This is a genomic window from Nocardia bovistercoris (genome assembly GCF_015674855.1).
GTDB classification, from domain to species: domain Bacteria; phylum Actinomycetota; class Actinomycetes; order Mycobacteriales; family Mycobacteriaceae; genus Nocardia; species Nocardia bovistercoris.
Map to the genome: position 1 here is coordinate 112,439 of NZ_JADMLG010000008.1, position 113,212 is coordinate 225,650.

111 protein-coding genes (2 of these 111 cut by a window edge) are annotated in these 113,212 nt (G+C 68.2%); 50 read left to right on the plus strand and 61 right to left on the minus strand.

The features are described 5' to 3' along the window. A protein-coding gene (locus tag IT779_RS20190; protein WP_196150926.1) for an AIM24 family protein crosses the window boundary here: on the minus strand, nucleotides 1–88 show its beginning. It extends 611 nt beyond the left edge of the window; only the first 88 of its 699 coding nucleotides appear in the window; the start codon lies at nucleotides 86–88; the stop codon falls past the left edge of the window. 10 nt (nucleotides 89–98) lie between these two features. Continuing rightward, complete coding sequence (locus IT779_RS20195; RefSeq protein ID WP_196150927.1) at nucleotides 99–722, minus strand: AIM24 family protein; 624 nt, start codon at nucleotides 720–722, stop codon at nucleotides 99–101. A gap of 274 nt (nucleotides 723–996) precedes the next feature. Between IT779_RS20195 and IT779_RS20200 the strand changes: the two genes are divergently transcribed. Both IT779_RS20200 and IT779_RS20205 read left to right on the plus strand, forming a co-directional pair. Next, on the plus strand, nucleotides 997–2,337 hold the full coding sequence (locus IT779_RS20200; protein ID WP_196150928.1) for a TerD family protein: 1,341 nt from the start codon (nucleotides 997–999) through the stop codon (nucleotides 2,335–2,337). A 26-nt stretch (nucleotides 2,338–2,363) separates the two neighbouring features. After that, nucleotides 2,364–3,905 (plus strand): TerD family protein, encoded by a 1,542-nt coding sequence (locus IT779_RS20205; protein WP_198428756.1) that lies wholly within the window; start codon nucleotides 2,364–2,366, stop codon nucleotides 3,903–3,905. On the opposite strand, the gene IT779_RS20210 is transcribed toward IT779_RS20205, so the two are convergent. The 5 genes from IT779_RS20210 to IT779_RS20230 form a co-directional block, all read right to left on the minus strand. Beyond that, nucleotides 3,894–4,322 (minus strand): hypothetical protein, encoded by a 429-nt coding sequence (locus IT779_RS20210; protein WP_196150930.1) that lies wholly within the window; start codon nucleotides 4,320–4,322, stop codon nucleotides 3,894–3,896. The two genes, IT779_RS20205 and IT779_RS20210, sit on opposite strands and share 12 nt — an antisense overlap. A gap of 147 nt (nucleotides 4,323–4,469) precedes the next feature. Next, on the minus strand, nucleotides 4,470–4,709 hold the full coding sequence (locus tag IT779_RS20215; RefSeq protein ID WP_332838884.1) for a cold-shock protein: 240 nt from the start codon (nucleotides 4,707–4,709) through the stop codon (nucleotides 4,470–4,472). 148 nt (nucleotides 4,710–4,857) lie between these two features. Next, nucleotides 4,858–6,576: a glycosyltransferase family 87 protein gene (locus tag IT779_RS20220; RefSeq protein WP_408637773.1), complete on the minus strand. Its 1,719-nt coding sequence runs from the start codon at nucleotides 6,574–6,576 to the stop codon at nucleotides 4,858–4,860. Between the two features lie 101 nt (nucleotides 6,577–6,677). Continuing rightward, a complete protein-coding gene (locus tag IT779_RS20225; protein WP_196151184.1) occupies nucleotides 6,678–8,897 on the minus strand; it encodes a transglycosylase domain-containing protein in 2,220 nt (739 codons plus the stop codon). A gap of 772 nt (nucleotides 8,898–9,669) precedes the next feature. After that, nucleotides 9,670–10,089: a DUF5318 domain-containing protein gene (locus IT779_RS20230; protein WP_196150932.1), complete on the minus strand. Its 420-nt coding sequence runs from the start codon at nucleotides 10,087–10,089 to the stop codon at nucleotides 9,670–9,672. 78 nt (nucleotides 10,090–10,167) lie between these two features. Between IT779_RS20230 and IT779_RS20235 the strand changes: the two genes are divergently transcribed. The 4 genes from IT779_RS20235 to IT779_RS20250 all read left to right on the plus strand — a co-directional run bounded on the left by IT779_RS20235 (nucleotide 10,168) and on the right by IT779_RS20250 (nucleotide 13,872). Further along, on the plus strand, nucleotides 10,168–11,256 hold the full coding sequence (locus IT779_RS20235) for a DUF1707 SHOCT-like domain-containing protein (protein ID WP_196150933.1): 1,089 nt from the start codon (nucleotides 10,168–10,170) through the stop codon (nucleotides 11,254–11,256). A 31-nt stretch (nucleotides 11,257–11,287) separates the two neighbouring features. Next, entirely contained in the window at nucleotides 11,288–12,076 is a 789-nt protein-coding gene (locus IT779_RS20240) for a DUF1707 SHOCT-like domain-containing protein (protein WP_196150934.1), read from the plus strand. Nucleotides 12,077–12,203: 127 nt separating this feature from the next. Continuing rightward, on the plus strand, nucleotides 12,204–12,764 hold the full coding sequence (locus tag IT779_RS20245; RefSeq protein WP_196150935.1) for a PadR family transcriptional regulator: 561 nt from the start codon (nucleotides 12,204–12,206) through the stop codon (nucleotides 12,762–12,764). After that, nucleotides 12,754–13,872, plus strand: coding sequence for an inositol-3-phosphate synthase (locus IT779_RS20250; RefSeq protein WP_196150936.1), 1,119 nt, complete (start codon nucleotides 12,754–12,756; stop codon nucleotides 13,870–13,872). The genes IT779_RS20245 and IT779_RS20250 overlap by 11 nt, the downstream gene beginning before the upstream one ends. A gap of 88 nt (nucleotides 13,873–13,960) precedes the next feature. Here the strand turns inward: IT779_RS20250 and IT779_RS20255 are convergent, their stop codons facing one another. The 6 genes from IT779_RS20255 to IT779_RS20280 all read right to left on the minus strand — a co-directional run bounded on the left by IT779_RS20255 (nucleotide 13,961) and on the right by IT779_RS20280 (nucleotide 20,967). After that, complete coding sequence (locus IT779_RS20255; protein ID WP_196150937.1) at nucleotides 13,961–14,386, minus strand: GyrI-like domain-containing protein; 426 nt, start codon at nucleotides 14,384–14,386, stop codon at nucleotides 13,961–13,963. 9 nt (nucleotides 14,387–14,395) lie between these two features. Continuing rightward, nucleotides 14,396–14,854 carry a GyrI-like domain-containing protein gene (locus IT779_RS20260; protein WP_196150938.1) on the minus strand — a complete coding sequence of 153 codons (459 nt, stop codon included), beginning with the start codon at nucleotides 14,852–14,854 and terminating at the stop codon, nucleotides 14,396–14,398. Nucleotides 14,855–15,223: 369 nt separating this feature from the next. Continuing rightward, nucleotides 15,224–17,560 (minus strand): transglycosylase domain-containing protein, encoded by a 2,337-nt coding sequence (locus IT779_RS20265; protein ID WP_408637774.1) that lies wholly within the window; start codon nucleotides 17,558–17,560, stop codon nucleotides 15,224–15,226. Nucleotides 17,561–17,713: 153 nt separating this feature from the next. Beyond that, the gene (locus IT779_RS20270) at nucleotides 17,714–18,496 is read right to left on the minus strand and encodes a carbohydrate ABC transporter permease (RefSeq protein WP_232541944.1); all 783 of its coding nucleotides are present in this window, start codon (nucleotides 18,494–18,496) and stop codon (nucleotides 17,714–17,716) included. A gap of 95 nt (nucleotides 18,497–18,591) precedes the next feature. Then, a complete protein-coding gene (locus IT779_RS20275) occupies nucleotides 18,592–19,524 on the minus strand; it encodes a carbohydrate ABC transporter permease (protein ID WP_196151185.1) in 933 nt (310 codons plus the stop codon). 141 nt (nucleotides 19,525–19,665) lie between these two features. Continuing rightward, complete coding sequence (locus tag IT779_RS20280; protein WP_196150941.1) at nucleotides 19,666–20,967, minus strand: ABC transporter substrate-binding protein; 1,302 nt, start codon at nucleotides 20,965–20,967, stop codon at nucleotides 19,666–19,668. Between the two features lie 171 nt (nucleotides 20,968–21,138). On the opposite strand from IT779_RS20280, the gene IT779_RS20285 reads away from it, so the two are divergent. Beyond that, on the plus strand, nucleotides 21,139–21,990 hold the full coding sequence (locus tag IT779_RS20285) for a DUF2786 domain-containing protein (protein ID WP_196150942.1): 852 nt from the start codon (nucleotides 21,139–21,141) through the stop codon (nucleotides 21,988–21,990). Nucleotides 21,991–22,096: 106 nt separating this feature from the next. Further along, complete coding sequence (locus tag IT779_RS20290) at nucleotides 22,097–22,603, plus strand: TIGR04338 family metallohydrolase (RefSeq protein WP_196150943.1); 507 nt, start codon at nucleotides 22,097–22,099, stop codon at nucleotides 22,601–22,603. Between the two features lie 206 nt (nucleotides 22,604–22,809). Here IT779_RS20290 and IT779_RS20295 read toward each other — a convergent pair whose 3' ends face one another. After that, entirely contained in the window at nucleotides 22,810–23,781 is a 972-nt protein-coding gene (locus IT779_RS20295; protein ID WP_196150944.1) for an o-succinylbenzoate synthase, read from the minus strand. A 52-nt stretch (nucleotides 23,782–23,833) separates the two neighbouring features. Here IT779_RS20295 and IT779_RS20300 point away from each other — a divergent pair, with 52 nt between their 5' ends. Then, the gene (locus tag IT779_RS20300; protein ID WP_196150945.1) at nucleotides 23,834–24,157 is read left to right on the plus strand and encodes a hypothetical protein; all 324 of its coding nucleotides are present in this window, start codon (nucleotides 23,834–23,836) and stop codon (nucleotides 24,155–24,157) included. A gap of 210 nt (nucleotides 24,158–24,367) precedes the next feature. Here the strand turns inward: IT779_RS20300 and IT779_RS20305 are convergent, their stop codons facing one another. After that, nucleotides 24,368–25,537, minus strand: a complete 1,170-nt coding sequence (locus IT779_RS20305) for an acetyl-CoA C-acyltransferase (protein ID WP_196150946.1) — start codon at nucleotides 25,535–25,537, stop codon at nucleotides 24,368–24,370. A gap of 99 nt (nucleotides 25,538–25,636) precedes the next feature. Between IT779_RS20305 and IT779_RS20310 the strand changes: the two genes are divergently transcribed. Then, on the plus strand, nucleotides 25,637–26,149 hold the full coding sequence (locus tag IT779_RS20310; protein ID WP_196151186.1) for a winged helix-turn-helix transcriptional regulator: 513 nt from the start codon (nucleotides 25,637–25,639) through the stop codon (nucleotides 26,147–26,149). A gap of 11 nt (nucleotides 26,150–26,160) precedes the next feature. On the opposite strand, the gene IT779_RS20315 is transcribed toward IT779_RS20310, so the two are convergent. From IT779_RS20315 to IT779_RS20325, 3 genes are all read right to left on the minus strand, one after another. Then, a complete protein-coding gene (locus tag IT779_RS20315) occupies nucleotides 26,161–27,243 on the minus strand; it encodes an ABC transporter ATP-binding protein (RefSeq protein WP_196150947.1) in 1,083 nt (360 codons plus the stop codon). Between the two features lie 100 nt (nucleotides 27,244–27,343). After that, a complete protein-coding gene (locus IT779_RS20320) occupies nucleotides 27,344–28,600 on the minus strand; it encodes a serine hydrolase domain-containing protein (RefSeq protein WP_332838885.1) in 1,257 nt (418 codons plus the stop codon). Between the two features lie 249 nt (nucleotides 28,601–28,849). After that, a complete protein-coding gene (locus tag IT779_RS20325) occupies nucleotides 28,850–29,746 on the minus strand; it encodes a universal stress protein (protein WP_196150949.1) in 897 nt (298 codons plus the stop codon). Nucleotides 29,747–29,973: 227 nt separating this feature from the next. Between IT779_RS20325 and IT779_RS20330 the strand changes: the two genes are divergently transcribed. The 7 genes from IT779_RS20330 (at nucleotide 29,974) to IT779_RS20360 (ending at nucleotide 35,564) form a co-directional block, all read left to right on the plus strand. Further along, nucleotides 29,974–30,768 carry an LLM class F420-dependent oxidoreductase gene (locus tag IT779_RS20330; protein ID WP_196150950.1) on the plus strand — a complete coding sequence of 265 codons (795 nt, stop codon included), beginning with the start codon at nucleotides 29,974–29,976 and terminating at the stop codon, nucleotides 30,766–30,768. Between the two features lie 136 nt (nucleotides 30,769–30,904). Beyond that, nucleotides 30,905–32,698, plus strand: coding sequence for an ABC transporter substrate-binding protein/permease (locus tag IT779_RS20335; protein ID WP_196150951.1), 1,794 nt, complete (start codon nucleotides 30,905–30,907; stop codon nucleotides 32,696–32,698). Between the two features lie 3 nt (nucleotides 32,699–32,701). Beyond that, entirely contained in the window at nucleotides 32,702–33,442 is a 741-nt protein-coding gene (locus IT779_RS20340) for an amino acid ABC transporter ATP-binding protein (RefSeq protein ID WP_196150952.1), read from the plus strand. A 95-nt stretch (nucleotides 33,443–33,537) separates the two neighbouring features. Continuing rightward, a complete protein-coding gene (locus IT779_RS20345; RefSeq protein WP_196150953.1) occupies nucleotides 33,538–33,834 on the plus strand; it encodes a hypothetical protein in 297 nt (98 codons plus the stop codon). Between the two features lie 282 nt (nucleotides 33,835–34,116). Beyond that, entirely contained in the window at nucleotides 34,117–34,956 is an 840-nt protein-coding gene (locus IT779_RS20350; protein WP_196150954.1) for an alpha/beta fold hydrolase, read from the plus strand. A 90-nt stretch (nucleotides 34,957–35,046) separates the two neighbouring features. Next, nucleotides 35,047–35,319 carry a type II toxin-antitoxin system Phd/YefM family antitoxin gene (locus IT779_RS20355; RefSeq protein WP_232541919.1) on the plus strand — a complete coding sequence of 91 codons (273 nt, stop codon included), beginning with the start codon at nucleotides 35,047–35,049 and terminating at the stop codon, nucleotides 35,317–35,319. Further along, a complete protein-coding gene (locus tag IT779_RS20360) occupies nucleotides 35,316–35,564 on the plus strand; it encodes a type II toxin-antitoxin system RelE family toxin (RefSeq protein ID WP_196150956.1) in 249 nt (82 codons plus the stop codon). The genes IT779_RS20355 and IT779_RS20360 overlap by 4 nt, the downstream gene beginning before the upstream one ends. Here the strand turns inward: IT779_RS20360 and IT779_RS20365 are convergent. From IT779_RS20365 to IT779_RS20380, 4 genes are all read right to left on the minus strand, one after another. Beyond that, nucleotides 35,555–36,871 (minus strand): CHAT domain-containing protein, encoded by a 1,317-nt coding sequence (locus tag IT779_RS20365; RefSeq protein WP_196150957.1) that lies wholly within the window; start codon nucleotides 36,869–36,871, stop codon nucleotides 35,555–35,557. The two genes, IT779_RS20360 and IT779_RS20365, sit on opposite strands and share 10 nt — an antisense overlap. After that, nucleotides 36,868–38,445, minus strand: a complete 1,578-nt coding sequence (locus IT779_RS20370) for a tetratricopeptide repeat protein (protein WP_196150958.1) — start codon at nucleotides 38,443–38,445, stop codon at nucleotides 36,868–36,870. The genes IT779_RS20365 and IT779_RS20370 overlap by 4 nt, the downstream gene beginning before the upstream one ends. After that, nucleotides 38,445–39,452, minus strand: a complete 1,008-nt coding sequence (locus IT779_RS20375; RefSeq protein ID WP_196150959.1) for a hypothetical protein — start codon at nucleotides 39,450–39,452, stop codon at nucleotides 38,445–38,447. The genes IT779_RS20370 and IT779_RS20375 overlap by 1 nt, the downstream gene beginning before the upstream one ends. Nucleotides 39,453–39,726: 274 nt before the next feature. Then, a complete protein-coding gene (locus IT779_RS20380) occupies nucleotides 39,727–41,154 on the minus strand; it encodes a hypothetical protein (protein ID WP_196151187.1) in 1,428 nt (475 codons plus the stop codon). 151 nt (nucleotides 41,155–41,305) lie between these two features. On the opposite strand from IT779_RS20380, the gene IT779_RS20385 reads away from it, so the two are divergent. From IT779_RS20385 to IT779_RS20395, 3 genes are all read left to right on the plus strand, one after another. Next, a complete protein-coding gene (locus IT779_RS20385; protein ID WP_196150960.1) occupies nucleotides 41,306–41,851 on the plus strand; it encodes a lipoprotein LpqH in 546 nt (181 codons plus the stop codon). Nucleotides 41,852–41,943: 92 nt separating this feature from the next. Then, on the plus strand, nucleotides 41,944–42,741 hold the full coding sequence (locus IT779_RS20390; protein WP_196150961.1) for a hypothetical protein: 798 nt from the start codon (nucleotides 41,944–41,946) through the stop codon (nucleotides 42,739–42,741). A gap of 206 nt (nucleotides 42,742–42,947) precedes the next feature. Next, nucleotides 42,948–45,020, plus strand: a complete 2,073-nt coding sequence (locus IT779_RS20395) for a PhoX family protein (RefSeq protein ID WP_196150962.1) — start codon at nucleotides 42,948–42,950, stop codon at nucleotides 45,018–45,020. 46 nt (nucleotides 45,021–45,066) lie between these two features. Here the strand turns inward: IT779_RS20395 and IT779_RS20400 are convergent, their stop codons facing one another. After that, the gene (locus IT779_RS20400) at nucleotides 45,067–45,813 is read right to left on the minus strand and encodes a glycoside hydrolase family 25 protein (protein ID WP_196150963.1); all 747 of its coding nucleotides are present in this window, start codon (nucleotides 45,811–45,813) and stop codon (nucleotides 45,067–45,069) included. 52 nt (nucleotides 45,814–45,865) lie between these two features. Then, on the minus strand, nucleotides 45,866–47,203 hold the full coding sequence (gene ggh / locus IT779_RS20405) for a glucosylglycerate hydrolase (protein WP_196150964.1): 1,338 nt from the start codon (nucleotides 47,201–47,203) through the stop codon (nucleotides 45,866–45,868). A 295-nt stretch (nucleotides 47,204–47,498) separates the two neighbouring features. Here ggh and IT779_RS20410 point away from each other — a divergent pair, with 295 nt between their 5' ends. The 3 genes from IT779_RS20410 (at nucleotide 47,499) to IT779_RS20420 (ending at nucleotide 49,594) form a co-directional block, all read left to right on the plus strand. Further along, nucleotides 47,499–48,194 (plus strand): SDR family oxidoreductase, encoded by a 696-nt coding sequence (locus IT779_RS20410; RefSeq protein ID WP_196150965.1) that lies wholly within the window; start codon nucleotides 47,499–47,501, stop codon nucleotides 48,192–48,194. A gap of 218 nt (nucleotides 48,195–48,412) precedes the next feature. Beyond that, entirely contained in the window at nucleotides 48,413–49,195 is a 783-nt protein-coding gene (locus IT779_RS20415) for a polysaccharide deacetylase family protein (protein WP_196151188.1), read from the plus strand. Between the two features lie 39 nt (nucleotides 49,196–49,234). Continuing rightward, the gene (locus IT779_RS20420) at nucleotides 49,235–49,594 is read left to right on the plus strand and encodes a hypothetical protein (RefSeq protein WP_196150966.1); all 360 of its coding nucleotides are present in this window, start codon (nucleotides 49,235–49,237) and stop codon (nucleotides 49,592–49,594) included. Between the two features lie 202 nt (nucleotides 49,595–49,796). Here the strand turns inward: IT779_RS20420 and leuS are convergent, their stop codons facing one another. Further along, entirely contained in the window at nucleotides 49,797–52,643 is a 2,847-nt protein-coding gene (leuS, locus tag IT779_RS20425; protein ID WP_196150967.1) for a leucine--tRNA ligase, read from the minus strand. A gap of 170 nt (nucleotides 52,644–52,813) precedes the next feature. Between leuS and IT779_RS20430 the strand changes: the two genes are divergently transcribed. Further along, on the plus strand, nucleotides 52,814–53,215 hold the full coding sequence (locus IT779_RS20430; RefSeq protein ID WP_196150968.1) for an SdpI family protein: 402 nt from the start codon (nucleotides 52,814–52,816) through the stop codon (nucleotides 53,213–53,215). A 642-nt stretch (nucleotides 53,216–53,857) separates the two neighbouring features. Here the strand turns inward: IT779_RS20430 and IT779_RS20435 are convergent. From IT779_RS20435 to IT779_RS20450, 4 genes are read right to left on the minus strand one after another with little or no spacing between them, the layout of a single operon-like run. Then, nucleotides 53,858–55,018 carry an RDD family protein gene (locus tag IT779_RS20435; RefSeq protein WP_196150969.1) on the minus strand — a complete coding sequence of 387 codons (1,161 nt, stop codon included), beginning with the start codon at nucleotides 55,016–55,018 and terminating at the stop codon, nucleotides 53,858–53,860. A 9-nt stretch (nucleotides 55,019–55,027) separates the two neighbouring features. Continuing rightward, on the minus strand, nucleotides 55,028–55,672 hold the full coding sequence (locus IT779_RS20440) for a hypothetical protein (RefSeq protein ID WP_196150970.1): 645 nt from the start codon (nucleotides 55,670–55,672) through the stop codon (nucleotides 55,028–55,030). A 17-nt stretch (nucleotides 55,673–55,689) separates the two neighbouring features. Beyond that, on the minus strand, nucleotides 55,690–57,003 hold the full coding sequence (locus tag IT779_RS20445; RefSeq protein WP_196150971.1) for a hypothetical protein: 1,314 nt from the start codon (nucleotides 57,001–57,003) through the stop codon (nucleotides 55,690–55,692). Then, nucleotides 57,000–57,335: a hypothetical protein gene (locus IT779_RS20450; RefSeq protein ID WP_196150972.1), complete on the minus strand. Its 336-nt coding sequence runs from the start codon at nucleotides 57,333–57,335 to the stop codon at nucleotides 57,000–57,002. Before IT779_RS20450 ends, IT779_RS20445 begins: the two co-directional genes overlap by 4 nt. A gap of 254 nt (nucleotides 57,336–57,589) precedes the next feature. Here IT779_RS20450 and IT779_RS20455 point away from each other — a divergent pair, with 254 nt between their 5' ends. Continuing rightward, nucleotides 57,590–57,919 carry a hypothetical protein gene (locus IT779_RS20455; RefSeq protein ID WP_196150973.1) on the plus strand — a complete coding sequence of 110 codons (330 nt, stop codon included), beginning with the start codon at nucleotides 57,590–57,592 and terminating at the stop codon, nucleotides 57,917–57,919. Between the two features lies 1 nt (nucleotide 57,920). Next, a complete protein-coding gene (locus IT779_RS20460; RefSeq protein WP_196150974.1) occupies nucleotides 57,921–58,181 on the plus strand; it encodes a hypothetical protein in 261 nt (86 codons plus the stop codon). A 1-nt stretch (nucleotide 58,182) separates the two neighbouring features. Here the strand turns inward: IT779_RS20460 and IT779_RS20465 are convergent, their stop codons facing one another. The 5 genes from IT779_RS20465 to IT779_RS20485 all read right to left on the minus strand — a co-directional run bounded on the left by IT779_RS20465 (nucleotide 58,183) and on the right by IT779_RS20485 (nucleotide 63,096). After that, complete coding sequence (locus tag IT779_RS20465) at nucleotides 58,183–58,563, minus strand: cupin domain-containing protein (protein ID WP_196150975.1); 381 nt, start codon at nucleotides 58,561–58,563, stop codon at nucleotides 58,183–58,185. Nucleotides 58,564–58,664: 101 nt separating this feature from the next. Beyond that, nucleotides 58,665–59,708 (minus strand): aminotransferase class I/II-fold pyridoxal phosphate-dependent enzyme, encoded by a 1,044-nt coding sequence (locus IT779_RS20470; protein ID WP_196150976.1) that lies wholly within the window; start codon nucleotides 59,706–59,708, stop codon nucleotides 58,665–58,667. A gap of 9 nt (nucleotides 59,709–59,717) precedes the next feature. Further along, entirely contained in the window at nucleotides 59,718–60,752 is a 1,035-nt protein-coding gene (locus tag IT779_RS20475) for a 3-oxoacyl-ACP synthase III family protein (RefSeq protein WP_196150977.1), read from the minus strand. A gap of 2 nt (nucleotides 60,753–60,754) precedes the next feature. Next, nucleotides 60,755–61,414, minus strand: coding sequence for an SRPBCC family protein (locus tag IT779_RS20480; protein ID WP_196150978.1), 660 nt, complete (start codon nucleotides 61,412–61,414; stop codon nucleotides 60,755–60,757). Continuing rightward, nucleotides 61,411–63,096, minus strand: a complete 1,686-nt coding sequence (locus tag IT779_RS20485; RefSeq protein WP_196150979.1) for a thiamine pyrophosphate-binding protein — start codon at nucleotides 63,094–63,096, stop codon at nucleotides 61,411–61,413. Before IT779_RS20485 ends, IT779_RS20480 begins: the two co-directional genes overlap by 4 nt. Nucleotides 63,097–63,255: 159 nt before the next feature. Here IT779_RS20485 and IT779_RS20490 point away from each other — a divergent pair, with 159 nt between their 5' ends. From IT779_RS20490 to IT779_RS20500, 3 genes are all read left to right on the plus strand, one after another. Beyond that, on the plus strand, nucleotides 63,256–63,774 hold the full coding sequence (locus tag IT779_RS20490; protein ID WP_196150980.1) for an EXLDI protein: 519 nt from the start codon (nucleotides 63,256–63,258) through the stop codon (nucleotides 63,772–63,774). Between the two features lie 106 nt (nucleotides 63,775–63,880). Continuing rightward, nucleotides 63,881–64,849 carry an ATP-binding cassette domain-containing protein gene (locus IT779_RS20495; protein ID WP_196150981.1) on the plus strand — a complete coding sequence of 323 codons (969 nt, stop codon included), beginning with the start codon at nucleotides 63,881–63,883 and terminating at the stop codon, nucleotides 64,847–64,849. After that, the gene (locus IT779_RS20500; protein WP_196150982.1) at nucleotides 64,846–65,619 is read left to right on the plus strand and encodes an ABC transporter permease; all 774 of its coding nucleotides are present in this window, start codon (nucleotides 64,846–64,848) and stop codon (nucleotides 65,617–65,619) included. The genes IT779_RS20495 and IT779_RS20500 overlap by 4 nt, the downstream gene beginning before the upstream one ends. 56 nt (nucleotides 65,620–65,675) lie before the next feature. Here IT779_RS20500 and IT779_RS20505 read toward each other — a convergent pair whose 3' ends face one another. From IT779_RS20505 to IT779_RS20515, 3 genes are all read right to left on the minus strand, one after another. Further along, nucleotides 65,676–66,419, minus strand: a complete 744-nt coding sequence (locus IT779_RS20505) for an anti-sigma factor family protein (protein WP_196150983.1) — start codon at nucleotides 66,417–66,419, stop codon at nucleotides 65,676–65,678. Next, nucleotides 66,416–67,027: a sigma-70 family RNA polymerase sigma factor gene (locus IT779_RS20510; protein ID WP_196150984.1), complete on the minus strand. Its 612-nt coding sequence runs from the start codon at nucleotides 67,025–67,027 to the stop codon at nucleotides 66,416–66,418. The genes IT779_RS20505 and IT779_RS20510 overlap by 4 nt, the downstream gene beginning before the upstream one ends. A 101-nt stretch (nucleotides 67,028–67,128) precedes the next feature. After that, nucleotides 67,129–67,773 carry a YqgE/AlgH family protein gene (locus tag IT779_RS20515; RefSeq protein ID WP_408637775.1) on the minus strand — a complete coding sequence of 215 codons (645 nt, stop codon included), beginning with the start codon at nucleotides 67,771–67,773 and terminating at the stop codon, nucleotides 67,129–67,131. A 98-nt stretch (nucleotides 67,774–67,871) separates the two neighbouring features. Here IT779_RS20515 and IT779_RS20520 point away from each other — a divergent pair, with 98 nt between their 5' ends. Then, nucleotides 67,872–68,633 carry a lysophospholipid acyltransferase family protein gene (locus IT779_RS20520; protein WP_196150986.1) on the plus strand — a complete coding sequence of 254 codons (762 nt, stop codon included), beginning with the start codon at nucleotides 67,872–67,874 and terminating at the stop codon, nucleotides 68,631–68,633. A 7-nt stretch (nucleotides 68,634–68,640) separates the two neighbouring features. Here IT779_RS20520 and IT779_RS20525 read toward each other — a convergent pair whose 3' ends face one another. Next, a complete protein-coding gene (locus IT779_RS20525; protein WP_196150987.1) occupies nucleotides 68,641–68,952 on the minus strand; it encodes a GNAT family N-acetyltransferase in 312 nt (103 codons plus the stop codon). A gap of 145 nt (nucleotides 68,953–69,097) precedes the next feature. Between IT779_RS20525 and IT779_RS20530 the strand changes: the two genes are divergently transcribed. Both IT779_RS20530 and IT779_RS20535 read left to right on the plus strand, forming a co-directional pair. Then, nucleotides 69,098–70,708, plus strand: coding sequence for an alpha/beta hydrolase (locus tag IT779_RS20530; RefSeq protein WP_196150988.1), 1,611 nt, complete (start codon nucleotides 69,098–69,100; stop codon nucleotides 70,706–70,708). 36 nt (nucleotides 70,709–70,744) lie between these two features. Next, on the plus strand, nucleotides 70,745–71,860 hold the full coding sequence (locus IT779_RS20535) for a glycerate kinase (protein ID WP_196150989.1): 1,116 nt from the start codon (nucleotides 70,745–70,747) through the stop codon (nucleotides 71,858–71,860). A 147-nt stretch (nucleotides 71,861–72,007) separates the two neighbouring features. Here IT779_RS20535 and IT779_RS20540 read toward each other — a convergent pair whose 3' ends face one another. Further along, entirely contained in the window at nucleotides 72,008–72,328 is a 321-nt protein-coding gene (locus IT779_RS20540) for a winged helix-turn-helix transcriptional regulator (RefSeq protein ID WP_196151189.1), read from the minus strand. A gap of 154 nt (nucleotides 72,329–72,482) precedes the next feature. On the opposite strand from IT779_RS20540, the gene IT779_RS20545 reads away from it, so the two are divergent. Beyond that, entirely contained in the window at nucleotides 72,483–73,382 is a 900-nt protein-coding gene (locus IT779_RS20545) for an NAD(P)-dependent oxidoreductase (protein WP_332838900.1), read from the plus strand. A 42-nt stretch (nucleotides 73,383–73,424) separates the two neighbouring features. On the opposite strand, the gene IT779_RS20550 is transcribed toward IT779_RS20545, so the two are convergent. The 3 genes from IT779_RS20550 to IT779_RS20560 are packed head-to-tail and all read right to left on the minus strand — an operon-like array spanning nucleotide 73,425 to nucleotide 75,458. Then, the gene (locus tag IT779_RS20550; protein WP_196150991.1) at nucleotides 73,425–73,667 is read right to left on the minus strand and encodes a helix-turn-helix transcriptional regulator; all 243 of its coding nucleotides are present in this window, start codon (nucleotides 73,665–73,667) and stop codon (nucleotides 73,425–73,427) included. After that, nucleotides 73,657–74,529 carry an ABC transporter permease gene (locus tag IT779_RS20555; protein ID WP_232541920.1) on the minus strand — a complete coding sequence of 291 codons (873 nt, stop codon included), beginning with the start codon at nucleotides 74,527–74,529 and terminating at the stop codon, nucleotides 73,657–73,659. Before IT779_RS20555 ends, IT779_RS20550 begins: the two co-directional genes overlap by 11 nt. After that, entirely contained in the window at nucleotides 74,526–75,458 is a 933-nt protein-coding gene (locus IT779_RS20560; protein ID WP_196150992.1) for an ABC transporter ATP-binding protein, read from the minus strand. The genes IT779_RS20555 and IT779_RS20560 overlap by 4 nt, the downstream gene beginning before the upstream one ends. Before the next feature lie 183 nt (nucleotides 75,459–75,641). Here IT779_RS20560 and IT779_RS20565 point away from each other — a divergent pair, with 183 nt between their 5' ends. Continuing rightward, entirely contained in the window at nucleotides 75,642–76,088 is a 447-nt protein-coding gene (locus IT779_RS20565) for a nitroreductase family deazaflavin-dependent oxidoreductase (RefSeq protein WP_196150993.1), read from the plus strand. A 146-nt stretch (nucleotides 76,089–76,234) separates the two neighbouring features. On the opposite strand, the gene aroQ is transcribed toward IT779_RS20565, so the two are convergent. After that, nucleotides 76,235–76,681 carry a type II 3-dehydroquinate dehydratase gene (gene aroQ, locus IT779_RS20570; protein WP_196150994.1) on the minus strand — a complete coding sequence of 149 codons (447 nt, stop codon included), beginning with the start codon at nucleotides 76,679–76,681 and terminating at the stop codon, nucleotides 76,235–76,237. Between the two features lie 31 nt (nucleotides 76,682–76,712). Then, complete coding sequence (locus IT779_RS20575; RefSeq protein WP_196150995.1) at nucleotides 76,713–77,306, minus strand: hypothetical protein; 594 nt, start codon at nucleotides 77,304–77,306, stop codon at nucleotides 76,713–76,715. 412 nt (nucleotides 77,307–77,718) lie between these two features. On the opposite strand from IT779_RS20575, the gene IT779_RS20580 reads away from it, so the two are divergent. After that, nucleotides 77,719–79,398, plus strand: a complete 1,680-nt coding sequence (locus IT779_RS20580; RefSeq protein WP_196150996.1) for an NTF2-like N-terminal transpeptidase domain-containing protein — start codon at nucleotides 77,719–77,721, stop codon at nucleotides 79,396–79,398. Nucleotides 79,399–79,408: 10 nt separating this feature from the next. Here IT779_RS20580 and IT779_RS20585 read toward each other — a convergent pair whose 3' ends face one another. The 7 genes from IT779_RS20585 to IT779_RS20615 all read right to left on the minus strand — a co-directional run bounded on the left by IT779_RS20585 (nucleotide 79,409) and on the right by IT779_RS20615 (nucleotide 84,455). Next, nucleotides 79,409–80,005 (minus strand): Uma2 family endonuclease, encoded by a 597-nt coding sequence (locus tag IT779_RS20585; protein WP_196150997.1) that lies wholly within the window; start codon nucleotides 80,003–80,005, stop codon nucleotides 79,409–79,411. 39 nt (nucleotides 80,006–80,044) lie between these two features. Then, nucleotides 80,045–80,737 (minus strand): DUF1707 SHOCT-like domain-containing protein, encoded by a 693-nt coding sequence (locus tag IT779_RS20590; RefSeq protein WP_196150998.1) that lies wholly within the window; start codon nucleotides 80,735–80,737, stop codon nucleotides 80,045–80,047. Between the two features lie 52 nt (nucleotides 80,738–80,789). Then, nucleotides 80,790–81,458 (minus strand): response regulator, encoded by a 669-nt coding sequence (locus tag IT779_RS20595; RefSeq protein ID WP_196150999.1) that lies wholly within the window; start codon nucleotides 81,456–81,458, stop codon nucleotides 80,790–80,792. Nucleotides 81,459–81,513: 55 nt separating this feature from the next. After that, on the minus strand, nucleotides 81,514–82,686 hold the full coding sequence (gene macS, locus IT779_RS20600) for a MacS family sensor histidine kinase (RefSeq protein ID WP_196151000.1): 1,173 nt from the start codon (nucleotides 82,684–82,686) through the stop codon (nucleotides 81,514–81,516). Continuing rightward, the gene (locus tag IT779_RS20605) at nucleotides 82,661–83,917 is read right to left on the minus strand and encodes an AI-2E family transporter (protein WP_332838886.1); all 1,257 of its coding nucleotides are present in this window, start codon (nucleotides 83,915–83,917) and stop codon (nucleotides 82,661–82,663) included. Before IT779_RS20605 ends, macS begins: the two co-directional genes overlap by 26 nt. Before the next feature lie 87 nt (nucleotides 83,918–84,004). Beyond that, entirely contained in the window at nucleotides 84,005–84,202 is a 198-nt protein-coding gene (locus IT779_RS20610) for a hypothetical protein (RefSeq protein ID WP_196151001.1), read from the minus strand. A 46-nt stretch (nucleotides 84,203–84,248) separates the two neighbouring features. Next, complete coding sequence (locus IT779_RS20615) at nucleotides 84,249–84,455, minus strand: Fic/DOC family N-terminal domain-containing protein (protein WP_232541921.1); 207 nt, start codon at nucleotides 84,453–84,455, stop codon at nucleotides 84,249–84,251. A gap of 221 nt (nucleotides 84,456–84,676) precedes the next feature. On the opposite strand from IT779_RS20615, the gene IT779_RS20620 reads away from it, so the two are divergent. The 5 genes from IT779_RS20620 to IT779_RS20640 all read left to right on the plus strand — a co-directional run bounded on the left by IT779_RS20620 (nucleotide 84,677) and on the right by IT779_RS20640 (nucleotide 88,663). Further along, nucleotides 84,677–84,916: a YlcI/YnfO family protein gene (locus IT779_RS20620; RefSeq protein ID WP_196151003.1), complete on the plus strand. Its 240-nt coding sequence runs from the start codon at nucleotides 84,677–84,679 to the stop codon at nucleotides 84,914–84,916. Beyond that, entirely contained in the window at nucleotides 84,913–85,215 is a 303-nt protein-coding gene (locus tag IT779_RS20625; RefSeq protein WP_196151004.1) for a type II toxin-antitoxin system PemK/MazF family toxin, read from the plus strand. The genes IT779_RS20620 and IT779_RS20625 overlap by 4 nt, the downstream gene beginning before the upstream one ends. A gap of 189 nt (nucleotides 85,216–85,404) precedes the next feature. Then, on the plus strand, nucleotides 85,405–86,964 hold the full coding sequence (locus IT779_RS20630; RefSeq protein ID WP_232541922.1) for an adenylate/guanylate cyclase domain-containing protein: 1,560 nt from the start codon (nucleotides 85,405–85,407) through the stop codon (nucleotides 86,962–86,964). Between the two features lie 4 nt (nucleotides 86,965–86,968). Beyond that, the gene (locus IT779_RS20635; RefSeq protein WP_196151005.1) at nucleotides 86,969–88,048 is read left to right on the plus strand and encodes a lysylphosphatidylglycerol synthase transmembrane domain-containing protein; all 1,080 of its coding nucleotides are present in this window, start codon (nucleotides 86,969–86,971) and stop codon (nucleotides 88,046–88,048) included. 228 nt (nucleotides 88,049–88,276) lie between these two features. Continuing rightward, nucleotides 88,277–88,663 carry a DUF3054 domain-containing protein gene (locus IT779_RS20640; RefSeq protein WP_196151006.1) on the plus strand — a complete coding sequence of 129 codons (387 nt, stop codon included), beginning with the start codon at nucleotides 88,277–88,279 and terminating at the stop codon, nucleotides 88,661–88,663. A gap of 234 nt (nucleotides 88,664–88,897) precedes the next feature. On the opposite strand, the gene IT779_RS20645 is transcribed toward IT779_RS20640, so the two are convergent. Next, entirely contained in the window at nucleotides 88,898–90,088 is a 1,191-nt protein-coding gene (locus IT779_RS20645) for a helix-turn-helix domain-containing protein (RefSeq protein ID WP_196151007.1), read from the minus strand. Between the two features lie 332 nt (nucleotides 90,089–90,420). Here IT779_RS20645 and IT779_RS20650 point away from each other — a divergent pair, with 332 nt between their 5' ends. Together IT779_RS20650 and IT779_RS20655 are read left to right on the plus strand one after the other, a co-directional pair. Beyond that, nucleotides 90,421–90,879, plus strand: a complete 459-nt coding sequence (locus IT779_RS20650) for a hypothetical protein (protein ID WP_196151008.1) — start codon at nucleotides 90,421–90,423, stop codon at nucleotides 90,877–90,879. A gap of 1,030 nt (nucleotides 90,880–91,909) precedes the next feature. Then, the gene (locus IT779_RS20655; protein WP_332838887.1) at nucleotides 91,910–93,616 is read left to right on the plus strand and encodes a DUF2339 domain-containing protein; all 1,707 of its coding nucleotides are present in this window, start codon (nucleotides 91,910–91,912) and stop codon (nucleotides 93,614–93,616) included. Here the strand turns inward: IT779_RS20655 and IT779_RS38830 are convergent. From IT779_RS38830 to IT779_RS20675, 4 genes are all read right to left on the minus strand, one after another. Further along, on the minus strand, nucleotides 93,582–97,505 hold the full coding sequence (locus IT779_RS38830; protein ID WP_332838888.1) for an MMPL family transporter: 3,924 nt from the start codon (nucleotides 97,503–97,505) through the stop codon (nucleotides 93,582–93,584). The genes IT779_RS20655 and IT779_RS38830 overlap by 35 nt on opposite strands. After that, the gene (locus IT779_RS20665; protein WP_232541950.1) at nucleotides 97,505–98,182 is read right to left on the minus strand and encodes an NYN domain-containing protein; all 678 of its coding nucleotides are present in this window, start codon (nucleotides 98,180–98,182) and stop codon (nucleotides 97,505–97,507) included. Before IT779_RS20665 ends, IT779_RS38830 begins: the two co-directional genes overlap by 1 nt. 55 nt (nucleotides 98,183–98,237) lie before the next feature. Beyond that, on the minus strand, nucleotides 98,238–99,047 hold the full coding sequence (gene trmB / locus IT779_RS20670) for a tRNA (guanosine(46)-N7)-methyltransferase TrmB (RefSeq protein ID WP_196151010.1): 810 nt from the start codon (nucleotides 99,045–99,047) through the stop codon (nucleotides 98,238–98,240). A 94-nt stretch (nucleotides 99,048–99,141) separates the two neighbouring features. Then, nucleotides 99,142–100,698: a lipase family protein gene (locus IT779_RS20675; protein WP_332838889.1), complete on the minus strand. Its 1,557-nt coding sequence runs from the start codon at nucleotides 100,696–100,698 to the stop codon at nucleotides 99,142–99,144. Between the two features lie 176 nt (nucleotides 100,699–100,874). Between IT779_RS20675 and IT779_RS20680 the strand changes: the two genes are divergently transcribed. The 4 genes from IT779_RS20680 (at nucleotide 100,875) to IT779_RS20695 (ending at nucleotide 106,620) form a co-directional block, all read left to right on the plus strand. Continuing rightward, nucleotides 100,875–101,672, plus strand: coding sequence for an SDR family oxidoreductase (locus IT779_RS20680; protein ID WP_196151011.1), 798 nt, complete (start codon nucleotides 100,875–100,877; stop codon nucleotides 101,670–101,672). Between the two features lie 131 nt (nucleotides 101,673–101,803). Next, a complete protein-coding gene (locus IT779_RS20685) occupies nucleotides 101,804–102,937 on the plus strand; it encodes a hypothetical protein (protein WP_196151012.1) in 1,134 nt (377 codons plus the stop codon). A 115-nt stretch (nucleotides 102,938–103,052) separates the two neighbouring features. Further along, nucleotides 103,053–104,537: a hypothetical protein gene (locus tag IT779_RS20690; RefSeq protein WP_332838890.1), complete on the plus strand. Its 1,485-nt coding sequence runs from the start codon at nucleotides 103,053–103,055 to the stop codon at nucleotides 104,535–104,537. 250 nt (nucleotides 104,538–104,787) lie between these two features. Beyond that, nucleotides 104,788–106,620: a phosphoenolpyruvate carboxykinase (GTP) gene (locus IT779_RS20695; RefSeq protein WP_196151013.1), complete on the plus strand. Its 1,833-nt coding sequence runs from the start codon at nucleotides 104,788–104,790 to the stop codon at nucleotides 106,618–106,620. Between the two features lie 125 nt (nucleotides 106,621–106,745). On the opposite strand, the gene IT779_RS20700 is transcribed toward IT779_RS20695, so the two are convergent. Then, nucleotides 106,746–107,270, minus strand: a complete 525-nt coding sequence (locus IT779_RS20700) for an SRPBCC family protein (protein WP_196151014.1) — start codon at nucleotides 107,268–107,270, stop codon at nucleotides 106,746–106,748. 340 nt (nucleotides 107,271–107,610) lie between these two features. Between IT779_RS20700 and IT779_RS20705 the strand changes: the two genes are divergently transcribed. Continuing rightward, entirely contained in the window at nucleotides 107,611–107,781 is a 171-nt protein-coding gene (locus IT779_RS20705; protein ID WP_196151015.1) for a hypothetical protein, read from the plus strand. A 33-nt stretch (nucleotides 107,782–107,814) separates the two neighbouring features. Here the strand turns inward: IT779_RS20705 and IT779_RS20710 are convergent, their stop codons facing one another. Further along, complete coding sequence (locus IT779_RS20710) at nucleotides 107,815–109,260, minus strand: aldehyde dehydrogenase (RefSeq protein WP_196151016.1); 1,446 nt, start codon at nucleotides 109,258–109,260, stop codon at nucleotides 107,815–107,817. Between the two features lie 222 nt (nucleotides 109,261–109,482). On the opposite strand from IT779_RS20710, the gene IT779_RS20715 reads away from it, so the two are divergent. Beyond that, a complete protein-coding gene (locus IT779_RS20715; RefSeq protein WP_196151017.1) occupies nucleotides 109,483–109,791 on the plus strand; it encodes a hypothetical protein in 309 nt (102 codons plus the stop codon). On the opposite strand, the gene IT779_RS20720 is transcribed toward IT779_RS20715, so the two are convergent. Then, nucleotides 109,792–110,559, minus strand: coding sequence for a class I SAM-dependent methyltransferase (locus tag IT779_RS20720; RefSeq protein WP_196151196.1), 768 nt, complete (start codon nucleotides 110,557–110,559; stop codon nucleotides 109,792–109,794). It abuts the gene before it with no gap. Between the two features lie 162 nt (nucleotides 110,560–110,721). After that, nucleotides 110,722–110,865, minus strand: coding sequence for a hypothetical protein (locus tag IT779_RS20725; protein WP_196151018.1), 144 nt, complete (start codon nucleotides 110,863–110,865; stop codon nucleotides 110,722–110,724). A gap of 186 nt (nucleotides 110,866–111,051) precedes the next feature. Here IT779_RS20725 and IT779_RS20730 point away from each other — a divergent pair, with 186 nt between their 5' ends. Continuing rightward, nucleotides 111,052–112,224 (plus strand): glycosyltransferase family 4 protein, encoded by a 1,173-nt coding sequence (locus tag IT779_RS20730; protein WP_196151019.1) that lies wholly within the window; start codon nucleotides 111,052–111,054, stop codon nucleotides 112,222–112,224. A 103-nt stretch (nucleotides 112,225–112,327) separates the two neighbouring features. Further along, nucleotides 112,328–112,528: a hypothetical protein gene (locus tag IT779_RS20735; RefSeq protein ID WP_196151217.1), complete on the plus strand. Its 201-nt coding sequence runs from the start codon at nucleotides 112,328–112,330 to the stop codon at nucleotides 112,526–112,528. Here IT779_RS20735 and IT779_RS20740 read toward each other — a convergent pair. Beyond that, a protein-coding gene (locus IT779_RS20740; protein WP_196151020.1) for a hypothetical protein crosses the window boundary here: on the minus strand, nucleotides 112,525–113,212 show its 3' end. It continues 1,415 nt past the right edge of the window; 688 of the gene's 2,103 nt are visible here — the last part of the coding sequence; its start codon lies off the right edge, out of view; it ends in the stop codon at nucleotides 112,525–112,527. The two genes, IT779_RS20735 and IT779_RS20740, sit on opposite strands and share 4 nt — an antisense overlap.

Sequence of the window (113,212 nt, forward strand, 5' to 3'; positions counted from 1 at the left end):
AGAAGAGCATGGCGCCGTTGCGCGCCACCACGCCGCCCGCCATCCCCACGTTGACCTTGACGACCTTGCCGTTGACTTTCTCGAACATCGACCTGCCCTTACCGTTCCGCCGGCTGGATCAACACGACGCCCTGCCCGTCCCAACGCAGCGAGAACGCCTCACCCGCGTCCTGGCCGACCATGGTGCGCCACGACACATCGGTGACGAAGGACTGCTGCAGATTGCCCTGCGCCGCCACGAACGCGTCGGGGTCGACCACCAGCGGATACTGCGGCGACACCTCGAGGTGGATGAGCGGTCCGCCCGCCGAGAGCAGCGCCACCTGGCCCTGCCCGGTGACCGTCGTGGTGAAAAGGCCCGCGCCCGTCGAGGCGCCGCGCAGACCGGCGAAACGCACGTCGGTGCGCAGATTGCCCGCGAACGCGAGCAACTGCTGCGACTCGACCTGCAGCGTCTCGCCGTTGAGGTTGACGACGGTGACGTTCTGGCCGTTCACCGCGAAGAAGACCCTGCCGTTGCCGCCGCACTCCATCAGCGACAACTTCTCGCCGGTGGCGCGGCGCTTCATACCGGCGAGGATGCCGTCGCCGCCGCCGAAACCGGCCGCCTTGAACTGGACATTGCCTTCGTAGGCGATCATCGAGCCGGAGATCGCGCGGACACTCGTTCCGGCGAGGTGCGCCTCGATCACCTTTTTCGACTGTTCGAACAGTTGCGCCATGGGGGAAGTCTGCCTGCTTGTCTTGTCCGGGAATGCGGCGGTCGACCCACCGATGTGGGCGGCGCCGCCACGTTCCAACCCTGTTCCGCGGGAATTCCCGCACCCCGTAGATCGCGCGGGGGCACGGTTGTGTGTCCCGATGATCTCTCGTGTGCGGTCACGATAACCGATCGATGGCCCGGAGTCGGTGTCGTGCGCGGCGATTACTCCGGTCGCGGGCAGTGCCTTTCTCGTAGAGTGGCAATCGAACGCACCGACAAGCGAAGGGTCGACCTTGTCCGCAACACTCGCCAAGGGCCAGAACGGTCCGTTGGCTTCCGACAACGTGGTGATCTCCGTCCAACTCGCGGCGCCCGCGGATCTGTCCGCACTGCTGGTGACCGAGCGGGGGAAGGTCAGATCAGACGCGGACTTCGTCTTCTTCAACCAGCCGAGCGGTCCCGGCGTGAACCTGCAACCGGTGCCGGGGCAGCCGGCGGCGCTCGCGGTCTCCCTCGGTCAGGTCCCGCCGGATATCGAGCAGATCAGGGCCGTCATCACCCTCGACGACCCGTCGACCAACTTCGGCCAGTCCGCGCCGCCCACCGCGGTGGTCTCGGACGCGGGCGGAAACCGGATGTACGAGTACGTGATCGACGGGCTGTCGAGCGAGTCGATCGTGATCGCGCTCGAGCTGTATCGCCGCCAGGGCACCTGGAAGGTGCGCGCGGTCGGGCAGGGGTACGCGGGCGGCTTCGCGGCGCTGGTCACCGATCACGGTGTGTCCGTCGACGACTCGCCCGCACCCGCGCAGCAGGCGCCGCCGCAGCAGGTCCAGCAGCCGATCGCCCCGCAGCCCGTGCCGCAGCCCGTGCCGCCGCCCCCGGTGCAGCAGGCTCCGCAGTACGCGGGTGGCGGCGGCTCCTACCCGCCGCCGCCGGGACCGGGATACCCGCAGCAGGGCGGCAACTATCCGCCGCCGCCCGGCAACTACCCGCCGCCGCAGCAGCCACCGCAGGCGCCGCAGCCGACCGGCGAGGTCAGCCTCAGCAAGGACCGGCCGGTCAGCCTGCAGAAAGGTCAGCGGGTCACCCTGCGCAAGGAGGGCGGCACCGCGCTCACCTTCGTCAAGATGGGGCTCGGCTGGGATCCGGTGCAGAGCCGAGGCATGTTCGGCAACCGCACCGTCGACATCGACCTCGACGCGTCGGTGATCCTGTTCGCCGACGCGAACCCCGCCGACTACGCCTACTACGGTCAGCTGTCCTCCAAGGACGGCTCGGTGCGGCATCAGGGCGACAACCTCACCGGCGAAGGCGACGGCGACGACGAGGTGATCCTGGTCGACCTCACCAGGATTCCGGCGCACATCACCTCGCTGATCTTCATCGTCACCTCCTACAAGGGGCACAAGTTCGACCAGGTGCAGAACGCGTTCTGCCGCCTCGTCGACGGCACGAACAACGCCGAACTCGCCCGCTACACCCTCGCGGGCGGTTCGCCGTTCACGGCCATGGCGATGGCGAAGGTCTTCCGCGTCGGCGCCGACTGGAAACTGCAGGCGATCGGAGAAGGTTTCGACGCCAAACATCCCGGTGAGGCCATTCCGCAGCTGGGTCGTTTCATCGGGAACTGAGGTCGCGGGGCATAGTTGACGACGTGATGCAGTTGAAGGCCGGTCAGAACACACCGCTGACCGGCGACGTCATCGGATTCAGCGCGCGGGCGGGCGTCGCGCTCGACGTGTCGGCGCTGGTGGTCGGCGAAAATCTGCGGGTCGGTGGGCCCGCGGATTTCGTCTTCCACAGCCGGCCCGCGACCGCCGGGGTCGCGCTGTCGGGTGGTCGGGTCGACATCACGTTGGCCGAGGTCAGGTCCGATGCGAAGGCCGTGCTGCTGGTCGTCAGCGCCGCCGAGACAGGCTCGGTACTCGGTGAGATCTCGGTCTCGCTGACCGAGAGCGGTTCGCCGACAGTCGAATTCGCGATCACACCGACCTCGGGGGAGACGGCGCTCATCTGCCTGGAGGTGTACCGGCGCGGCGCGGACTGGAAGGTGCGCGCCGTCGGGCAGGGGTACGCGGGCGGTCTCGCGGTGCTGCTTTCCGCGCACGGCGTCGAGGTGGACGGGCCCGCGCGGGCGCACGCGGCGCCCGATCACGGTCGCGAGACCATTGCGGGTCCGGCCCAGGCCACGCACACTCCAGCGCCGGTGGAGGTCGCGCACGGACTGGAACGGCTGTGGATGGTCTTCGAGGACGCGGCCCGCTCGGCGGCGGCCCTGATCTCCGCGCGCGACTACGCCGCCAACCGGCTCGACGCCGAATTGTCCGCCGCCGTAGCCGATCCCGCGACCCGCAACACTCCGGTCGCGGAGGCGGCGCGGCGGGAAGCGCAGCGGCGCAGCGACGAACTGATCGCCACCGCCGACGGCAACCACCGCCGCGACACCGACCAGCTCATGCGCGAACTCGCCGACGCGGACCGAAAGTTGCCCCCCGCGTTGGCATCCTGGAATTCCCCCGCGTGGGACGGCCCGCCCGCGCCCGCCGACGGCATCCGCCTCGGCGAGCTCTACGCCGCCGACCGAGGGCCGCTGCGCATCCCGTACTGCGTGCCGGTGCCGCTGACCAGGCCGCTGTGGATCGACACCGAGAACTCCGCGGCGGTGGTCCCGGTGGTCGGCGCACTGCTGGCCCGCCTCCTCGTCGCCGATCCGGTGCGCCGCACCCGCATGGACGTGATCGACCTGACCGGCGCGTTCACCACCCTGCTCGCCCCGCTCGACGCGATACTCGACGGCCCCGTCGTCACCGACCACGCCGACATCTCCCCGCGCCTGCAAGCCCTCGTCGACGCGGCCGAACTAGCCGAAATCGCCTACAGCAGCGGCAATTTCGTACCGCCTGACGTGCACCGGGTGCTGCTCGCCGCCGATTTCCCGCACGGCTACCAGGCCGCCGATGCCGTCCGCATCGGATCGCTGATCACCCGGGGCGACCTGATCGGCCTGTCCATGGTGATCGTCGGCAGCGACGAATCCGAATCCGCCGACAGCGCCGCCGCACTGCTCTCCCAAGCCTGCCGCCACCTGCCGACGGTCGAGGACACCCCGCTGTTCGACCCGTGGACCGCCAGCGCCTGGAACCTCGAACTGGACCTGCTGCCCCTCGACCCCGAACTCCGCGCCCGCCTACTGCGCTGACCTCGAATCCACCGGAAACGCGCGCTGTCCGGTCACCGACCAGACCGTGGTGAGCCTGCCCGCGACGGCCTCGAACATATCGATCCCGCTCACCCTCCGCCGGTCGGGTAGTTCGGCGTACCACCGGACCGCGAAGAGTCCGGCGCCGTCGACATCGAGTGCGCCCGCGGCCGGGCCGTCCACCCCGAACTCGATTCCGGGTTTGCTCGCCCGGAACCGCCGCACGAAGTCCACGAACACGGCCGGGCTGCCGACCGTGTCACCGGGGTGTGCGCCGTTCTCACCCGCCGCCCCCGCGAAGAGAACGCGGAACTCGTCGGCGCATATCCGGTGGGCGAGCTCGAAGGAACCGTTCCACAGTCGCGTCCACAGTTCGGCCAGGTCATCGGCGGTGTGGAGAGGGGAAGTGGTCGTCACGGCAGCTCCCTGAGGTCTCGGCGCCACCCGACTCGAGTGGCGGACGCCCCCAGGTTCCAGCGCGACCGCGACAACGTCATGTCGGTGTTCCGCACCGATTTTCGAACCACCGGGCGCGGGTGGAGGGCTCTACCGAGCCCCCGGCCCTCACCCCTCGTTGAGTAGTCGGATATCGAGAGCCTGAGTGCGGTCGACCGATCCGGGACCGATGCCGAATTCGACCCGTTCCCCCGGATACAGCACACGGAAGTCGCCGACCCGCCGGTTCGGCGGGATCGCGGAGTAGTGCACGAAGATGTCGGGACCGTCGTCGATGGTGATGAAACCGAAGCCGCGGGCAATATTGAACCACTTCACGATGCCACGGGCGGCCGGCTGACCGTTCACGAATTTCCTTTCCGGACAAGCAATCCTCGAATCATGCCACCCGGTCGGTCCCATTGGGAAACAGGGTTACTGCCCACCGGGCCGTCACGAGAACCGCCTGCTCGAACCGGATGAATCCCGGCCTGACCGGGTGGGATCGAACCGTCGATCAGGCGGTGGGAATGTGGGGCTTGTGGGGGCGCAGGAGTTCGGGGAGCCAGGGGTGGCGGGGGTCGGGGGTGCCGTTGAGGACACCGCCGATGGGGTCGTCGATACCGTCTCGGCGGACCAGATCCGCACGGGGGCGGTAGATCTGGCGGATGATCAGGGCGCAGAGGCCGAGGACGGCAAGGTCGCGGAGGATGACGGTGCCGGTGAACCACTGCTGGGGCAAGCCTTTTCGGTCGACGCCCAAGTAGTAGTACATGCGGGGGACCCAGACGAGGGCGTCGATCGTCATCCAGGCCAACAGGATTCGTCGGTGCGGGAGGGCGAGGACGGCCAGTGGGACCAGCCACAGGGAGTACTGCGGGCTCCACACCTTGTTGGTCAGCAGGAACGCGGCGATCAGCAGGAAGCAGAGGGCGGCGAGGCGGGGGCGGCGGGGGGCGGTGAGCGCGATGTAGGTGATGGCGAGGCAGGCCGCGACGAACAGCAGCAGCGACACCAGGTTGAGCACGGTGGGGGGTTCGCCGTGGGGCTGGTAGCCGTCGAAACCCTGCCAGCCGGTGAACGAGGTGATCACGTTGTAGATCGAGTCGGGATCGGCGTGGCGGGTGGTGTTGAGGCGGAAGAACTCTCGCCAACCGTCGAAGTAGAGCAGCATGATCGGCAGGTTCACCGCGCCCCACGTGCCGACGGCCGCCGCGAACGCCACACCGGCCGACAGCAGCGGTGATCTGGTGAGTTCGCGGACGGTGGCGGTGACCCGGTCGAAACCGAACTCGTAGCGGGCGGTTTCGCGCGCGCGGGCCAGCGCCGCCGTGACCCCGCGCAGCGAATCCGCGCGCAGGCACAGCACTATGATCGGGCCGAGCAACAGGAGCGGATACAGTTTCGCCGCGCCGCCAAGACCGAGCAGCACACCCGCGAGTACCGGGCGGCGGCGCGCCCAGGCGAGCAGACCGGTGGCGGCGAACGCGGTGGCGATGGCGTCGAAGTTGGTGAACGCGTGCACGATCACCAGCGGCGAGCACGCGAGCAGCGCGATGTCCCAGACCCGGCGACCGGCCAGCATCGCCGAGGCCCACACCGTAACCAGCCAGGCCAGCGCGAGACCGACGGCGATCACGTTGAAGTAGATGACGACCTGCAGCGCGCCGGGCAGCGGCAGATAATCCCAGGTTTTCGCGATCTGCATCCCGGCGTACTGGTAGAGCCCGGACAGCACCGGATACTCCATATACCTGGTCTCCACGCCGCCGCCGGGAGCTTTCTCGACCCAGGACTTCTTGTACGGGAACGCCCCCTCGTCGAGGCGTTCGGCCCCGTACAGCGGCACCGTGTCGGAGTAGCACATGGCGATGTACTGCCTGCCGTTGTGCCAGTCCAGGGTGGGTCTGCCGTCGGCGCCCGCGGTCTGCTGGATGCAGCCCGCCTTACCGGCCCATCCGAGGGCGAGGAAGATCAGCGCGAACATGAACAGCACGCGCAGCGGCGTCCAGAAACGGACGCGGCCGATGAGCGCGTGGTCACCGACCGGACCGCCGACGACCGTGCAGAGCTGCGAGGTCAGCGAATCGTTGCGGCTCGGTTTGTCGCGGTCGTCGGCGGAGCGCGAGTCGGGTGCGAGCGGTGCGGGTGAGATGTATCGCGGTCCGCCTGCGCGCCCCCCGCCCGCGTGCGGTGCGAGTGCTTCCGCCCGCTCGTCCAGTCGCTGATCGCTCACGATTCCCGAGGCTACCTTTTCCGCCGGTGCGGGCGCGGATCACGACCCCCGACGACGAACGACCCCGGCCCTGTACGGACCGGGGTCGTTTCGGCGAGCACTCAGCGGGTCGGCGTTCGCCCGCCGTTGGACTCGTTCTCGGAATTCCCGTTGCCGTTCCCGTTGCCGTTGCCGTTGCCGTTTCCGTTCGCGGAGTTCGGCCGCGTCGTCGGCTGCGCACCGGCGCTCGGCGCGACCGGCTGACCCGGCAGCGGCCCCGGATCGGCTTCCCGCTGCTGCGGTTGCGGCTGTTGCTGCGCCTGCGGGTTGGGTTGCACGCCGGGCATCGGGATGCGGAAGCCGGGGAACACCTCGACCTGGGTGGTGGTGACCACCACCGGCGGCACGAAGGTGGGCGCGGTGGTCTCCGGCGGCGTGTAGGGCGCGGTCCATTCGGGCACGCCCGACTGCCCCTTGATGGGAGCGGGCTTCGGGAAGGTCTCGTTCGGCGTGCCGGTGAGCGCGCCGTCCATGGTCGCCTTCCAGATGTCGGACGGCAGGCTGGAACCGTAGATCATCGAGCCGCCGTAGTTGCGCAGCGCGGTGTTGTCGACGCTGCCGACCCACACCGCCGTCGACAGCGACGGGGTGTAGCCGACCATCCACGCGTCCTTGTTCTCGCCGGTGTCGCCGAGCTGCGCGGTACCGGTCTTGGAGGCCGATTCCCGGCCGCCCGCGAGTCCGTGGTTGCGCGAATAGCCCGCGATGGGCTTCATGGCGGCGGTGGCGTTGTCGGCGACGGCCGCGGACACCCGCTGCTCACCGGGCACGTCGCCGCGGTCGAGCAGGACCTGGCCGTCGGCGGTCACCACCTTCTGCACGAAGTGCGGCGCGCGGTAGATGCCTGAGGCGGCGAGGGTGGCGTAGGCGGAGGCCATGTCCAGCGGGCGCGCCTGGTACTGGCCGAGCACGATGCCGTTGTTGGGCCCCGACCCGTCCGGTTCGGTGAGGGTGCGGCCGACGCCCGGAATCTCTTCGGGAATGCCGAGCTTGTGACCCATGTCCGCGATCTTCTGCGGCCCGTTGCCCATGTCGAGCTGCATCCGGTAGAAGCTGGTGTTCAGCGACCGCTTCAGCGCTTCGGCGATGGTGCAGGTGCCGCACTGTTCGCCTTCGACGTTGGTGATCTTGATGCCGTTCACCGTGACCGGCGAGCTGTCGTACATCTGCGACAGCGGGATGCCCTGCTCCAGATTGGCGGCCAGGCCGATCACCTTGAACGAGGAACCGGTCTGCAGGCCCGCGTTGGCGAAGTCGTAGCCCTGGCCGTCGTTGCCGCCGTAGTAGGCGCGCACCGCGCCGGTGCGCGGGTCGACCGAAACCACCGCCGTGCGCAACTGCTCCGGCTCGCCCTGCATCTTGGAGGTGGCCGCGTTGACCGCCGCGTCCTGCATCTTCGGGTCGATGGTGGTGGTGATCTGGAGTCCGGCGGTGTTGAGCTGCTGTTCGCTGATGCCCGCTGAGGACAGTTCCTTGAGCACCTGGGTCTTGATCAGGCCTTCCGGACCGGAGTCGAGTTCCTTGTCCTGGGTGGCGGCGGCGGGCTGCACGGCCGGGTACTGCATGCCCTGCCGGTCGGTGGACTTCAGGTTCCCGCCGTCGACCATGCCGTCGAGCACGTAGCCCCAGCGGGTCTTCGCGCCTTCCGGGTTCTTCTCCGGGTCGAGCAGCGATGGCAGCTGGATGGTGGCGGCGAGCACGGCGCCCTCGGCGACGCTCAGTTCGTGCACCGGTTTGCCGAAGTACGCCTTGGCGGCGGCGTCGATGCCGTAGGCGCCGCGGCCGAAGTAGATGGTGTTGAGGTAGGCGGCGAGGATCTCGTCCTTGCTCCACTGCCGCGCCATCTTCGCCGAGATGACCAGCTCGCGCATCTTGCGCGACATCGACCGCTCGTCGCCGACCAGGGCGTTCTTCACGTACTGCTGGGTGATGGTCGAGCCACCGCCCGCGCTTTCGCGGCCGAGCACGTTGTCGCGGGCCGCGCGCATGAAACCGGAGATCGAGAACCCGGGGTTGGTGTAGAAGTCGCGGTCCTCGGCGGCGATCACCGCGTTGCGCACGTGCGGCGGGATCTGCTCGATGGTGACGTCGGTGCGGTTGCCCTGCGGCGGAACCACCTTGCTGACGACGCTGGTGCCGTCGTTGGCGTAGATCACCGCGACCTGGTTGGTCTTGAGGTCGCCCGGCTGCGGCACCGAGACCGTGCTGTAGGCGATGAGGAAGATCGTGCTCGGCAGCACGATGGCGAGCGCGGTGAGCACGTACAGGGTGCGCCGGACGATCTTCCACGGGAATTTCTTCTTGCCGCGCCTGCCAGGCCCGTCGGTGCCGTCGCCGGAGGCCGACCCGCGACGCGGCGGCGGACCCGAGGGCGGACCGCCCGCGGTGGCCCGGCGTTCACCGGTCTGGGCGCCGCCGCGCCTCGCGCCGGGACGGGTGTCGCCCGCGGTCCGTGCTTCCGCGCCGGTGCGCGCGCCCGCGACGGGCCTCGCGCCGGTGACGGGACGCGATCCGGTGGTCGGCCGCTGCCCGGCGGGCCGGGGCCCGGTGGCGGGTCCGGTGCGGCGCTCGCGGTCGGCGACCGCTTCGCTCAGCGACCCGGAACGCCGCTCGGGCGGGCGGCCCGGCGGCGGGTTCTGCCCCGGGTGCGGGATGCGCTGGGTGGCCTGCGGGCCGGGCGCCTGCCTGTTCCCCTGTGGCGGCGGACCTTGCCGAGGGGGCGGCTGCGGTCCGCGCGGGGGTTGTCCGCCGCGCGGGGGCTGAGCGCCGCCGGGACCGCCGGGACGCTGCTGCGGCGGTCGCTGTCCGCCGGGCGGCGGGCGGTAACCGGGCGGCGGGGACTGCCGCTGGTCGGGATACGCGTTGGGACCCGGATGTGAACTCCGCGGAGCACGGCCACCGTGCGGTTCATCGCCGTAGGGGGTCTCGTAGGGCGAATTCACTGACAAGATCTCCATAACTCGTATCGGACTGCGTTTCGCGATGCGGCAGGGAACGCCGCCACGGACACGTGGCGGCTCCGCACGTCATCGGATCGGCCGATGACCAGGCACATCATTCTGCCGCTGTACGCCGGTTCGCCTTGGCTCCCGAGCGCCGCCGTGGCGGTACCGGGGCCGAGCCGAGCACATAGGACTGCACAAGGTGGTTCCAACTGCAGGTCCGGCATACCTCGACGACGTGGACCGAGAATTCCTCGCGGGTCTCGGCGAGGCGTGTCAATTCCTCGGGGGTGCGTGCCGACCCGGCCATCGCGCCGAGGCCGTCACCGTAGACCCAGGATACGAGAGTGAGCTGTTCTTTCCGGCAGATGGGGCACGTGACCTCACTGCCCCGCCCGTGGAATTTCGCCGCGCGCAGGAGGTAGGGATTGGCATCGCAGACCTCGGCGACATCTACTCGGCCGGCATAGACGTCAGCCAGCAGCGACCTGCGCCGGAGCGCGTAGTCGACGACCTGCCGCTGGATTCGCACGAGAACCAGAGTAGCGGTGCCCGATTGGGTGCGCTGCCGCGTGGCACGTTCACGACGTTTCCCGTCTAGGATTCCGCTGTGTCCACCACGGTTTCCGGGCGCATGCGAGCGCGTGATCTGGACCGCGCGAACGCGTCCAGTGTGCTGGATGCCGCCTACGCGGAGGGTCAGCTCGCCGCCGCCGAGTATCACGAGCGAACGGCAGCGGCCGCTCGCGCCAAGACGATTGGCGAACTGGACGGTCTGATATCAGACCTGCAATCGCCAACGGCGGTAAGAGATCTCGCAGGTCAGAGCGCGCAGAAGACCCGAAATCCGCTGACTCGCCGCCGATTCTCCGGCGGCTATCCGCCACGCACCCGCGCCCGCGACACCGACCGCGCCGAAACCGTGCGCGCACTCGACGCCGCCCGCGCCGACGGTCAACTCGCCGAGGACGAACACACCGCGCTCACCGAACTCGCCGCCGAGGCGAGAACCCTCGGCGACCTCGCGGATCTGAGCTCCGACCTGCAGGAACGCCCCGATGCCGCCCCGGCGCCCCGGCCGCCGCGCTCGATTCGCCCGCTGCTCGCGCGCGTCGCCGTGGTGGCGACCGCGGTCGTGGTCGGCGTCGGCTGTTTCGTCCTCACCTTCCGCGAGGAGGAGATTCCGCCGGTCCCGACCCCGGCGGTCGACCTGTCCGCCGTCGACCCGCTCGTCATGCCGACCCCGAATCTGGTCACCCCGGAGGGGCTCGCGCTGTTCCGCGAGCGCTACCGCGCGAAATTCGGCGACACCGTGGTCGACGAACTGCGGACCTTCGACGACTTCGCCACGGTGCAGCGCATGGCGCCCGAGGGCCCGCTGCGCTCGGTGAAATACGACTACCGGGGCGGATTCCAGCGTTCGGGCGGTCCCGAGACGTATTCGCGCGAACGCGACCTGGCGCCGCTCGACCTCGCGACCTTCGATTTCGAGCTGCTGCGCGACGCGCTGCGCGACGCGCCCGCGCTGACCAAGGTCCCGCAGGGCGTGGTCTCGTCGCTGGCCTTCGAGGTGTACGAGTACAACCCTTACAAAGGCAGGTCGACGGTGCAGATCAGCGTGCGCAACGAACGCGATCAGTACGGTGACGTGCTGGTATCGGCCACCGGCGAGGTGCTGAAGATCACGGAGGTCCGATGACCGGCGCGGATTCCACGAAAGCGGTGCGGTGATGGCCGCCGACACCGCGCGGCTGCGCGCCCGCGACAGCGACCGCGCCGATGTGTGTGGACTGCTCGACGCGGCGCTGGCCGACGGTCAGCTCAGCGCGAGCGAGCACACCGCGCGCACGAAATCGGCCATGACCGCCGCGTCCTTCGCCGATCTGGACAGACTCGTCGGGGACCTCCAGATCCCAGGCGACATGGTCGACGCGCCGGTGGTGCGCGGTGTCCCGCGCCGGGCGCGGCGCTGGTGGATTCCGGCGGCGGCGGTGCTGGTCGCCGCGGTGCTCGGTACGGCGTCGGGCTGCGTGGCGAGCGCCGTCGACGAGGCGACCGGCCCGCCGACCCCGGATCTGACGACCGGCTCCGGACTCGCCTATTTCATCGCGAACTACCGCGCCGAATACGGCGACACCGTGACCGACGACCTGACCGTCTACCCGGGGTACGCGGTGTTCCATCGCAGTCCGGGCAACCCGGTCCGGTCGCAGTACTACCACTTCGACGGTGATTTCAGCACGTTCGGTTCGGAGTCATCGCGCAAGCCGAGCACCCCGACCCTCGACTTCGGCACGGTCGACCTGCCGCGCCTCGCGGGCCTGCTCGCGGGCGCGGTGCGTTCGCTGAAGATCGCGAACGGGCAGATCAACCACGTCAACTTCGAGTTCCCGCCGGGTTCGGACAAGGATCCGAAGCCCTACGTGCGGATCTATGTGCGGAACGAAGCCGAGGACAGCGGTTTCATGACCGTCGCCTTCGACGGCGAAGTACTCGACGTCCGTCCTCCGAACGGGTAGATCCCGCTTCAGCAGCGCGAATCCATCTTTTCCAGGGGTTCCCCTATGCCTTGGATGTATCGGCGCGATATAGTTCGGTATCGCATCCATTGGTTAGGTCTGTACATATGTCAGGGGGTGGAGCCCGATGCTCGAGTTGGCAATTCTCGGGCTGCTCCTGGAATCACCCATGCACGGGTACGAGCTGCGCAAGCGGCTGACCGGCCTGCTCGGAGCGTTTCGGGCCTTCTCCTACGGATCGCTCTATCCGACCCTGCGCCGCATGCAGGCGGACGGACTGATCGCGGAGGAGCAGCCCGAAGGCGCGGTCACCCGCCGCGCCAGGCGGGTGTACAAGCTCACCCCGGTGGGCAGCGAGCGGTTCGGCGAACTGCTCGCCGACACCGGACCGCAGAACTACACCGACGACGGATTCGGCGTGCACCTGGCGTTCTTCAGCCGCACCCCCGCGGAAGCGCGGATGCGGATTCTGGAGGGCAGGCGCAGGCAGGTCGAGGAACGTCGGGAGGGACTGCGGGAGGCGGTCAAGCGGGCCAGCGGCTCGTTGGATCGCTACACCCGCCAGCTCCACCAGCTCGGTCTGGAATCAAGCGAGCGCGAAGTGCGCTGGCTCAACGAGTTGATCGCCGCCGAGGAGTCTACGAAGGCGGCACCACAGAAAGAGGGAAACATCGGCCATGAGCGGTGAATTGAACGCAGCTGACAGCAATACGGCTGGTAACGCCACCGAAGTACGCGTGGCCATCGTCGGCGTGGGCAACTGCGCCTCCTCCCTGGTCCAGGGCGTGCAGTACTACAAGGACGCGGACGAGACCACGACGGTCCCCGGCCTGATGCACGTCAAGTTCGGCCCGTACCACATCCGCGACGTCAAATTCGTCGCCGCGTTCGACGTGGATGCCAAGAAGGTCGGATTCGACCTCGGCGAGGCCATCTTCGCCAGTGAGAACAACACCATCAAGATCTCCGACGTGCCGCCATCGGACGTGGTCGTGCAGCGCGGCCCGACCCTCGACGGCATCGGCAAGTACTACGCGGAGACCATCGAACTGTCCGAGGCCGAGCCGGTCGACGTCGTCGCCGCGCTGAAGGCCGCGAAGGTCGACGTGCTCGTCTCCTACCTGCCGGTCGGCTCGGAGGAGGCCGACAAGTTCTACGCGCAGTGCGCCATCGACGCGGGCGTCGCCTTCGTCAACGCGCTGCCGGTCTTCATCGCCTCCGACCCCGCGTGGGCGCAGAAGTTCGTCGACGCGGGCATCCCGATCGTCGGCGACGACATCAAGAGCCAGGTCGGCGCCACGATCACGCACCGCGTCATGGCCAAGCTGTTCGAGGATCGCGGCGTGCAGCTCGACCGCACGATGCAGCTGAACGTCGGCGGCAACATGGACTTCAAGAACATGCTCGAGCGCGAGCGCCTGGAGTCGAAGAAGATCTCCAAGACCCAGGCCGTCACCAGCAACCTGAAGAAGGAGCTCGGCGCCAACGACGTGCACATCGGCCCGTCCGACCACGTCGGCTGGCTCGACGACCGCAAGTGGGCCTACGTGCGGCTCGAGGGTCGCGCCTTCGGCGATGTGCCGCTGAATCTGGAGTACAAGCTCGAGGTGTGGGATTCGCCGAACTCGGCGGGCATCATCATCGACGCGGTGCGCGCGGCGAAGATCGCCCTCGACCGCGGTATCGGCGGTCCGGTCATCCCGGCTTCGGCGTACCTGATGAAGTCGCCGCCCGAGCAGCTGCCCGACGATATCGCCCGCGCGCGGCTCGAGGCGTTCATCATCGGGGCGGAATAGTCCGTCACGGGTGAGACAGAGCGAAGCCGACCGGGAATCCCGGTCGGCTTCGGTCGTTTTCGAGCGGTTCGGTTCTCGGCGCTACCGTTCAGTCCAGCGAGACGAAGACCTCGACCGAGGTCGGGCCGGTGTAGCGCTCCAGCTCCGCGGTGTGCGAGCGGGTGATGATGCCCGCGTTCTCGGCCTTGGCGACTTGGGCCCAGGCCGTGCGCAGCAGATCGTATGGTTTGTCGGAGACGACGAATCTCGCGTAACGACCGCGCGGTATGCGAGTGAGTACATCGCCCGCGTCCATCTGGTCCATCGACGCGACCTCGTAGCCGAGCACCGCGACGGCGTGATCGTTCTGGCCGATGTAGGCCGCGACCCTCGGCACGTTCTTCTCCCTGGCCAGGTAGCGATCCCAGGTGAAGTTCACCAGATCGAGATCGCGCGCGGCCACCTCGCGACCCGACAGCGGGATGGTCAGTCCCGCCACCATGCTTTCGTCCAATGTGACGATCTCGAAGTCCACAGTCTTTTCCTACCCGTCGTTCGGTTCGTCCGCCAGTGCCACGAAGACCTCGACGGTGCGGGCATCGGGATAGTGCTCCCAGTCGCCGGTGTATGAGCGCTCGATGCGGCCCGCCGCCTCCGCGTCCCACACCGCGCGCCACGTGGCGACGATGGTGTCACCGAGATTGTCGCCGCTTGCGGTGAAACGGGCGAATCGCCCCGCGGGCACCCGCGCGAGCACGTCGCCGGGCAGCAGATCCTCGATGCCGCGACAGCGGTAGCCGACGATATGGGTCAGATACGAATTGATCTCCGGCGCGTGGTCGACGTACGCGGTGGTCGGGGGACCGGGCAGGCGGCGCGCGAGCGTGTGCTTCCACGCCTCCTCGACCTTGGCGCGACGCGGACCTTCGACCGCGAGCGCCGGACTGCGCAGCACCGTGCCCGCCACCAGCGTCTCGGGTTGGTCAACGACATTGAAATCCACCGGCGTAGCCCCTATGTCTAGTCTGTGTCCACTGTGCGGCGCTGCCCGGCCTTCGTGCCCGCGCTCGCCGCGGCGGTCGAAGGTTCGGCGCCTCCGGCGATTGCCGCCGGGGCCGTGACGCGCGCCGCGTCATCCGCTCGAGGGCATATCCTCCCGCATCGGCGCCGGAATCTCGGCAGCGCCCCGTACGCCAAGGTGTCGGTGTCGTCGCCGAAGCCTTTTCGTCGCCGACACGCCCACTCTGGCAGAACGATGCTGCCATGTCGTGCGTTCCCCGTGGGCGTCGTAGGTCACAAGATCGACACTAGATGGCGCGCCGAGGCCATCGACGCCGTGCCCTGGCGATTTCGCCGCACGTCGGATCGGGAATCACCGGGTCGGCGGGATGTTCAGGCCGGGGAATATCTCGCCGCCGCGCGACGGCGTCGGGCTCGGAGTGCTGACCGGTGGCGGCGCCGCGGCGCTGCTCCGCGGCGGGTTGAGGATGTCGTACGGTCCGCCCGACGGTGCGCGCGTGGTCGAGGTCGGCGGGTTCGCGCCGCCGGGTCCGATACCGGGCCCGGTTCCGCCCGCGGCCGAACCGCCGGTCGGGAACTGTTCGATCGGCGTGCCGGACAGCGCGTCGTCCATGACCTGTTTCCAGATGTCGGAGGGCAGGCCGGAACCGTAGATGTCGCCGCCGCGCCCGGTGCGGATCGGCTGGGACCGCTCGGTGCCGACCCACACCGCCGTGGACAGCGACGGCGTGAAGCCGATCATCCAGGCGTCCTTGTTCAGGTCGGTCGTGCCGAGTTGGGTGGTGCCGGTCTTGGCGCCGGACGGGCGCCCGTCCGCGAGCGCGTGGCCGTTGGAGTAGGCCGCGATCGGCAGCATGGCCGCCACCGTGTTCTCGGCTATGGTGCGCGAGATGCGCTGCTGTCCATGCGGCAACTGCCGCCCGACCGGATCATCGCCGCCGCGATCGAGCAGCACCCGCCCGTCGCCGGTGACAACGCGCTGCACGAAATACGGCTGCCGGTAGACCCCGGAGTTCGCGAGCGTGGCGTACGCCGAGGCCATGTCGATCGGTCGAACCAGATACTGCCCCAACACGATTCCGTTCAGCGGCGGCCCGCCGTCCTCGGTCAGGGATTCGCCCGCCACTCCCGGGATCTGCTCGGGGATGCCCGCGAGGTGCGCGGCGTCGGCGACGGCCCGAGGCCCGTCGGACATGGTCATGGTGAGCCGGTAGAAACTGGTGTTCAGCGAGCGTTTCAGCGCTTCGGACAGCGGGCAGCGCCCGCACGACTCGCCGTCGACATTGGTGATCGTGGTACCACGGTCGGTGACCGGCGCGCTGTCGATGACCCTGGACAGCGGAATGAACTGCTGCTGCGCGGCGACCGCGGCGAACACCTTGAACGCCGACCCGGTCTGCAGCGGCGCCTGCGCGAAGTCGTAGCCGAGGCCGTCGCCGCCGCCGTAGTAGGCGCGCACCGCACCCGAGCGCGGGTCGACGGACACCACGGCGGCGCGCAATTCGGCGGGCTGGTTGCCGAGCCTTCCCGTCACCGCGTCGAGCGCGGCCTGCTGCGCCCTGGTGTCGATGGTGGTGGTGATCCGCAGCGCGCCGGTCTTCAGATCCTGGTCGCTGATGCCGGAGGCGCGCAGTTCGCGCAGCACCTGCGTGCGGATGAGCCCTTCGGGTCCGCGCGCGTCGTCGGATGCCGTGACCTCGGTGATCGGCACGATGTCGGGGAACACCGTGGCATCGCGGTTGCCCGGCGCGAGCGCCCCCATCTCCACCATGCCGTCGAGTACGTACTGCCAGCGCGTCTTCAATTCCGGCAGATGGGTTTCCGGGTCGAGCAGCGACGGCGTGCGCAGCAGCGCGGCCAGCACCGCGCCCTCGGCGAGGCTCAGCTCGGCGGGCGGCTTGCCGAAGTAGGAGTCGGACGCGGCGGCGATCCCGTAGGCGCCGCGACCGTAGTAGACGGTGTTCAGATAGGCGGCGAGGATGTCCTCCTTGCTCCACTGCCGCGCCATCTTCGCCGCGATGATCAGTTCCCGCATCTTGCGGGTGACGGTGCGTTCGGAGCCGAGGAAGGCGTTCTTCACGTACTGCTGGGTGATGGTCGAGCCGCCGCCCGCGTCGTCTCGACCGAGCAGGTTGTCGCGCGCGGCGCGCAGGAATCCCGATTTCGAATAGCCCGGATTGGTGTAGAAGTCGCGGTCCTCGGCCGAGAGCACCGCGTCGCGGACCGGCGGCGGCACGTCGGAGAGCGGGACCGGTGTCCGATTGCCTTCCGGCGGAACGATCTTCGTGAGCACGGTGGCGCCGTCGGAGGCCAGTACGGTGGCGATCTGGTTGGTGCGCACCGCCGCCGGGTCGGGAATCTCCGCACTCCAGTACACCAGCACGAACAGCAGCGAAGGCAGCGCGACGAACAGGATGAACAGGGCCAGAATCAATCTGCGTAGTCGCTGGCCCCTGGTGCGCCGCTTGCGTTCCAGCCGTTGCGATTCGGTCTCGGGACCGAGCCGCACCGGCGGCGGCTCGGCGCTGCGTGCGGATCCGTTGCCGCGCTTACGGGTTCGCGGCGCGGCCGCGTTGGCTTCGGGCGGATCGGTGGATTCCGGCGCCCGGGTCTTCCATCCGGCGATGGAGGCGTACGGGGCGGTTTCGGGTTTGTCCTCGACTTCGCGTCGCTTGCCGAACGAGCGCACGGCTCTCTCCTCCCGGAGCGTCGGTAGAACCCACCTTGCACACTGGATACCCGGATGCCGCAGCATGCGCCGGACACCGGTGTCACAGCACCGCGCACGCGAACAGCACAACCGAGCTTATCGACCGGATGTTACTCGCGCGGAACCCTCGAATCAGCTCTTGACGCCGCCCGCGGTCAAACCCGAGATGATGCGCCGCTGGAACGCCAGCACCATGACCACCAGCGGAATCGTGACGATCGTGCCCGCCGCCATGATCGCGGCATACGGCTCCACCAGCGGATTGTTACCGGAGAAACGGGCGATGGCGACGGTCACCGGTTCGGTCGACCCGTTGGAGAGCAGCCGGGCCAACAGGTACTCGTTGACCGCCGCGATGAACGCGAGGATGGCCGTGGTGAACACGGCGGGCGCGGCCAGCGGCAACATGACGAGACGGAACGCCTGCATCTTGCTCGCGCCGTCGATACGCGCGGCTTCTTCGAGCTCCCACGGCAATTCGGCGAAGAACGCGGCGAGGATGTACACCGTCATCGGCAGCACGAAGGAGATGTTCGGGATGATCATCGCCTGGTACTGGCCGATCCAGCCAAGATTGGTGAACAGCTGGAACAGGGGGGTCACCAGCACGACCACCGGGAACATGGACGCGCTCAGGATCAGGCCCGCCACCAGGTACTGGCCCTTGAAGGTCAGCCTGGCCAGCGCGTAGGCGGCGAAGATGCCGATGACCAGCGCCAGCGCCGTGGTGATCGACGCGATCACGAAGCTGTTCACCAGCGCCATGCCGAAATCGTTGCCTCGGCTGGTGTCGAAGGCGTCGCGGAAGTTCTCCAGCGTGACGTGGGTCGGCCACGGCGTGTTGTCGAAGGTGTAGGCCGGATCGCGGAACGCGGTGACCGCCATCCAGTAGAACGGCGCGAGCCCCCACACCATCACGATCAGCGCGCCCAGATACACCCGGGTCGCGCCGAGTCGCTTGGTCCACGGCACCCGCGCGGCGGACGGCTTGTCCTTCGAATAAGAAGTCATCAGTGCGCCTCCCGCTGTTCTTCCTGGGTGCGGACGGCATTGGCGCCGAGCACTTTCACCAGCAGGAAGGCGATGGCGAAGATCAGCAGGAAGGTGATTGTCGACAGCGCGGCGGCGCTGTTCTGGCCCTGCCGGACCTGATCGACCACCAGGATGGACATGGTCTGGGTGGACGGATTGCCGAGGGTCATGATCGCGGGCAGGTCGTACATGCGCAGCGCGTCCATGGTCCGGAACAGCACCGCGACCAGCAGCGCGGGCTTCAGCAGCGGCAGCGTGACATGCACGAACCGCTGCCAGGCCGATGCGCCGTCGACCTTGGCGGCCTCGTATACGTCGCCGGGAATCACCTGGAGCCCGGCCAGGATCAGCAGCGCCATGAACGGCGTGGTCTTCCAGACGTCGGCCGCGATCACCGCGAACCGCGACGGCCACTCGTCGGAGGTCCACAGGATGCTGGTGCCGAACACCCGGTTCACCACGCCGTCGTACTGGAACATGAACTCCCACAGCCGGGCCGTCACCGCGGTCGGGATCGCCCACGGGATGAGCACCGCGGCCCGCAGCAGCGCGCGGCCTCGGAAGGTCTTGCCCATCACCACGGCCATGCCGAGGCCGATGACGACCTCGAGGGTGACCGTGACCACCGTGAAGAACAGGGTGGTGCCGACCGCAGCCCAGAACTGCGAGCCGAGCGTGCCGGTCGGGCAGGAGATCGTCGCGCCGCCCGCCTGGCACTGTTGCAGCAGCCAGTGCGTGTAGTTCGAGAATCCGGCGCCGCCGCCCTCGACGAACATGCCGGTGGCGGGGTCGAGTCCGGCGTCCTTCTGGAACGACATCCAGACGGCCCTGACCACCGGATAGCCGATCACGACCGCCAAGGCGAGCAGTACGGGGGCGACGAACACCCACGCCTTGGCCGATTTGCGCATCTCCAGCGCGAAGCGTTCGCCGAAACCGCGCTTGCGCGGCAGGAATTCGTCGTTCGGCACGCGTGTAGCCGTTCCCGAGGGGTCCGACACCGTTATCTCACTCCTACGGGTTGACCGGGTCCGGCTGACTGTGGCTCACGCTCACGAGCCCGCGGTCTCGATACCTTTTTGCATTCCGGTGATCGCGTCGTCGACCGACTTGGTGCCCTTCAGCGCGGCATAGGCGTTGTCCTGGATGGCGTTGGACACCGCACGGTAGAACGGGGTCACCGGGCGCGGCACGGCGCTGGCGATCGAGTCCTTGAGCGCGGGCAGGTACGGCATCTTCGCGATGAGCGCCGGGTCGTCGTACATCGAGGCGCGCACCGAGGGCAGCGCGCCCGAGGCGACGATGTGCTGGGCGTCCTCGCTGATCAGGTAGCGCAGGAAGTCGAGCGCGGTGGCCTTGTTCTTGGAGAACGCGCTGATCGCGGCGTTGTAGCCGCCGAGCGTCGAAGCGCCGACACCGGTTTCGCCCGGCAGCGGCGCGACGCCGAACTTGTCCTTCACCGTGGAGGATTCGCCGCCGACGTCGCCGAAGGTCGACGGCCACGACCGCAGGAACATCAACTTGCCCTGCGCGAACGCGTTACCGGATTCCGGCTCCTTGAACGTGATGGCCTCCGGCGGGATGTCGCCGTTCTTGAACGCGCTGACCAGGGTGTTCAGGCCGTTCTTGGCCTGCGGGCTGTTCACGGTCGGCGTCTTGCCGTCGGGACCGACGAAGCTGCCGCCGAAGGCGTTGATCACCTCGGAGGTGTTCACGGTGAGACCCTCGTACGGCGCGAACTGACCGGCGTAGCAGCCGATGTTGTTCTCCTTGGCGATCCGGCACTGGCCGAGCATCTGCGCCCACGTGGTCGGCGGCTCGGGCACCAGGTCCTTGCGGTAGAACAGCAGGCCGCCGTTGGTGTTGCGGGGGGCGGCGTAGAGGGTGTTGTTGTAGGTGGCGCTGGCGACCGGCGGGGAGAGCAGCGCCGAGGTGTCGATCGCGAAGGTGTCCTTGAGCGGCTGGATCCAGCCCTTGGCGGCGAATTCCGCGGTCCACGGCACATCCAGCGCGACCACGTCGTATCCGGCCTGCTTGGAACTCATGTGCTCGACCAGGTCGTCGTACTGCTGCGAGGCGTCGTTCGACTGCTCCTTGAACGTCACCTGCTCGTCGGGATGCGACGCGTTCCAGCGTTCGATGAGCTGTTTCACCACACCGGTCTCGGTGGTGTCCTTGCCCTCGACATAGGTGATGGGCCCGCGCCCGGTGAGGTTCTGACCTGTGGAATTGCCGCCGCTGTCGCTGGTGCACGCGCTGGTGAACGTCGCCGTCAGCAACGCCGCCGACACGGCCGCGAGCGCGGCGCGTGAGATGAGCGACGAACGTAGGGACGACACCTTCTTCAAAGCCATCTCGGACACTCCAGAGGGTTTACGACGTGAGCAGCGGCACACCCGGCGGTGCACAAGGCAAGATACATCGTGTGCATCGGCCCCGCCCGAATACACCCGGCATTCGGTGGTGAGACACAGCACGCCACGCGCGGGCTTGCGCTCGATCACCAGGAGCTAGGCTTGGCGGCGATGACTTCGCCGAACCCGGTACCCGACCGGATGCTCACGCGGATCGGCGGACTGCTGCGCAAGGCCGAGGCCACCGACAACGAGCACGAGGCCGAAGCGTTCCTGGCCGCAGCCCAACGCCTGGCCACCAAATCCTCCATCGACCTCGCGGTCGCTCGCGCGCACGTCACGGGGCGTGGCCGCCGCTCCGGGCCGACCCAGCGCGTCATCGCGATCGGGGAACCCGGCAAGAAGGGCCTGCGCACCTACGTGCAGCTGTTCGTGGCGATCGCCGCCGCCAACGACGTTCGCTGCGATGTCGCGCGCACCTCGACCCAGGTCTACGCCTTCGGCTTCGAATCCGACATCGACACCTGCGAAGCGCTCTACGCGAGCCTGCTCGTGCAGATGGTGCGCGCCTCGGACCACTACATCAAATCGGGGCGGTACCGCACGGCCACCGTGGAGAAGGTGATCGAGGAACAGAAATGGGGCAGGCGAGTGCGGCGCCGGGTCGAGGTTCCCGCCGCGCCGGTCACCGCGCGACTCAACTTCCAGATGGCCTTCGCCGCCCGCGTCGGCAATCGCCTGGCCGAGGTCAAATCCGAGGTCGAGACCGAGGCGGTGACGTCGGAGACCGCGCCCGAAGCGGCGACCGGCACCGCGCTCGCGCTGCGCGACAAACAGGTGGCGCTCACCGACTACTACCGCACCGCTTCGCAGGCGCGCGGCACCTGGCGCGGCCCGCAGGCCTCGGCCGGGCATTCCGCGGGCGCGCGCCGCGCGGGTGATCTCGCGGGTCGCGCGGCCCGACTCGGCACCGCCGCCGAACTCGACGCGCCACGCGGTCAGCTCGCCGAGGGCGGATCGTGAGAAGTCGGATGCTCTCTGGAGAGTTGCGGCATGGCGCGCTGACGGCTGTGGTCGGCGGGTCCGTCGCGATGTCCTCGGAGGTCGCGCGTACTCGGGCGATCCCGAGATGAGTGCGCGTGACACCCAGCGCGCGAAGGTATACGACGCCGAACAACTCGTGCGCGCCATCTTCGACCGTGCCGACGAGGGGCACGCGCGCACCGTCGACCTGTACGGTTCCCGCCTCACCCTGCCCGTCGAACGTCGCTTCGCCTGCGTGGATTCGGTACAGACCTACGTCGCGAAGGTCCTGGCCCTGAACTGGGTCCGCGCCCGCTGGACCCGCGCCGCGCAGCCGGTCAGGGTGCGCTCCCGCCGTGGCACGACGTCGGCCCATTACGAATCCGAAGGCGCGGTACTCGCCGTACCGCTGCACACCGGCTCGACGGCGTGGGCGCTGCGTGAACTGGTGGTGCTCCACGAACTGGCCCACCATCTCGAACCTCCCGACGCGGTCGCCCACGGCCCCGAATTCTGCTCGAGCTACGTGGAACTCGTCGAAGGCGTCATCGGCCCGGAAGCAGCGCTCCTACTCCGCGCGACAATGCACGACTGCGGCGTCCGCCTGAGCTGAAGCCGTTCTCCGAGTGTGGCGCGAGGTCAGTGCCCGACGTACGGTATCGAGGTCGTCCACGCGGCGCCGCAGTGTGACGGAATCGGAGGGGCTGTCAGAATCTCGACGCGGGCTCCGCGCCACGGCCATCGCGGTGAGGTAGGGCGCTGAATGTGACACGGGGTCCGGGCTGCCGCGGCGAGCGGCCGAGGCCGCGGTAGCGGTGCTCATCCGTCGAGTAAGGCGCTGACGCGGGTGTAGCGCTCCAGCCACCAGGTGACTCGGGTCGGGTCCGGGTGGCGGTAGCGGTCGAGGAGTGCGGGGGCGGGGGGCGGCGGTGTGCGCGGGACGGGGAGGTAGCCGTCGGCGGGCAGCGGTGCGGGGTCGACCAGGTCGCCGGTGAACAGGGAGGTGGTGCCGAGTCCGCAGGCGAAGTCGAGTTCCGGGAGTGCGCCCGCGAGTGCGAGTTGGGCGGCGAGGCCGACGCCGGATTCCAGGGCCGAGGAGACCACGCAGGGCAGGCCTGCGGCTTCGGCGACTCGCAGTGCTCGGCGGACTCCTCCGAGCGGAGTGCATTTCAGCACGGCGATGTCGGCGGCGCCCGCGACCGCGACGCGCAGCGGGTCCTCGGCGCGGCGAATGGATTCGTCCGCGGCGATGCGCACTTCCACCTTGCGGCGCACCTCCGCCAATTCCTCGATCGTGCGACACGGTTGTTCGACGTATTCCAGACCACCTGCGGCGCGGTCGATTTCGGTGATGTGCGCGATGGCGGTTTCGACGTCCCACACCGCGTTGGCGTCGACCCTGATCCGGCCGCCGGGTCCGAGCGCGTCGCGCACCGCCTCGACTCTGGCCAGGTCCTCGGCCAGCGACCCTGGATGGTCGGCGATCTTCACCTTGGCGGTGCGGCATCCCGAACTCGCGACGATGGCGTGCGCGCGCGGCGGATCCACCGCGGGCACCGTGCAATTGACCGGGACGCGGTCGCGCACCGGTGCGGGCCAGCCCGCGCCGATCTGTTCGCGCGCGGTCGCCAACCAACCCGCGGCCTCGCGATCGTCGTATTCGGCGAACGGGCAGAACTCGCCCCAGCCGAGCGGGCCGCGCACGAGTACGCCTTCGCGCACGGTGATGCCCCGGAAGCGGGTCCGCAGCGGTATCGCGTAGACGACGAGGTCGGTTCCGTAGTCGGTCATCGGATTCAGAGTACGGGTGGTGCACGCCGGATTCGCGCGCCATTCTTGGATTATGGGGACCTATCGGCGGGGCGGGCTGTCCGACGCGGTGCGCGTCGCGCTGTCGACGGTGCTCGCGATCTCGTTCGGGATCTTCGTTGTCGCCTTGATACCGCTCTACGACCTGCTCGACCCCGATGCCGATTCGTCGCTGCTGATCGCTTACGCGGTCGCGTGTCTCGGGGTCATCCTCGCGGTGGTGCTCGCGATCGAACGGGTGCTCGGACGCATCCGCGCGGGCCGCGCCATCGGCTGGGCTCCGATGGTCGCGGTCCCGGTGCTCGCCGAATCATGGTTGGCGGGCCTGCTCGTGGCGTTGGTGCTGGTCTCGATCTGAGTGCGCGGTCGTGCCCGATCTCGGCACGCCCGCGCACTCGGGTGCTCACATCGATCCGGGGATAGACGCGGGACCCGCGAGTCCGGGGTGATCGCCCCGGTCCCGGGGGATAGAGGTGGGCTTACGCCGGGCGCACCTGCGACTTCGGGTGATCACCCCGATCCCGGGGCAGACGGGTGCCTGCTCGGGAGCACTGGCGAGTTCGGGTGCTCACAGCCGTTCGATGATGGTCGCGTTGGCGAGTCCGCCTGCCTCGCACATGGTTTGCAGTCCGTAGCGCGCGCCGCGTTCGGCCATGGCGTGCACCAGCGTCGTCATGAGTCGCGCGCCGGACGCGCCGAGCGGATGGCCGATCGCGATGGCGCCGCCGTTGACATTGACCCGCGACAGGTCGGCCCCGGTGTCCTGCGCCCAGGCCAGCACCACCGGCGCGAACGCCTCGTTGATCTCGACCAGATCGATATCGGAGATCTGGAGTCCGGCGCGCTGCAACACCTTTCGGGTCGCCGGGATGACCGCGGTGAGCATCAGCAGGGGATCGTCGCCCGCCACCGCGAAGCTGTGCAGTCGCGCCAGCGGCTTCAGGCCGAGTTCACGCGCCTTCTCGCCGGTCATGATGAGCACGGCCGCGCTGCCGTCGCTGACCTGGCTCGCGCTGGCCGCCGTTATGCGCCAGTCGATTTCGGGGAAGCGCGCGGCCATCGCCGCGTCGTAGTAGGCGGGACGCAACGCGCCGAGGGTTTCCAGGGTGCTGCCGACGCGGATGCCTTCGTCGGTCCGCAGTCCCGCGATGGGCGCGAGTTCGGCGCCGAAGGAACCGTTCTTGGTCGCCAGCGCGGCCTTCTCATGGCTGGCCAGCGAGAATTCGTCGAGTCGGGCGCGGCTCAGGTTCCAGCGGGCCGCGATGAGTTCGGCGCCGATACCCTGGGAGACAAGACCTTCCGGATAACGTTCGGCGAAGCCGACCCCGGAGAAGTCGCCGCCGCCGGTCATGCTCGCGCCCATGGGAATTCGGCCCATGGATTCCACGCCCGCGGCCACCACGATGTCGTAGGCGCCCGCGATCACGCCCTGGGCGGCGAAGTGGATGGCCTGCTGACTGCTGCCGCACTGGCGGTCGACGGTGGTGGCCGGGACCGATTCGGGATAGCCCGCCGCCAGTGCCGCCCGCCGGGTCATATTCGCGCCCTGTTCGCCGACCTGGCTGACGATGCCGCCTATCACGTCATCGATCAGGACGGGATCGATGCCGCTGCGATCGACCACTTCGCGCAGGCTGTGCGCGAGCAGGTCCACCGCGTGGACGTCGTGCAGCGCGCCACTGGCCTTGCCCTTGCCGATCGGAGTGCGTACCGCTTCGACGATCACCGCGTCTCTCATGGTGCTTCCTTCCGGAGCGAGTCGGGCCGCTTCGCCTGACTCTTTCGACCTATAGTCAACGTAACATCTGAATATGGTCGCCTCAAGCCAGCAATGGCTATGATGTTCGTCATGGCAGCCGTGATGGAAGGGCCACTGGCCGATCTGAGTTCGTGGAAACCGCTGGAATGCTCCATCGCGAAGGCGATGGACGTGATCGGCGCCCGATCGGCGATCCTGATCCTTCGCGAGGCCTACTACGGCACCCGCCGCTTCGACGGATTCGCCGCCCGCGTCGGCATCACCGACGCCGCCGCCAGCGCCCAACTGCGCAAACTCACCGACGCGGGCCTGCTGGCCAAACAGCCGTACCAGGAGAACGGGCAGCGCACCCGTCACGAATACGTCCTCACCGACATGGGACGTGACCTGCTCCCCGTCGTCCTCGCCCTCATGCAGTGGGGCGACGCCTACCTCCAGCCGGGACCGGCGCCGCTACTGCTGGTCGAGGAGGCCACCGGCGCGCCCGTCCGCGTCGAGGTGCGCAGCGCGACAGGCAAGGAGATCGCCCTCGACGAACTCGGAGTCCGCCTCAACGAGGACTACCGCCGCTCCCGCCGCGCCGCGCGCTGAACCGAACCGGCTCAGTTCAGTCGACTCCCGTCGGCGGCGTCGAAGAAGTAGATGTGCTCGGCCGTGGTGTTGAGTCGCAATCGCGCGCCCTTGCTCGGCGGATTGCGCCAGTCGACCCGCGCCACGATCGTCTCGCCCCCGCCGTTCGCCCGCTCATCGGCGGCGGTGCGGCCGTAGACGTAGGCGTCGGACCCGAGTTCCTCGACCACGTCGACCTCCATCGCGATGCCGGACACCGCGGTGTCGCTCAGCTCGAAATGCTCGGGCCTGATGCCGATGGTCACCGTATGCCCTGACGTCGCGCGCGGCACCGGGAAACGCTGACCGCCGAGACTCACCGCGCCGTCGATCACCGCCAGCGTGAACATGTTCATCGCGGGCGAACCCATGAACCCCGCGACGAAGGCGTTGGCCGGGTCGCGGTACAGGTCGCGCGGGGCCGCGCACTGCTGCAACAGCCCGTCCTTGAGCACCGCGACCCGGTCGCCCATGGTCATCGCCTCGACCTGGTCGTGGGTGACGTACACGGTGGTGGTGCCGAGCCGCCGCTGCAACTGCGCGATCTGGGTGCGGGTCTGCACACGCAGTTTGGCGTCGAGGTTCGACAGCGGTTCGTCCATCAGGAACACCTGCGGCTGCCGCACGATCGCGCGCCCCATGGCGACCCGCTGCCGCTGTCCGCCCGACAGCGCCTTCGGTTTGCGATCCAGGTACGGCTCCAGATCCAGCAGTTTCGCCGCAGCCAGCACCCGCTGCTCTTTCTCGGCCTTCGCGACCTTGGCCAGTTTCAGCGCGAAGCCCATGTTCTCGGCCACCGTCATATGCGGGTACAGCGCGTAGTTCTGGAACACCATCGCGATATCGCGCGCTTTCGGCTCGGCGTGCGTCACGTCGTCGGCGCCGATCAGGATGCGCCCGCCGTTGACCTCCTCCAAGCCCGCGAGCATGCGCAGCGAGGTCGACTTCCCGCAGCCCGAGGGACCGACGAGGACGAGGAATTCCCCGTCGGCGATCTGGAGATCCAACCGGTCGACAGCCGGTTTCGTCGCTCCCGGATACAGCCGCGTCGCGGCGTCGAAGGTCACCGTAGCCATGACAAATCCACATCCCATCCCGGCAGGAACGTGCCGGACGATCCGAGTACAGGGTTGACCGGGGATCCTAACGGACGCGGACGCGGGTTACGCGGCGCGGCTACGGGTCGAACGGGCGATCCGCCGGGGCGAGTACCGGCACGGATTTCGAGATGAGCGAGACCAGTCGCCACGGCCGGTCGGTGTCGATGGTCGACTTGCCGCTGGTGAGCACCGCCCCCGACAGCCCGCGCCGCGGATCGGCCCAGCCGTACTGGGTGGTGAGACCGCTGCGCCCGAAATGCGCGCCGGTGTCGCGCCCGAATTTCGATCGGCGGCCACCCAGTTCGAAGCCGGCGCGGCTCACCCGACCGGCGACACCTGGCAGCCACGGCGCGGGCCGGATCGCATCGCGCAGCGCGTCCGCGCCGATGACGCGCACACCGCCGAGTTCGCCTCCGCGGGCGAGGATTTCGTAGAAGCGCGACAGTTCGTAGGCGGTGGTGACCAGATTCCCCGATGGGAGTTCCGCGGTCAGGAACGCCGCCGTCGCCTCCGGTGACCGAGACACGCGCCCCATGCCGCCACCGAGCGCCTTGCGCGCGAGGAAGTTCGCCACCCTCGACGACGGGGGTCCGGTCTTCACACCTGCCACCACCGCGTCCACGTCGGCGGGGTCGACGCCGAAGTTCGTCCAGCGGAACCCCAACGGCGTGAGCACCCGGTCGCGCAGGTGATCGCGCATCCGCGCACCGGTGGCTCGCTCGACCAGCAGGCGCAGGATCAACCCGCTGGTGAGCGCGTGGTAGACACGGAAACGGCCGGGCGGCCAACTCGGCACGAGATCGGTGAGACCGCGCACCGCCGCTTCCTCGTCGACGATGAGATCGAAACCCTTGTGCGGCCCGGTCAAGAACGGGACGCCCGCCGCGTGCGACAGCACATCCCCGATGGTGATCCGCGCTTTCCCGTTCGCCGCGAACTCCGGAATGTACTCGCAGACCGGATCTTTCGCCGCGAACGCACCTTGCTCCATGAGCATCGCGGCCACGGTCGCGGCCACACCCTTCGCCGTGGAGAACCCGCAGAACGGCGTCTCGGGCGTCGCGAGCACCTTCTCCGCGTCGATCGCGTCGGCGGGACCGTTCCCGCGCGCGTGCCCGATCGCGCGGTTCAACACGATCCGGCCGCCCCGGCGCAAGCAGATCTGGACCGCTGGCGTCGATCCGAGCCGATACCACTCGCGTACGGCTGACCACACCGCGTCGACCTGCGCGCGGGACAGCCCCGCGTCGGCCGGATCATCCTCGTGACCGACCGTCGTCACCGTGTCCACATCGTCGGCGACGGTGACCAGAGAGCGAAGCTGCGCGTTCACCTCGGCGAGCATATCGACCACACCTGATCGCCGGCTGAGTACCGACCACCACCGCGAGTTCCGTCGACGAGACCGTGCGCGGCGACGCGAGCAGAGTGGAACGCCGTTGCGGGAGTCGCCACCGTCGCCGAACCCCGGTCGGATCACCTTGTTCTCCCGGCGGAGTCATCCGATCGCCGAGGAGCCTTCGAGAATGGTCGCGGCGGCCAGGCCACCGGCCACGCCGCGAGCGCGACGACCGGTAGCGCGCTATCGAGACGGATGCACCACGAGCACCGGGCACGGCGCGCGCTGGACCAGTGTCGCACTCGTCGATCCGAGCATGAACCGGGCGAAGCGTCCGCGTCCTCGGCTGCCGACGACCAGCAGCCGAGCCGCTCGCGCCCGGTTCAGCAGCTGATCCCGTGCGGTGCCGCGCGCCACTTCCCGCTCGACGGTGACCGACGGGTACCGCTCCCGCCATCCCGCCAATCGCTCGGCCAGCAGCGCTCGCTCCGGCGCCGCCACGTCCACGGGTTCTTCGGCGGCTTCCAGCAGACGGGAGAATCGCCCCGCGTACGGGTCGGCCCAACTGTGCACGGCGACCAGCGGTGCGCCGATGGTCGCCGCCTCGCGGAAGGCGACGCCGGTCGCGGCCTCGCTGACCGGGCTGCCGTCGATCCCCACTACCACCGGACCGGTGCGCGGCAGCTGATCCGCCGTCCCGGCGCGCACCACGGCGACGGTTCCGTTCGCCCGGCTCACGACCGAGAGCAGGATCGAGCCGAGCCGCCCGAATCCGCCGCTGTCGGTCGGACCGCCGAGCACCACCATGTGGGCGGTCGCGGAGTACTCGATCAGCAGTTCGGCCGGGTCGCCGTCGTCGAGTCGGGTGTGCACGGTCACGGTCGGCGCGGTCCGTTCGGCCAACGCCCGCGCCTCCCGGATGATGCGGTCGCTGATCTCGCCGATGACGGAACTCGGGTACGGGGCGAACGGCCCGCCCGCGGCCGCGAGGTCCATGCCGTGCGCGAGCACCAGGTCGCGGCGGCGTTCGGCGGCGGTTTCGGCGGCCCACCGGACCGCGAGATCGGCCGCGTCGGTGCCGTCGACGCCGACGACAACGGGCGCGGCGGCCAGGGAATGCGGATCGCCGGGTTCGGTCATGCGCGCCACGCGAATTCGCCGGAATCGAGCATCTGCCAGCCTCCGTTCGGATGTGCCATCGCGGGCCGGAGCGCCTGCCTGCCGCGCACCGTCATCGATGTTGCCATGATTTAGCCGTCCGACGGGAACCCGGCCGGTTCTGGTTGCGCCGCCGAGCGTCGGCGATACCCGATCGCGGTAGCACCGGTAGCCTCGTTCGGGGAACCGGCCCGACCGAGGAGCGCCGCATGAGTCGTCCTGTCCGCATCGGAGTTCAACTACAACCTCAGCACGCGCCCGACTACGGGCTCATCCGCGACGCCGTGTTGCGCGCGGAGGACGCCGGGGTCGACATCGTCTTCAACTGGGATCACTTCTACCCGCTCACCGGCGACCCGGTCGGCGCGCATTTCGAGTCGTGGACCATGCTCGGCGCGTTCGCCGAGCAGACCGAGCGGGTCGAGATCGGCGCGCTGGTCACCGGCGGCGGCTACCGCAATCCCGACCTGCTCGCCGACATGGCCCGCACCGTCGACCACATCAGCGGCGGCCGCCTGATCCTCGGCATCGGCGCGGGCTGGTTCGAGAAGGACTACGACGAGTACGGCTACGAATTCGGCACGCCGGGAACCAGACTCGCGCTGCTGAAGGACAACCTGGCCCGCATCGCCGCCCGCCTGCCGAAGCTGAATCCGGCTCCGACCCGCCACATCCCGATCCTCATCGGGGGTGGCGGCGAACGCAAAACCCTGCGTTTGGTCGCCGAATACGCCGACATCTGGCACACTTTCGCCGACCTCGACGTCATCGCCCACAAGAACAAGGTCCTCGCCGACCACAGCGCCGACCTCGGCGTGGATGACGCCCGCGTCGAACGCTCGGTCCAATGGCCCGGTCTCGACCGCGCCCCCGAATTCGTCCAGGCGGGCGTGACCCTGTTCACCATCGGCGTGAGCGGCCCCGACTACGACCTGAGCACCGTCGAGAAGGCCGTGGCCTGGCGCGACGAAGTCAACCCAGAACCGGTGCCCGGCATCGCATGAGACCGGGTTGCCGTCGGTCGGCGGCCGATTCTCGGCGGATTCGACTCGAGCTGATCGCAACGTTCTCAACAGCGTCGATGGGCGAGGCGGCGGGTTAGCCGGAGAATTGCATTGCGTCGGCCTATAGGTTTTTCGCATGGCTGGTCTGCTCAGTGTGCGGTTCCGTGCGTTGATCGCCGTGCTGTTGCTCGCCGTCGCCGCGCTCGCGACGGGGTGCGGTTCCGGCGGTGATTCCTCGCCGGGCGGCGACCTGTGCGCGCCGCCGGGAGTGAACGCGGCGTCGGCGGCGCCGACCGATCTGGCGTCCTCGGCCACCGCCGGTCCCGACCGGTTCACCACCGCATCGGCGCCACCGCTGACCTCGGTCGATGTCGGCAGGCTCGGGCTCGTCACGCCGGGCACGCTCAGTGTCGGCACCCTGTCCGACGCGCCGCCGAGCATCTGCGTCGATTCGAGCGGGTCGTTCACCGGTTTCGACAACGAACTGCTGCGGGCGGTGGCCGCGAAACTCGGTTTGCGCGTCGAGTTCTCGGGCACCGAGTTCGCGGGTCTGCTGGCCCAGGTCGCGGGTGGGCGTTTCGATGTCGGCTCGTCGAATATCACCACCACCGACGCGCGCCGCCAATTGGTCGACTTCACGAACGGTTACGACTTCGGCTATTTCGCGCTGGTCGTGCCGAACGGCAGTGCGATCGAAGGGTTCGCGGATCTGAACCGGGGCAGCCGGATCGCGGTGGTGCAGGGCACGGTGCAGGACGACTACGTCGTGAACACCCTGCGTCTCGACCCGGTCGAGTTCCCCGATTACAACACCGCCTACGCGAATCTGAAGTCGGGCCAGGTGGATGCCTGGGTCGCGCCGTCGGCGCAGGCCGAGGGCGCGATCAAACCCGGCGACGGCACGTCCGTGGCGCAGAACGCTTTCAGCTTGGACAATTTCGCGGCCTGGGCGGTCGGCAAGAACAACCAGCCGCTCGTCGACGCGCTCAACAGCGGACTCGACGCCGTGATCGCCGACGGCACCTACGCGCGCCTCTACAGCGACTGGGTGCCGCGCCAACTGCCGCCGGGCTGGAAACCGGGCTCGAAAGCCGTTCCGCCCCCGCAACTGCCCGACTTCGCCGCCATCGCCGCCGAACATGGCCCGCGCGACGACGGTGTGCGGCAGGCGCCGAAATCCACCCTGGAACAACTCGGCGACACCTTCTTCGACTGGTCGCTGTACCGCAAGGCATTTCCCGACCTGATCAAGACCGGCCTGCCGAATACCCTTGTGCTCGCGGTGGTCTCGGGCGCGCTCGGCACCGTCATCGGCATGCTGCTCGCGGTCGCGGGCATCTCGCGCACGCGCTGGCTGCGCTGGCCCGCGCGGGTCTACACCGACATCTTCCGCGGCCTGCCCGCCGTGGTGATCATCCTGCTCATCGGACTCGGCGTCGGCCCGGTGGTCCGCGAGGTCACCGGCAACAATCCGTACTGGCTCGGCGCCGTCGCGCTGGCACTGCTCGCCTCGGCCTATATCGGCGAGATCTTCCGGTCCGGCATCCAATCCGTGGAACCGGGACAGTTGGAGGCGGCCCGCGCGATCGGGCTCGGATACCGGCAGGCCATGACCCTCGTGGTGATCCCGCAGGGCGTGCGCCGGGTACTGCCCGCCCTGATGAACCAGTTCATCGCACTCATCAAGGACTCCTCCCTCATCTACTTCCTCGGACTGCTCGCGACCCAGCGGGAACTGTTCGCGGTCGGCCGGGATCTGAACGCGCAGACCGGGAATCTGTCCCCGCTGGTCGCCGCCGGACTGGTCTATCTGCTGCTCACGATCCCGCTCACCCACCTGGTGAACTACATCGATCGCAGGATGCGCACCGGCGGACCCGACCGCCCCATCGACGAACTCGAACAGGCCACGATCGCGGAAGGACGCTGACCCATGGGCGAATCGAGCACCGGCGCCGCCCTGACCGGCACCGGACTGCATCTGACCCTCGGCGGCAACCACGTGCTGCGCGGCATCGACATCCACGTCGACGCGGGCAAGACGGCGACCGTCATCGGCCCGTCCGGATCGGGCAAGTCGACGCTGCTGCGGGTGCTGAACCGCCTGCACGAACCGGACAGCGGTGACGTGCTGCTCGACGGCAAGTCGGTGCTGACCGAGAACCCGGACCGGCTGCGGCAGCGCATCGGCATGGTGTTCCAGCAGTTCAACCTGTTCCCGCACATGTCGGTCGCCGACAATGTGGCGCTTGGGCCGCGCAAGTTGCGCGGGCTGTCCAAGGAGGCGGCGCGGGCGGCGGCGGTCGAACAGCTCGAGGTGGTCGGACTGGCGAACCGGGCCGACACCAGGCCCGCGAACCTGTCGGGCGGTCAGCAGCAGCGGGTGGCGATCGCGCGGGCGCTGGCCATGCGCCCGGAGATCATGTTCTTCGACGAGGCGACCTCGGCGCTCGACCCGGAACTGGTCAAGGGCGTGCTGGCGTTGATGGCCGATCTGGCGGCGGGCGGCATGTCGATGATCGTGGTGACCCACGAGATGGGGTTCGCGCGCAGCGTGTCCGACAGCGTGGTGTTCATGGACGCCGGTCAGGTCGTGGAGACGGGGTCGCCCGACGCGGTGTTCGATAACCCGGAAACCGAGCGTCTGCGACGGTTCCTCTCCATGGTCCTGTAGGCAGGCACACCATCAGTTACCTGCACTGATGCAACCCTGCTAATGTGTTGATGTTCACAGATTCACCTGTCCATCGCCATGGAAGAAGGCTTCTGATGACCACAGCACACGTCGAGCACACCGACCACGCGCACGTGCACGGCGCCGGATGCGGACACGTCGCGGTACCGCACGGCGACCATGTCGACTACGTCCACGACGGCCACCTGCACCGCGCTCACGACGGTCACTTCGACGAGTGCGAACCGTCCGGGCACACCGAACACGCGAGTCACGAGCACGTGCACGGCGAAGGCTGCGGTCACGTCGCCGTGCCGCACGGCGACCACATGGACTACATCCACGACGGCCACCGGCACGCCGCCCACAACGGTCACTACGACGAGCACTGATCCCGGGGGCGGTGCGCACGGCGGCCGAGTCGGCGGGTCGCCTTCGCTGTCAGCCGGTCGGATGTCCTCGAGTCGGGCCGCTGCCATGGTTTTGGTGGCGGGTGGTCTTCGAGTCCGGTCGGCGGGCCGCGCTCGAGCCGAGCCCGGCGAGTCGCTCTCGATCGGCTGAGGTGAGTCGCCCTCGAACCGGGCCGGTGGCTTCCAGCGATCCTGCCCGGACGAGCTATCCGGAACCCCGGTCGGCGGGATGTCCTGTCGGTGGGCGGGGCTAGAGTCGGCCGGGTGATCGAGGCAACGAAGATCTCCACCGCGGCAGGCACCTTCGACGCACTCGCCTGCGGCCGGGCGGGCGGCCGCGAAGTGCTGATGCTGCACGGCTTCCCGCAGGCCGCGATCGAATGGGAATTCCAGCTGTCGGCGCTGGGCAACGGCGGTTGCCACGTCGTCGCCCCCGATCAGCGCGGATACTCCGCGGGCGCGCGACCGGAACGGGCCGAGGACTACCGGCTGGAAGAACTGGTAAGCGACGTCGCCGCCTTCGCCGACGAACTCGGCTGGGAGCGTTTCGATCTCATCGGCCACGACTGGGGCGCCTACGTCGGCTGGGCCGCCGCCGCCGAATTCCCCGACCGGGTCCGCACCCTCACCGCGGTATCCATGCCCCACCCCGCCGCGCTGCTGAGCGCCATGGCCGAAGACGAGGACCAGGCGCTGCGCTCCCAATACCTCGACATGATGCGCAGACCGCGCGTCGCGGAACGAATCCTGCTCGCCGACAACGCCGCCGGACTACGCAAGATCTTCGACTGGAAGATCCCCGAAGAGCGCGTCGACGACTACATTCACCGCCTCACCCAGCCCGAAGCCTTCACCGCCGCCCTCAACTGGTACCGCGCCATGCACCTGACCGGCCCCGTCCCACCCGTCCCGGTCCCCACCCTGTACGTATGGGGCACCGAAGACGCCACCATCGGCTCCACCGCCGCCACCACCTGCGCCGCCCACGTCACCGGCCCCTACCGCTTCGAAATGCTCGAAGACATCTCCCACTGGATCCCCGAACAATCCCCCGAAGTCCTCACCATGCTCATCATGGAACACCTCCTGTCCCACCGAGCCTGAACCCCTTCACCCCGCATCTCGCAACGGCTCGAACTGGACACTGAGCCGCAGTTCCAACGCTTCGCGGAGTTGATGTGTAACATGTTCAACATGAGTACACAAAGTCTGCGGGAGTTGCGGATGCAACTCGGTGCCATTGTGCGTGAGGTGGCGGCGAGCGGTGACGAGGTGATCATCACCGACAATGGCAGTGAAGTCGCGGTGATCATCTCCATGGCGGACTACGAGCGTTTGCACGAGCACGCCGACTTGGTGGATGCACTTCATCTGCGTGGGTTGCGTGAGGTTGGTTACGACATCATGTCGATGTCGGAAATGCTCGATGCGCTCGGCGTCGATCCCGCCACGGTACTGGCGTCGTGAGGGCGCAGTTCCACTCCGAAGTTCTCAAACAACTCCAGAAGTTGCCGCGCGATGTGCTCGAAGCCGCACTGCACGCGATCATCGATCTGACCGGTGACCCGCGGCCGCGCGGCGCGAAAAAGCTGGTGGGACAGTCAGATTGGCGAATCCGGATCGGGCAGTATCGCATCGTGTACGAGATCGACGACGATGAGCAGGTCGTCACGATCATGACAGTGGCGAAGCGTTCCGACGCTTACCGCTGAGGCGGGCTCGCGGTTGGGCGGGTGTCTATGGTGGCGAAGGCGGACCAGAGGATGGGGGAGTTCTCTATCGACGGGGTGTTTCGCCAGTGGGTGAGGCGGGTGCGTTGCCAGTCGGCGAGGGTGGTTATGGGGTCGGGGTGTTCGTGGGCGGTGTCGATGGCGCAGATGGCGTCGGTGAGGGGGGTGGCTTCGGGGGGTGCGCCCGCGGTGCGGTGGAAGGCGTGGTCGGTGGGGAGGGGCCAGCGGCTCGCGGTGACCAGTTCGGCGCCGCCGTTGAGCATGGCGGCGGTCAGGCCGAGAGCTTCGGAGAAGCGCAGGTCGCCGCCGCTTTCGCAGGCGATGAGGGCGACGCGGCTCGGGATGGGCCACAGTCTGTTGCCCGCGACGGGGGTGTCGGGGTCGAGGGTGTGGGTGCCGAGTAGCAGGTCCTTGGCGGAGAGTGGGCGGTGGTTGCGGGTCGGCTCGGCGAAACCGGTGGCGTCGGCCGTGCACGACAGGTGCAGTTCGGCGTTCTCGCTGCGACCCGATTCGGGTGCGGCGGCGGTGACGTGGCCTACGTAGATCAGGCGACTCGCGCCCGACCGCAAGGCCGCGGCGAGCCACGCGCGGTCGACGTCGGTGCGGCGGAAGATCTCGGTCGGTTCGGTGACGGCAGGCATCAGCCGCTTTCGCGCGGCGTAGTGCGCGATGCGATCGGTGAGCGGCGTCGGAGCACTCACTCTTCCCAGTACCGACCCGAGTGCGGAATCGGCGCGGAAACCGGGGATGCGCGGATCGAGCACCGCGACCACCGGCAATTCGCGATCACGCTCCCACGAGCGGACCACGCGTCCCGGCGCGTGTAGAACACCTGCGGGCGCGAGCAATCCGATATCGGCGATATCGATCAGCCGCAGTTCCGGTGCGGGCGCGATGATCTCCCACGGCACCTGCGCCACCCGCGGCGAGGGTTGCAGGAGCAGACGCGGACGCACTCCGTCGCGGTAGACGGCCGCGAGCTGGTCGGCCAACCCGGACGGGAGCAGTGCACGGGAAAGCTGCTGCGCCAGTATATATTCGGACTTCGCCTCCGCGAACGCCCCTGCCGTGAGCGGGTGTTCGACGCCGCCGGGCGCAGTCGGATTCGGCAGCGCGTCCGCCAGCGCCCGCACCGCCTCCTCGATCGGCGCACCCGGCAGCACGCTCACACCGGCCTGCGCGAGATCCCCCTCCCACCGCCACGACATGTACAGATCACCCGCGTCGGCCATCCGCACCAGCACCGTCGGCCGTGCACCGCCCGGCCTGCTCAGGTCAGGCGCGTTCATGTCGGGACCATCAGTTCGTCGCGCACCCGGCGTCCGTATCGCTGCTCGGCGGCCGCGATGTAGGCCGCCAGTGCGACGTGCCCGTCGGCGCCGACCGTAACCCGAGGGGGCGGTGCGACCGGCAGACCCGCGCTCGCCGCCACCTCGGCCAGCGCCGCGCCGAGTTGCAGTGCGGTGGCGCCCGCGCGCGGATTCGCGGTGGGTGACGCTGTTCCGGCCATGAGGTCCGTGCCCGCGGACAGTTCGCCCTCCTCGTCGGGCTGAACCGGGTCGGTTGTGGAGAGGAGGTCGAGTGGCAGCTGCGCGGGTGGCTCGGCTTCGGGTGGTACCAGATTCAATGTCGATCCAGCGCACTGTGTTTCGATCAGGTCCACGAGCAGTTGTCCGTTTCCGGACAGGTGGGCGAAGCGGAAGGCCAAGCGCATCGCGGGGTCGGCTATCGCGCGATTCCAGTGCTCGCGTTGACCGCCGTTGCCGAAGGTGTGGCGGACGGCGTCGATGGCGATCGCCGAGGTGACCGCGAGATTGGTCGCGACGGTGCGGATTCCGGGGTCGGGCATGGCTTCCAGCACGGATTCGAGCAGCGTCGCGTGCCAGTAATCTATTTGCGCGCAGTGCAATCCGAGTCCACGTTCGGCGTAGGCGCGGAACGCCTCGGTCAGTAGCTGTTCACCTTCGGATACGGCACCGCGCCGGAATGCGACCGTCGCGAGTCGCACCCGCACGTCGGCGGCGTCGAGAACCGCTCCCGACGAGGTGAAATACTCGTGGGCGCTGCGGTAGAGATCGTGGGCGGAATCGAGTTCGCCGCGGCCTTCGGCGAGGAAACCCAGAGTCTTGAGCCCGATGCCCGCGCGATGCCCGAGTCCGGCGCGTTCGAAATAGTCCTGACCCGCGCGCAGCAGCGGCTCGGCCTCGTCGAGGCGATCCATCCGCAGGAACATGGTCGCCAGGTTCTGTTGTGTCTCGGCGACGCCGTTGGGGTCGAGCGCCGACTCGAAGGCCGCGAGCGCCTGCCGCATGAAGTCCACGGCCAGTTCGCGGTGTCCGGTCTCGAAATAGGCGCCCGCCAGGTTCGACAGCGGGTGCCCAGCCAGATGCGGCGCGAAACGTACGGCCGCGTCGAGAGATTCGGTGGCGATCTCGATGGTGCGGGTCCACTGGCCGCGATGGAAGGCCACCGCGCACAGCGAAAGCAGGCACGCCACCCGCAGCGCGCCGAATTCCTCACCGTCGCCCAGTGTTTCGCGTGCCTGTTCGAGCGCGGCCTGCGCCTGCTCCAGTTCGCCGACGTGTTGCAGCGCCTGAGAGTAGTTGACCAGCGCCGAAACCCGCTTCTCCACGGCGTCCGCAGGCATTTCGTCCAGCGCTTCGCGATACCAGCCGAGCGCGGTGGCGTGATCGCCGAGTTCGTCGGCCATGCTCGCGGCATTGATGAGCGCGCTGGTGCGCAGTCCACCTGTCGAGGTGCGTGCCGCCCGCTCGAATATCCGCAGCGCTTCGGCGACTTCACCGCGCTGGTAGGCGGCAGCGCCTTCCAACAGCACCGCGCGCCCGTCGTCCGGCTCGCTCATCAGAAGTCCTCGTCCGAGGTAGCGGCGGCGATCTCGGCGAGCAGTGGGGTGTCGAATCCGGTGGCGTCCGTGTCGGCGGCGCGGGCGAGCCGGACGCGCGCCAGATCTCGGAGGTGTTGGCGCACGGTCGCGTCGTCGGCAGCGGCCGTGACACCGGTCTTCCCGACTCCTGGCACTCGGATATCCACAGTCCCGACCGTATCCATCGGCACCTTGCCCCCGCCGACCCACGCATCCCCGACCAGCGTCAGATCGATTTCGGCCCGGGTCGAACCGTCGACACCGAGCGCGGCCCGTGGACGCAGATGCGTCGGTACCGGCGACCCGACCTCCGGCGCGGCGGCGGCACGCACGGTGACCAGTGTGGTCCCCGATTCCCGCACCACCTCCCACGACACCGACCGTTCGGAGGCGTCGACCAGTCCGGGCGGGCAGCCCCGCCAGTCCCAGCCGCCGACCCCTCGCGCCACGATCAATCCATCGGCCTGCTCGCCGCCTGCCGCCAAGGCGTAATCAGATTGACGTGCAACGCTTGTCGTGGGCAAAAGCACAGGCAGTTCCGCATCCGCGCCGTCCACGAGGAGTTCACATCGCTCGGTCAGAGTGGCGATATCGGATTCGAGCAATCGCGGGTCGAGCGCGGCGATCCCGTCGATAACGGAGGCGGGCCACCACCGGGCGGCCCAATGCGCGTATGCGAGTCGCCTCGCGTCGGTGACAAGTTCGGGCAGCGTGGACTCGGCGTCGAGATCGCCGGTCCATCGCTCATCGGCCGCGACGGCGACCTGTTCGCCGAACACCGCCCACAACCATTCGCCCGCAGCATCGAGATCATCCACCACGGCCGCCGGAAGATGCTGGGGGCTCAATAGGTTCCAGGTCAGATGTCCGCCGAGGACCTCGAGTACCAGCACATCGACACCGCATTCGGCATCGAGTACGGACGGCGCGCCCGCAGGGGCGATCGTCGATACGCCATCCCCGAACGCCATGCGCACTCGTGCCATCAGTCCACCCTCGATCCGCTGGCCTTCGCCGCGACAATCGGCGCGTCTGCGGTGGCGAGCATCGTTGCCGCGCTATGGGATTCGATGTGCGCCTGTGGCCTCCCGTCGAGGCGCTCGCGGCTGTCGATACGCCTACCGGGGCGAGCATCGTTGCCGCGTCTCGGGATTCGATGTGTATCGGTGGCCTCGGTCTGCCCTCGATTCGCTCGCGGCTGTCGGCGCGCCTGCTGGGCGGTCGCCAGTTTCGCCTCGAATGCGATGTGCGCCGGTGCCATCAGCCCGCCCTCGATTCGCTCGCCTCGGCGGCGGCCTCGGCGCTGAGCGCGTTCTTCACCTTCGTGCGATGGTCGAGGATCACCGACCGCGCCACACCGTCGAGCAGATCCCATAGTTCGTCTGGCTCGTACACACCGAATTCGCGAACGTCGCGCCCGTGCAGTCGAACCCACAGCCGCCGCAGGTAGGGCCGCCACGGCGCGCGCAGTTCGGCGGCGATGACGGCCAGCGGATTGTCGGGCGCGAGCGCGGCTTCGGCGTCGACGGCGAGCCGCCGCGCTTGCAGCACATACGCTTCCCGCTGCCACCGACCGTTGACCACTCGGTGCGCCGCGGTCTGCGCACCGAATCCCAAGGCGGGCGTCTCCACCCGCGTCCCACCGTGCGCGCGCCGCTCGATGGTGCGCACCGATTTCCGCGCACCGGTCGCACCGTCGACCACGGTGAGTTCCCCGGATTCCCGTGTCCGCGCGCCGATCGGCGCGAGCCCTTCGGCCAACGCGACCCCGGACGCCGCCGCGACCCGCAGCGATTCGTCCAGCAACGCCCACGGCGCGCAACTGCGCGCGATCTCGGTGGTGACCAGTTCCGGCACGGCGGGCAGGTCGGCGCGATCGCTCGAACCCTGCAGAACGGTGAACACGCGCTCGTAGATGCTGCGATCGAAGGGCAGCGCCAGATCGGCGGTGGATGCCGATGCCCCGAGCGCGGGCCGCACGGGCCGAGGATGCGCGGTGAGCCCGAGCTCACGGGCGGTCGGCCCGGATTCGCGGTGCCACAGCGCCATCCCGGAGTGGGTGCCCGCGTGCGCGGCGACCAGTTTGTCGAACAGCCGCTGCCCTTCGGCGCCGTCGCCCTCCCAGCGGCCCTCGGCGACCGTGTCCAGAAGTTCGGTGAGCGGGGCGGTGTGCGTGCCGCTCGGCGTGCCCGTCGCGGGCCGCCTGCGCCAGGCCAACTCGACCAGTGCGGTGAGTTCGCGCACCCGCGCCTCGTCGGTGAGGTGCTGTTTGAGCGCCTGCGTGGTGCGCCCTGCGGACAGTTCGTGGATATCGCGCAGGGTTTCTTCGGCGACCGAGCGATCGCGGTCGGGATCGGGTGCGCCTTTGGTGGTGGCGAGTTCGAAACAGCGCTGGAAGTACAGGTCCTGGGCATTGCCCTCGGTGATCCGCTGCGCCCGGCGTACCTGTTTGAGCAGGGTGAACCAGGAAGCGGTGGCACGCAGCACGTCGGCGCTCGCGTGGATTCGGGTGGCGAGCAGGGTGGCGCCGTCTTCGTCGAGGACGGCGCCCGCGCAGCTCGGGTTCTGCACCGGGCGGATGACGAGCGGGTCGAGCACGAGCTTCACCGTGCGGCGCAGCGGCCCTCCGGTCGGTCCGCTGAGCGCGTCGACACCGTCGAGCCTGCGCCACACCTCGTCGAGCACCATGGCGCGCGGTCGTCGCATTCGACCAGGTTAACGGAGTTTCGCCGAAGTCACGCCGCCGAAAGTTGGGATCGGTAGGGCTCGCGACGTTCATACCTTTCTCTCAACGGCGCCACCGAGGAGCCGAACGAGACGAAAAGACAAGGACATCGCCATGAACACCACCTCCCGCTTCGCCACCGCCGCTGTCGCCGCCACCGCCGCCGCCTTCGCCCTCTTCGTCACCGGGTGCAGCGACGATTCCGGCAGCACCGCCACCCCCGCCTCGACCCCGAAGGCTTCGAGCCAGGCGGCGACCCCGGCGGCCGCGCCGGGCGGCAAGTCGGCGGCCGCGGTCGACGGCAAGGCCCTCGACGGCAAGTTCGACACCACCTGCGCCAAGCAGGGCAACACTCTCGCGTTGGCGCTGACCGACACCGCCAACGGCACCTACGGCCAGCTCAGCGTGAGCGCCACCGTCGTCGGCGACACGGTGCAGGCGGTCGGCATCGCGGGCAGCAAGGGCGGCTCCAACGGCCTGCCCTACGCGGTCGGCTACGGCAACGGCCAGCCGGGCGGTTCGGCGAAGCTGGTCAAGGACGGCAACACCTTCAAGGTGACCGGTGAGGGCGTCGGCGCCCCCGACATGACCAACCCGCTCGCGGGCCCGTCCACCGCCAAGTTCGACATCACCTTCGCCTGCTCGACCATCGTCGGCTGATGACGCGACGCCTCGGATTCCGCGCCCCGCAGACGCGCGGGGCGCGGATTCGAGAGCGAACGATCCATCCCCACCTCTCCACAAGGATCATCATGAAGAACACCGCCCGCGGCCTCGCCGTCGCCTTCGCCGTCTTCGCGTTCGGCTTCTACCTCTGGACCGGCCTCACCTACGAAGACGATTTCTTCCCCGACTACATGGGCTGGATCGGTTGGCAGATGGCGCTGCCGATCATGGCCCTTACCATCGTCCCGATCGTCTTCGCGTTCACCGGCGACGGCATCCTGCAAGCGCTGACCGGCCTGAACAGCGGCGAATTCCGCGGTGGTCAGCTCGGTCTCGGCACCGTGAAGTCGTTCCGGCACACCGGTGTCACCCTCAACGATCAGCCGCAGGTGCGCATCGAGTTCCGCGTCGAGGCCGCCGACGGCAAGGTCTTCGATTCGACGGCGCGCATGGTGGTTCCGCTCACCGAACTCGCCTTGCTCCGCCCCGGCGTGGTGCTCCCGGTGCGCTACCTGCCGGGCCGCTACGACAAGGTCGAGGTCGACCAGTCCGGCAACGGTGCCGAGGCGCAGCGCGTGATGAACGAGTCGATGATTCGCAAGGGTTTCACGACGGCGGCCAAACTCGACATCGCCGAGCGCGGCATCCGGGCGCAGGCGGTGGTGCAGGCGCTGACGGTGCCGGGCGAGATCCGCGACGGACATTCCAAGATCGACCTCGCACTCGTGGTCACCCGCCCCGACGGCACCACCTTCGGCACCCGCGTGCAGAAGTTCCTGCCCCCGACCGCGGTGGGCCACGTGCAGGTCGGCCGGATCGTGCAGGTGCACTATCTGCCCGAGAACGAGATGGAGGTGGTGCTGTCCCTGCCCGTCAATGCGTGACCGTATGAGATACCCGAGTCCGAGAGTCCACGACAGATCACCGCCCGACCCGGCGTCCGAACACCTCCGGACGTCGGGTTTCGCGTGTCGGCACCCTTTCAGTTAACTGAGGGTTACCTAATTGGTCAGTCGTTCACCCGTTTTTCTCCTGCGGATAGTCTGGGGCGTTTAGCGTGCGGCGCGTCAGACCGAATCAGGGAGTCACCGTGATGTCGAAACCTCTCGCTCTCTTCGTGAAGCACGACGGCCAGTCCGGTCGTGCGTCCGTGACCTGTGCCTACAAATGCGGCAACGCGTGCTTCCACGAGGCGCCCAACACTTCGGAGAACACGTACTTCGGCGATATCGTCAGCTCCCTGAACCGGCGCGGCCTGATCAAGGGCGGTGCGGCCGCGGTGCTCGCGGTCGGCGTCGGCGGCGCGCTTGCGGCCTGCGGTGACGACGACGAATCGGGCGCCGCGGTCACCCCCACCTACACCCCCGCGGGCGCCGCGGGCACCGGCACCGACTTCACCGCTGTCGCGCCGAACAAGGAAGACGCGATCGTGATCCCCGACGGCTACCAGCAGTCGGTCGTGATCCGCTGGGGCGACCCGGTTCTCGCCGACGCGCCCGCCTTCGACTTCGAGCGGCAGACCGCCGCGGCGCAGGCCAAGCAGTTCGGCTACAACAACGACTTCGCGGCCCTGCTGCCCATCGAAGGTCAGCCGAATTCCTTCCTGCTCGTGGTCAATCACGAGTACACCACCGGCCCGCACATGTTCCGCGGCTACAACAAGGACGCCCCGACCGACGAGCAGATCGCGATCACCAAGGCCGCGCACGGCCTCACCGTGATCGAGGTCAAGGGCGAACCCGGCAGCGGCAAGCTGACTCCCGTCTTCGGCAAGTACAACCGCCGCATCACCGCCGACACCGAATTCCTGCTCACCGGCCCGGCCGCGGGCGGCATGTTCACCCAGACCGGCGCCGATTCGAGCGGAACCAAGGTCAAGGGCACCTTCGCCAACTGCTCCGGCGGCGTGACCCCTTGGGGCACCGTGCTTTCCGGCGAGGAGAACTTCCACGGTTACTTCGCCAACAGCGACAAGGTCAGCGACCCCACCGGCAAGCCGCGCATCAAGCGCTACGGATTCGCCAAGGGCGCCACCCTGAACCAGTGGGAGCGCACCGACAAGCGTTTCGACATGGCGAGCGAACCCAACGAGCCGAACCGATTCGGCTACGTCGTCGAAATCGACCCGTGGGACCCCACTTCCACGCCGGTGAAACATTCGGCCATGGGCAGGCTCAAGCACGAGGGCGCCACCATCTACGTGACCGAGAACGGCGAGGTCGTCTCCTACACCGGCGACGACGAGCGGTTCGACTACATGTACAAGTTCATCTCCTCGCGCAAGATCAAGGCGGGCACCGGCCAGGCCAGCATGCGCCACAACATGACCATCCTGGACGCGGGCACGCTCTACGTCGCCAAGCTGACCGGCGACCACGCCGACAAGATCGACGGCTCGGGAACCGTACCCTCCGACAAGGGTTTCACCGGCAAGGGCGCCTGGATTCCGTTGCTGGAGACCGGAACCGACGGCAAGGGCAAATCGCTGGTCGACGGCATGTCCGCCGAGGAGGTCGCGGTGTTCACCCGCCTGGCCGCCGACAAGGTCGGCGCGACCAAGATGGACCGCCCCGAGGACTTCGAGGCCAACCCCTACACCGGCAAGGTGTATGTGGCGCTGACCAACAACGACAACCGGGGCAAGGACGACAAGGTCGCCGGGCCCGACGAGGCCAACCCGCGCAAGCTGAACAAGAACGGCCAGATCCTCGAGATCACCGACGACCACGCGGGCACCGACTTCACCTGGTCGCTGCTGCTGGTCTGCGGCGACCCCGCCGCCGCCGACACCTACTTCGCGGGCTACGACAAGACCAAGGTCAGCCCGATCTCCTGCCCGGACAACCTGGCCTTCGACGTCTACGGCAACCTGTGGATCTCCACCGACGGCAACGCGCTCAAGAGCAACGACGGCCTGTTCTCCGTGGTTCTCGACGGCCCGAACCGCGGCCAGACCAAGCAGTTCCTGACGGTCCCGCGCGGCGCCGAGACCTGCGGCCCCATTGTCACCGAGAACCGCGTGATCGTCTGCGTCCAGCATCCGGGCGAAGCCGACGACGCCACCCCCGAAAACCCCCTGTCGCACTGGCCCGAGGGCGGCGCCGCCCAGCCCCGTCCCGCCGTGGCCGTCGTCTGGAAGGCCAACGGCCGCATCGGCGTCTAGCTCGCACCTGGCCGACCGCCACCCGTCGCGGCGGGTGGCGGCAGTGCTAGCCGCTTCCGGTGAGGCCGTAGATGTTCGCGAAACCGGCGAAATCGCCTTGGGCGCCGCTGTAGATGTTGATATCGGTGGGGCCGAATATGCCGGGGATACGGCCGTCGTCGGTGGTCTGCCAGAAGGTCCAGGTCGGCCAGCCGCCGGGAACCTCGGGCCGGTCGTTGCCCCGGTAGTCGGCGATCCACAGCGGGTAGGCGGTGAACTGGTCGGTATCGGCCATCGCCGTCTTCCAGAAGTTCGGATAGGTGTAGACAATCGGCATCCGGCCGGTGAGCGCGCGGACGGTGTTCAGGTAGCGATGGGTCCAGTCGATGAGGGCGCCGGGCGGCAGGCCGCCGGAATGTTCGAGGTCGAGGACGGGCGGCAGGTCGAGCGGGCCGTTCTGGCCGAGCACGGTCGCCGCGTACAGGGCGGCCTGCGGTTCGGGCGGCAGCTGCGGTCGGGCGTAGTGGTAGGTGCCGCGCGCCACCCCGGCGGCCCGCATCAGCACACTGTCCGGCACGAAGTACGGGTTCACGTAGGTCAGGCCCTCGGTGGCCTTCACCATCGCGAACTGGTGTCCGGCGCGGCGCACCGCGAACCAGTCGATCAGCCGTCCGTCGATGTGCTGCCATGACGACACATCCGGTCCGGTCGGCGCGGCCCGCACTGCGCCCGGCGTGGTAGCGGCGAGTATGCCGCAGACCGCTACAGCGGATAACGCAACGACCCGAGTCGATCTCCAGCGAGTGCTATCCATGTTGCACGACGATAGCCAACCGCTTTCAATGCGGCGAAGGCGGGCGTGTGGATCAGCCCAACCAGTCCAGTACCGACGCCGCCGTCCACGACTGCTGCATACTGCCGAGCGGTTCACCGGTGAACGGTTCGTAGTACTCGGCGAAACTGCCGTCGCTGGCCTGGCGCAACCCCTCGGCGCGCAACATGAAAGCCCGCTCCGCCCAGCCGCGCCGCGCGAACACCCACGAGAACAGCCAGCTCATGACCGGCCACACCGGACCGCGCCAGTACTCGCGGGCGCGAAAGTCCTTGGAAACCGGGGAAGTCGAGGGCGGCAGCGCGTAGCGCAGGTCGGGGTGGCCGCAGTAGCGCGGACCCTCGAACAGGCGAAGCAGGCTGCGTTCGGTGTCGCGCGGAAGTCCGCCGCACAGCAGCGGCGCGAACACCGACAGCGTCTCGGTGTTGATCCAACGTTGCAGGCGCACATCGAAATCGCGGGCGGCGCCGGTGCGCGCGTCGGCGGTGGCGACCACGCCCGCGCGGAAGCGGTCGGCCCAACCGTACAGGTCGCGCACATCGGCGTTGGGTTGCTTGTACTCCTCGCCGATATTGGCGAGCACCTCGCAGGCCAGGGTGAAGATCGCGGTGACGAAAACATCCTCCACCGCGAAACTCATGCTCGAGGCGAGCAGATAGTCGTCGTAGCCCGCGCGCCGCATCTGCTCGACCAGCCACAGGTAGCGGTCGTATTCGCGATCACTCGGCCGCTGCGTCGGATCGGAGATGACGACGGTGTCCTCGCGTTTGTAGGGCGGCAGATCGCCCGGCACCACGTTCTCGTAGGCACGGTCCCAGCGCGGCGAATTGTCCATCCCGGATTCCCAGCCGTGATACAGGGTGATCCGGCCGTTCTCCTTGGGATCGCGCGCATGTGCGAGCCAACGGTGCCAGCGCACCAGATCCGGCCAGCGCCGATTCAGGAACTCCTCGGCCACCGCCCTGGTGCTTCGACCGTGCCTGCGCGAGTGGTCGAGGATGCGCTGCACCGCGATCGCGTGCACGGGCGGCTGCGTGATACCGGAAGTGTCGGGGCCCTCCGGGGCGTTGACCGCGAGTTTGCGGCACTCCCACCGCGCCGGGCCGGGAAAATATCCGTCGACACCGTTCGCGAAGACGATGTGCGGGATCATTCCGTTCTTCCACTGCGCGGACAGCAGCGTATCCATTTCGATCACCGCGCGTTCCACGCTCAACGGCGCGAGGCCGACGGCGACGAACGCCGCGTCCCAACTCCACATGTGCGGGTACAACCGGGGCGCGGCACTCGTCATGGTGCCCAAGTCGTTGCCCCGCAGCAGGTAGGCGGCGCGGGCCGCGAGCTGTGTGGGAGTGAACCCCGGATGTGTCATCCCCCTATTCTGCGATGGCACCCGCAGGTACGCCCGCTGAGCGGTGTGTCGCTCGGCCGCCACGCCCGCGTCGTCCGTTTCGACCTCGTGCCACCGGTGTTCGACCGGCAGATATGCGGATCTCACTCGCGCATGCCCCGTCCCGTGGAGATTGTTCCGACTTATGTGTGCATCGCTTCGTGCGCCTTCGGTGTTGCGTATTCGGCGCGGCTGATTGCCGGGCGCTGTGGTTGCCGGTGAGTTGCCGTGTGTCGCGCGTCGCGGTGCGTCGCGAGGTAGCGGTTACGGTTTCCCCATGGACACCGCCGTCACCAGTACGCCGAAACCCGTCGCGTTGATCACCGGCGCGAGCCGAGGACTCGGCGCCGCCATCGCCAGGGAACTCGCGCCGACCCACGACCTGCTGCTCGGCGCGCGGTCGGCGGACTCGCTGCGCCCCATCCTCGACGAACTGCCCGGTGCGACCGGGTGGCCGGTCGAATTGACCGACTACCGCGCGGTCGCCGCGGCGTCCGCGTCCATCGCACGCCTCGATGTGTTGGTGCACAACGCCGGAATCGCCGATCTCGGTACCATCGCCGAATCCAGTGTGGACCAGTGGCGGAACACGTTGGAGGCCAACCTGATCGCGGTCGCGGAGTTGACCAGGGTGTTGCTTCCCGCGCTGCGCGCCGCGGACGGCCATGTGGTGCTGATCAATTCGGGCGCGGGGCTGCGCGCGCACGCCGGGTGGGCCTCGTACGCGGCGAGCAAGTTCGGGCTGCGCGCCTTCGGTGACGCGCTGCGGCTCGAGGAGCAGAGCCTGCGGGTCACCTCGATCCATCCGGGGCGGATCGATACCGATATGCAGCGCGAGATCAGGGCGCACGAGGGACGCGACTACCGGGCCGAGGATTTCCTGACCGCGAGCACCGTCGCGGCCGCCGTGCGCAACGCCGTCGACACGCCGCGCGACGCGCATCCCACCGAGATCGTGCTCCGCCCGTTCTGAGGCCGCCCGCTCCGTGACCTACCGCTGACACCGTTCCCGCTGGTAGGTCCGATTTGTCTCGGTTTGCTCACATGTGCGTGGTGGTTAAGCTGACGGACAGATTCCACCGGTACAGTCCGCTCGTTCACCCCCCACCGACGCGGTTCCCGGTCAGGTGGGACATCAGCTCCGAGCGGAACCCGAAGGTACATATAGTGGAACGACGTCGTTTGTTGTCGATGCTCGCGGCGGGCACCGCCATGGCGTTGACCGGCTGCGCGGTGGCCGAAGGCGACCCCATCAAGAGCGGTTCCGCGGGCGGTGCGCCGCTGACCGAGCCCCAGCCCGTGCCGCCGCCGCGCCCGCGGTTGCCGCCGCCGCCCGGCGGGCCCAAGACACGTATACCGGCCTCGACCATCACCGCGTTGCCGGGCAAGGGTTCGAGCATGGCGCTCACCGTCGACGACGGCGCGAGCCCCGAAGTCGTAGGCGCCTACATCCAATTCGCCAAGGACACCGGCGCCCGCTTCACCTTCTTCGTCACCGCCTACTACGACTCCTGGGCCATCCACCGCGACGCTTTGCGCCCCCTCGTCGACTCCGGCCAGATCCAGCTCGCCAACCACACCTGGGACCACGCCGACCTCACCGCGATCTCGGCGAGCGCCGTCTCCTCCCAACTGGACCGCGCGAAAACCTACCTGCGCAACAACTTCGGCGTCGACGGCACCCCCTACTTCCGCCCGCCCTTCGGCCGCCACAACGCCACCGTCGACCGAGTGGCCGCCGACCTCGGCTACACCGTCCCCGTCATGTGGTACGGCTCCCTCTCCGACTCCGGCGTCATCACCGAGGAATACCTCATAGCCTGCGCCCGAGAGTATTTCAACCCCCAGACCATCGTGATCGGCCACGCCAACGCCCCCGCCGTAACCCACTGCTACGGCCAACTGGTCGACATCATCAAAGAACGCAACCTCTCCCTGGTCACCCTCGACGACGTCCTCCTCCCCCCGACCTGACCCCCGCCCGCGCCGTCTGTTGCGCCCGACGGTTTCCATATGGAAAATAGAGATGTCGCTGTCCCCCTGGGGGCAGAAGTGGGGCCGGGCTACCTGATGGAATCAGGCGCCCGGCTTCCGCGTCTAAGGATCGAACTCCAGCATTTCCACGACGTCATCCAGCGCATCCCAGTGGTCGCCTACGCTATCGAACCACCAAGACAAGGCACCCGCGACGACATCAGCTGCCCACAGTGCCGGATCATCGAGTGGTTTTATCCAGTCGACATGGATCTCCTCACGAAAGCCAGGTTGCCTGCGGAACCCACCGAGGAACTTTCTGTCGTGTTTATCCTGCGCGGGCTGGCGAGACTCGAAGTAGATCTCGGCTACATCCCGAGCGGACAACGCAGGCAGTAGGACCTCCATGCACCGACGTCGTGCCCGCTCGGTCTTGATCTCGGGCGCGTGCAGACACACCGTCGCCGGAGCGGCGTCGGGCGGACTCGTCGATGTAGGCGATGAGCATCGAGGATCGGCAATGCCTTCCGATAGCGCTGGACGGGCGCGTGCCGAGTCGAGTATTACCCGACTCGACACGCACATCTCGTCTTCTCGATTGTCAGGCGACGATGTTCACCAGGCGTCCGGGGACGACGATGAGTTTGCGGGGGGTCGCGCCTTCGAGGATGGCGGCGACCTTCTCATCGGCGAGGGCTGCGGCTTCGATGCTCGGGGTGTCGGCGTCGACGGGGACCTGGATGCGGCTGCGGACCTTGCCGTTGACCTGGATGGGGTACTCCACGGATTCGTCCACCAGCAGAGCCGGGTCGGCGACCGGGAAGGGGCCGTGGGCAAGGGATTCGGTGTGGCCGAGGCGTTCCCAGAGTTCCTCGGCGATGTGCGGGGACAGCGGGGCCAGCATGAGGACCAGGGATTCGACCACGAGGCGGGGGGCGCCGTCGGGGTAGGTCTTGGTCAGGTGGTTGGTGAGTTCGATCAGTTTGGCGCCCGCCGTGTTGTCGCGCAGCGCGGCCAGATCCTCGTCGACGCCGGCGATGGTCTTGTGCAGCAGGCGTTGCGTCTTGTTCGAGGCCACTTCCTCGGTGACCCTCGGCGCGCCCGTCTCCTCGTCCACAACCAGACGCCAGACACGCTGCAGGAAGCGGTGCGCGCCGACGACGTCCTTGGTCGCCCACGGACGCGAGGTGTCGAGCGGGCCCATCGACATCTCGTAGAAGCGGAAGGTGTCGGCGCCGTACAGGTCGCACATCTCGTCGGGGGAGATGGCGTTCTTCAGGGATTTGCCGATCTTGCCGTATTCCTGGAAGACGGTGATCTCGGTTCCGGTGCCGTCGGTCCAGTAGAACGCGCCGTCGCGCTCCACGACCTCGGCGGCGGGCACGTAGGCGCCACGTTCGTCGGTGTAGGCGTGCGCCTGGATGTAGCCCTGGTTGAACAGGCGACGGTACGGCTCGCAGCCGCTCACGTCACCGAGATCGAACAGCACCTTCTGCCAGAACCGCGCGTACAGCAGATGCAGCACCGCGTGTTCGACACCGCCGACGTACAGATCGACGCCGCCGGGATCGGTCGCGCCGTGTTCGGCGGGACGCGGTCCGAGCCAGTAGGTTTCGTTCTCCTTGGCGCAGAACTGGTCGGTGTTGGTCGGGTCGGCGTAGCGCAGCTGATACCAGGAGCTGCCCGCCCAGTTCGGCATGACATTGGTGTCGCGGCGGTACTTCTTCGGCCCGTCGCCGAGATCCAGTTCGACATGGACCCAATCGGTGGCCTTGGCCAGCGGCGGCGACGGCTCGGAATCGGCGTCGTCGGCGTCGAAGGTGACCGGCGCGAAATCGTCGAGTTCCGGAAGCAGCACCGGCAGCATGGATTCCGGCAGCGCGTGCGGCGCACCCTGCTCGTCGTAGACGATGGGGAACGGTTCACCCCAGTACCGCTGCCGGGCGAACAGCCAGTCGCGCAGCTTGTACTGGATGGTGCCGCTGCCGTGGCCGTCCTGTTCGAGCCGGGCGATGACGGTGGCTTTCGCGTCTTCGACCGAAAGTCCGTTCACGTAGTCGGAATTGACGAGTTCACCGTCGCCGCCGTGCGCCGCGACCGTCACGTCGCCGCCGGAGATGACCTCGACGATCGGCAGTCCGAGCGCGGTGGCGAATTCCCAGTCGCGCTGGTCGTGACCGGGCACCGCCATGATCGCGCCGGTGCCGTACCCGATGAGCACGTAGTCGGCGACGAAGACCGGCAGGGCCGCGCCGTTCACCGGGTTGGTCGCGTATACGCCGAGGAAGACGCCGGTCTTCTCCTTGTTCTCCTGGCGTTCCAGATCCGATTTCGCCGCGATGGATGCGCGGTAGGCGGCGATGGCGGCGGCCGGTGTCGCCGCGCCGCCGTTGGTCCAGCGCGGGTCGGTGTCCGACGGCCATGCGGCGGCGGCGAGGGTGTCGACCAGTTCGTGTTCCGGGGCGAGCACCACGTAGGTGGCGCCGAACAGCGTGTCGGGCCGGGTGGTGAAGACCTCGATGGCGCCGCCCTCGGCGGCGAAACTCACCCGCGCGCCACGTGAACGCCCGATCCAGTTGCGCTGCATGGACTTCACGTTCTCCGGCCAGTCGAGCAGGTCGAGATCGTCGACCAGTCGGTCGGAGTAGGCGGTGATGCGCATCATCCACTGCCACAGGCGCTTACGGAACACCGGGAAGTTGCCGCGCTCGCTGCGGCCGTCGGCGGTGACTTCCTCGTTGGACAGCACAGTGCCGAGGCCGGGACACCAGTTGACGACCGAATCCGTCTGGTACACAAGGCGATACGAGTCGATGACGGCGGCGCGTTCGGCGGCCGACATACTCGCCCAGTCCCGGCCGTCCGGTGCGGGCCGCGCGCCGGTGGCGAACTGCTGCTCCAACTCCGAGATCTGCCGTGCCCGACCGAGTTCCAGGTCGTACCAGGCGTTGTAGATGCGCAGGAAGATCCACTGCGTCCAGCGGTAGTACTCGGGATCGGTGGTGGCGAACGAGCGGCGGCGATCGTGCCCGAGACCCAGCCGGTCCAGCTGCCGCTGCATGGTGCGGATATTGGATTCGGTGGTGTCGCGCGGATGGGCGCCGGTCTGCACCGCGTACTGCTCGGCGGGCAGGCCGAACGCGTCGTAGCCGAGCGCGTGCAGCACATTGCGCCCGTTCATCCGGTGGTAGCGGGCGAAGACATCGGTGGCGATGTACCCGAGCGGATGCCCGACGTGCAGGCCCGCGCCGGACGGGTACGGGAACATGTCCTGGACGAAGAGCTTGTCCGGCGGCGTGTCACCGGCCAGCGGTCCGGTGGGGTTGGGCGCGTGGAAGGTGCCGCGCTCCTCCCAGAGGCGCTGCCACCTGCGCTCGATGCGACCCGCGAGCTCGGCGCTGTACCTGTGCTCGGGTCCATCGCTTGCGGTTGCACGAGTGTCCTGCACGGTCCTGCCTTCTTGTTCTCGCCGATTCCCGACAAACTATGTGAACAGGGTAGAACGTCGATGCCCATGCACCGAAAAGGGCCGCGCCGCCCGGCGGGGGCGCGTGACCGAGCGACGGCTGCGAGGGAGGTCACGCGGTCGCCGACCTCTCGGTGCGTTAATCTGCCAGTGTGTTCGCCGTAGCTTTCGTCCTGTTCGCGCTCGCCCTCGTCGCCGTCGCGACCGGCGTGCTCGGGCTCGCGGGCCGGTTGCCGCGCAACCGGTTCGTCGGCGTCCACACCGAGGACGCGCTCAGCACCGACGAAACCTTCCGCATCGCCAACCGGGTCGCGGCGCCCACCAGTGTCGCGGCCGGTTTCCTGCTGTTCGCGGGCGGTCTGATCGCCTTCGCCGCCCCGTGGGCCGTCGCGCTCGGTGTGGCCGCGGCCACCATGGCGATCGCGCTGTGCACTCTCGGCGCGGGCGCGAACGTCGCGGGCCGGGCCATCGCCGCACTCGTGCCGGACCGGACCGGCGGATGCGGTCAGTCCTGCGGCGCCTGCTCCCTGCGCGAGACCTGCGCCCCCAGCTGACCGGCTCATCGGCCGCAGGCGCTCGGCTCGATGCACGTTGTCCCGAAGTGAACCGGATATCCACCCCGCACGCGATCACTCGCTCGATAGGTGTAACCCTGTTGCGGAAGGGGCACTACTGTGACCAGACTCGACGGTGATCCGTCGGTCTGACGGTACGCGCTCGATCCGGGGAGGTAATCGTGGGCGCAGTTGTGGTCATCGTTCTGGCATTCGCGGGGTTCTTCACACTTTTCATCGAACCGATACTCGGGGCGGGACTGCTCGTCATCGCTCTGATGGCCGGGATCGTGGTGTCGAGCCGTCGCGCGTCGAGCCCGTCGCGGCGCAACGCGCGACGGTGGAGCAGCGCCTCGGGCGGGGCGGGCGCGTACGACGCCGGGAGCAGCGGCAGTAGCTGTGGCGGTGGCGGCGGAAGCAGTTGCGGAGGCGGGAGTAGCTGTGGCGGCGGGAGTAGCTGTGGCGGTGGGGGTGGCGGCGGCTGTGGAGGCGGTGGCAGCTGATCGCGCGAATTCACCACGCTCGCTCTCGCGTTCGCGATGAGTAGCGGTTCGGCTGCGGTTCAGGCTGGGTTCAGGCTGTGGTTCAGGCAGCGGTTCCAACCTCGCGACCCGGAACTCCGTTGGGTTCGGTCGCCGCGGATCATGTGGGATCGCGAGGTTTCAGGTCTCGTCGGCGTACGGCCGGGAGGAAGTAGTCTTCCACCTTGTCCGGCCCGGGGGCGTCGGCGTTGCCCGCGAACGAGATCGGCACGGCGACCAGCATGTACAGATCGACCAGCCAAACGGCCAAGAGTTTGCCGAGAGTGGGGTGGGTGCCGTCGTCGGGTCGGATCACGCGCAATCCGAACAGGGCCTTACCCACGGTCGTATGGAAGATCGCCTGGATGACGACGCGGTCCAGGGCCGATGCCGCCAGCCAGAAACCGAGCGCGACAGCCGGATTCAGCCCGATGTGTTTCCAGTCCGATCGGGCGATGGCTTCGGCCGAGAAATCGGGGCTCACGAGCAGCGTGGCTCCGAGCGCGATGCCGAAATGCAGCGTCCAATCGAGGACGAAGGCGAGGACTCGGCGCAGCGTACGAGGTGTGGGATACCTGTCGTCGCCCTTCGCGCCGTGCCGCACCGGTGCCACCGGCGGACCGCCGACGGGTTGCATCGTCACCACGCCGTCTTCGCGTGACAGTTCCCATCGCACCCCGGCGGGCGACGACTCGCGTCGATGGACGTCATCGGTCGCGACATCTTTCCGGAACATGAGTCGCGGCGGCTGTCTGCTCTTGGAGAAGTAGGCGTACCGGAGGTCCCCGCCGCCGGGCCGGGAGATCACCCCGTATTTCGTCGGGTCACCCGCGAACCACACCTCGGAGGTGTCGTGGTCGACCAGCTTTCCGATATCTTTCGACCAAGTGCTCAGAATGAGCGTGGACACCGGCCGACCGTCCCGATCGAGCAGTTCGACCCATTCGTATCGCCCAGCGGTGACATAGTTGATCGGCCAGACGATCCACGGATAGCGCGTGAGCGCCCTCCGCCTTCTACGATTTATCCAGAACAACGTTGTGCCGAATATCAGACCGACTGTCATACCGGCGGCGGCGAAGTTTCTGGCGACGCCGATGGTCGTGGCGAGGGTCGCGGACTCGACTCGATCCCCCACATCGATCAACAGGATGGTCAGCGGTAGACATATCGCACCGAACAGAAGCAGGGTCCAACGGGCCAGAACTCCGTTCCGTGTTGCCGCCCTGGTTTCCGGTCGGGATATCGCCGGAGGCATCCCGACCGCTTTGGCGTACGTCATGCCCGCCCCTCAGAGGTCCAACGAGAACGGCATCGAGGACCGGCTCGATGTGTTCTCGAATCGTATGGACGCGGCCATTTCGGCAATCGGCACGAGATATTCTTCCCCGTGGTCCGCGAAGGCGGTGGATAATTCGACGACAGCGATCGCGGAACCGTCCGGCGACGACACGATCGCTTCGATCTGATAGACCTGTTGCTCGGGTTCGGACAGATCGTATCCGGGCAGCGCGGGCGTCGGCACCGCCCTTGTCCGATCGAGCAGCAGCACAGTTCGACCGTTGACATCGACGAGTTCGGCATTGGTGTATCTCTCGCCCGCGTCCCGCCTTCCGATGAGCACATCGCCCAATGTCAGCCGTGGATTTCGCCGCTCACCGTATTCCGATACCGCCACGGTCAATGTCGAAGATATCTGTCCGCCGTCGGCGGAAATATGCCTGCCGATCCCGCAATAGACCGTGTCGAGCCGCGCGAGCTCGGTCAGGGTTGTTTTCAGTGCTTGGAGAATCGCGGGGGCCGTGTCCGTCAGCATTTCGAGATCGCCGGCTGCGAACAGGGACTCCGTCCGCGCGATGGCGTCATCGATACCGGTGAGCGGAAGCGCTATATATCCCTGCGGTATCTCCACGGCGATCGGTACTGTCGACGACACATTTCGCTCCGACATGGTCAGTCACTTCCGATCTGCGATCGGATCGGGTCGGCGATAGAAGTCCAGAGTTTACTGCCGCGGTTGATCAGATCCACTCCCTCGATCGTGGAGGCGACACCGGTGAGTTTTTCGACGGCCGTCGAGTGCGACCCGACGTAGCGGGTCACCTCGAATACGTCGTTGGCCGCGTGCGGGAGTCCGATGGCCTCGGCGGCCTTCGACACCCCGGGGATCTTGTCGATGATCTTCGAGGTCAACAGCGGGTCGTGGGTGACGGCGTTGTACAACGTCGCGCCGAGCCCCTGAGCCTCCCCGGCCGCCTGCGCCGCGTGCTTGCCCGCCGTGAGGGCCTCGCCACCGCCCCGGAGGGCGGTCCATCCGAATTTCGCGCCCTTGATCGCTGCGCCGCCCACAGGGAAGAGTCCCGTGGAGTCGAGTCCGACCTTCGTCCACGCGCTGAGGTCGCCGTTCTTCAGACCCTGACGGATGTCCGGGTTCGACACATCGAGTCCGATGAGACCGGCCGTGGCGGTCGCCGCGACCGCGAACCCGATGATGTCGAACGGCGGCGGCGTGCACACCGCGACGATGCTGCCGACCGCGGCGATGATCGAGAGGGTTTGGTGGATTCCCTCGCGGTGCTTGTCGATCCATTCGCCCAGGGACCCGATGGCATCGGTGATCCTGTCCCAGATGCTCCTGTCCGGCGGACTCGGCGCGAAATCTTTGGCCGCGGTGTCCAATTCGGCGGCGATTCGGCGGGCGAGGGTGTCGTGGGTCGTTTCGAGATCACGTGCGCGTTTGATGACAGCGTCGATCTTGGTTTGCCAATCGTCCACCGACGCGGTCGCGGTGCGCACTCGTGCGACGGCCGCGTCGAGGCGGGTTTGCGCGGCTTGCAGGCTTTCCGCGTCCGAGAAGGTCGTATTGACCAGCGACAAGTCAGGATCGGACTGCGCCTGCTGCAAAATCGTGACGGCTCTGGCGTGCTCCACCCTGGCTTCGGCCGCCTCGGATTCCAATCCTTTGGCGGTCTCCTGAAAGTTGACCAAGTTGGCGTGCCACTCCTGGATCAGCGCGACCGCCTTTTCCAGCGAGCTCTGCGCATAGGCGAGGTCCTGTGCCAGCGTGGCATCGAAATTTTCCCGAAAAGCATTGCCCGCGTCGCCCTGCCACACATCGTCATTGCTGTCGCGGAGGCGACTCAACAACCCGTTGGTTTCCTCGACGGCGTCGTGCGCGCCACTGATCTGCCCTTGCAGACCGGCCACATCGCTCACCGCACCGGGAACCGGGTTGAATCCCAGGTTGGGATAAGGATTCGCGCTCATGCCCGCTCCTCGGCGCCCGAGGGCGAACCGCCGATGCTCGCCTCGATCTGCTCCAGCGCCTCGGTGAACACGGTGTCGGTGGCCTGATACGCCTCCAGGCACTTCGAGACGCCTTCCGCGGTCACTCTCGCCGACTCGCCGATTCGTTCGATGCCGTACTTCCATCGGGTCTGAAAACTGTCGGCGGCATTGTCGAGTTCCGCGGTGCCGATATCGGGATGGCTGCCGGTGGACATCGCCTTCATCGCGTCGGACAGCACCTGCTCGGCGGTCCGCAGGGCCTGGACGGCCTTCCCCAACACCTCGATGTCGACACTCAGCACACCGGCCATCTCCACGCCTCCTTCGCGCAGGTCCGGCTCGCACCGTCCCCGGATGGGACGGGTCGAGGACCACCTGCATCAGTAGTAGGACGCAACCGGAGCGGAGATCGTTCCATTCGATCCGCGGTACTCGCTCGGCGAGTTCGACTGTTGCGCCGCGCACACCCATCGCAGATATATCAGTGAGGGATTCGCGCCATCCGGGCCGAATCCCGTGCAGATGAATCCGTGCGTCCGGTGCGCACGTCCTCCCGGGAGAACTCATGCGCGGGCTCGTTGTCGTAGTCCTGGTGTTCGCGGGCATATTCGCGATAGGAATCTGGGCGCAGCCGATCGTCGGGGCGGTGCTACTGCTGCTCGCGGCCGTCGTCCTCGGTCTCCTGATACGTGCCGCGAACCGCGCTCCGCTACCCGGCCGCGCGGACGCACGTCGCTGGGGCGCCGCGACGCGACCGTGGGGCGCGGTGCGCGGCGGTATCGGCGGCGTCGGCGGATCCCACATCGGTGGCGGCGGCTGCGGTGGCGGCGATTCCGGTGGCGCGGGCTGCGGTGGTGGCGGCTGCGGTGGTGGCGGCTGTGGCGGCGGTAACTGAGATGAACGACGCATTGTTCGCCGTACTCGTATTCGCCGCGATCGGATTGATCCTCCTGTTCACCGCGGGCCTGATCCTCGCGATCGCCCTCGCCGCCAACCGCAATGCCCAGCGGTCGCGCCGCCGCTCGCGCTGGAACGCGGGTGACGGTCCCGGTGGAATCGACGGTGGCGGCTGCGGCGGAGGCGACGCTTCCGGCTGCGGTGGCGGCAGCGGCTGCGGCGGTGGTGGCGGCTGCGGCGGTGGCGGTGGCGGCAGTTGACCTATCCCTCCGGTGACGCCACAGCCCGCGAAAGCGGCGCACCCACCGGATTCACGTACAACACGGTGATCGCCACGGGTCCCGTTCCCCGATTGCGCGCCACATGCGCGTACCGAGGCCCACCACGCTCCCGGAACAGCCGGGGTCGCCGATAGGCGATCGGAGCGAGTCGCGCATCGGGATGATCGAGGGTCCCCTTCGTCACCAGCACGAACAACGTCCCGTCGTGATAATGCCACCCCGAACTGCCGCCGGGCTCGATCACGGTCTGCCGCAGAATGATCTCACGACCCCATGCCTCGAACCGCAGCAGCACACGACTGGACGTACCGCGTGCGGGTGTCTCGTTCGTACGGAATTCGGGCAGGGACCAGAACCTCATGGACCCATCGAACCATCGACGAACACTCGCGCATCCGCCCTGTCGGTGCTGTCCGGCCGGTGTGGTCGCGGGATGTCTCCGTGCGACCACACCGTCGGATCTCAGCGCGTCGGCCGTGCTCGGAGTGCGGTGAGTACGGCGTGGTCGGCGGCGGGGTCGCCGACCGCTATTCGGGCGCTTCCGTCCGGATAGCATTTGGCGGTGATGCCCGCGCGGCGCAGGGCGGTCGCGATGCCGGGGCCGGGTAGGTACAGGAAGTTCGCGTGACTGCGGGGGACCGAGAGGCCGTCCGCGAGGAGGGTGTCGCGCAGGAGTTCCCGTGCGGTCGTGATGCGCCGGACTCGTTCGCCGAGTTCGGTCGCCGCCGCGTAGGAGGCGGCGACCGCGGCGACCGCGGCCGTGCCCATGCCGAAGGGGAGTTGGAGACGGCGGATCCTCGCCATCAGTTCGCGTCCGCCGAACGCGTAGCCGATGCGCAGGCCCGCCAACCCGTACGCCTTCGAGAAGGTGCGCAGCACAATGAGATTCGAGTGTTTGCGGAGCAGGGCCGTTGTGTCGAGTTGGTCGGGGTCGGCGAGGAATTCGACGTAGGCCTCGTCGAGGACGACCGGCACCCCGTTCGGCACCGCGGACAGGAAGCCGCGCAGTTCACCCGACGTGACCACGGTCCCGGTGGGATTGTGCGGGCGGCACACCACCACCAGTTTGGTCCGTTTGGTCACCGCGCGGCGCATGGCCGAGAGATCCTGTGCGCCCGACGAATCCAGCGGAACCGGAACCAGACGCAGTCCAGCCATGTCGGCCATGATCGGGTATCCGTCGAAAGTCGGTGTACTGGTGACTAATTCGTCGCCGTGCGTGGTCAATGCCTGGATGATCTGCATCGCGACCCCGGTGGCGCCCGCACCGACCACCACCTGGTCGGCGTCGATGCCGAGTCGCGCGGCGACGAGCGCGGGCAGCCGGTGCGGCAGGAACTCCGGGTACCGATTCGACCGCGCCATCTCGACGTTCACCGCATGCAGCACCGAAGGCAGTGGTGGAAAAGGGTTTTCGCTCAAACTCAGGTCGAATCGGGCGACCGCCCTGCGCGCACCGGCGTGCCTGCGCGAGGACGGCGCACCGTCGATCACTCCGATGGTCATCGACCCACCTCAGGCATGAGCCGCACCCCAGCGCACGGCGGCCGCGGCAGCGAAGTCACCGGCGTGGGCGAAGGCCGACATGAGCACCACCGAACCGTTGCGGAGCCCGCCCGCGCGGTTGGTGACGTCGAGGGTGACGGGTATGCCCGCCGCGAACAGGTTCCCGCACCGGTCGAAGGTGTCGGGATGGCGTTCGGCGGGCAGTTCCAGCGCGTCATGCCAGTTGCGCAGGAACAGCCGGTTCGGCTGATTGGTCACGAAGGTGTCGATATCGCGGCCTTTCACCCCGATCCGGTCGCACACCGCGAGCGCCACCTCGGGCACGAGCCGGTTGCCGCGCGCGAACACCTTGGTGACCTTGGATTCGGTGAAGCTCACGCAGGCCTGACCCTCGCCGGGCTCCCAGTACTTGCGTTCGCCGTTGGTGGAGAAGTCCATGTCACCGGCGAATTCGGGGTAGGTGCGGCATTCGATGTCCAGGATCGGCGCGCTGTCGTTCTTGACAAGCAGTCCGACGCCGCAGCCGTCGCCTGGCACCGGGGCTTGGGCGAGTTTGCGGATGTCGGGCTGGGTGAACACCGCGCCCGCGCTGTTCTGCACGGCGACCACCATGGCGGTGCGCGCTTCGGTGGTCCGCAGGATCATGCGGGCCGTGAACATCATGTGCACGAAGGCCGCGCATCCGCCGTTGTGCACGTCGAAGACGTATTTCGGGCGCAGACCGAGCCGCCGGGCGATTTCCGGTCCGGCGCCGAGAACCGGGTTGTCGGGCAACTGGGTGTGGGTGATCAGCACGTCGATGTCGGAGACGAGGTCCGTGCCGTGCCGTTCGACGAGCGGCGCGATGGCGCGTTCGGCCATGTCGACCGCGGTTTCGTCGCGGCCCGCGTGGTGGCGGCCCTTGGGCGAGCGGAACATGACGTTCTTCGCCATGCGGTCCGAACGCGAGTACTGCGTGAAGTATTCGGTGTCGACGGGTTCGCCGGGCAGATAACTGGCGACGTCGATCAGGCTGACCGGTGCTTCCAGGTCGGTGGATCTCATGATCACGCCATCCATTCGGGTTTGATCGGCAGGCCGTGCGCGGCCCGGTATTCGCAGATGGCCTTCAGGTTGTCCATCTCCAGCTGGTGTCCGGCCGAGAACATGTCCCAGAAGTCGCCCACCCAGACCGGTCGTTTGGGTGGCGCGGTCTCCGGATACGGGTTCTCGTCGTAGAACGGGTGGCGACAGTTGTTCCACAGCACCACCGAACCCGGCTTGTTGAGCACCACCTGCGCGTCCACGACCCGCATGAGGTAGATCATCCAGAGGTGTTTGCCCTGGTCCCAGGCGCAGTGGTAGTCGACGGTCATGGCGTCGGGATTGGCGACGGTCCTGGTGTAGATCTCGGTGGCGTCACCGAGCCGGTCGTAGGCCAGCCACAGCTCCGGCTCCTCGGTCTCGACGAATCCGCGCAGGCTGTAGGTCCATTCCTCGAGCGACCTGGTGTCGGCGAGGTATTCGTAGACCTCGCGCGGCGGCGCGGCGATATAGGCCTGGACCGGGCAGAAGTCGCCGAAGATCTGGTCGTGCGGGTACACCGACCGCAGCATGTCCACGATGATCGGGGTCGTCGTGTCCTTATCGGAGTTCTCGATGCGTAGCACGCCCGGCACCACGGCTTCGGGGATGTCGCTGAGGGCGGGAAGGGCACTGAGGGTCACGGAATCCTCCTGGGTGTTTCGGACAGGAACGGGACGAACGGCGGGATCTCGTCGGGGTCGCAGTCGATCGAGAGGAACGACGGCCCCGACGCGGTGAAGCAGCGATCGAGTGCGCCCGCGAGTTCTTCGGGTCGGCGCACGGCGTGGGCGGGCATGCTCGGGAACATGGCCGCGATGCCCTCGCCTATAGAGGTATCGCGGAAACGGTTGAAGCTGTATCGGTTCCGGTAGTAGATCTGTTCGCGGGTGACGCACATGGCGTGCGCGTTGTTGTTGAAGACCACGAACGTGATCGGCAGGTCGTATTCGACGGCGGTGTGCACTTCCATGCCGTGCATGTAGAACGACCCGTCGCCCGCTATGACGACCGTGCGGCGGATGCCGTCACCGTGACGGTGGCGGGCGAAGGCGGAGCCGATGCCCGCGCCGAACGCGTAGCCCATGCCACCCATGCCGAGCGCGACGACGAAGCGTCCGCCGCGCGGCACCCGCAGGTGGTGCACGACGGCGGCGCCGGTGTTGCCCGCGTCGGCGAAGACGTCGGTACCGTCGGGCAGCGCGGCGTCGATGGTCTCGACGACCTCGCGGTAGCGCAGGCCGGGGCCGTGCGCGCGGGGCACTTCCAGTGCGGTGAGCGGTTCGGTGGTCGGGTCGGCGATCTCGGTGCGCGCGGAGAATTCGGCGGTCAGGTCCGCGGTGAGGTCGGTGAGGGTGCGGGCCAGGTCGGTGCTCTCGGCGTGGATCGCGGGGAGGTAGGGGGTGACCGCGCCGGTGCTCGCGACCCGGCAGTCGGCGAGCGGGCCGTCGAGTCCGGCGCGGCTGGTGACCGGCAGCGGGGTGCCGACGAGCAGGCACAGCTCGGCGGAGCGGATGGCGGCGGTGAGGTCGGGGTGGCCCATGCTGCCCGCGACACCGCGGAATCCGGGTCCACGGTTGTCGTAGGTGTCCTTGGCGTCGGGTGCGACGCCTACGGTGGCATCGAGAGTCGCTGCCAGCGCGGCGAATTCGCTGCGCGCGTCGTCGCGGGCGATCTGGTCGCCCGCGATCAGCACCACCTTGCCGGTGCGCTTGGCCGCGATGAGGGCGTCGCGCACCCGCGCGTAGCCCTCGTCGTCGTGCGCACCGATGCGCTGCGGCGCCCTCGGCGGTGTGTACTCGATCGTCGCTTGCTGAATGTCCTTGGGCAGCAACAGTACCGCCGGTCCGCCCTGGAGAGCCGCGGTGATGGCCTCGTGCAGGATCTCGGGAAGCCGGTCGGGGTCCTCGACGCGCGCGCAGTAGCGGGAGATCGTCTCGAACAGTCTCGCGGCGTCGATGGTTCCGGCTTTTCCGCTGGAATCCTGGAAGGCGCCGCGCCCGTCGAGCCCGGTCGGCGACTGGCCGACCAGCGCGAGTACCGGCACCCGCGACGCGTACGATTCGGCAAGTCCGGCAACAAGATTCATCGCTCCGCCACCGGAGGTCGCGGCCACGACGCCGAGTCCGCCGGTGCTGCGCGCGTATCCGTCGGCCATGGTGGCGGCCGAGAACTCGTGTTTGGCGATCACGCCTTCGACCCCGTCGGTGGAGTCGAAGATCGCGTCGTATAGATCTTCGATATTGGCGCCGTCGACGCCGAAGATATGTCGCACGCCCGTCGCTGCGACCGCTCGAACCAGATGATCCACGACCCTGCTCGGCATGGACGTTCCTTCCCGCGGTGCTACCGCCTGCCGTCCGAGTTCGGCTTGCCTCGTACACGAGGAATACGGAGCGGACGGGCGTGCGGTTCAATCCCGGTCGAAGATTCTCGAAAAGACACGCTCTTGCGTGTACGTATACATCTACGTATAGTGAGTCGCATGCCCAACAAGACGATCTACGTTTCCGACGACGACCTGCCCCTGTTTCAGCGGGCGCAGGAGTTGGTCGGCGGCAATCTCTCCGGAGCGGTGACAACGGCACTGCGTCGGTTCATCGAGCTGGAGGAGGGGCGGGTCGAGGGGTTCGAGGAGGTCGTGCTCGGAGTCGGTCACAACGGGGTCAGGCAGATCCGGTTCGCGGGCGCCCTGCTCGGCGAATGGCAAGACCAGAACGAGAAGCGCAGCGAGCACGTGCGCGTGTACCGCACCCGCAAGGGCAAGATCGCGATGCACGCGCACTACGCCAACTGGGAGGATTACCCGGTCGACAACAAGAACTGGCTCAATGATCTCAAGAACTGGCGTCGGATGCTCGGCATCGGCGAACAGGACTGGGGTGACTACACCTTCGTCGTCGTCGACACCGTCGGCGAGTTGAAGGGACAGATCCCGGACAAGTTGTTCCAGCGGGTCGCCGAGATCGCCGACCGTCCACCGGTGGAGGACCTCGACATCTGAGCCTGCCTGAGTAGACCGGCATCACCAACACCGCATCCCCTCGGGGGCGGTGTCGACTAAACATGCACTTATTAGCATTCATTGATTGAAATCGGAAGGAAGAACCATGGTCAACGGGTATCGCGCACCGGCGATCTCGGCCATCGGCCTGCGCAAGTCCTACGGCGAGCACGTGGTGCTCGACGGCATCGACATCGAAGTCGGCGAAGGCACCATCTACTCGCTACTCGGCCCCAACGGCGCGGGCAAGACCACCACCGTGCAGATCCTCAGCACCCTCATCGGCGCGGACGCGGGCGAGGTCAGGGTCGGTGGGCACGATCTCGCCGCCGACAAGCGCGCCGTGCGGGCCTGCATCGGCGTCACCGGACAGTTCGCCGCCGTCGACGAACTGCTCACCGGCCGCGAAAACCTGCTGCTCATGGGCGATCTGCACCACCTGCCCCGCAAGACCAGCACCGGGCTCGCCGGTGAACTGCTCGAACGCTTCGACCTCGTCGACGCCGCCGACAAGACCGCGGGCACCTACTCCGGCGGCATGACCAGGCGCCTCGACCTCGCCATGACCTTGGTCGGCGACCCCCGCGTCATCTTCCTCGACGAGCCGACCACCGGACTCGACCCGCGCAGCAGGCGCACCATGTGGGCGATCATCCGCGGCCTCGTCGACGAATACGGCGTGACGGTCTTCCTCACCACCCAATACCTCGAGGAAGCCGATCGGCTCGCCGACCGGATCGCCGTCCTCGACCGAGGGCGCATCGTCGCCGAAGGCACCGCCGACGAACTGAAACGCATGGTGCCGGGCGGACACATCCGACTGCGTTTCGCCGACCGCACTCGCTTGGATGCCGCCGCGCTCGCACTCGGCCAAACCGCCCGAACTCTCTCCAGCGGTGAGGAATTCACCCTCGCCGTGCCAAGCGACGGCGGCGTCGCCGCACTGCGCGCCGTCCTCGACCGACTCGACGACAGCCACATCGAAATCGAAGGACTCGCGGTGCACACCCCCGACCTCGACGACGTATTCCTCACCCTCACCGGACATTCCACCGACAAGGAGACAGCGGCATGAGCGCAAGCGCCTACGTCCTCACCGACTCCCTGACCATGCTGCGGCGAAACCTACTGCACGCCAGGCGATATCCGAGCATGACCTTCGGCGTCGTCATCATGCCCGTCGTGCTGCTGCTGGTCTTCAACTACGTGTTCGGCGGCGCCCTGCAGAAATCCTCCGGCGGCGACTACATCGACTACCTCGCCCCCGGCATGCTGCTGCTGATCCCCGCCTACCTCACCGTCTCGGTCGCCGTGTCCATCGCGACCGACACCACGAAAGGCATCGTCAACCGCTTCCGCACCATGGATATCGTGCCGTCGTCCATGCTCACCGGACACGTCGTCGGCACGGTCATCCAAGCCGTACTCGGCAGCGCGATCATGCTCGCGGTCGCCCTGCTCATCGGCTTCCGCCCCGACGCGACCCCACTGGAATGGCTAGCCGTCCTCGGCCTGCTGATCCTGGTGGTACTGGCCCTGAGCTGGCTGTCGGTAGCCCTCGGCCTGCTCGCCCCCACCCCCGAAGGCGCCAGCAACCTCCCCTTCCCGATCGTGCTCCTCCCCTTCCTCGGCAGCGGCCTCGTAGCCACCGACACCATGCCGACCGGCCTGCGCCAATTCGCCGAATACCAACCCTTCACCCCCCTCACCGAAACCATCCGCGGCCTACTGATGGGCACCGAGATCGGCGACAACGGCATCATCTCCATCGCCTGGTGCCTCGGCATCGGCCTCGCGGGCTACCTCTGGTCCGCCGCCATCTTCACCAAACAATCCACCCGCTGACCAACCCGAAACGACCCCCGGCGCTCCTCGCGCCGGGGGTCGTTTCGGGTATCGGATCAGACCGAGGCGTTGAGGACTACTCGGCCGGTGGAGATGGACTTGATCTGGACGCTGGTGATCTGGTCGGGGGGTAGGTCGACGGTGCGGTCGACGGTCAGGATCGTGCCGGGGCCCGCGGGCCACTGGTCCAGGTCGAATTTGCGGCCGTCCTTGCTGTTGACGGTCAGGCCGAAATTCCAGGTGTAGCTGTAGTCCGCGGGGGCGTACCTGCAGGTCATCACCACTCGGGTGCGGCCTTCGGAGGTGACGATCTTGACATCGGCCGAGACCGGGGTCGGTTCGAGCGGTTCCATCGAACGTTCGGCGAACACCACCTGATCGGTGCCGACCTGGTCGGAGGTCGACGTCACCGAACTCACGATCGGGACGCTGATCGCGACCGCGGCCGCCGCCGCGACCACCGCGCCGCCGATCGCCGTCCACCTGGTGCGCCTGCGGCGGCGCTCGGCCGCGTCGGCCAACCGGGGCAGCAACTCGGGAACCGGGGGCACATCCGGCGCCGCGAACTGATCGGGCGCCTCGATCATCGTCAGTGCGGTATCGGCGTCCACCAGGCTCAACATGCCGGGCAGACCCGCCAGCTCCGACACCGCGCCCGCGCAATCGGGGCACCCCGCGAGATGATCCTCGTACTCGCGGCGCTCGTCGCGGCTGAGGGAGCCGAGCACGTACGGCGCATCCCAGGTCGTGTAATCGTCGGTATGTGATCCCGTCCAGTTCCCGCCGGTGATCTCCGTCATTTGTTCGTCACCCCCATCTCCTGCAGAGCGAGTCGTAGTGCCCGCATACCGTAATGCATACGGGATTTCACCGTTCCCGGTGGAATGTCGAGTTCGGCCGCGATCTGATGTGTGGAAAGACCTCGGTAATAGGCGCGGACGATCACCTCGCGATGATCGGCGCTCAACCGGCCGAGCGCGTCCGCGACCAGCCAGCCGTCCAGCGCGCGGTCCGCTTGGTCGGGCGCGGGCTGCTCCGGAGGGCTGTCGGTGCGGAACTCGCGCCGGTTGCGGGCGCTGCGGTGCTCATCCACGGCGAGATTGCGGGCGACCGTGAACAGCCACGCTCGAGCCGACGTCGCGGACTGATCGAGGACATTCGGGCGTTGCCAGGCGCGTAGCAGTGTTTCCTGGACGATGTCCTCGGCGCGGCCCGGATCGCGAACCAGGCCGACCGTGTAGCGCCACAATGCCGCGGCGTGTTCGCGGTAGAGCGCGTTCATCAGGTCGGAGTTGTCGTCCGGGCGGGACGTGCGCCTCCTGCGCCATTTCAAAGCCTCCAGGCTCGAGGTGCGGGCCGGTGGTTCGGCGCCGGGTTGGGTGTCGGGTGGTCCCGAGATATTCCCCATGTGTCCGCCGGGTCAGGTGGTGGTGGTCATCTGTGTCTCCTTGGTCATGGAGTACACGAGGGTGGGCGTGGAATGGTTCAGTGCGGGAGCCCGGGGTGGTTCTAGTTGCGTTCCAGTTCTATGGGGTGGGTCGCCAGGAGGGATAGGGGGAGGGGTTGGCGGCGTAGGACCTCGGCCCAGAGGTCGGAGCGTGCCGGGGTTATGGGGTCGGTGGGGAGGGCGGAGACCACTATCCAGTCGTCGTTCTGGAGTTCGCCTTCCAGCTGGCCGAAGGTCCAGCCTGCGTAGCCCGCGAAGATGCGGATTCCTTCGACCAACTGACCTACGCGGTGCGGGTCGGAGTCGAGGTCGACCAGGACTACGCGGCCGTCTACTCGGCGTAGGCCGGGGACGCCGGTGATGGAGGCGCCAACGCGGAGGGTGCCGAGGCACAGGGCGGCGTCGCGTTTCACGGGGCCACCCACGAACAGGGTTCGGGGGGCGGCGGCTACTTCGGACCAGCGGGGTAGTACGTCGGTGACGGGGGTGTCGTTGGGGCGGTTCAGGACTACGCCGAGGCTTCCGCCCTCGTTGTGCTCGACGACATAGACGACTGTGCGTCGGAATGTCGGTTCCACCAGGTCGGTTGCCGAGACCAGCAGCGAACCCGCGCGGACTACCTGCTCACCATCGCGGGACTGGCGTCGACGACGGTCACCGTGCCCGCCGTGAGTTTGCCGCTCGTCCGGTTCATCTCCGCGTGCCACTCCGACATCATCGCAGCTGGATCGGGTTTGCGCACTGGTGTGTATGCCGCAGCCCGGTCCTGGGGTCGTGCGGGGGGCGGGCATCGTAGGCTCGCGGTATGCGACCGCCCGAGGTGATCCTCGACAATGCCGACATCGTCTACGACTACTACCGCGCGCACCGCCAGAATCGGTTGAAGGCGTGGGGCGCGTACGCGCTGCTCGGCAGGCGTTACCACCCGAGGGTCGTTTTCGCGCCGGAGGCAAGGGAGCAGGTTCGCGCGCTGGTGAAGTCGGGGCGGCCGACCATCTACTCGATCAACCACCTCTCCCAGAACGATCCGTACACCGTCGCCGCGGCGGCTTGGCGCAGTCCGCTGCGGCCGATCATCGGCAGGGTCAGGGTGCTGGCCAAGGACGAGTTGTTCGTGGAACCCGACCAGCGTGCGAAGGTCGACATGATGGGCGGCATTCCGGTGTTCCGCGGCAAGGATCACGGCATCAGAGCGGTCAACGCCGCGGGACAGCTCATGATGGACCTGTGCGCGCAGCGGCTGGCCCAGGGCGATCACCTGGCGATCTTCCCGGAGGGCACCTGCAACGACGTGGACCCGACGCAGGTGCAGGCGGTGGGCAGCGGCATCGGTCACATCGCGTTCCGGGCGATGAAACTGGGGGTCGCGCCCGCGCTGGTGAGTCTGGGGCTCAGTTACGGCCCGCGCGCCGACCCCGCCGTCGAACCGACGAAGGAGGAGGCGAAATCAGCCCTCTTCTACCTCGGCAACCCGGTGGCCGAACTGCCCGCCAAACCCGCCGACATCGCCCGGCTGGTCCGCGCCGACCTGCAGATCGCGCTCGACGGCGCGGTCGCCAACTATTGAGCGCGAACTATTGAGGCAGCCCGAGCCCGCCGCGCGCCCAATGCGGCACCGACGCCACGTACTCGCCGTTGATCTCCACGAAACGTTTGACCATCGGACACATCGGAAGGATGCCGAAGCCCTCGCGACGCGAAGCGTCCAATGCGGACTTGACCAGGGTGCGACCGTATCCCTGCCCCTCGTGGCGCTGGTGGATCTCGGTGTGCACGAACGCGCGTTCGGAGGCGGTGTCCTGGTATTCGGCGTAGCCGGCGATGGCGCCGTCGACGTAGATCTCGAAGCGTTCCAGAGCGGTGTTGTTGCGGACCTCGGTCGACATGGTTCGACGTTACTCCGCCCGGCCCCCGCACCCCACATTCCGCGACGGGCGGCGGCGTGAATCCGCGAACCGACTTGTCGGTCGACGTGCGGTCCGCGCACAATTCACAGGGCCGCGACGGTGCCGGACTCGGCGGAGGTAGCAGATGACGAGCAGGCCGCACAACGGTTCGACCTGCGGATTTCGTCGGGTGTCTCGGGTGGCGGGCGCCGCGGTCGCGGTGTGGGCGATCGTGCTGTCATCGATATCCGCGTCGGCCGAGGCCGCTCCACGTCCGGATTTCGGCGCCTGCCCCGACGGCGCGGTCACGCCGGATCGCGGCGCGGCCTGCGCGGTGCTCGAAGTACCGCTGGATTATGCCGAACCCGGCGGTCCCACAATCGAACTCACGGTCAGCAGGATCGCGGCGACCGGCGTGAGCCGCGGCGCGATCTTCGCGAATCCGGGTGGTCCCGGCGGTGACGCGCTGAATTTCTGGGCCGAGCGCGTCGGTGTTCTGCCCGACGCGCTCTACCGCGAATTCGACCTGGTCGCCGTGCAGCCGCGCGGACTGCGCTGGTCGACGCCACTGGACTGCGGCGAAACGAAAGCCACTGATCCGCAACGGCTCTCATTCACCATGCGCGAGGACAAGGCGCACGGGTGCGCGGATTCGCCGCCCGGCTACCGCGACACCGTCACCACCGAGAACACCGCCCGCGACATGGACGCGGTGCGCGCCGCGCTCGGCCTGCGGCGCGTCAATTTCCTCGGTGTCTCCTACGGCACCTACCTCGGCGCGGTGTACGCGACCATGTTCGGCGCCCGGGTGGATCGAATGGTGTTGGACTCCAACGTGAATCCGGACTGGGTGTGGACCGAGGAGTTCGCCGTTCAACAGGTCGCGATCAAGCGGCGCCTCGACGACCTGTTCGCCTGGATCGCCGAAAACGATGCCGAATACCGTTTGGGTGGAACAGCTTTGCAGGTCTATCGGAACTGGGTCCGATTGGTGACGGCGCAGGGCGGCGGCGTCTACGCCAACCTGACACCTCCGCCCGCGAGCGCCGCCGACCTGCCCGTCGCGCTGCCCGAACCGTTGGCCGAGATCGCGCGCGACGGGCTCAGCGGTGCGAGCGAGCAGGCGAACCGGGTGGAGAACCTGGTGCGGATCCTGCATTCGAGCGGTGCGGCCACCCAGGGGCCGCTGCTCGGCGCGACCGTGGTCGCCGCGTACGCGCGGGCCTTCTGGCCGAGGTTCGCGAGCGCCATGGCCGATGTGGACGCCGATCCGGCGAACGTGGGTCGCCTGCAGGCCATGGATCGCGCCGTCGACCCCGACGCGACCGCGCGTTCGGTGTTCTCCGCGATCACCTGCAACGAGAACGCCGTGGCGCCGCGCCCGGAACTGGTTTCCGACGCGCTGGCCACGATCGCCTCGGGCGGGAACGTGATGGACGCGCGCGCCGATATCGTGCGCTCCGGCAAACTCTGCGAGTCGTGGCCGCCGGTGGCCCGCCCGGTCCCGATCTCGGGCGCCGACCTCGACACGCCTCCGCTGCTGTTGCAGAGCCGCTACGACCCGATGACCGAGTATCGGGGCGGTCCGGCGCTCGCGCGGGCCGTCGACGGTTCCCTCGTCACCGTCGAGGGTGGCGACCACGGTGTGTTCGGACGAGGCAACCCGGCGGTGGACGATGCCGTCGTCACCTATCTGCGCACCGGTCGGGTCGAGATCACGCACGCCGCCGAAGCGCCGCTGCCACCACGGCCCTGACGTGCGCCGATCGGGTGTGCGCCGCAGAATGTTGGCATGATCCGCGTGGTGCTCGCCCCCGACAAGTTCAAGGGTTCGTTGACCGCGCCCGAGGTGGCGCGCGGCCTCGCCGAGGGAATCGCGCGGGTCCGTCCGGACGCCGAGATCGTGCGGGTTCCCGTGGCCGATGGTGGTGACGGCACCGTGGACGCGTTCGTCGCCGCCGGGTGGGAACGGGTCGCGGTGGACGCACCGGGACCGACCGGCGTGGTCGACAAGGCGCTGTACGCGATGCGCGGCGATACGGCGGTCGTCGAACTCGCCGCGGTGGTCGGTTCGGCGAAGTTGCCCGCTGGCGTATTCGATCCGCTGGGGTCGAGCACCTACGGGCTCGGCGTCGTCATCGCCGACGCCCTCGATCGCGGCGCGCGCCACATCGTGCTCGGATTGGGCGGCAGCGCGTCCACCGACGGCGGTGCGGGCATGCTGGTCGCGCTCGGCGCCCGCGTACTCGACGCGGTCGGACGCGAATTGCCGCGCGGCGGTGCGGCTCTGGTCGAAGCAGCCGAATTGCACACCGCCGGTCTGCATTCCGGACTCGCCTCGGCTCGCATCACGCTGGCCTGCGATGTGGACAACCCGCTGCTCGGCCCGCACGGTGCGGTCGCGGTGTACGCGGAACAGAAGGGGGCGGACCGGGATCAGCGCGCGATCCTGGAAGCGGCGCTGGCGAATTGGGCGAGCGTGGCCGGGAGTTCATACGTGGACAGTCCGGGCGCCGGTGCGGCGGGCGGCACCGGATTCGGTGCGATGACGGTACTCGGGGCGCAGCCGCGCAGCGGTATCGACATCGTCTTGGATCTGCTGGAATTCGGTTCGACGCTGGACGGCGCCACCTTGGTGGTCACCGGCGAAGGCTCACTCGATGAACAGAGCCTGCACGGCAAGGCGCCCATCGGCGTCTGTGCCGCGGCCCGCACGGCGGGCGTCCCCGTCGTGGCCGCCGTCGGACGCGCCCTGCTCGCGCCCGACCGCATACACGCGGCCGGTTTCACGGCCTGTCACACTCTCACCGACCTCGAACCCGATCCAGCGCGCTGTATCGCCGGAGCCGCCGAACTGGTTGTTTTCCTGGGTGATTCGATCGCACGCACTCATCTTCCGACGCCCTGAACACCCGACATCCGCATTTCCCGCGCTCACCCACAGCTGTGACATCACCGACCGCCGAGATTCGCACTTTCCGGCACCTGCCGATCTCCGGGGCCGACGGATGGCGGAGCCGTCACGGGCGCCGAACGCGATGGCGCCGAGCGAGGTTCAGGCGACGCCGCCCGCGGTGAGATCGTCCAGTACCGCGCGACGGTGTTTGTCGCCCCAATCCTCCAGCGGCGCGAGCGCGATACGCAGTTCCTCGCCGCGCGGGGTGAGCGAATACTCCACGCGCGGCGGTATCTCCGGGTAGATCTCCCGGTGCACGACGCCGCTCGCCTCCAGGTGTCGCAGATTCTCGGCGAGCACCTTCTCGCTGACCCCGTCGAGTAGCGCGCGCAGACGACCGAAGCGCTGCGGTCCCGCGCCGAGCGCCCACATCAGGTGCATCTTCCATTTGCCCCCGACCACGTCGATCGCCACCGACATACCGCATACATCGTGATCCGCGTCACTGTTCACGAGGCGAACACCTTCCTGACGATATTTCCGACCTCGAGGTAAGCAACCACACCCGGACGTGCGGTCTTCCCCGGAGGGTACCGGTCGCGCGAGCATCGGAGTCGGCGCCGACCGCAATCGCATCGAGAATCGAAGGGACAACACAATGTCCGAGCAGACCACCCGATCCGTCTCCGTCCTCGGACTCGGGCCGATGGGACAGGCCATGGCGCGGGCCTTCCTCGCGGCGGGCACCGAGGTGACAGTGTGGAACCGCACTCCGGCAAAAGCGCAGGCGCTGGTCGAGGCGGGCGCGCTCAGGGCGGAGACGGTCACCGAGGCGCTGGCCGCCAACGACGTGATCGTGCTCAGCCTCACTCACTACGCCGCGATGTACGAGGTCCTCGAACAGGGCGTGGACCGGCTGCCGGGGACGATCGTCGTCAATCTGTCCTCCGACTCCCCGGACAAGACCCGCGCGGGCGCGGCCTGGGTGCGGGCGCGGGGCGCGGAGTTCCTGTCCGGGGGCGTCATGTCGGCGGGTGACGATATCGCGCATCCCGCGTCCTACATCCTCTACAGCGGTCCGAGGGAGGTCTTCGACGCGCACGCCGACCTGTTGCGGCCGCTGAGCCCGGCGGAGTATCTCGGCGCCGACGACGGACTCGCGCAGATCTACTACCAGGCCATGCTGACCATCTTCCATCCGTGGCTGCTCGCCTTCGACCAGGCCACCGCGGTGATCGAGCGCTCCGGTCACGATATCGCCGGTTTCGTGCCCTTCGCCGTGCGCGCGAGCGCGGCGTTCCCGTACTTCATGAAGCTGTCCGCGGCGGCGAACGCGGCGGGCGGACAGGTCGATTCAGCGATGCTGCGGATGATGGAAGCGGGCGCGCAACACGTGATCGACGCGAGTTCCGAGGTCGGCGTCGATGCGACCCTGTCCCATGCGGCACAGGGTTTCTGGCGCCGAGCCATCGTCGCGAGCGAACAGCAGGGGCGGGCGGTGTCCACCTACGAATTGATCCGCGGCGAGGGGTGAGCGCGCGGATACCGGCCGCCGTGGGGCGGCCGGTACCGGTGGTCATGCCGATTCGGTGCGCGAGCCGAGACGCGGGAACGGGTCGGTCGAGAACACCACTTCGACGGCGACGTCGAAGTGCCCCGCGATGCGCAGCGCCAGGTGCAGGCTCGGACTGTATTCGCCGCGCTCGAGGTAGCCGATGGTCTGGTAGTGCACGCCGAGCGCGTCGGCGAGTTCGCGTCGCGAGATCCCGCGTTCGGCCCGCAACATCGCGATGCGGTTGTAGATGACCTCAGTAGACACGCTTGAGTGCCTTCTCCCGTCGTGCGTCCATGCCAACTCCCGACTCCCGGCGCGCCATCCGGCGCAGGATCGCGGGCGCGAGGGCCAACCCTACGACGGCCCACACGCCGAGCACCGCGGCGGTCTCCGCGTGCCGCCAGGATTGTTCCAGTTCGACGACCACCGCCTCGGGCGGCAGCATCGCCGAGCGCATGCCGAGACCGAGCCAGTACATGGGGAAGACCTGCGCGACCGCCTGTAGCCAGCCGGGCAGGCCGGTGACCGGATAGTAGATGCCCGAGATCGCTATCAGGCCCATGAGCGGGATGGTGAGGAAGAACGTGGCGCGCGAATCCGACAGTGTCGCACCGAGTATCGCGCCGAGCGGCAGGGTGGCGAGCAGTCCGAGCGCGAGCACCCACAGCAGCGTCGCCCACGATGCGGCGTCGGTCAGCGACAGCCCGCCCACGATCGGCATGCCGAATCCGAGCAGTACGACCACCTGCACGAGCACGGTTCCGGCGCTCGTGCCGATCTTGCCGATGAAGTAGCCGACCATGCCGTTGGGAACGGCCTTGGCGCGCAACAGGGTTCCGTCCTCGCGGTCGAGCACCAGGAATTGCGCGATGGCGAAGACTCCGTTGAACGCGATGACGCTGCCGATCACGCCGGGCAGCGCCAGCGCGCCGAGGGTGTATTCGCCGCCGCGGAACGAGGCGTCGCGCATGAAGAACAGCGCGACGAGAAGCACTATGGGCGTGGAGAACTGGTTGACCAGATCCTGTGCGTTGCTGAAGGTCTGGCGCAGTTCTATCGCCGCGCGCACCCCGCCGGCGCGGATCGCCGCAGTTGTCGGGCTCATCGCCCTGGCTGTCGAGCTCATCGGGCCGTCACCTCCTCGAGTGTCCGGAAATCGGTGGGCGCACCGGATTCGTGCTGGTGCACCAATGCCATGTAGGTGTCTTCCAGCGAGGCGCGACGGACCTCGAGTTCGCCGATCTCCTCGCCGTACTGTTTGAACAGTTCGTGCACGTACTTGGTCGATTCGGTGGTGGTGTGCACGAAACGTTGTCCGTCGCGGGTCCAGCGCACCTCGGCCTTGCCGGTGATGCGGCGGGCGAGTTCGTCGGCCGAGCCGTCGGCGATGATCCGGCCGCCCGCGAGGATCAGGATGCGGTCGGCGAGTTTGTCGGCCTCGTCCATGTCGTGGGTGGTGAGCAGGATCGTGGTGCCGTGCTTGTCGGCGAGTCGGTGCACCAGGTCGTGGAATTCGCGTTTGGCCTCGGGGTCGAGGCCGGCCGTCGGCTCGTCGAGGAACAGCACCTCGGGCCTGCCGACCACGCCGACGGCCACGTCGACGCGCCTGCGCTGCCCACCGGACAGGTTCTGGATCTTGGCGTCGGCGTGTTCGGTGAGCCCGACCAGCGCGATCAGTTCGTCGGTGTCCCACGGCCGCAGCGCGTCGCGGTCGGCGTAGGGGGCGTAGTACGAGCCGAGGTGGGCGAGCAGTTCGCGCACCCGCCATTTCCCGTGGTCGCGCCACGACTGGAGGACCACCCCGATCCGCGCCCGCCACGCCTCGTCGCCCTCGGCCGGATCGGCGCCGAGCACGGAAACCGTTCCGGCCGAACGCTTCCGGAACCCCTCGAGGATCTCGACGGTCGTCGTCTTGCCCGCGCCGTTCGGCCCGAGCAGTACCAGTACCTCCCCGCGCCGCGCACGGAATGTGACCTCTCGCAGGACATCGGTACTTCCATACCGCATCCGCAGGCCGTCGACGTCGATGACGACGCCGCTGCCACCCACTGTCATGGTTCCCTCCCGGTTGTGGGTCTCTGTCGATTTGTAGCATACCTACTACATTCGGCAGCGTAAATACTCCCATTCGTTCGGGTGGGTCAGCTCAATTCGCAATAGAGAGCAGTGCTCTTGACTCGCGTGGCCAGCGTATGGAACACTGATCTCAACAGAGAGCAGTGCTCACAAGGAGAGAAAATGAACGCCGAGACTCGCTACATCGCCCCCAAAGGCATCGACGCCATCGTCAACCGGATCTTCAACCTGCTGCCGAAACTGGGGATCAGCGTGCTCGGGTCGCGCCTGCTCGCGGTGCGCGGTCGCAAGAGCGGCGAATGGCGCACCACGATGGTGAACCTGCTCATCGACACCGACGGCGCGCGTTACCTGGTCGCGCCGCGCGGGCACACCCAGTGGGTGCGCAACCTGCGCGTCGCGGGGGGAGGCGAGCTGCGGTTGGGACGCAAAGTCGAAACCTTCACCGCCACAGAGGTTCCCGACGCCGACAAGGTCCCGCTGCTGCGGCTCTACCTGCGCAAATGGGGATGGGAGGTCGGCGCGTTCTTCGAAGGGATCACCAAGGACGCCACCGACGAACAGTTGGCCGAGATCGCGCCGGGCTTCCCGGTGTTCCGCCTCGCCTGAACCGCGGTTCCGGCCCGCTCGTCAGGCCGACCGGCCCGCCCTCGTCGACGGCGGGCCGGTTCGCCCGGCCTGAACGGATTCGTCGCACACGAACGGCCGGGAAGTTCGGCTTCGCCTGAGTAAGGGCCTGCCGGCTGTTCTTGCGGCTACGTCGCGCGGGTGGCCAGGAATTCCACGGCGGCGGCGTACCCGTGGATACCCATCCCCGCGATCACCGCGGTGGCGATACCCGAGATGTAGGAACGGTGCCGGAACTCCTCGCGGGCATGCACATTGCTGATGTGCACCTCGACGATCGGCACCTCCGGAATCACCAGCGCGTCCCGCAGCGCCACCGAAGTATGGGTCAGCCCACCGGGATTCACGACGATGCCCGCCTCCGCGCCGCGCGCCCGATGAATCCGATCGATCAGCGCGCCTTCGGAATTCGACTGGAAATCGGCGATCTCCCGGCCGAACCGGGCCGCCGTGGCGCGACACAGTTCGAGAACGTCCGCGAGCGTCTCCGACCCGTACACCTCCGGCTGCCTTGTGCCGAGCATATTCAGGTTCGGGCCGTTCAGGACGAGGATCGGGGCGGCGGTGTCGGCCATGGGCAACACCCTATCCCGCCCCGAATCGGGCTCACAGCCCCTGCGGTCCCTCCGAGCGCAGGTCGTCCACCTTGCGCATCGCGTCGCGCAATTCCGCCAGCCAGGATTCCGCGTGCTTGCCCGCCAATTTCACGGTCCAGGCGAGTGCGTCGGCCCGTGAGCGCGCCACACCGGAGTCGACGAGGGTGTCGAGCACCTTGCGCTCGGGCTGGCGCAATCTGGTCATGACCGGAACGGCCAACTGGGTGAACATGATTCGCTCGCCGTCCACCGAAACGCCCCACGCCACGCTGCGCCCGTAGCGGTGCTGCGCCTCGCCCGCGATCTGCATCCGCGCCGGGCGGGTCGATTCCCGGAAACGTGCGATGGCGCCCTCCTTGGTGGCGCGCGGCAGTTCCTCGGTCGGCGCGTCGGAGTCGCCGTCGGTCGGTTCCGGGTTCGGCAACGGCAGTTCGCCGATGACCACTATCTCGTCACGGTCGATCTCGATCAGCGGTTTGCCGACGAACCAGTCGGCGGGCAACCGGCCTGCGAACCAATCGGGCACATCGGCGGGATCGGGGAGATCCGCCTGCTGCCATCCGCCTGGCCTGCCGAAACGCCGTCCCCTGTTGTCGTGCCCCATGGGGTTCACCTTCTTCGTGCTTTCGATGCGTCGGTACTTACTCCGACGTGATGATTACAAGATTACGTCGCTATACAGGCGTGCGGTTCCGCTCTGCGTGAACGCGCTCGCGGCGGGGGTATACCGCAGTGAAGACGTTGAACGGCAGCGCTGGTCGGCAGTGGGCTATCGGTGTGAGCCGCCGACATCCACGGTATTTGCCCATCGGTGGGTTTCGGCCGGTACGGTAGCGGCGCCGGTTATCGCCTTGTGACTGGACGACGCTCCTGATCGGCCTCTCGACGACGCCATTTCGGGCACAATCGAGATGCTGAGCATAGGTAACGTCCCGTCTAACGGGGTGCTTACGGGTAGGTAATGATTAGGTACGGTGGTCTTGTTACTGGAGTGACAAGAGTGAAGAGTGGGCGACATGGATGTGTGGGGATCCCGCCGCTTCCGCGTCCGGGGCGCATTGGCACTCACGGCGGCAGCGGCTGTGGTGATAACGCTGGGCTCGTGTGGAATCCAGGCCGAACCGAATGAGGCCGAGAGCGTCGTCGAACGCTTCACCGAGCTCATGGACGAGCAGGACTACACCGAGGCCGCGGAACTGACCTCCTACCCCAATGGTGCTCAAGCAACCCTCAAGCAAATGTTCGAGGGCTTGCATCCCGGCACCGTCGACTACAACAAGACCCAGTTCATCGGCCTCGACGCCGAACAGGGCATCTTCAGCATGGACGTCGCCTGGAACTTCGGCGAGAACCGGAACTGGGCCTACAGCATCCAGGGCACCGTCCGCAAACTCGCCATCGGCTGGCGCATCTCGTGGGAACCCGGACTCGTCATGCCGCAGCTGTCGAATCAGCGGACGGTCAAACTGGTCCACACCCTGCCCGCCCCCGCACCGCGCGTCGTCGACATCACCGGCGCGCCGCTCATGCACGAACAAGTCATCAACGTGATCAGCCTCGACCCGACCAAGATCACCGACCCGGTCGCCTCGACCGACGCGCTCGCCAAAGCCATCGAACCCGTCGCGCCGCTCATCACCGGAGACTCGCTGCGCCAGCAACTGGCGAGTTCACAAGGCAAACCGGTGGTCGCGGTCAATCTGCGCGAAGGCGACTTCGAAATCCTGCAACCGGCCATGGCCGCCGTCCCCGGCGTCGTGATGGAGAAGCAGCCTCGGCTGATCTCCTCCGACCGGCGGGTCTGGTCGCCGCAGCTCGACGCGCTGCGCAAGGTCTGGCAGAACAGCCAGGAAGAGCATTCGGGGTGGGGCGTGCAGATCTTCGAACCCGACGGGCGCCTGGTCACCCAGGTCGCCGGATATCAGGGTCCGCCCGGGCCGGATATCGCCGCAGCCATGGACCAGCGGCTGCAGCGCGCCGCCGAGGACGCGGTGGTCAGCGTCGGCACGCCCGCATCGATCGTGGCGATCCAGCCGTCCAGCGGCGCGGTCGTCGCGGTCGCGCAGAACAGTCAGGCCAGTGAGCACGGGTCGGTCGCGTTCACCGGGCTCTACCCGGTCGGGCGCAATATCGAACTGCTCCGCAACATCGCCGCGATCCAGGAAAGCAAGGCGCCGCAAGATGTTTCGGTGCAGCAGGCGGCCGAGGCCGCGAGCAAGCTCGGCATCGGGATCGACTTCCAGGTCAAGGGGCTCGACGAGGTCACCGGGCGGCTCGCCATCGCGGGCCGCAGCGCCGAACAGGTCCGCCAGGGCGGCGGTTCGGACGCGGTGCTGGCCAGTCCCTTCGGCATGGCCATCGCCGCCGCGTCCATCGCGCGCGGCGCGGTGCCCGCCCCGATGATCGCGCTCGGCCAGCCAGGCAACACCGACGCCCAACTCCAACCGCTGCCCGGCGAAGTCACCGACCGCCTGCGCACCATGCTCCGCGACGGCGCCGCCGCACCCGAATTCGCCCCACTGCGCGCCTACCGCGACGTCACCGGCTTCGCTGCCACCGCGGGCTCCGACGGCTGGCTCATCGCCACCATGGGCGACCTCGCCTTCGCCATCCACATCAACGACATCGACAGCGACAACGCCACCACCCGAATGGCCGCCCGCATGCTCCAATCCCTCGCCTCCCCCGAACCCTGATCAGAGCTGATTACCAGGTGACCTCGGGCAACTCGATATCGATCGGAAACGGCCGGTCGACCTTCAAGCGGCTGCGGAAGATCCCGGTGGGTGCGTAGCCGCCCTCCGGGAGCAGTTCGAAGGTGTAGACGACTATTGCTCCGGACTCGTTCTCCACGCGCCAGAAGCAGGTGATGCCCGCTTCGGAGTATTGGGCCGGGCGCAGGACTCGGTCCTTCGTTTTCGTTCCCGGCGACATCACCTCGATAACCAGATGAACGTCTTTCGGCGGGAACGAAAGCGAGTCCGCGCTCACCACCGCGCGGTTGACCGCGAGCAGATCCGGCTCCGGTACGGTCGGTCCGAGGTCGACCCCCTGCTCGGTGGCGATCACGATGTCGGACGGCGCGATACGGCGAAGCGCGAATTTCAGGATGTCGATGACTTCGTTGTGCCAGTGCGTGGACGGCGCCATCATGACGACTTCACCATCCAGCAACTCGAAACGAGCATCGACGACCTCCATCAGGCGGGGCAGATCACGAGCAGTGAACCCGCCCTTCGGGGGCGTCGGCACCAGCACCATATGACCCCGGATGGGCTCGTCGCAATGCTGGGCGGCGGTCATACCAGGAGAGTACTCGTCGCCGCGCATATCGTGGAACGCTCAGTGGCCGAGGATTTTGCGCCAGTGGACGGCGAAGGGGTGTTTGGCGGTGACGGAGCCGAAGCGGATGCTGCCGTGGACCACCAGGTGGAGTTTGCCGAGGGGTGGGCCGGAACGGACCTTGTTGTTGACGCTGGAGCCGATCAGGTCGACATTGTCGAGGTCGACGGTGGCCTCGGCGGGGACTATGAGGTTCAGCGAGGAGCAGTAGTCGTCGACGTGCATCTCGACCACCTGGGTGGACATGACCGCCTCGGTGAAATCCAGGGTGACGCCGGAGAACCAGTTGTTGAGCAGCAGGCTCGGCGGCACCTGCCACGGGCCGCGGCGGTTGACGCCCGACATGCGGGAACGGATCACATTCCCCGGATTCGTCGGCCGCGGGCGCGGCGGCATGGGGCGCGCGCGGTAGGGCGGCGGCGCGGTGTTCACGAAATGGGGGCGCGGCGCGGCGGGCCCGCCGATCAGGCGCATGCCGGGCAGGTCGACCAGCACCGAATTCAGTTCACCGCGGGTCTTCGCGGCCAGCGCGGTATCCATGCGCTCGGTGAACTCGCCGAGCGACAGCATGCCGAGCCCGACCGCGCGTTGCAGCAACTCACCGACGTGCTCGCGTTCGACATCGGACACCCGCAGGTCACGATCGCCGACAGCGCCGCCGTTCACCATCGATTCCGATTCCGGGCCACCCATGCCTTCGAGGTTACCGACGGCAGCGTCGCTTCGGCATCAGGGCGATCCCGGATTATTCCAACCCTTGTTCGATGGCGTACCGGGTCAACTCCACGCGGTTCGCGAGTTGCAGTTTGCGCAGCGTCGCCTGCACATGATTCTCCACCGTGCGGTGGCTGAGCCCGAGCCTGGTGGCGATCTGTTTGGCCGACAGTCCTTTGGCGACCATGCGCAGCACCTCGGTTTCGCGGTCGGTGAGCGCGGGCCGATGCGGTTCGTCGGGTTCGGCGGGGGTGGTCGCCATGCGGCGGTATTCGCCGAGCACCAGCCCGGCCAGTCCCGGCGTGAACACCGGCTGACCCGCCGCGGTCGCGCGCACCGCTTCGATCAGTTCGGTGGCGGACGCGCTCTTCACCAGATATCCGGAGGCGCCCGCTTTGATGGCGTCGAGGACATCGTCGCGTTCGGCCGACGCGGACAGCACGAGCACCCGGCTGTGCGGTGAGACCCGCAGCACTTCGGCGGTGGCCTCGGCGCCGTTGCCGTCGGGCAGTTGCATATCCATGAGGACCACGGCCGGGCGCACGGCGGCGGCGCGGCGGGTGGCGGCCGCGACACCGTCGGCGGTGGCCGACACCGCGAATCCGGCTTCGGCGAGGTCGCGCGAGACGCCGTCGCGCCACATCGGATGATCGTCGACGACCATCACCGAAATCGGCCCGGCCGCATCTTCCCCGCTCATCGCGCACCTTCCGTTCGCAGTCCAGCCACTATGACATCTCCGACCCGCGGTTCCGTCATGCGCGCGGGATGTGGAATTCCCATTCGACCCCTTCGCCCGCACCTTCGGTGAGCAGTTCGGCGGTGCCGCCCAACGCTTCGATGCGCCCGACGATGGACCGTGACACTCCCATCCGCCCCTCGGCCGCGGCCTGTTCCAGCCGACCCCGCTCGATCCCGACACCGTCGTCGCGCACGCTGACGATCAACTCCGCGCCGGTATCTTCCAGCAACACATAGGCTTTCGCATCCGATCCGGCGTGTAGGCCGACATTGGCCAGCGCCGTCGCCACCGCCGCGGCCACTTCCGTTGCCACCGACCGGCCCACCGGCACCGCTTCGCCGGGAGTGGAGACGAACACCGTCGGCGTCGCGTGCGCGGTCAGCAGGGGCCGCAGGTCGATATCGGCGCCACCCTCGTCGGCCCGCACGCCCTGCTCGGAGATGAGTACCCGCAACGCGACCTCCTGCTCGCCCGCTCGACGCGCCAATTCCTCGGTCGCGCCGCCGATTTCGTCGCCGCGCCGCTTGATGTAGCTGAGCACCTGCAGCACGCCGTCGTGCACCTCGCGCGCCAGCCGTTCGCGCTCCTCGGCGGCGGCGGTCAGGCGCACCGCGCGCTGTAACTGTTCCTGGGCGCGGCGCGCGGTATTGGCGGCCAGGCCGAGCGCGAGACCGACCGAAACCAGGACCGGCATGGTGGCATCGGCCCACACGTCCTGCCCCCACTGTTCGCGCACGGTGATGATGACCACGGACACGAGCACGCCGGAGGCGACGCCGAGGACGGGCCCGCGCAGGATCGCCGCGGAGATCACCGCGTTCGCCGCCCACATGGTGGTCGGCAGGGTCTGGTGTCCGTGATACCAGTCGTAGTCGGCGACCAGTCGGGTCGCGCAGACGAGGGTGAGCACCACGATGTGGTCGCCGATCACGACCGAGGTGCGCACCTTCGCCACATTCGACACGTCCCAGTGCGAGAGCAGCAGCGCCGACATCCCCGACCACACCGCCATCAGCGCGATACACACCCAACTGAGGCGTTGATTGTCGTAGTAGGACACCGACGCGAACTGCTGCCCGACCGCGTACAGCAGCGTGACCAGCCGGAACGCTTGCACGGCTCGCCACAGCGGCGCGGTCGCGGCGTCGGCCGGACTGAGTTCAGCCGTTCGGGTCGGCGCCGTCATCGGAGGTTTTCTCGGGGTGTTCGCGCAGGACCACGGATTCGTCTCGCAAGGTCGCCGCGATATCGAAGCGGTCGGGTTCGGGCCACCGGTCCGGTTCCGCCGAGTACATCCGCCCCGCTTCGCCGGTGCGCAACTCCTCGAACGCCTCCTCGGGACTGTCGGCGAGCAGCGACCGGATCGCCGTGTTCATGACCGCGACGAACGGCACCGCGAGCAGGCCGCCCGCCACCCCGCCGACCACGACGCCCGCCGTGATCGCGAGCACGACCGCCAGCGGATGGATGCTCACCGCCCGACCGAGCAACAACGGTTGCAGCACATGGCTTTCCAGCTGCATGACCGCGATGATGATGCCGAGCACGATCAGCGCCGTCACCGGACCCTTGGTCACAAGGGCGATGAACACCGCGATGAAACCCGCGAGGAACGCGCCGATGATCGGGATGAAAGCGCTGATGAACACCAGCGAAGCCAGCGGCAGCGCCAGCGGGACGCCGAGGATCGCCAGACCCGCGCCGATGCCGATGGCGTCGACCGCAGCCACCGCGACCGTGGCGCGCACGAACCCGACCAGCGTCCCGAAACCGAGCTGACCGGCCACTCGCACCCGTTCGCGATGCGGTTTCGGCACGATCTTGGTGACGAACTGCCAGATCTGGTCGCCGCCGTAGAGGAAGAAGATCAGGATGAACAAGCTCAGGAAGGTGCCGGTGAGTATGTGACCGATCGCGGTCGCGGTGGTGAGCGCACCACTGGTGACACTGTCCTGATTGGACTGGATCATCTTCACGATCGTGTCGCCCGCGCTGCGGATCTGCTCGTTGCTCATATGCGCCGGACCGTTGATGAGCCAGTCCTGGATCTTGTGGATGCTGTCGGTGATCTCGTCGGACAGCTGCGGCAGACCGGCCACGAACTGTTCGACGACGAAGGTCATGATCCCCGCCACCAGGCCGAGTGAGCCGACCAGCGCGACGAACACCCCCAGCCACCGCGGCACCCCCAACCGCTGCATCCAATCCACCACCGGCGCCAGCAATCCGGCGGCGAGCAGCGCGATGGCCAGCGGAATCACCACCGTCGCCAACCGCTGCACCACCATCGACAGCACATAGAAGGCGGCGAAGATGACCAGCAGCCGCCACGCCCACTCGGCGCTCTGCCGCACCAGGGGATGCACCGCGTCGGCGGCACTGGCACGCGCGGACGCATTCTGCTTCTGGTCGCTCACCTCAGCGAGCCTAACCGCCACCCCCGACCCCGCGCCCCGACAACCGTTGCCACCCGGCCGCCGCTCGTCCACCGGCCGACCGAACCCTCAGCGCAGCAGGACGGCGAGCACGTCGGGCGCGGTGAAGCGCCGACCGTAGGAGCTGTCGTCGTATCGCCGAACGACACCTGCCTCGACGAGTTGCCCGACGAGTGCGTTCGCCCTGGAGTAGGTCACCTTCAGGTGCCGCTCGACATTGCGGACACCGAATATCGGCTGCGCGAGCGCATAGTCGACCAACCGCATCGCGTTCTCCGCGCGGAGCCCCGCCGCACGCACCATGGCCTTCAGCTCACCCCGGCGCGAAGGTTCCTTCCAGCGCCGAGGTGCTCTGCGCCTCTTGCCGCAGTGTCGACTGTCGAAGCAGCGCCGGATTGGGCAGTCGACGTGCTGAAGCGTCGAGCGCTGCGAGTGCGGCCCGCGCGTTGGCGACGGCATTGAACGTCGGTACGGTCAGCCCGGGGGTGACCACGGGAAGCGGCTCCGGCACGAAAGCCATATGCGACCACGCACCCCATCGCGAGTCCATCCCGTTGATCGGAACAAGAACACCCGAAGGGCTGTTCACAAACATTTCAGCGCGCACTATGCAAGTCTATGGCAGGTTCACTTGCATTCTCGCCGAGTTTCGCGGCCGAAATGTAAGCCATCGAGCGTCTCCCTGGCTCAGCGCCCCGAGTGTCAACCCAGATGCATACCGATGTTGGTATGCTTTGCGGTATGAGCAAGCAGATCACCATCCGCCTGCCCGATGAGCTGGTCGATTTCGTGGATGCCGAGGTAGCAGCCCAGCATTGCGCTAGCCGTGCTGCTCTGGTCGCCGCTGCCCTCGAGCACTACCGCGAACGAGCCATCGGGGAAGCCATCGTCGCCGGGTATGCCAACATCCCCGACGGTGCGGACGAAGACCTGGACGAATTCCTGTCCGCCGCAGGCAAGTCCGTGTGGGGTGATGAGTGAGGCCGATCCACATCGCCGAGTTGGGCGCCAAACCGAGGCCGGTGCTGGTGCTGACGCGTGAGGTCGCCCGACCGGTACTGAACACGGTTACCGTCGCGCCGATCACAAGCACCATTCGTGGCATACCCACCGAGGTTCGGCTCGACTCCGGCAATGGGCTGGATCATGACTGCGTGGCGTTGCTGGACAAGGTCACCACGATGCCCGCAGGCGCTCTCGGCCGCCGCGTCGGTTATCTGCACCCAGGGCAGGAGCAATACCTGACTGACGCCATCCATGCCGCATTCGAACTGAAGTAGGCAGGGTTCTAAACGGGGCTTCCCTGGGCTTCAGGCGCTGGAATGTCGGCATCCATGCGGTCCTGGGGGTGAATCCTGGCTCTGATCGCTCTTAGCGGCCGACCTGATCGCCGTGCATGTCGTATCCGTGCGCTCGGGCGGGGCTGACTAGCGCCCACACCGTGCCCGTATGAGCGGAACGCTAAATTGATGTCTGTGTCGGCGCCCCTGGAAGCGGTCAAACAGACCATGCGAACGCGCTGGCCGCTGTACTTGACATCGATGCTGTTGGCCAATGCCTTCGGTGCGGTGCTGGTGTGGGCGTTCATCCAGTATGGGCTGCCGATTCCGGAAGGGGAGGCGGCCGGGTCGCGCAGCGTCGGGCTGTTCGTGCCCGCGCTGGTGTTCATCACCGGCGGGCTGTTGAGTCTCGCGGCGTCGGCGCTGATGTTGCGGCCGGTGATGCGGTGGCAGATGCGGGGTGGGCCGCCGAGTCGGCAGGAGCAGATGGCGGCGTTGCATGCGCCGTTGCGGCAGTCGATCGTGCATCTGGTGCTGTGGTTGGTCGGCGGCGCGGTGCTGGCGGCGTTGATCATCTCGAATACGCCGGAGCTCGCGGGCGCGGTGATCGTCACCGAGTGCATGGCGGCGACGATCGTGTTCGGGTTCACCTACATGCTCGGTGAACGCATCCTGCGTCCGGTGGCCGCCGAGGCGTTGACCGCGGGCACCTTCGATCACACGCTGACCCCGGGTGTCGGCACCCGCATGGGCATGACCTGGGGGATGGGCACCTTCGCGCCGACCATCGCGATCGTCCTGCTGTGCGTGACACAGATCACTTCGGATGTGAAGTTCTCGGCGCAGTCGCTGGCGGTGTCGATCCTGTTGCTCTCCGGCGTGGTGATCATGCAGGCGCTCGCGCTGTCCATGCTCACCGGGTCGAGCATCTCCGACCCGATCCGCCAGCTCAGCCAGGCCATCGACCGGGTCCAGGGCGGTGCGCGCGACGTGCAGGTCGAGGTCTTCGACGGCAGCGAGATCGGACTGCTGCAGGTCGGGTTCAACCGCATGATGGAAGAAGCCGCCAAGCGCAGGCAATTGCAGGAACTGTTCGGTCAGCACGTCGGTGAGGAAGTCGCGCAGCGCGCCCTCGACTACGGCACCGAACTCGGCGGCGAGACCAGGTTCGTCGCGGTCCTGTTCGTCGACATGGTCGGATCGACGGCCGCCGCCGCCGAACGCCCGCCCACCGAGGTGGTCGGCCTGCTCAACGAGTTCTTCCGGATCGTGGTCGACGTCATCGACCGCCACCACGGCTTCGTCAACAAATTCGTCGGCGACGCGGCGCTCGCCATCTTCGGCGCGCCGCTGGACCGGCCCGACGCGCCGACCGCGGCGCTGGCCGCCGCAAGGGAACTGCGCGAGGCCCTGCGCGAGGTGCCGGGACTCGATATCGGTATCGGCGTATCGGCCGGTCTCGCGGTCGCCGGGAATATCGGCGCGGCGAACCGGTTCGAATACACGGTGATCGGTGACCCGGTCAACGAAGCGTCCCGCCTCACCGAACTGGCCAAGGACCAGCCGGGACGAGTACTCGCGTCGGGGAGCGCGCTGTACTTCGCCGACGAGAGCGAGCAACAATTGTGGATATCCGGCGACGAGGTACAACTGCGCGGCCGCCGTCGGAAGACGCGGTTGGCGTGGCCGAAGGACGGTGGGGAGCGGCACGAGGATGCAGACAGCGAATCGATCGGTTCGTTAGGGTGACGGCGTGACGGCCGAGAGTGACGCGAAAGGCGGGTCGACACCGAAACCGCCCGCCCGGCGCCGTTTTCGGTGGGTCAAATGGGTTCTCGGGGTGGCCCTGGTCGCGTTGCTCGTCGGCGAGGGCTTCTATCTGTGGCCGAGCCTGCACGAATCCTGGCAGAAGCTGACCGAGATCCACTGGGGTTGGCTCGCGTTGGCTATCTGGCTGCAAGCGTTGTCGATGAGCGGGTTCGGCCGGGTGCAGAAACAGCTGCTGCACGCGGGCGGCGTCGATGTGACGCAGCGCAAGTCGGTCGCCGTGGTCTACGGCGCGACGGCCATGTCGGTGACTTTGCCCGCCGGACAGGTATTTTCCACCGCGTTCACCTATCGCCAGACCCGGCGTTGGGGTGCGAGTCCGATCGTGGCCTCCTGGCAGTTGGTGATTTCCGGAGTCATCGCGACCGCCGGGCTCGCGCTACTCGGTGTCGGCGGCGCGCTACTGGTCGGCAATCGGGTCGGGCCGTTCAAACTCGTGCTGACGCTGGCCGGGGTGGCCGCGTTGATCTGGGCGGGCAACTACATCTCCCGTAATCCGGGATCGCTGGAGTCGGTGCTGCGGCGCACGGTCGCCATGGTCAATCGGATACGGAAGCGGCCCGCCGATCGCGGCATGGACAAGGTCGCCGACGTCCTGAGCCAACTCGAGTCGGTCGATCTGGGCAAACGGGACGGGGTGCTGGTCGGATTCTGGGCGCTGGTGCACAGGTTCAGCGACGTGGCGTGCCTCGGTGCGTCCTGCTACGCGGTCGGCGCCGACCCCAAACTGTCCGGTCTGCTGTTGGCTTTCGCGGCGGGCAAGGCGGTCGGCTCGATTCCCTTCGCGCCCGGCGGCATCGTCTACGTCGACGCGACCCTCATCTACGGTCTCACCGCCGCCGCCGGGCTGCCCGCGGCCCAGGCCGTCGCGGTGGCCTTCGTCTACCGCCTGGTGAGTTTCATCATGGTCGCGATCGTGGGCTGGATCGTCTTCGCGTTCCTGTTCCGCACACCGCAGGCCGACGACGCCGAATACGAGAAGGAATTCGAGCAGCGCCGCATCTGAGGTCGCGTGGCCGCCGGCGCGCCGCGTGGTGCTGCACGTGAGATGACACTGCCCGTGTCACCAGGGCGTTGGGTCGCCTTGTCACCGGATCACCGGGTTCACCGGTCGCAGGGTTCGTCGTACTGCCTGTGGCGTCGGAAACGCGAGTGACGTGGGCGCCGAAACGTGGTGGCGCGCGACACCGTGGCGGCGCGGAGGCTGCGCGGCGGATCCGATTACGCTGGTCGCGTGCAGAGAATAGCCCCGTACGCGGTCGATCTGGCGCTGGTCATCCTGTTCGCGGTGATCGGTCGGAGCACGCACGACGAGGCGATATTCGCCGGCCTGCCCAAGACGGTGTGGCCGTTTGCCGTCGGCCTGGTCGTCGGGTGGGCGGCGGCCTACGCCCTCGCCTGTCGGCGTGGGCCCCGTCGCGACGACGGATTCAACCCCATGCGAGTATGGCCAACCGGTGTGCTGGTATGGGCGTCCACGCTCGCGATCGGCATGGTGTTGCGGGCGCTGAGCGGACAGGGGGTCGCGGCAAGCTTCGTCGTGGTCGCCGCGGTGGCGCTCGCGCTGTTCCTGATCGGCTGGCGTGCGGCAGTCAGGGCGCTGCCGCGCAGTATCCGCTGACTCACGATCCGCTGACTCACGCCGTCGCCTGATGCCCGCGGCCCACCTGACGATTCGCGATGCGGGTGGCGAGTTCGAAGGGTCTCTGCGAGTGCGTGGTTCGGCCATCTATGCCTGCGGCGGGCTGCGTCGGCGCCTGCTCGGTTTTCTACGCCCGCGCGGCGGCGGAAGGTCCCACCTGCGTGCTTCGGTCTTCGATGCTCGCGTGGCAGTAGAAGGCCGGCCGTGCGCGATTCAGTCGTTGACCCCGATGCGGCGGGCGAACGCGCGCAGGGGGACTCGGCGGTCGTGGTCGAGCAGTTCGGAGACCACGTGGCGAGGCAGGGTCTGATACTTCATCCAGTCCTTGCCGCCGACCCGTTCGGCGTTGAGCAGGGCGTCGAGCGCGCGCTGGTATTGACCGGTGCGCGCCCAGGCGACCGCCGTGTCGGCCAGGTGCCTGGCCCGCGAGGACTGCGGCAGGCCGATGTTCATCGGCATCTCCTTGGCCGCCGCGAGTGCCTCGGGATAGCGCTCGGAGGACACGTTCACGTCCACGGTCTGCATCACGACCTGTGAAGGACCGAAGTAGGTCTCGTAGTCCTGCCGGTCGACGCCGATGCGCAGCGCGACCTCACCCGCCGTCTCGAGCAGCGACAACGCCTCCGGCACATCCTGCGCGCGACCCGCCGCCGTAGCCCCCTGCAGGACCAGCGAGCCGTAGGCCGAGAGGTGCGCCTGACTTTCGTCACCGGACGGTTCGAGATTCGAGGCCGCGCGTAAAGCGACCTTGCGGGATTCGTCGTAGCGGCCCTGCACGAGCAGCTGCCACGCGACCGAGCCGCGAATTGTGGCGAGCAGCAGGGGATCGTTGCCGTGTTCGGCGGCGCCGAGAGCCTGGCGGATCGCGAGGAAAGCCGGATCGGTCTGGCCGAGATGCACCAGTGTGCAGCCGGTCACCCAGTACATCCTGGCGAGCAGCTCGTTGGCCGGGGCGACCGATCCGTTGCGCGCGGCGTGCACGGTGGCGCGCAACTGCGTGAGTCCGGAAGGCAGGATGGTGGTGAGCAATTCGTAGCGGCCCGCCCAGTAGGCGCCCCACGCGTAGTCCACCGAGCGGCCGCCCTCGTCCAGGCTCACGGCCTGTTCCTCGGGAAGTTCGCCGAGCAGATCGTCGACGCTGGTGAGCGCGCGGCGAATCGCGACGATGCCTTCGTCGGGATTGCCCGAAGGTATCCCGTGTCGCTTTCCGATCAGATCGGAGATGTCGACATCCAATGCGCGCGCGATCTTCTGGAGGCTCGCTATGGACGCCGTCTGGCGTCCGCCCTGCTCGAGCTTGCGTACGAGATCGACACTGACTCCCGCTTGATCGGCAAGTTGGCGCTGCGTGAGCGCTTTGCCACGGAAGCGCCGGATCCGCACCCCGATCGACGTATCGTCCATGGTCCCGAGTCCTTTGTTAAATCCAGGTTTCAGGATACGACGCTAAGCGATCCAGGTCACCCCCTGGTGGGACATTACGTACGACCGGTTCGGTCTCAGTTGGAATACCGTTGCCTTTCTGCAAATTTGAGAATGCAAAGGGCGGCGGATATGACAATCATGTCGAACACCACCGTGCGGGCTTCTCGCGCCGATCGCGCGAACGGCCAGGGGGCACAATCCGATCGACAGGCACACGCGACCCGTGGCGCCGACGGACCGCGGAACTTGCTACTACCACCGCAGATCACCAGCATTGTTCGGGCCGGCGTTCGTGGCGAGGGGTGAGAAGAATGTTCGAAGACTGTCGCACTCCACACGACATCGCGCATCTGCTGCGACATCGATACGGGCTGCCGGTGCAACTGCTCGCCGGTCGTCCGATGATCGTCACCGGCTCCATCCTCGGCGCCGTCGTCATGCCCCCGGAACTGGGCCGCAAGATCCTCGGCACGCTCGACCGCAGCTACACCGCCCCCGTGATCGCCGATCCAGGCGAACGCACCTGGACCTTCCTGGTCGCGCCGCCGAGCCCGGCCACGACGGTCGAGGTCGCGGTCCGGCGCTACCTCGCCGGACATCAGGTCACCGTGACGCCCGGCGGCCGTCAAGTCCTGTTGCCCACCACCGATTCACCGCTCGGCTGGCACTGGGCGGGCGAACCCGCGCCCGGCGTGCTCCGCATGCCGCCGCGCTCGGCCGTCATCGGCGCCGTCCACCAGGTGACCGGCGTCCGGGCGCCCGCGCAGTAGGCCAACTGGCGAGTCCGGCCCCCACTCGTGTGCGCGGGTGGGGGTCGGTCGGGTAGTTCTCGACGGCGCGGCGGGTGTTTCTACTCATGTTCGGCGACGCCCGCGCACCGACGATGGTTCTATGACGACCTCCATCGACCCGGCGCTGATCACACGGCTCTCGGGTGAGTTCACCGCCCTCGGCACCCGGATGGGCGTCCTCGGCCACGACCTCGACCTCCTGCGCGTCCAACTCCTCGCCGACCTCGACCCGACCGCACCCCGACCATCCGGTGCCGCGACGAATCCCCTCGGCGTCCCGATCGCACCGAGCACGCTCCCGGCGACATCCGGTGGCGTCGAGACGAAGTCGGCGGATCGAGGCGGGGACGGGGCCGCCGACATCGGAAGCTCTCCGGCCGAGAAGGATTCCGTTGCCGGTAGCGGAGAACTGGATTCTGTTGCAGTGTCGAGCTCTTCGTCCGAGACAACCGGTCGACGCTCGGCAGATCCGCACGGAACTGCGCCGGACTCCGGAATCGGGTATCCGGAAACCTCGGTGGCGCAGCATGGTTCGCCGCGCAAGGCGGGAACATCGGCCGGTTCGCCGGTCCCCGCTGCGCCGTCGTCGAGTGGATTCCCGCCTGCGACGCCGGTGCCCGGCGGGCCGTCCATGCCGGTAAGTCCTTGGGCAGCGCCAGGATCGGCGGGAGTCCCCGGAATGGGCGTGCCGACGTCGGGGGCTCCGGTGCAGGGAAGGCCGGAGGTGGGGGTTCCTGTACAGGGTGCGCTGGTGACGGGAGCTTCGGGGCAAGGTGTGCCCGCACCGGGAGTTTTGGGGCGAGGTGTGCCCGCGCAAGGTGTTCCGGTGCAAGGTGTGCCCGCACCGGGAGTTTTGGTGCAAGGTATACCCGCGCAGGGCGTTCCGGCACCGGGGATTTCTGTCCAAGGTGCGCCTGCGCCTGGAGTGCCGCAGGCATCGGGGTGGCCGGGTGTGGCGGCCGGGGCGGGGCCGATGCGGCCGGGTGTGCCGTTTCCGCAGGGTGGGCCGGTGCCGCCGTATGGGGGCGGACAGGCGCCGCCTCGGTGGGGGGCGCCCGCGCCGGGGTGGGCGCCGCCGGTGCCGCCTCGGCGGCCGGTGGTCGCGCGGACGCCGTGGTGGCAGCGGGAAGGAGTGATCAGTCGGGTGCTCGCGGTGGCGGGTGTCGGGGTGACGCTCATCGGTGTCGTGATGTTGCTGGTGCTCGCGGCGCAGGCCGGGTTCTTCGGGCCGGTGCCGAGAGTGGCGGCGGGCGCGGTGTTCTCGGTGGCGTTGATCGGCGCGGGGCTGCGAATATTCGGACGCAGCGGCGGTCGGGTCGGGGCGATCGCATTGGCGGCCACCGGATTCGCGGGCGCGTATCTGGATGTGATCGCGGTGACCGCGATCTACGACTGGCTGTATCCCGCGCTCGGGCTCGCGGTGGCGCTCGGGGTCGCGGCCTGCGGCGTCGCGCTGGCGATGCGGTGGCAGTCGCAGCCGTTGGCGGTGCTCGTGGTGGCGGGCGCGGCCGCACTGTCACCGGTGGTCGGTTCCGGACTGCTGTTGCTCGGGTTCCTGATTGTGCTCCAACTCGCCTGTGCACCAGTTCAATTGGTGCGCGACTGGCCTGCGCTGCACATCGTGCGCACGTTGCCCGCGGTGCTGGCCGCGATCGCCGTCACCCTGATCGCGGCAATCGACAGCCCCGAAGGTGATGCGGTGCGCGACTTGCTGATCGCCGCCGTCGCCATCGGCGTGATCGGCCTGGTCGGCACGGTGCTCGTGGTGCGCCGCCGCGCTTCCGATGTGACCGCGACGGTGGCGTTCGCCTTGTCCACGGTGCCGCTGCTCGTGGTGCCCTCGGTGCTCGACCGGGTCGGCGCGACGGTGATCGCGGGCGGCACCGCTGCCGTGCTGCTTGCCGTCGGCGCGCAGTACCTGGTCCCGAAACTGCGTGCGCTGGTGGGGATTCCGGCGCACACCGCGACGGTCGCCGCCGCCGCGAGCTCGCTGGCACTGGTCGAGGCGTGCTTCGGGGTGACCGACGCGCGGACCCTGCCCATCGCGCTGCTGCTGGTGGCGATCGGATATCTCGCGGTCGCGGGTCAGCGGCGCAGCCCGGTGGCCCTGGTCATCGGCGGGCTGTTCGGATTCCACGGCGCGAGCGTGTTCCTCTCCGACGCCTCGCCGGAAACCCTGGCCTCGTCGAGTCTGGCGGCGGAGTGGCTCGACATCTGGACCGTGCTCGCGGCCGCTGTCCTCCTCGCGACCGTCGCGGTGGCGGTGTGGGCGATGCGCGCGCGGCCCGGCCTGTCGCCCGGCTCGTCCGCGGAGTCGGTGCTCTGGGTCGTCGCGAGTGTGATCTGCCTGTACGCGGTGACTGCGGCGACGGTGGCGCTCGGGGTGGTGTCGGGCGCGACGGACGGATTCGTCGTCGGTCACAGCGCCGCGACCATCCTGTGGATGGCGGCGGCGACGGCCGCGCTGTTTTACGGACTGCGGAATCTGGCGCGCTCGACCGCCGTCGCGAAGGTGGCGCTCGGTTCGGGCCTGCTGGTGACCGCCGCCGCCTTGGCCAAACTGTTCCTGTTCGACCTGGCCACCCTCGACGGCCTGGTGCGGGTGGCGGCGTTCCTCGTGGTCGGTGTGCTCCTGCTGGTCGCGGGCACCCGCTACGCGCGTGCTTTCGCCGAGGCGGGCGCTACTCGTGATCGCGGCGGCGAAGAAGTTCGTTGACGCTGACCGTGCGGCCGTCGCCTCCGCTGTGACGGCCCTCGTCGCCGTTGTCCGCCACACGCCGCCGCGAGGACCGCAACTCCGCCATCCAGTTCTCGATGGTGTTGCGGTTCTCCTCCGGCACCACCTCGCCGGGTGCGTCCTGCTGGATCTGCGCGTCCTCGCCTTGGCGCGGGGTGGACACCGCGGGCGGTATGTGCGACAAATCGCTGGGCCGCACCTGATTCTCGGGCCGCAGCACGGCGGGTGTCGGCTCGGTGGGCGGCAGATCCGGAGTCGGGTACCGACCGGAATCGTAGGACGGCAGGCCCGGTTCGCCGGAAGTCAGAGCGGATTCGCGCGTCACCTCGGTGCTGTCCCAACCGGAATCGGTCCGAGTGGCCTCGAAAGGCAGATCGGTTTCACCGGTGCGGCGACCGGATTCGCCGGAATTCCAGAGGGATTCGGCGGACAGCTGGTCGGAATCGCCGGCGGGACGGTTCGATTCTCGACCGTTCCAAGCGTTTTCGGCGGACACCGGATTCGAGTCGTCGAAGGGGTGGCCGGAAAGCCAGGAAGATTCGTCGGATCGCCGACCCTGCTGGTCCGCGGTCTGATCGAAATTTCCGGCCTGGGTGAAACTTCCAGCGTTCCACGCGGCTTCGGCGGGGAGCGGATTCGAATCGCCGGACAGTTGTCCTGCCTGCCAGGGGGACTGGTCGGGATCGCCCGCGGGACGGCTGAACTCCTCGGAAGTCCGAGCCGTGGCGGACCGATCGGCATCGCTCGCGAACCGACCGAAATCGCCGGGGGTCCAAGAAGATTCAGCGGACCGCAGGCCTGGTTCGCCGAACTCGCCGGAGTTCCGCGCGTTCGCCTCCTGCTGTTCGCTCGCGATTCGGCTCAATTCACTGAGAGTCCAAGGAGCTGCGCTGGGCGCTCGACCGGCGTCCTCGGCCGGCCGACCGTACTCGCCGAGGCTCTGCCGTTCGTCGGCGGACGACCGGGCGGAATCGAAACCGAGTCGATCCGGGCCGGCCGGGTTCCGCCCGATCTCGTCGGTGGGGCGGCTGTACTCGCTGGAAGTCCGACCGTTGTCCGCGGACGACCGGTCCGGATCGAAGCCGGGTCGGCCTGCACCGTTCGAGTTCCGAACGGCCTCGTCGGCGGGGCGACCGTATTCGCCCGAGGTCCGACCGTTTTCGGTGGAAGGCACGGAATCGAAGCCGGGTCGACCTGAACCACCTGAGTTCGGAGCGGCCTCGGCGGCGGGGCGACCGAACTCGCCGTTGTTGCGACCGGCCGAGTCGGATGCCGAGGACGGGAGGCCGGAATCGCCTACGGGACGGAAGGATTCGGACGAGGACCGACCGGAGTCGAGCGCCGACCCGTTCGCTTCCGGCGCACCGGAACCGTTCGGCTCCGACGCGTTCGGCGGCACCGCGCGCGGACGCGTCGGGTCGGGCGCTGCCATCGGTGCCGGTCGCGGCGGCGCGGCCGGACTCTGCCGCGGCGCGGACTCACCGCCGGACGCCCGCTTCGGCGCGGCACCCGAACCGCCCGCGCGCGCACCGCGCCCGACCGACCCGATGCGCGCCGTCGGCGCCTCGGCTTCGATCTCAGCGACGGTGCGCGGCCGCCGCGGCGACTTGCGCAGCTTGCCGCCCTCGACGGCGGGGATCGTCATGGTGACCGGATCGGTGATGGGCGTGGTCTTCACCAGGTCGACCACTTCGCCGCCGCCGGGACGCTCGTCGTCCAGGGTGATCTCGCCGAGGCCGATCCTCTCCTGGATGCGCTGCATCCAGGCGGGCGCCCACCAGCAGTCGTCGCCCAGCAGTTTCATGGTGGCGGGCACGAGCAGCATGCGCAGGATGGTGGCGTCGATGAACAGCGCCGCGATGAGACCGTAGGCGATGTACTGCATCATCACCAGGTCCGAGAACGCGAAGGCGCCGACGACCACGAGCAGGATGAGCGCGGCGGCGGTGATGATGCGACCGGTCTGCGCGGTGCCGATGCGCACCGCCTCGGTGGTGGACGCGCCCTGTGCCCTCGCCTCGACCATGCGGGAGAGCAGGAACACCTCGTAGTCGGTGGACAGGCCGTAGATGACGGCGATGATGAGCACCAGCACCGGCGACATGATCGGCTGCGGTGTGAAGTTGAGCAGTTTCGCGCCGTGCCCGTCGACGAATATCCAGGTCAGGATGCCGAGGGTGGATCCGAGGCCGAGCGCGCTCATCAGCGCGGCCTTGATGGGCAGCACGAGCGAGCCGAAGGTGAGGAACATCAGCACGGTGGTCACGAAGAGGACCAGTGCGATCATCAGCGGCATGCGGTCGAGCAGCGCGTCGATGCTGTCCTTCTGGATCGTCGGCTGTCCGCCGACATACATTTCGACGCCGTCGGGTATCTCGAGTCCGCGCAGATACTCGATGGTCGGGTCGAAGTTCTCCGAATCCTGCAGCGTCGCACTGGTGCGGTAGACCGTCTGGTCGGAGTTGGATCGGCTCGGCACCTCGAAATCGCCGGTGAGACCGGGCGCTTGGCTGGCCTCTTTCCAGAGTTTGCCAACGGCGCCGCTGTCTTCGGAGACGAAGACCAACTGCACCGGGTCGGTCTTCTTCAGCGGGAAGATCTTGTAGAACTCCTCGAGCGCGGTGCGCGTCGAGTTGTCCGGCGGCAGGTAGCGCTCGTTGATGCCGCCGAAGGCGAGATTCTTCACCGGGATGATCAACAGCAGCAGCAATACGCAGATCGGCACCGCGATCTTGAGCGGATGCTTCATCACCCACTGCGTGCTCTTGCCCCAGAAGCCGTTCTCGATCTCCTCGGCGGTCTTGGTCTTGCGGAAGCGCTTGAGGCCGAGCGCGTCGACGCGCGGGCCGAGGATGCTCAGCGCCGCGGGCAGGATGGTGATGGAGGTCAGCGCGGCCAGCGAGACGGTGGCGATGGTGCCGAAGGCGACCGATTTGAGGAAGCCCTGCGGGAACAGCAGGATGCCGCCGAGGCTGGCGATGATCATGGTCGCGGAGAACACGACGGTGCGACCCGCCGTCATCACGGTGCGCCGCACGGCCGCCGCGGTGTCGTAGCCTTCGGCGACCTCTTCGCGGAACCGGCTCACGATGAACAGGCCGTAGTCGATGGCGAGACCGAGGCCGATCATGGAAACGACGCCGCCGACGAACGAGTTCACCTCGGTGAATCTCGTCAGGAACATGACGATGCCGTTGGCGCCGATGATCGTGAGTCCGCCGATCATCAGCGGCAGCGCGGCCGCGACGACGCCGCCGAAGATGAAGAACAGCAGCACCGCGACGGCCGGAATCGCCAGCATCTCCATGCGTTTGGAGTCGCTGGCGATGGTGTCGTTCAGCGTGCCCGACACCGCCTGCAGGCCGGTGACCTGCACGTCGACACCCGGAATGTAGAAGGTGTCCTTTACTTTCCGGTAGTTGCGCACCATGTCGGTGTCGTTGTCGCCGACGATGGACAGCGAGGCGAAGCTGTACTTCTTGTCCTTGGACCCGAAGGTCAGCGGGACGCCGGGCCCGGTTTCGGTCTGCCAGTACGCGCCGTTGACCCGCGAGATCTCGTTCGGATGGTCCCTCGGCAGCGAGTTGAGACTGTCGACGACCTTCTGACGGAACTCGGGATCGTCGATGGTCTTGCCGTCGGGCGCGGTGTACAGCACGATCACGTCGCTGGTGTGATCACGTCCGAAGGCGGCGTCGGCGATGCGCGCGGCTTTCGCCGATTCCGAGGTCGGGTCGTCCCACCCGCTGGAGCTGAGATGGTCTTCGAGCCCGAAGCCGTAGCCGCCGAGCGCCAGAAGTGCGGCTCCGACCACGCCGATGACGGCGAAGCGCAACCGATAGACCAGATCGCCCCAGCGTGTGAACACTAAGCGACTCCTTGAGCTGGGCGAGAGGTGAGCAGTGCCGACAACGGCCGGAACGGCTGAAGCCAAGCACCCTCGTCGGGCAGCGAGTCGAGGCTCACCCGCGGCAGCGGTTCACGGAACACGCCGGGGATGTCCTCGAGGTCGATGAATTCGAGGGTATCGGATGTGACGGCCCAACTCGCGTGCTCGCGGAAGCCGAGCACCTGAACCGGGACTCCGTGCGCGGCCAGCGATTCGAGCGGTTCGCGGAACGCCTGGCCGTCGGCGGAGGCGACCATGATGCCGGCCAGGCCCGCGCCGCGACTGCGTAACTCGATGTGGGCCAGCATGTCGGAGTCGACATCGGAGTCGTCGTCGATCTTCGGTTTGGCGAAGACCGCGTAGCCGACATTGCGCAGCGCCTCCACCCACGGTCGCACCACGTCGGCGGTGCCCGGTGCGATATTGGTGAAGACGGTGGCCTCGGCTTCGATGCGGCTACCGCCGACCGAGAGTTGGGCGGTGCGGGCGAGCAGCCAGCGTCCGAGCGCGTCGAAGCGCGGTCGGTAGGCGGCGGTGGGGCGGCCGCCGAGGATCGCGCCGAGGCCCATGTCGAGGTTGGGCGCGTCCCAGACCAGCAGCACTCTGCGCACGTCGGGCACCGAGCCGCCGCCGAGGTCGATGACATCGTGCGCCATCTCGCCGACACTCATGACGCCACCTCGCGGGCGGGTAGCAGGCTGCTCTCGCTCATCACTTGATCTTGCCCCATATGAACTCCGTGATGGCGCTTCCGGCGCGATGTGCCTTGCCCTCGAACTTGGTGACCGGGCGATCGAATCCGATCGGCGCGTCACCGCCGGGTGCGACGCCCGCGCCGCCGGTGGTCTCGTTCAGTCCGACCAGCTGCGGTTCGCCCGCGCCGACCTCGGCGATGTGTTCGGCGTATCCGGCGTGATCGGTGGCGACGTGCAGGACGCCGCCCGCTCTGAGCCTGCTCGCGATGAGTGCGAGTGTTGTGGGTTGCAGCAGCCGTCGCTTGTGGTGGCGTGCCTTGGGCCACGGGTCGGGGAAGAACACCCGAACGCCGGTGAGCGACTCTTCGGCGATCATGTGCTCGAGTACGTCTACGGCGTCGCCGCGCAACAGGCGGATGTTGTCGATGTCCTCGCGTTCGATGCGCTGCACGAGTTGGGCGAGGCCCGGCTGGTACACCTCGATGCCGATCAGGTTCACCTTCGGCTCGGCGAGCGCCATCGCGGCCGTCGCCGTGCCGGTTCCGCAGCCGATCTCGATGACAAGGGGCGCGTCGTGCCCGAACCAGGCGGCGGCGTCGAGCGGTTCGTCACCCACTTCGCGGCCGATCTTCGGCCACATGCGGTCCCAGGACTGTTGCTGGTTGGGCGTGAGCGCGCCGCGTCGCGAGCGGAAGCTCGTCACGCGCGGGTAGAGGCGGGAGCCGGTCGGCGATCGTCTGCCTGCTTCGAGCGGGGCCGTGGCTGTGGACGGCGGGCCCGGAACCGAGTCGGCAGTGTGGTTGGCGGCGTCGTTCACGGGGTCCATTCTCCAGCATCGGGTGTTCAGCCCGGCACTCGTACCCCCGCGTCGGGAGGTTCGGCGTGGTCGATAGGGGGAATTCGTGTGTCGCGCGGTGTCATCAAGCTGCCTGTTCGTGCGCGAGCGGCGGCTGCGGCGCGTGTTCCTGCCGCAGCGGACGCCCCAATATCACCTTGGCGGTGGTGGTCGCCATCTCCAGCAGTCCGCGCAGCCCGCGTCGCGAGGCGAGCACCGACCACACCGTCACATCGTCGTCGGCGGTATCGGTGGCCGCGCCCTCGAGCCGGTCGGCCAGCCAGGTCAGGCTGATCGGCGTGGCCAGCACCAGCATGGAGAAATGTTCGCTGAGCCGGTCGCGCACGTAGGTCACCCTGGCGCCGCCCGCGCGGTAGCGGGCCACCTGGCCGTCGACCCCGTCCATGTGGATGACCTGGTCGTGGATCGGCTGCACCACGAGCAGGGGGCAGGTCGGTGCGGCATGACCGAGCCGCAGGTCGTCGAACATGGCGCGGAACTCGGGGGTCGCCATGATCTCGGCGATCCGCCTTCCGGTCATGAAGTCGTCGACGTGTTTGCCCGCGAGCGACAGGATCGCCTCGAGCGGACTCGCCTTCTCGGCGCGTTCGATGAACTCGCGCCCTTCGGGACTCAGTTCGTCGAGGATCACCGCGCCCAGCGCCGGATACAGCCGGTGCAGCGCCGCGATGACGATGGCGGGCAGGCCCGCGAAACTCGTGCCGTTGAGACGTTCGAAGACCTGGCCGGGATCGCCGACCGGCGCACCGAGCACCGCGCCCACGATATTCAGTTCCGGTGCGTAACTCGGCGCCATCTCGGCCACCCAGGAGCTCGCCATGCCGCCGCCCGAATAGCCCCACACCCCGATGGGGGTGTCCGCGCGCAGGCCGAGCGGGGCGAAGGCGATGGCGGCGCGCAGTCCGTCGAGCACGCGGTAGCCGGGTTCGCGTGGTGCGCCGAAATTGCCGTGCGGGCCCTCGTGGTCGGCGATGGACACCGCCCAACCCCGGCGCAGCGCGTTCGCGACGAGCAGCCACTCGAACTGGGTGACCGAGCCGATCGCGCGCGCTCCGCGGCGCAGGGCGTACGAGGGCGCGCAGCGTTCGCTGACCGCGTCCATGGCGGTCTGGAAGGCCAGCAGCGGGCGCTCGACCTCGGGGTCGGCGTCATCGGGCAGCAGGACCGTGGTGATCGCCGCCTCGGGCGCGCCGTGCAGGTCGCAGCTGCGGTAGAGGAGCTGCCAGGCCGATACCCGCTGGGGGACGAGGCCGAAGAGGGCCAGTTCGACGCGGCGGGTGCGCAGGATGGCGCCCGGCTGGGTCTTGGCGAATCCACGCGGCGGGCGGTGGAACGGGTCGACGCTCGGCAGCGGCGGACCGGCGGGATGGTGCGGGTCGGGGTCGGCGCCAGGGATACCGATGGGGTCGACGGTAGCCGTGCCGGCAAAGTCGGCAGTAGCCGTGCCGGCAAAGTCGGCAGTAGCCGTGCCGGCAAAGTCGGCAGTAGCCGTGCCGGCAAAGTCGGCAGTAGCCGTGCCGGCAAAGTCGGCAGTAGCCGTGCCGACGGAGTCTCCGGTGGTCGTGCCGACCGCGCCGGACTTGCCGGCGCGCGCACCGCTGTGCACAGCGTCGATGCTCACCGCAACCTCCTCGTCGAGTCCGGCCGGACCTGCTCGCGGCCCGCCTGGCCGGCTTCCGCGTTCGAAAAGCGAAGTTGCGCACCGATACTGGTGCCGACCTGCACCGAGAGTAGGTGACGTCGGGGTGCCTGTGAACCCTGGTTATAGAGTTCACCGCTGCCACTACACTGCCGGTCATGAGCTCACCGACAGTGTTCATCACCGGTGCGGCGGCCGGGATCGGTCGGGCCACGGCGCTCCTTTTCGCAGCACACGGCTATCACGTCGGCGCCTACGACATCGATGAAGTGGGGTTGACGAGGCTGTCCGCCGACATCACCGCGGCGGGCGGAACCGTGCGCACCGGCGTCCTCGATGTGACCAACGACACGCACTGGTCGGAGCGGCTGGCCGAGTTCCACGACGCGACCGGTCGGCTGGACATCCTGGTCAACAATGCCGGGATCCTGCGCGCGGGCCCCTTCCAGGACATCGACCTCGCCGCCCACCGCGCCGTCGTCGACGTCAACCTCGGCGGCGTCCTCACCGGAACCCATACCGCCTTCCGCTACCTGCGCGACACCGAGGGCGCGCAGATCGTGAACCTCTGCTCGGCCTCGGCCATCTACGGCCAACCCGAACTCGCGACCTACGCCGCGACCAAATCGGCGGTCAAGAGCCTCACCGAAGCACTCGACCTGGAATGGGAACGCCACGACATCCGCGTCGTCGCGGTGTGGCCGCTGTTCGTGGCCACCGCCATGGTCGACGGCGTCGACACCGGTTCGACGCGATCGCTCGGCGTGCACCTCACCGCCGATGACGTCGCGCACGGCATCTGGGAGATCACGAGCAAACGCGGCCGCCTGCCACGCGTGCACTACGAGATCGGCGCCCGCACCAAGGCCCTCGCCCTCGCCGCCAAGTATTCACCCGGCTGGGCCGTGCGCACGATCAACAAATACGTCACCGGATCGGGGTTCCGGTCGAGGTGAAACCACTGGCGTGAGTGCGCGTGGTGGTCGCCCCGGTCGGTGGATGCTTGCCGGTCCTCGACCGCGTCCGCCGTAGCCGGGTGCGCGGCGCGGGCTTCTGACAGAATCGCTGCGACAAGGGGGTGTGTGCCATGCCGACGGCCACCGAATTCAACGGCCAGATGCGCGAGCGTGGCGTGCCGACGCGGGAACGGGATCAGCTCGACCGGCTGGTGGCGGGGTTGCGGGACGCGGGGGCCGATACGCGGATCGGGTATCACGCCAGTCTCGCCGTCAACGCGTGGCGGCGGCCGCCGCGCATCCAGGTCACCGGGCGGGCGCACACCGGGCGGACCACGGTGCTGCACGCGCTGGCCCTGATGTCGGCCGTCGAGACCGGGCCGGTGGACGAGCCGGGGGCGCCCGATCCCGAACTCGACGCCGACATCGTCGTCTATGTCCTGGCGGGCGCGCCGCTGCCCGCCGACCGCAGGGTGCTGGCCGCCCTCGACCCCGCGCGTACCGTCGTTGTGCTCAACAAGGCGGACGCGATCGGGTCGCGCTGGGGTGACGCGGTGGCCGCGGCCGAGCAGTACAGCAGGGAGCTCGGCATCCACACCCTTCCCGTTGTCGCGGCGCTCGCCGTGCGCACCAGGGCGGGCACGGTCACCGAGGAAGACCTGACCACCCTGCGCCGCCTCGCCGAAACCGCCGACCTCGCGCTGACCCTGTCACCCGACCTGTTCGTCTCACCCGCCGCGGGCCCCGACGTCGCCGAACGCGAAACCCTACTGAACCGCTGGGACCTGTACGGCATCACCTGCGCCATGAGCGCCCTGCGCGCCGACCCAGGACTCGGGCCGCACGCGATACTCCAACTGCTGCACGCGGCGGGCGGCATCGATCCGCTGCACCGCCTGCTGCACCAACGCTACGAGCAGGTCTCCGCACTGCGCGGCGGTGCGCTGCTCGACGAATTCGCCCGCCTCGCCGCCCGCGCCATCCCCGCCGACGGCGGCGGCCGCGACGTGCTGGAGAACTACCTCGACGGCGACGACGCCATGTGGTTGGGACTGTGCGCAGGCCTGGCCGACCCCTCGGTCGCCCACCTGGCCGCGGGCTATCCGGCCCCCGCGCCCGCCGACGCCGACGACGCCTTGCAGCGCGCCGTCCGCTGGCGCGCCGTGGTCTCCAGCGATATGCCGCCCACCGCCCGCCGCGCCGCCCTGCGCGTGCACAACGGCTACATCAGACTGTGGGAGCGGATGAGCAGTGCCGGACTCTGAGCCGCCGGGCCCAGACCCCGCCGCGCCGCCGGATCCGGAACCCGCCTCGCGTGCGGACGCATCGCCGCCGATGGTCGCAGGCGGGCCTGGACACGAGTCGCGGTCCGGTGGTGCGGTGTTGTCGAGTGACATCGCCCTGCCAGGTGACGTGGCGGGGGTTCTGGCGCGGTGGAATCCGCAGGGCGCCGCGCTGTTGGACGCGGTGCGGAATCCCGGCGCGGGTTCTCGGGTGCTTTTGATCGGTCCGGACGATGCCAATACCACCTTGTTGCGCACCGAGTTGGCCCGTTTCGAACCTCGCGTCGAATTCGCGGAGGTGACCGATTCCGCGGCGGAGTTCGGGGCCGCCGCGTTGCCGGGGGCGACTCCGGTGGCGTTGGTCCTGCTGGACGCGGGCAGTGTCATCGGCGCGGACACCCTCGGTGTGCTCGCGCGTGCGCGCGCGGGGGGTGTGCGGACGCTGCTGGCGATGAACGGCATCCACGCTTTCGCCGATTGGCGGCAGATCCGTGATCGAAATCTCGAGGTGCTCGCACCGCGCGGCTTCGAACTGGAGATCCTTCCGGTGTCGGCCCGGTTGGCGGCGGCGGCGCGCACCGGCGGTGACGCCGCGCTGCTCGACCGGTCGGGGGTCGGCGCGTTGCACGCGGCGTTGGCGGCGGCGGTTTCGGGCGCGGCCGGGTTCGGCGCCGACGCGCGCGCGGCCCTGGTGGCGCGGGTGCTCGCGGAGACTCGGGAGCGGATCGCGGCCCAGGTGCGCACTTTGCGTTCGGGTTCGGAGATCGCGCGGCTGCGGGAGGAGCGGGCCGGGCTGATCGCCGGGCGCGACGGCGGGCGGGCCACCGCGATGTCGGCGTTGCGCGGGCAGCTGCATCTGGCGAGGGTGGATCTGGTGACCGAGGTGGGCGGTCAGGTCCGTGCCTTGCACGTGGCGGCGCGCGCGGAACTCGACCGGCTCGCGCCCGCGGAGTTCGCCGACCATCCACGACGCTTGCAGGCGACCGTCACCGAACTGACGGGTGTCGTGGATCACAGCATCGATCGACGTTTCGCCGAACTCGTCGACCGCCTCGGCGCGGCCGATATCGACGCGACGACCGCCCCGCATCGCAGGCGCGATCCAGCGCCGCGCGTCGGTCCTGAACCCGAACCGAGGCACAGGGGTGTCGAAGATCACCTTATGATCGCGCTGGGTGCATCGGCGGGTGTCGGCCTCGGCAGGCTGCTGGTCTCGCCGCTGGCGCTGGTGCCCGCGTTGGACGTCGCCAGCATCCCGGTCACGCTGCTGCTCGGCGCGCTGGTCGCGTGGTGGGTGGTGCGCGCTCGCAGGCAGGTCGCCGACCGCGCGCACATCAGGCAGTGGATGTCGGAGGCGTTGGTGAACGTCAAGGCTCAGCTGGAACAGCGGGTCGCGACGGCGCTGGTCGAGGCCGAGACCGAGTGGGCAGACCGAGTGGTACGTACAAGTGCCGCGAAGATCGTCGCCTGCGACCGCGTGGTGGCAGAATTGGAGACGCGTATCCGGCGAGCAGCGGCCGAGCAACCGGGCCAACTCGCCGCCTGCGAGCGGGATATCGCCACGATCGATCGGTTCGACTAATTTGTTGATTCGATAACTGAATGGGTATCCGATAAGTACCCGGTTCCGTACTGGTCGTCATGTCGAGTTAACCTTTACCCAGGAACCTGGGCGTCCGCTTCGTCCTTGTACGCCGTCCAGCCGGGCGCGCTTTCGACTGGTCGTAGCGGGTGCCTTCCCGCCAACGGTGGCGCTGTTGTGTTCGCGCTGGTCATGGGCCTCGGGCCAGGCGGCGAAGCATCGGCGTACCGCCAATCTCAGGAGAGTTTTCATGACCTCAGCGACCATTCCTGGTCTTCGTGGATCCGACGGTAAAGCGCCGACCGAACACAGCGAACTGCTCACCTGGGTACAGGAAGTCGCAGAACTCACTCAGCCTGAGCGAGTCGTCTGGGCGGACGGTTCCGACGAGGAATGGGAGCGGCTGACCGATCAGCTGGTCGAGGCGGGCACCTTCAAACGCCTGGACCAGAAGAAGAAGCCGAACTCCTTCTTAGCCCTCTCCGATCCCTCCGATGTGGCGCGAGTCGAGTCGCGCACCTACATCTGTTCGAAGACCGAAGCCGACGCGGGCCCGACCAACAACTGGGTCGACCCGGCCGAGATGCGCGCCACCATGACCGAGCTGTACCGCGGCTCGATGAAGGGCCGCACCATGTACGTGGTGCCGTTCTGCATGGGTCCCCTCGGCGCGGAGGACCCGAAACTCGGCGTCGAGATCACCGACTCCGAGTACGTGGTCGTCTCGATGAAGGTCATGACCCGCATGGGCACGGCCGCGCTGGACAAGCTCGGTGCCGACCGCCCGTTCGTGAAGGCGCTGCACTCGGTGGGCGCGCCGCTGGCCGAGGGCCAGGCCGACGTGCCGTGGCCGTGCAACGACACCAAGTACATCACCCACTTCCCGGAGGACCGTGAGATCTGGTCCTACGGCTCCGGCTACGGCGGCAACGCGCTGCTCGGCAAGAAGTGCTACTCGCTGCGCATCGCGTCGGCCATGGCGCACGACGAGGGCTGGCTCGCCGAGCACATGCTGATCCTCAAGCTGATCTCCCCGGAGAACAAGGCGTACTACATCGCGGCCGCCTTCCCCAGCGCCTGCGGCAAGACCAACCTGGCGATGATCCAGCCGACGGTGCCCGGCTGGCGGGCCGAGACCCTCGGCGACGACATCGCGTGGATGCGTTTCGGCAAGGACGGCCGACTGTACGCGGTGAACCCGGAGTACGGCTTCTTCGGCGTCGCCCCCGGCACCAACCGCAGCTCGAACCCGAACGCCATCGCCACCATGGAGGCGGGCAACACCGTCTACACCAATGTCGCGCTCACCGACAACAACGACGTCTGGTGGGAGGGTCTGGAGGGCGAGCCCGATCACCTGATCGACTGGAAGGGCAACGACTGGCACCTGCGCGACACCGAGACGCTGGCCGCGCACCCGAACTCGCGCTACTGCACCCCGATGTCGCAGTGCCCGATCCTCGCCCCCGAATGGGACGATCCGCAGGGCGTGCCGATCTCGGCGATCCTGTTCGGCGGCCGCCGCAAGACCACGGTGCCGCTGGTGACCGAGTCCTTCGACTGGCAGCACGGCGTGTTCATGGGCGCCACGCTGTCCTCGGAGCAGACCGCCGCCGCCGAGGGCAAGGTCGGCACCGTGCGCCGCGACCCGATGGCGATGATCCCGTTCATGGGCTACCACGTGGGCGATTACATCAACCACTGGATCAATGTCGGCAAGAACGCCGACGCCACCAAGTTGCCGAAGATCTTCTACGTCAACTGGTTCCGTCGCGGTGACGACGGCCGTTTCCTGTGGCCCGGATTCGGCGAGAACTCTCGCGTGCTGGAGTGGATCATCGGCCGCATCGAAGGTTCCGCGCAGGCCGTTGCCACCGCGATCGGCAATGTGCCCACCGCGGCCCAGCTCGATCTCGACGGTCTCGATGTCGATTCGGTGGACGTCGACGAGGCGTTGAAGGTCGACGCGGAGGAATGGCGCAAGGAGATCCCCCTCATCGAGGAGTGGTTCGAATTCGTCGGCGACAAGCTGCCTTCCGGCGTTCGCGACGAATTCGAGGCGATGAAGCAGCGCCTCGCCTGATCCCGTTCGAACACCACCGCCCGCACTCGGTTCCGAGTGCGGGCGGTTTCGTTTTCCGAGGCTGTCTCGGAATGGCTCGCCTCGGTAGGGACCGCTCGCGGACCGAGAACCGTTCGATGCGGGGCTCAGGAACCGACTGGGCTGCGCGGCGGTGCGGTGGCGGGCGCGATCCGAGCTCGGACGGCGCGCAGTAAACGGACGTAGGCGCTCCAGCGGGCGGGGGTCGCGACGGTTCCGGTGAGTTCGCGTTCGGCGCGGTCGAGGAGGTCTTCGAGCAGGGCGTCGTGCATACGACGGTAGAAGAACGGCCAAGTGAGTCGCGTGATGCCGCGCGGGCGGCCCGCCAGGGTGTGACGCAGGACGGCGGCGTCGCCGTCCGGGGTGACGGTGAATTCGTGGTAGCCGTCGATATTCGGGGATCCGTTGAAGCGGAAGCGGATTCGGCGTGCCGGCTCATATTCTTCGACCCGGTAGCGCACCGGTCCGTGGCCGCCGCGGGCGCCGACGCCGAGCGGGCCGTCGAGACGTGCGACGGGCCACCGGTCGCCCGGCCACAGGCGGTCGTGCGGGCCGGTGAGGGTGTCGACGAGTGCGCCGACCTGGTCGGCGTCGGCGGCGAGCCGTCGCGAGTGGATGTTCAGCACGGCCATCTGTCCTCCTTTGGAACGATCCTTCTAGAAGGATCACTTTATAAGGGTGGGCGTGGCCGCACCAGAGTCGTGCGACGAAGAACACGGCCCGGTTATTCGAAGGAACGCGGCATCATCCGGACTCGAAGTCGGGTCTCACGCCTGGAAGCGGACTGAGCGACTGTCCGGTAGTTGAATCCGTAATTCCCAGTGGCATCGCAGGTTTCACGCCAACACCGTCGGGAATTCAGGAGCTGTCCACTAAGCTGGAGCACATCGCTCAGCCACCGGCTGAATGCTTCCCCAACGGCACCGCGGCCCACGCCGAATACGGCATCGACACGTGAGAGGTGGTTGGAGCATGACCGATCTGGAGATGGACCCGGCCGCGGTGAGCACGCCGCTGTGCCGAGCGGCAGGCCGATTGCAGTCGGTGCTGCCACCCGGTTGGCGCGTCGAGGTCGCGGTCGAGCCGAACGCGGCGGACGGCCGCGTGCAGCCCGTGCTGCGCCTGGTGCTACCTGAGCGCTGAGTGGCCGGTCGGGGGCCCCTCAGCGCGCGGGCGTCATTCGCTCCAGCCCATCGGCATGAGCAGGGACTTCTGTTCGCAGAACGCGTCGAGCCCTTCCGGACCGTTCTCGCGGCCGAGTCCCGAGTTCTTGTACCCGCCGAACGGCGAGCACGGATCGAAGGCGTACCAGTTGATGGCGAACGTGCCGGTGCGCACCTTCGCCGCGATCCGCGCGCCGTGCTCGATATCGGTGGTCCACACCGAACCGGCGAGTCCGTAGACCGAGTCGTTGGCGATCGCGATGGCCTCCTCCTCGGTCTGGTACGGGATCACCGACAGGACCGGGCCGAAGATCTCCTCCTGCGCGATGGTCGACTTGTTGTCGACGTCGGCGAAGACGGTCGGCTCGACGAACCAGCCGCGGTCGAGTCCCGCCGGACGGCCGCCGCCGAGGACCAGCCGCGCGCCCTCCTCCTTGCCCTTGGCGATATACCCCTCGACACGCTCGCGCTGTCGTTCGGAGATCAGCGGGCCGAGCTGGACCCCCGGGTCGTCGGGCATACCGACCTTCATGGTTTTCACGTGTTCCACCAGCGCGTCGAGGATCTCGTCGTAGCGTCCGCGCGGCGCGAGGATGCGGGTCTGCGCGACGCAGCCCTGCCCGCTGTTCAGCAGCCCGGAGAAGGCGAGCGCCGGAATCCCGGAGGCGAGATCCATGTCGGGCAGCAGGATGGCCGCCGACTTGCCGCCGAGTTCGAGCGACACGCTCTTGAGCTGTTCGGTGGCGATGGCGCCGATTTTGCGGCCGACCGCGGTGCTCCCGGTGAAGGTCACCTTGTCCACGCCGGGATGCGAGATCAGGTATTCGGCGACGTCGGCCTCGGCGGGCAGAACGGAAAGCACGCCGTCCGGCAGCCCGGCCTCCTGGAAGATCTCGGCCACGATATTGGCCGAGAGCGGGGTCAGCGGCGCGGGTTTCAGCACGATCGAACAGCCCGCGAGCAGCGCGGGCGCCAGTTTGTTGCAGGCCAGGAACAGCGGCACGTTCCAGGCGGTCACCGCGGCGACCACGCCGAGCGGTTCGCGGGTGACCCGCGTGGTGCCGAAGGAACCGGTGCGCACCTCTCGCCACGGGAAGGTTTCGGCGAGTGCGGCGTAGGCATCGAGTGTGGCCACGGCGGGCAACTGGTTGAGGGTCAGGCTCGCGAGCGCGGGGGCGCCGACCTCGGCGGTGAGCGCGGCGACGAGTTCGGCCGAGCGCGCTTCGATGAGGCGGGCCGCGCGGGTCAGGAGGGCGGCGCGTTCGGCGGGCGGGGTCGACTGCCACGGGCCGTTGTCGAAGGCGTGCCTTGCGGCGGCGACCGCGGCGTCGACGTCGGCACGGGTGACGACGGGGACGCTGCCCACCGGCTCGACCGTGGCTGGGGAGATGACCTCGATGCGCTCGGCGGAGGTCGGCGCGGTCCACTGGCCGCCGATGAACAAGCTGTCGTATTGCATGAGAACACGTTACAGTTTTGCCGTCCGGTTTGTCTGTAACATGTTCCAGTTTCGTCGCGTGGAAACCCTCTGACCTGGGCAAAAGCCAACCTGTCGGTTCTCTTTTTCGGCAAACGCACTATTGCATTCCCGTGCTGGACCGAGGATGCTGTAGCTACTGATCAGCTCGCTCGAAAATGAACCGATTATGCATTGATCCGATACCGCAGGGGTGAACCAGGCATGGCGGTGCAAGTGATCGGCCGGTCGCTGATGACAAGTGACCAGACCGAGCATCAAGCGAAGAGCGTCGGCGGCGGCGGATGGGTGGTCTCCTTCCTACCCGGCCGTACGCTGACGATCGAGCAGGCCACGGCGGCCATGCAGGCCGCCGAGGCGGTCGCGGTCGTCGGTGTGCTGGCCGATCAGGTCGGCCTCACCACGCTCGAGACCGTCGGACTCGCCATCCAGGAATCACCGTGGTGTGAACCGCTGCCGGGAGCGCGCGGTTGGCGAAGGGGTCTGCTGGAGCGGGGCCTGGTGGAGCGGTGATCACTTGGTCGCGACCACGACCAGATTGCTGACCAGCAGCTCACGCAGCAGCGGCACGCGCACCAGCCACCACGCCCAACGCGGGTGGTAGCGCGGGAAGATCGTGCGCACCTCGGCCGAGGTGTTCGCCGCCCAGCGCAGGCCGTCCGCCGCGCGCACCGCGAACAGCGAGGCACCGAAGCGGTTCTTCGGTTCGCGTCCGTACTTCCTGCGGTATCTGCGGGCCGCGTACTCGCCGCCGAGATAGTGCCACGGCCCGGTCTCGTGGCCGCCGAACGGGCCGTGCCAGACCGTATAGGACAGCACGATCAGGCCGCCGGGCCTGGTCACCCGCACCATTTCCTCCGCCATCAGCCACGGATCGGGGATGTGCTCGGCGACATTGGACGAGAAGCAGATATCGACCGCGTCGTCGCGAATGGGCAGCGCCATGCCGGAACCGCGCACCGCTCCCGTCACCGAAAGGCCCGCCGCGTGCATTTCCGACGGGTCGGGTTCGACCGGGATGTAGCGCGCGCCAGCGCGGGCGAATTCGTCGGCGAAGTATCCGGGGCCGCCGCCGACGTCGAGCACGGTGGCGCCCGCGAGGTCGCGGCCGGTGATGTCGAGGGAGAAATCGGTGAGCAGGTCGGCGCTGTCGGCCGCGATGCCGCCGTAGAAGCGGGCGGGGTCGGACTGCTCGAAACGGAAACTGCCGAGCAGGCGCAGCGAGCGGCGCAGCGTGGCGCGGTGTGCGAATCGGGACTCGGCGGGCCGGTTGGTCGTCACGGTGACGCGCGGAGCGGTGACAGTCGGAGCGCCGAAGGGCGGCTTCGTCTCGGTTGTCGGCACGGCCGAAGTGTCGCACAGGGGATAATCGGTCGCTGATCGTCCCCGTGTGGGAGTCCGCCGCGGGCCCGGTGCCGCGCGCGCCGGGCCCGCGACGGGGGTCTAGCCGATGCCGCTGCTCGCGCCGCTGCCGGTGGACAGCGACGACGTGATCAGGCCGAGGACCACCGTGAGCAGGGCGCCGAGGTCGCCGGTGGCGCCGCCACCCGCTCCGCCGTCGGTTCGTGTTCTCGGTGTCGCCTTCATGTCATCTCCTCATCGTGATGGTGAATCGTGGTCGGCACGCTATCGAAGACGGCTGTGAAATGTAGGCATTTCAATATTTTCCCCGAAACGATGTCGGGTGACACTTCTCGGAGGAGACCGCAAGTTATGGTGTAGCCCGGCATCCCCGTTCCGCACGGAACCCGACGAAGCGAGAGAAGCTCCACAGTGCGCGAAGTCCTCCTCCTCTGCTGGCGTGACACCGGGCACCCGCAGGGTGGCGGCAGCGAACGCTACCTGGAGCAGGTCGGCGCCCAACTCGCCGCGCGCGGGGTCAAGGTCACGCTGCGCACCGCGCACTACCGCGGCGCGCGCCGTCGCGAACACGTCGACGGCATCCACATCAGCCGCGGCGGCGGACGCTACACCGTGTACCCGCGCGCACTCGCGGCCATCGCCCTCGGCAGGCTCGGCATCGGCGCGCTGCGCGGACTGCGCCCCGACACGGTCATCGACACCCAGAACGGCATCCCGTTCTTCGCGGGCGCCGTCGCCGACGCGCCCTCGGTGGTGCTCGTGCACCACGGACATCGCGAACAATGGCCCGTCGCCGGACGGCTCGTCGGCCGGATCGGCTGGTGGATCGAGTCGCGGCTGTCCCCGCGGGCGCACCGCGACAACCAGTACCTCACCGTGTCGCTCCCGTCGGCCGAAGAACTCGCGACCCTCGGCGTGAATCGTTCGCGCATCGCTGTGGTGCGCAACGGCGCCGAGCCGGTGCCCGTCGACGCGCCGACCGGCGCGGCCCATACCCGCGCGCCGCGACCGCGTGTCGTGGTGCTGTCGCGGCTGGTGCCGCACAAGCAGATCGAGGACGCGCTGTCCGCCGTCGCGCGACTGCGCGCGTCCATCCCCGGCCTGCACGTCGACATCGTCGGCGGCGGCTGGTGGGCCGAGAACCTGCGCGCCTACGCCGAGGAATTGCGCATCGCCGACGCGGTCACCTTCCACGGACACGTCGACGAAGTCCGCAAACACGAACTTCTCGCCGGCGCCTGGGTGCATGTGCTGCCCTCCAGGAAGGAAGGCTGGGGCCTGGCCGTCATCGAGGCGGCCCAACACGGCGTGCCAACGGTCGGGTACCGCAGCTCACGCGGGCTCACCGACTCGATCGTCGACGGGGTCACCGGCGTACTCGTCGACGATGTCGCGCACCTCACCGAAGCCGTCGGCGAACTGCTCGACGATCACGCGGGCCGCACGGTGATGGGTGAGAAAGCGCGTGCGCGTGCCCGCGAATTCTCCTGGGAGCAGACCGGCAACGGGGTGTACGAGGTGCTGGCCGCGGTCGCGCGCGGCGAGCGAGTCGCCGGACTGGTCGCCCCGCCTGCCGAGCGCTGAGCGGCGGGTTGTCGGGTGCCTGACGTCGTCGGCGTGGAGCGCGGGCGGCACCCTTCAGGATGGGCGCGGAGCCGATGGGCGCGGCGCAGGCGCCATTTCCGACGTGCCGATCGGCGTCAGCGCGGGCATGCGCGAATGGATGCTCGACGCCAACCACGCGAAGTCCACCGAGGCTCGCCTCGCGCTGGTCGGCCAGTTGCGGCCGGCGTGGAGTGCGGATGCGGCACCGGTCTCGATGGGCGCCGAGCCGACGGGTGCCGAGCCGACAGGCGCCGAGCCGATGGGCGCGGCCGGCGCGTGCTAAGTCGTGGGTCGCGAAGCGGCCGCGAGCAGTCCGCCGACCAGCATTGTCACCCAGAGCAGGTGGGCGAGGATCGCGATCGTCCGGTATGCGTCACGTGGCGGTGTCACCTTTGGATCCGAGACTCGATACAGCGCGAAATGTGGGTCCTCGTAGACGGATTCGAGTCCCACCAGGGTGCGCGCCGACTCACCGATCGGCCCCGGCGTAGAGCGCTCCACCAGCACCCAGCCCACCTCGAGTTCGGCCAACCGCCGCGCCGAACCTCCGCCGAGCAGCGTGTTCTCCACCTCGGTCGCCCGCGCACCCTCACCCTCGACCGTCATGCCGCGCACCGGCAGCCGACCGGTCTGGAGCACATCGTTGGGCAGCATCCGCGGCGCGGGGTCGAGCACCGCGACCTTCCCGCTGTACGGGAACTTGCGGAACATCCCGCCCGGCAACACCGCGACATCGCCCGGCCCATCGATCCGCTCCGCGACCCGCTGCCACCCGATCGGATAGTGCACCGGGCGCATCGCGCCGCCGACACCCCCGGCGAGGTCGAACAGCGGGAGGATCAGGAACGCGATAGCCAGTAGGGGAACCAGAACCCTTGCGGTCGAGGAGGATTCGCGTGCGGTGGACCCGAGTCCGGCGGAAGTCGGTGTTGTCGCTGGATTCGTTGTAGCGGAGGCGAATTCGGCG

Bases quoted from the DNA above. Each gene is read 5' to 3' on its own strand.
- IT779_RS20195 (WP_196150927.1), bottom strand. From the start codon at position 722: ATGGCGCAACTGTTCGAACAGTCGAAAAAGGTGATCGAGGCGCACCTC.
- IT779_RS20205 (WP_198428756.1), top strand. From the start codon at position 2,364: ATGCAGTTGAAGGCCGGTCAGAACACACCGCTGACCGGCGACGTCATC.
- IT779_RS20240 (WP_196150934.1), top strand. From the start codon at position 11,288: ATGGCCGCCGACACCGCGCGGCTGCGCGCCCGCGACAGCGACCGCGCC.
- IT779_RS20245 (WP_196150935.1), top strand. From the start codon at position 12,204: ATGCTCGAGTTGGCAATTCTCGGGCTGCTCCTGGAATCACCCATGCAC.
- IT779_RS20250 (WP_196150936.1), top strand. From the start codon at position 12,754: ATGAGCGGTGAATTGAACGCAGCTGACAGCAATACGGCTGGTAACGCC.
- IT779_RS20270 (WP_232541944.1), bottom strand. From the start codon at position 18,496: ATGGTGTGGGGGCTCGCGCCGTTCTACTGGATGGCGGTCACCGCGTTC.
- IT779_RS20275 (WP_196151185.1), bottom strand. From the start codon at position 19,524: ATGCGCAAATCGGCCAAGGCGTGGGTGTTCGTCGCCCCCGTACTGCTC.
- IT779_RS20280 (WP_196150941.1), bottom strand. From the start codon at position 20,967: ATGGCTTTGAAGAAGGTGTCGTCCCTACGTTCGTCGCTCATCTCACGC.
- IT779_RS20285 (WP_196150942.1), top strand. From the start codon at position 21,139: ATGACTTCGCCGAACCCGGTACCCGACCGGATGCTCACGCGGATCGGC.
- IT779_RS20290 (WP_196150943.1), top strand. From the start codon at position 22,097: ATGAGTGCGCGTGACACCCAGCGCGCGAAGGTATACGACGCCGAACAA.
- IT779_RS20295 (WP_196150944.1), bottom strand. From the start codon at position 23,781: ATGACCGACTACGGAACCGACCTCGTCGTCTACGCGATACCGCTGCGG.
- IT779_RS20300 (WP_196150945.1), top strand. From the start codon at position 23,834: ATGGGGACCTATCGGCGGGGCGGGCTGTCCGACGCGGTGCGCGTCGCG.
- IT779_RS20305 (WP_196150946.1), bottom strand. From the start codon at position 25,537: ATGAGAGACGCGGTGATCGTCGAAGCGGTACGCACTCCGATCGGCAAG.
- IT779_RS20310 (WP_196151186.1), top strand. From the start codon at position 25,637: ATGATGTTCGTCATGGCAGCCGTGATGGAAGGGCCACTGGCCGATCTG.
- IT779_RS20315 (WP_196150947.1), bottom strand. From the start codon at position 27,243: ATGGCTACGGTGACCTTCGACGCCGCGACGCGGCTGTATCCGGGAGCG.
- IT779_RS20325 (WP_196150949.1), bottom strand. From the start codon at position 29,746: ATGACCGAACCCGGCGATCCGCATTCCCTGGCCGCCGCGCCCGTTGTC.
- IT779_RS20330 (WP_196150950.1), top strand. From the start codon at position 29,974: ATGAGTCGTCCTGTCCGCATCGGAGTTCAACTACAACCTCAGCACGCG.
- IT779_RS20335 (WP_196150951.1), top strand. From the start codon at position 30,905: ATGGCTGGTCTGCTCAGTGTGCGGTTCCGTGCGTTGATCGCCGTGCTG.
- IT779_RS20340 (WP_196150952.1), top strand. From the start codon at position 32,702: ATGGGCGAATCGAGCACCGGCGCCGCCCTGACCGGCACCGGACTGCAT.
- IT779_RS20345 (WP_196150953.1), top strand. From the start codon at position 33,538: ATGACCACAGCACACGTCGAGCACACCGACCACGCGCACGTGCACGGC.
- IT779_RS20355 (WP_232541919.1), top strand. From the start codon at position 35,047: ATGAGTACACAAAGTCTGCGGGAGTTGCGGATGCAACTCGGTGCCATT.
- IT779_RS20365 (WP_196150957.1), bottom strand. From the start codon at position 36,871: ATGAACGCGCCTGACCTGAGCAGGCCGGGCGGTGCACGGCCGACGGTG.
- IT779_RS20370 (WP_196150958.1), bottom strand. From the start codon at position 38,445: ATGAGCGAGCCGGACGACGGGCGCGCGGTGCTGTTGGAAGGCGCTGCC.
- IT779_RS20375 (WP_196150959.1), bottom strand. From the start codon at position 39,452: ATGGCACGAGTGCGCATGGCGTTCGGGGATGGCGTATCGACGATCGCC.
- IT779_RS20380 (WP_196151187.1), bottom strand. From the start codon at position 41,154: ATGGTGCTCGACGAGGTGTGGCGCAGGCTCGACGGTGTCGACGCGCTC.
- IT779_RS20385 (WP_196150960.1), top strand. From the start codon at position 41,306: ATGAACACCACCTCCCGCTTCGCCACCGCCGCTGTCGCCGCCACCGCC.
- IT779_RS20390 (WP_196150961.1), top strand. From the start codon at position 41,944: ATGAAGAACACCGCCCGCGGCCTCGCCGTCGCCTTCGCCGTCTTCGCG.
- IT779_RS20400 (WP_196150963.1), bottom strand. From the start codon at position 45,813: ATGGATAGCACTCGCTGGAGATCGACTCGGGTCGTTGCGTTATCCGCT.
- ggh (WP_196150964.1), bottom strand. From the start codon at position 47,203: ATGACACATCCGGGGTTCACTCCCACACAGCTCGCGGCCCGCGCCGCC.
- IT779_RS20410 (WP_196150965.1), top strand. From the start codon at position 47,499: ATGGACACCGCCGTCACCAGTACGCCGAAACCCGTCGCGTTGATCACC.
- IT779_RS20415 (WP_196151188.1), top strand. From the start codon at position 48,413: ATGCTCGCGGCGGGCACCGCCATGGCGTTGACCGGCTGCGCGGTGGCC.
- IT779_RS20420 (WP_196150966.1), top strand. From the start codon at position 49,235: ATGGAAAATAGAGATGTCGCTGTCCCCCTGGGGGCAGAAGTGGGGCCG.
- IT779_RS20435 (WP_196150969.1), bottom strand. From the start codon at position 55,018: ATGACGTACGCCAAAGCGGTCGGGATGCCTCCGGCGATATCCCGACCG.
- IT779_RS20445 (WP_196150971.1), bottom strand. From the start codon at position 57,003: ATGAGCGCGAATCCTTATCCCAACCTGGGATTCAACCCGGTTCCCGGT.
- IT779_RS20450 (WP_196150972.1), bottom strand. From the start codon at position 57,335: ATGGCCGGTGTGCTGAGTGTCGACATCGAGGTGTTGGGGAAGGCCGTC.
- IT779_RS20455 (WP_196150973.1), top strand. From the start codon at position 57,590: ATGCGCGGGCTCGTTGTCGTAGTCCTGGTGTTCGCGGGCATATTCGCG.
- IT779_RS20460 (WP_196150974.1), top strand. From the start codon at position 57,921: ATGAACGACGCATTGTTCGCCGTACTCGTATTCGCCGCGATCGGATTG.
- IT779_RS20465 (WP_196150975.1), bottom strand. From the start codon at position 58,563: ATGAGGTTCTGGTCCCTGCCCGAATTCCGTACGAACGAGACACCCGCA.
- IT779_RS20470 (WP_196150976.1), bottom strand. From the start codon at position 59,708: ATGACCATCGGAGTGATCGACGGTGCGCCGTCCTCGCGCAGGCACGCC.
- IT779_RS20475 (WP_196150977.1), bottom strand. From the start codon at position 60,752: ATGAGATCCACCGACCTGGAAGCACCGGTCAGCCTGATCGACGTCGCC.
- IT779_RS20485 (WP_196150979.1), bottom strand. From the start codon at position 63,096: ATGCCGAGCAGGGTCGTGGATCATCTGGTTCGAGCGGTCGCAGCGACG.
- IT779_RS20490 (WP_196150980.1), top strand. From the start codon at position 63,256: ATGCCCAACAAGACGATCTACGTTTCCGACGACGACCTGCCCCTGTTT.
- IT779_RS20495 (WP_196150981.1), top strand. From the start codon at position 63,881: ATGGTCAACGGGTATCGCGCACCGGCGATCTCGGCCATCGGCCTGCGC.
- IT779_RS20500 (WP_196150982.1), top strand. From the start codon at position 64,846: ATGAGCGCAAGCGCCTACGTCCTCACCGACTCCCTGACCATGCTGCGG.
- IT779_RS20505 (WP_196150983.1), bottom strand. From the start codon at position 66,419: ATGACGGAGATCACCGGCGGGAACTGGACGGGATCACATACCGACGAT.
- IT779_RS20510 (WP_196150984.1), bottom strand. From the start codon at position 67,027: ATGGGGAATATCTCGGGACCACCCGACACCCAACCCGGCGCCGAACCA.
- IT779_RS20520 (WP_196150986.1), top strand. From the start codon at position 67,872: ATGCGACCGCCCGAGGTGATCCTCGACAATGCCGACATCGTCTACGAC.
- IT779_RS20525 (WP_196150987.1), bottom strand. From the start codon at position 68,952: ATGTCGACCGAGGTCCGCAACAACACCGCTCTGGAACGCTTCGAGATC.
- IT779_RS20530 (WP_196150988.1), top strand. From the start codon at position 69,098: ATGACGAGCAGGCCGCACAACGGTTCGACCTGCGGATTTCGTCGGGTG.
- IT779_RS20535 (WP_196150989.1), top strand. From the start codon at position 70,745: ATGATCCGCGTGGTGCTCGCCCCCGACAAGTTCAAGGGTTCGTTGACC.
- IT779_RS20540 (WP_196151189.1), bottom strand. From the start codon at position 72,328: ATGTCGGTGGCGATCGACGTGGTCGGGGGCAAATGGAAGATGCACCTG.
- IT779_RS20555 (WP_232541920.1), bottom strand. From the start codon at position 74,529: ATGAGCTCGACAGCCAGGGCGATGAGCCCGACAACTGCGGCGATCCGC.
- IT779_RS20560 (WP_196150992.1), bottom strand. From the start codon at position 75,458: ATGACAGTGGGTGGCAGCGGCGTCGTCATCGACGTCGACGGCCTGCGG.
- IT779_RS20565 (WP_196150993.1), top strand. From the start codon at position 75,642: ATGAACGCCGAGACTCGCTACATCGCCCCCAAAGGCATCGACGCCATC.
- aroQ (WP_196150994.1), bottom strand. From the start codon at position 76,681: ATGGCCGACACCGCCGCCCCGATCCTCGTCCTGAACGGCCCGAACCTG.
- IT779_RS20575 (WP_196150995.1), bottom strand. From the start codon at position 77,306: ATGGGGCACGACAACAGGGGACGGCGTTTCGGCAGGCCAGGCGGATGG.
- IT779_RS20580 (WP_196150996.1), top strand. From the start codon at position 77,719: ATGGATGTGTGGGGATCCCGCCGCTTCCGCGTCCGGGGCGCATTGGCA.
- IT779_RS20585 (WP_196150997.1), bottom strand. From the start codon at position 80,005: ATGACCGCCGCCCAGCATTGCGACGAGCCCATCCGGGGTCATATGGTG.
- IT779_RS20590 (WP_196150998.1), bottom strand. From the start codon at position 80,737: ATGGGTGGCCCGGAATCGGAATCGATGGTGAACGGCGGCGCTGTCGGC.
- IT779_RS20595 (WP_196150999.1), bottom strand. From the start codon at position 81,458: ATGAGCGGGGAAGATGCGGCCGGGCCGATTTCGGTGATGGTCGTCGAC.
- macS (WP_196151000.1), bottom strand. From the start codon at position 82,686: ATGACGGCGCCGACCCGAACGGCTGAACTCAGTCCGGCCGACGCCGCG.
- IT779_RS20610 (WP_196151001.1), bottom strand. From the start codon at position 84,202: ATGCGGTTGGTCGACTATGCGCTCGCGCAGCCGATATTCGGTGTCCGC.
- IT779_RS20615 (WP_232541921.1), bottom strand. From the start codon at position 84,455: ATGGCTTTCGTGCCGGAGCCGCTTCCCGTGGTCACCCCCGGGCTGACC.
- IT779_RS20620 (WP_196151003.1), top strand. From the start codon at position 84,677: ATGAGCAAGCAGATCACCATCCGCCTGCCCGATGAGCTGGTCGATTTC.
- IT779_RS20630 (WP_232541922.1), top strand. From the start codon at position 85,405: ATGTCTGTGTCGGCGCCCCTGGAAGCGGTCAAACAGACCATGCGAACG.
- IT779_RS20645 (WP_196151007.1), bottom strand. From the start codon at position 90,088: ATGGACGATACGTCGATCGGGGTGCGGATCCGGCGCTTCCGTGGCAAA.
- IT779_RS20650 (WP_196151008.1), top strand. From the start codon at position 90,421: ATGTTCGAAGACTGTCGCACTCCACACGACATCGCGCATCTGCTGCGA.
- IT779_RS20665 (WP_232541950.1), bottom strand. From the start codon at position 98,182: ATGGCGCACGATGTCATCGACCTCGGCGGCGGCTCGGTGCCCGACGTG.
- trmB (WP_196151010.1), bottom strand. From the start codon at position 99,047: ATGGACCCCGTGAACGACGCCGCCAACCACACTGCCGACTCGGTTCCG.
- IT779_RS20680 (WP_196151011.1), top strand. From the start codon at position 100,875: ATGAGCTCACCGACAGTGTTCATCACCGGTGCGGCGGCCGGGATCGGT.
- IT779_RS20685 (WP_196151012.1), top strand. From the start codon at position 101,804: ATGCCGACGGCCACCGAATTCAACGGCCAGATGCGCGAGCGTGGCGTG.
- IT779_RS20695 (WP_196151013.1), top strand. From the start codon at position 104,788: ATGACCTCAGCGACCATTCCTGGTCTTCGTGGATCCGACGGTAAAGCG.
- IT779_RS20700 (WP_196151014.1), bottom strand. From the start codon at position 107,270: ATGGCCGTGCTGAACATCCACTCGCGACGGCTCGCCGCCGACGCCGAC.
- IT779_RS20705 (WP_196151015.1), top strand. From the start codon at position 107,611: ATGACCGATCTGGAGATGGACCCGGCCGCGGTGAGCACGCCGCTGTGC.
- IT779_RS20710 (WP_196151016.1), bottom strand. From the start codon at position 109,260: ATGCAATACGACAGCTTGTTCATCGGCGGCCAGTGGACCGCGCCGACC.
- IT779_RS20715 (WP_196151017.1), top strand. From the start codon at position 109,483: ATGGCGGTGCAAGTGATCGGCCGGTCGCTGATGACAAGTGACCAGACC.
- IT779_RS20725 (WP_196151018.1), bottom strand. From the start codon at position 110,865: ATGAAGGCGACACCGAGAACACGAACCGACGGCGGAGCGGGTGGCGGC.